The sequence below is a fragment of the Allotamlana fucoidanivorans genome, assembly GCF_006265225.1.
GTDB classification, from domain to species: domain Bacteria; phylum Bacteroidota; class Bacteroidia; order Flavobacteriales; family Flavobacteriaceae; genus Allotamlana; species Allotamlana fucoidanivorans.
In genome coordinates, this window is sequence record NZ_VDCS01000002.1 from 57672 (window position 1) to 173014 (window position 115343).

Annotated in this window: 106 protein-coding genes and 1 pseudogene (2 of these 107 cut by a window edge); 49 read left to right on the plus strand and 58 right to left on the minus strand. The window is 32.7% G+C overall.

The features are described from left to right. Window positions 1–958 carry the 3' end of a glycoside hydrolase family 3 C-terminal domain-containing protein gene (locus FGF67_RS01875; protein WP_139694767.1) on the plus strand. The gene continues 1613 nt to the left of window position 1, outside the view, so 958 of the gene's 2571 nt are visible here — the last part of the coding sequence; its start codon lies beyond the left edge, outside the window; its stop codon occupies window positions 956–958. A 22-nt stretch (window positions 959–980) separates the two neighbouring features. Beyond that, window positions 981–2405 (plus strand): hypothetical protein, encoded by a 1425-nt coding sequence (locus FGF67_RS01880; protein ID WP_139694768.1) that lies wholly within the window; start codon window positions 981–983, stop codon window positions 2403–2405. A gap of 62 nt (window positions 2406–2467) precedes the next feature. Here FGF67_RS01880 and mnmE read toward each other — a convergent pair whose 3' ends face one another. Continuing rightward, window positions 2468–3868, minus strand: a complete 1401-nt coding sequence (mnmE, locus tag FGF67_RS01885; protein WP_139694769.1) for a tRNA uridine-5-carboxymethylaminomethyl(34) synthesis GTPase MnmE — start codon at window positions 3866–3868, stop codon at window positions 2468–2470. A gap of 212 nt (window positions 3869–4080) precedes the next feature. On the opposite strand from mnmE, the gene FGF67_RS01890 reads away from it, so the two are divergent. Further along, a complete protein-coding gene (locus tag FGF67_RS01890; RefSeq protein WP_139694770.1) occupies window positions 4081–5280 on the plus strand; it encodes an HYR domain-containing protein in 1200 nt (399 codons plus the stop codon). A 124-nt stretch (window positions 5281–5404) separates the two neighbouring features. Here the strand turns inward: FGF67_RS01890 and FGF67_RS01895 are convergent, their stop codons facing one another. The 5 genes from FGF67_RS01895 to FGF67_RS01915 form a co-directional block, all read right to left on the minus strand. Then, entirely contained in the window at window positions 5405–6235 is an 831-nt protein-coding gene (locus tag FGF67_RS01895) for a CvfB family protein (protein WP_139694771.1), read from the minus strand. Window positions 6236–6329: 94 nt separating this feature from the next. Further along, window positions 6330–6668 (minus strand): DUF2853 family protein, encoded by a 339-nt coding sequence (locus tag FGF67_RS01900; protein WP_139694772.1) that lies wholly within the window; start codon window positions 6666–6668, stop codon window positions 6330–6332. A 94-nt stretch (window positions 6669–6762) separates the two neighbouring features. After that, window positions 6763–8523: a 2-succinyl-5-enolpyruvyl-6-hydroxy-3-cyclohexene-1-carboxylate synthase gene (menD, locus tag FGF67_RS01905; RefSeq protein ID WP_139694773.1), complete on the minus strand. Its 1761-nt coding sequence runs from the start codon at window positions 8521–8523 to the stop codon at window positions 6763–6765. Between the two features lie 40 nt (window positions 8524–8563). Next, window positions 8564–9679, minus strand: a complete 1116-nt coding sequence (locus tag FGF67_RS01910) for a chorismate-binding protein (RefSeq protein WP_139694774.1) — start codon at window positions 9677–9679, stop codon at window positions 8564–8566. A 2-nt stretch (window positions 9680–9681) separates the two neighbouring features. Beyond that, window positions 9682–10104 (minus strand): PaaI family thioesterase, encoded by a 423-nt coding sequence (locus tag FGF67_RS01915; RefSeq protein ID WP_139694775.1) that lies wholly within the window; start codon window positions 10102–10104, stop codon window positions 9682–9684. A 118-nt stretch (window positions 10105–10222) separates the two neighbouring features. Between FGF67_RS01915 and FGF67_RS01920 the strand changes: the two genes are divergently transcribed. Next, window positions 10223–10798, plus strand: coding sequence for a GNAT family N-acetyltransferase (locus FGF67_RS01920; protein ID WP_139694776.1), 576 nt, complete (start codon window positions 10223–10225; stop codon window positions 10796–10798). 73 nt (window positions 10799–10871) lie between these two features. Here FGF67_RS01920 and FGF67_RS01925 read toward each other — a convergent pair whose 3' ends face one another. The 3 genes from FGF67_RS01925 to FGF67_RS01935 form a co-directional block, all read right to left on the minus strand. After that, entirely contained in the window at window positions 10872–11558 is a 687-nt protein-coding gene (locus FGF67_RS01925) for a hypothetical protein (RefSeq protein ID WP_139694777.1), read from the minus strand. A gap of 442 nt (window positions 11559–12000) precedes the next feature. Further along, window positions 12001–13401 (minus strand): fasciclin domain-containing protein, encoded by a 1401-nt coding sequence (locus FGF67_RS01930; protein ID WP_158293159.1) that lies wholly within the window; start codon window positions 13399–13401, stop codon window positions 12001–12003. A gap of 140 nt (window positions 13402–13541) precedes the next feature. Next, window positions 13542–14489, minus strand: coding sequence for an NAD(P)H-dependent flavin oxidoreductase (locus FGF67_RS01935; protein WP_139694779.1), 948 nt, complete (start codon window positions 14487–14489; stop codon window positions 13542–13544). A 148-nt stretch (window positions 14490–14637) separates the two neighbouring features. Here FGF67_RS01935 and FGF67_RS01940 point away from each other — a divergent pair, with 148 nt between their 5' ends. Beyond that, complete coding sequence (locus FGF67_RS01940) at window positions 14638–15141, plus strand: nicotinate-nucleotide adenylyltransferase (RefSeq protein WP_139694780.1); 504 nt, start codon at window positions 14638–14640, stop codon at window positions 15139–15141. On the opposite strand, the gene FGF67_RS01945 is transcribed toward FGF67_RS01940, so the two are convergent. After that, window positions 15138–16367 carry a class I SAM-dependent rRNA methyltransferase gene (locus tag FGF67_RS01945; protein ID WP_139694781.1) on the minus strand — a complete coding sequence of 410 codons (1230 nt, stop codon included), beginning with the start codon at window positions 16365–16367 and terminating at the stop codon, window positions 15138–15140. The genes FGF67_RS01940 and FGF67_RS01945 overlap by 4 nt on opposite strands. Before the next feature lie 75 nt (window positions 16368–16442). After that, window positions 16443–16958 (minus strand): lipocalin family protein, encoded by a 516-nt coding sequence (locus tag FGF67_RS01950; RefSeq protein WP_139694782.1) that lies wholly within the window; start codon window positions 16956–16958, stop codon window positions 16443–16445. Between the two features lie 48 nt (window positions 16959–17006). Between FGF67_RS01950 and FGF67_RS01955 the strand changes: the two are divergent. The 3 genes and pseudogenes from FGF67_RS01955 to FGF67_RS01970 all read left to right on the plus strand — a co-directional run bounded on the left by FGF67_RS01955 (window position 17007) and on the right by FGF67_RS01970 (window position 18910). Then, window positions 17007–17345: pseudogene (locus FGF67_RS01955) on the plus strand (DUF4377 domain-containing protein). A 208-nt stretch (window positions 17346–17553) separates the two neighbouring features. Next, window positions 17554–18228 carry a Crp/Fnr family transcriptional regulator gene (locus FGF67_RS01965; RefSeq protein WP_139694784.1) on the plus strand — a complete coding sequence of 225 codons (675 nt, stop codon included), beginning with the start codon at window positions 17554–17556 and terminating at the stop codon, window positions 18226–18228. Between the two features lie 133 nt (window positions 18229–18361). Continuing rightward, window positions 18362–18910 (plus strand): hypothetical protein, encoded by a 549-nt coding sequence (locus FGF67_RS01970; protein WP_139694785.1) that lies wholly within the window; start codon window positions 18362–18364, stop codon window positions 18908–18910. Between the two features lie 77 nt (window positions 18911–18987). Here the strand turns inward: FGF67_RS01970 and dnaK are convergent, their stop codons facing one another. Continuing rightward, window positions 18988–20904 (minus strand): molecular chaperone DnaK, encoded by a 1917-nt coding sequence (dnaK, locus tag FGF67_RS01975; RefSeq protein ID WP_139694786.1) that lies wholly within the window; start codon window positions 20902–20904, stop codon window positions 18988–18990. 205 nt (window positions 20905–21109) lie between these two features. Between dnaK and FGF67_RS01980 the strand changes: the two genes are divergently transcribed. Next, window positions 21110–22189: a BamA/TamA family outer membrane protein gene (locus FGF67_RS01980; protein WP_139694787.1), complete on the plus strand. Its 1080-nt coding sequence runs from the start codon at window positions 21110–21112 to the stop codon at window positions 22187–22189. A 126-nt stretch (window positions 22190–22315) separates the two neighbouring features. Further along, window positions 22316–23737: an L-serine ammonia-lyase gene (locus tag FGF67_RS01985; RefSeq protein ID WP_139694788.1), complete on the plus strand. Its 1422-nt coding sequence runs from the start codon at window positions 22316–22318 to the stop codon at window positions 23735–23737. Window positions 23738–23745: 8 nt separating this feature from the next. Here FGF67_RS01985 and FGF67_RS01990 read toward each other — a convergent pair whose 3' ends face one another. The 26 genes from FGF67_RS01990 to FGF67_RS02110 form a co-directional block, all read right to left on the minus strand. Next, window positions 23746–24429, minus strand: coding sequence for a DUF2461 domain-containing protein (locus FGF67_RS01990; RefSeq protein ID WP_139694789.1), 684 nt, complete (start codon window positions 24427–24429; stop codon window positions 23746–23748). An 86-nt stretch (window positions 24430–24515) separates the two neighbouring features. Continuing rightward, complete coding sequence (locus tag FGF67_RS01995; RefSeq protein WP_139694790.1) at window positions 24516–25076, minus strand: hypothetical protein; 561 nt, start codon at window positions 25074–25076, stop codon at window positions 24516–24518. A 49-nt stretch (window positions 25077–25125) separates the two neighbouring features. After that, entirely contained in the window at window positions 25126–25359 is a 234-nt protein-coding gene (locus FGF67_RS02000) for a hypothetical protein (protein WP_139694791.1), read from the minus strand. A gap of 52 nt (window positions 25360–25411) precedes the next feature. Further along, window positions 25412–25573 carry a hypothetical protein gene (locus FGF67_RS17425; RefSeq protein ID WP_199240638.1) on the minus strand — a complete coding sequence of 54 codons (162 nt, stop codon included), beginning with the start codon at window positions 25571–25573 and terminating at the stop codon, window positions 25412–25414. A gap of 46 nt (window positions 25574–25619) precedes the next feature. Beyond that, entirely contained in the window at window positions 25620–25781 is a 162-nt protein-coding gene (locus FGF67_RS02005) for a DUF1328 domain-containing protein (protein WP_139694792.1), read from the minus strand. A gap of 56 nt (window positions 25782–25837) precedes the next feature. Beyond that, the gene (locus FGF67_RS02010; RefSeq protein ID WP_139694793.1) at window positions 25838–26740 is read right to left on the minus strand and encodes a mechanosensitive ion channel family protein; all 903 of its coding nucleotides are present in this window, start codon (window positions 26738–26740) and stop codon (window positions 25838–25840) included. A 49-nt stretch (window positions 26741–26789) separates the two neighbouring features. Then, window positions 26790–27296, minus strand: a complete 507-nt coding sequence (locus tag FGF67_RS02015) for a Dps family protein (RefSeq protein ID WP_139694794.1) — start codon at window positions 27294–27296, stop codon at window positions 26790–26792. 165 nt (window positions 27297–27461) lie between these two features. Next, window positions 27462–28241 carry a tRNA pseudouridine synthase A gene (locus FGF67_RS02020; protein ID WP_139694795.1) on the minus strand — a complete coding sequence of 260 codons (780 nt, stop codon included), beginning with the start codon at window positions 28239–28241 and terminating at the stop codon, window positions 27462–27464. Window positions 28242–28348: 107 nt separating this feature from the next. Next, on the minus strand, window positions 28349–28942 hold the full coding sequence (gene hisIE, locus FGF67_RS02025; RefSeq protein WP_139694796.1) for a bifunctional phosphoribosyl-AMP cyclohydrolase/phosphoribosyl-ATP diphosphatase HisIE: 594 nt from the start codon (window positions 28940–28942) through the stop codon (window positions 28349–28351). Window positions 28943–28984: 42 nt separating this feature from the next. After that, window positions 28985–29740, minus strand: coding sequence for an imidazole glycerol phosphate synthase subunit HisF (hisF, locus tag FGF67_RS02030; RefSeq protein WP_139694797.1), 756 nt, complete (start codon window positions 29738–29740; stop codon window positions 28985–28987). 54 nt (window positions 29741–29794) lie between these two features. Then, window positions 29795–30520, minus strand: a complete 726-nt coding sequence (gene hisA, locus FGF67_RS02035) for a 1-(5-phosphoribosyl)-5-[(5-phosphoribosylamino)methylideneamino]imidazole-4-carboxamide isomerase (protein WP_139694798.1) — start codon at window positions 30518–30520, stop codon at window positions 29795–29797. Window positions 30521–30522: 2 nt separating this feature from the next. Further along, window positions 30523–31104 (minus strand): imidazole glycerol phosphate synthase subunit HisH, encoded by a 582-nt coding sequence (gene hisH, locus FGF67_RS02040; RefSeq protein WP_139694799.1) that lies wholly within the window; start codon window positions 31102–31104, stop codon window positions 30523–30525. A gap of 77 nt (window positions 31105–31181) precedes the next feature. Next, window positions 31182–32321: a bifunctional histidinol-phosphatase/imidazoleglycerol-phosphate dehydratase HisB gene (gene hisB, locus FGF67_RS02045; RefSeq protein ID WP_139694800.1), complete on the minus strand. Its 1140-nt coding sequence runs from the start codon at window positions 32319–32321 to the stop codon at window positions 31182–31184. After that, window positions 32322–33356, minus strand: a complete 1035-nt coding sequence (gene hisC / locus FGF67_RS02050; protein WP_139694801.1) for a histidinol-phosphate transaminase — start codon at window positions 33354–33356, stop codon at window positions 32322–32324. Then, on the minus strand, window positions 33356–34639 hold the full coding sequence (hisD, locus tag FGF67_RS02055) for a histidinol dehydrogenase (protein WP_139694802.1): 1284 nt from the start codon (window positions 34637–34639) through the stop codon (window positions 33356–33358). Before hisD ends, hisC begins: the two co-directional genes overlap by 1 nt. Before the next feature lie 16 nt (window positions 34640–34655). Further along, window positions 34656–35513 (minus strand): ATP phosphoribosyltransferase, encoded by an 858-nt coding sequence (gene hisG / locus FGF67_RS02060; RefSeq protein ID WP_139694803.1) that lies wholly within the window; start codon window positions 35511–35513, stop codon window positions 34656–34658. A 316-nt stretch (window positions 35514–35829) separates the two neighbouring features. Further along, window positions 35830–36645, minus strand: coding sequence for a prohibitin family protein (locus FGF67_RS02065; RefSeq protein WP_139694804.1), 816 nt, complete (start codon window positions 36643–36645; stop codon window positions 35830–35832). A gap of 11 nt (window positions 36646–36656) precedes the next feature. After that, on the minus strand, window positions 36657–38690 hold the full coding sequence (locus FGF67_RS02070) for a VWA domain-containing protein (protein WP_139694805.1): 2034 nt from the start codon (window positions 38688–38690) through the stop codon (window positions 36657–36659). Window positions 38691–38751: 61 nt separating this feature from the next. Continuing rightward, window positions 38752–39498, minus strand: coding sequence for a 3-oxoacyl-[acyl-carrier-protein] reductase (gene fabG, locus FGF67_RS02075; protein WP_139694806.1), 747 nt, complete (start codon window positions 39496–39498; stop codon window positions 38752–38754). Between the two features lie 121 nt (window positions 39499–39619). Continuing rightward, entirely contained in the window at window positions 39620–40492 is an 873-nt protein-coding gene (gene sucD, locus FGF67_RS02080) for a succinate--CoA ligase subunit alpha (protein ID WP_139694807.1), read from the minus strand. A gap of 71 nt (window positions 40493–40563) precedes the next feature. After that, window positions 40564–41505 (minus strand): UDP-3-O-(3-hydroxymyristoyl)glucosamine N-acyltransferase, encoded by a 942-nt coding sequence (locus FGF67_RS02085; protein ID WP_139694808.1) that lies wholly within the window; start codon window positions 41503–41505, stop codon window positions 40564–40566. A 4-nt stretch (window positions 41506–41509) separates the two neighbouring features. Continuing rightward, window positions 41510–42076: an elongation factor P gene (gene efp, locus FGF67_RS02090; RefSeq protein ID WP_139694809.1), complete on the minus strand. Its 567-nt coding sequence runs from the start codon at window positions 42074–42076 to the stop codon at window positions 41510–41512. A gap of 4 nt (window positions 42077–42080) precedes the next feature. Then, a complete protein-coding gene (lpxA, locus tag FGF67_RS02095) occupies window positions 42081–42866 on the minus strand; it encodes an acyl-ACP--UDP-N-acetylglucosamine O-acyltransferase (RefSeq protein ID WP_139694810.1) in 786 nt (261 codons plus the stop codon). Window positions 42867–42868: 2 nt separating this feature from the next. Next, window positions 42869–44275 carry a bifunctional UDP-3-O-[3-hydroxymyristoyl] N-acetylglucosamine deacetylase/3-hydroxyacyl-ACP dehydratase gene (locus FGF67_RS02100; RefSeq protein ID WP_139694811.1) on the minus strand — a complete coding sequence of 469 codons (1407 nt, stop codon included), beginning with the start codon at window positions 44273–44275 and terminating at the stop codon, window positions 42869–42871. After that, a complete protein-coding gene (gene lpxD / locus FGF67_RS02105) occupies window positions 44266–45288 on the minus strand; it encodes a UDP-3-O-(3-hydroxymyristoyl)glucosamine N-acyltransferase (protein WP_139694812.1) in 1023 nt (340 codons plus the stop codon). Before lpxD ends, FGF67_RS02100 begins: the two co-directional genes overlap by 10 nt. A 52-nt stretch (window positions 45289–45340) precedes the next feature. Further along, complete coding sequence (locus FGF67_RS02110; protein ID WP_139694813.1) at window positions 45341–46570, minus strand: HD domain-containing protein; 1230 nt, start codon at window positions 46568–46570, stop codon at window positions 45341–45343. Window positions 46571–46678: 108 nt separating this feature from the next. Between FGF67_RS02110 and porX the strand changes: the two genes are divergently transcribed. From porX to FGF67_RS02125, 3 genes are all read left to right on the plus strand, one after another. After that, window positions 46679–48232, plus strand: a complete 1554-nt coding sequence (gene porX / locus FGF67_RS02115; RefSeq protein ID WP_139694814.1) for a T9SS response regulator signal transducer PorX — start codon at window positions 46679–46681, stop codon at window positions 48230–48232. A 93-nt stretch (window positions 48233–48325) separates the two neighbouring features. Further along, window positions 48326–48739, plus strand: a complete 414-nt coding sequence (tsaE, locus tag FGF67_RS02120) for a tRNA (adenosine(37)-N6)-threonylcarbamoyltransferase complex ATPase subunit type 1 TsaE (protein WP_139694815.1) — start codon at window positions 48326–48328, stop codon at window positions 48737–48739. Window positions 48740–48979: 240 nt separating this feature from the next. Next, complete coding sequence (locus tag FGF67_RS02125; RefSeq protein WP_233243984.1) at window positions 48980–49519, plus strand: hypothetical protein; 540 nt, start codon at window positions 48980–48982, stop codon at window positions 49517–49519. Here the strand turns inward: FGF67_RS02125 and FGF67_RS02130 are convergent. After that, window positions 49516–51936: an outer membrane beta-barrel protein gene (locus FGF67_RS02130; protein ID WP_158293160.1), complete on the minus strand. Its 2421-nt coding sequence runs from the start codon at window positions 51934–51936 to the stop codon at window positions 49516–49518. The two genes, FGF67_RS02125 and FGF67_RS02130, sit on opposite strands and share 4 nt — an antisense overlap. Window positions 51937–52130: 194 nt before the next feature. Between FGF67_RS02130 and FGF67_RS02135 the strand changes: the two genes are divergently transcribed. The 4 genes from FGF67_RS02135 (at window position 52131) to FGF67_RS02150 (ending at window position 55487) form a co-directional block, all read left to right on the plus strand. Continuing rightward, the gene (locus FGF67_RS02135; RefSeq protein WP_139694817.1) at window positions 52131–53330 is read left to right on the plus strand and encodes an alanine dehydrogenase; all 1200 of its coding nucleotides are present in this window, start codon (window positions 52131–52133) and stop codon (window positions 53328–53330) included. Between the two features lie 36 nt (window positions 53331–53366). Next, window positions 53367–53744: a hypothetical protein gene (locus FGF67_RS02140; RefSeq protein ID WP_139694818.1), complete on the plus strand. Its 378-nt coding sequence runs from the start codon at window positions 53367–53369 to the stop codon at window positions 53742–53744. Between the two features lies 1 nt (window position 53745). Beyond that, on the plus strand, window positions 53746–54339 hold the full coding sequence (locus tag FGF67_RS02145) for a sugar transferase (RefSeq protein WP_139694819.1): 594 nt from the start codon (window positions 53746–53748) through the stop codon (window positions 54337–54339). Window positions 54340–54416: 77 nt separating this feature from the next. Further along, on the plus strand, window positions 54417–55487 hold the full coding sequence (locus tag FGF67_RS02150; RefSeq protein ID WP_139694820.1) for a polysaccharide biosynthesis protein: 1071 nt from the start codon (window positions 54417–54419) through the stop codon (window positions 55485–55487). Here FGF67_RS02150 and FGF67_RS02155 read toward each other — a convergent pair. After that, window positions 55484–56659: a proline dehydrogenase family protein gene (locus FGF67_RS02155; protein ID WP_139694821.1), complete on the minus strand. Its 1176-nt coding sequence runs from the start codon at window positions 56657–56659 to the stop codon at window positions 55484–55486. The two genes, FGF67_RS02150 and FGF67_RS02155, sit on opposite strands and share 4 nt — an antisense overlap. Before the next feature lie 92 nt (window positions 56660–56751). On the opposite strand from FGF67_RS02155, the gene aroB reads away from it, so the two are divergent. Together aroB and FGF67_RS02165 are read left to right on the plus strand one after the other, a co-directional pair. Beyond that, window positions 56752–57819: a 3-dehydroquinate synthase gene (gene aroB, locus FGF67_RS02160; protein ID WP_139694822.1), complete on the plus strand. Its 1068-nt coding sequence runs from the start codon at window positions 56752–56754 to the stop codon at window positions 57817–57819. 28 nt (window positions 57820–57847) lie between these two features. Next, entirely contained in the window at window positions 57848–58597 is a 750-nt protein-coding gene (locus FGF67_RS02165; RefSeq protein WP_139694823.1) for a tyrosine-protein phosphatase, read from the plus strand. On the opposite strand, the gene FGF67_RS02170 is transcribed toward FGF67_RS02165, so the two are convergent. Genes FGF67_RS02170 through FGF67_RS02185 form a run of 4 tightly spaced genes read right to left on the minus strand, consistent with a single transcriptional unit; the run spans window position 58590 to window position 64876 of the window. After that, window positions 58590–60962, minus strand: a complete 2373-nt coding sequence (locus FGF67_RS02170; protein WP_158293161.1) for a GumC family protein — start codon at window positions 60960–60962, stop codon at window positions 58590–58592. The genes FGF67_RS02165 and FGF67_RS02170 overlap by 8 nt on opposite strands. 10 nt (window positions 60963–60972) lie before the next feature. Beyond that, window positions 60973–61743: a polysaccharide biosynthesis/export family protein gene (locus FGF67_RS02175; RefSeq protein WP_139694825.1), complete on the minus strand. Its 771-nt coding sequence runs from the start codon at window positions 61741–61743 to the stop codon at window positions 60973–60975. Between the two features lie 44 nt (window positions 61744–61787). Continuing rightward, window positions 61788–63749: a polysaccharide biosynthesis protein gene (locus FGF67_RS02180; RefSeq protein ID WP_139694826.1), complete on the minus strand. Its 1962-nt coding sequence runs from the start codon at window positions 63747–63749 to the stop codon at window positions 61788–61790. Beyond that, window positions 63746–64876 carry a DegT/DnrJ/EryC1/StrS family aminotransferase gene (locus FGF67_RS02185; RefSeq protein ID WP_139694827.1) on the minus strand — a complete coding sequence of 377 codons (1131 nt, stop codon included), beginning with the start codon at window positions 64874–64876 and terminating at the stop codon, window positions 63746–63748. The genes FGF67_RS02180 and FGF67_RS02185 overlap by 4 nt, the downstream gene beginning before the upstream one ends. Window positions 64877–65443: 567 nt before the next feature. Between FGF67_RS02185 and FGF67_RS02190 the strand changes: the two genes are divergently transcribed. The 12 genes from FGF67_RS02190 (at window position 65444) to asnB (ending at window position 80029) form a co-directional block, all read left to right on the plus strand. Beyond that, on the plus strand, window positions 65444–66442 hold the full coding sequence (locus FGF67_RS02190) for an SDR family oxidoreductase (protein ID WP_139694828.1): 999 nt from the start codon (window positions 65444–65446) through the stop codon (window positions 66440–66442). A 71-nt stretch (window positions 66443–66513) separates the two neighbouring features. Next, window positions 66514–67794, plus strand: coding sequence for a nucleotide sugar dehydrogenase (locus FGF67_RS02195; protein WP_139694829.1), 1281 nt, complete (start codon window positions 66514–66516; stop codon window positions 67792–67794). A 17-nt stretch (window positions 67795–67811) separates the two neighbouring features. After that, window positions 67812–69338: a lipopolysaccharide biosynthesis protein gene (locus FGF67_RS02200; protein ID WP_139694830.1), complete on the plus strand. Its 1527-nt coding sequence runs from the start codon at window positions 67812–67814 to the stop codon at window positions 69336–69338. After that, window positions 69338–70612, plus strand: coding sequence for a hypothetical protein (locus tag FGF67_RS02205; protein WP_139694831.1), 1275 nt, complete (start codon window positions 69338–69340; stop codon window positions 70610–70612). The genes FGF67_RS02200 and FGF67_RS02205 overlap by 1 nt, the downstream gene beginning before the upstream one ends. Continuing rightward, complete coding sequence (locus FGF67_RS02210; protein ID WP_139694832.1) at window positions 70609–71577, plus strand: polysaccharide pyruvyl transferase family protein; 969 nt, start codon at window positions 70609–70611, stop codon at window positions 71575–71577. The genes FGF67_RS02205 and FGF67_RS02210 overlap by 4 nt, the downstream gene beginning before the upstream one ends. A gap of 10 nt (window positions 71578–71587) precedes the next feature. After that, the gene (locus FGF67_RS02215) at window positions 71588–72358 is read left to right on the plus strand and encodes a glycosyltransferase family 32 protein (RefSeq protein ID WP_139694833.1); all 771 of its coding nucleotides are present in this window, start codon (window positions 71588–71590) and stop codon (window positions 72356–72358) included. Between the two features lie 28 nt (window positions 72359–72386). Continuing rightward, window positions 72387–73511, plus strand: coding sequence for a glycosyltransferase (locus tag FGF67_RS02220; protein WP_139694834.1), 1125 nt, complete (start codon window positions 72387–72389; stop codon window positions 73509–73511). Continuing rightward, the gene (locus FGF67_RS02225; protein WP_139694835.1) at window positions 73512–74978 is read left to right on the plus strand and encodes a glucosamine inositolphosphorylceramide transferase family protein; all 1467 of its coding nucleotides are present in this window, start codon (window positions 73512–73514) and stop codon (window positions 74976–74978) included. It abuts the gene before it with no gap. Further along, entirely contained in the window at window positions 74978–76075 is a 1098-nt protein-coding gene (locus FGF67_RS02230) for an EpsG family protein (protein ID WP_139694836.1), read from the plus strand. The genes FGF67_RS02225 and FGF67_RS02230 overlap by 1 nt, the downstream gene beginning before the upstream one ends. A 15-nt stretch (window positions 76076–76090) precedes the next feature. Continuing rightward, window positions 76091–76975: a glycosyltransferase family 2 protein gene (locus FGF67_RS02235; protein WP_139694837.1), complete on the plus strand. Its 885-nt coding sequence runs from the start codon at window positions 76091–76093 to the stop codon at window positions 76973–76975. A gap of 5 nt (window positions 76976–76980) precedes the next feature. After that, window positions 76981–78126, plus strand: coding sequence for a glycosyltransferase family 1 protein (locus FGF67_RS02240; protein WP_139694838.1), 1146 nt, complete (start codon window positions 76981–76983; stop codon window positions 78124–78126). 4 nt (window positions 78127–78130) lie between these two features. Beyond that, window positions 78131–80029, plus strand: coding sequence for an asparagine synthase (glutamine-hydrolyzing) (gene asnB / locus FGF67_RS02245; protein ID WP_139694839.1), 1899 nt, complete (start codon window positions 78131–78133; stop codon window positions 80027–80029). Between the two features lie 46 nt (window positions 80030–80075). Here asnB and FGF67_RS02250 read toward each other — a convergent pair whose 3' ends face one another. After that, window positions 80076–82031: a right-handed parallel beta-helix repeat-containing protein gene (locus FGF67_RS02250; RefSeq protein ID WP_158293162.1), complete on the minus strand. Its 1956-nt coding sequence runs from the start codon at window positions 82029–82031 to the stop codon at window positions 80076–80078. Window positions 82032–82799: 768 nt separating this feature from the next. On the opposite strand from FGF67_RS02250, the gene FGF67_RS02255 reads away from it, so the two are divergent. From FGF67_RS02255 to FGF67_RS02305, 11 genes are all read left to right on the plus strand, one after another. Then, complete coding sequence (locus FGF67_RS02255; protein ID WP_139694841.1) at window positions 82800–83183, plus strand: HU family DNA-binding protein; 384 nt, start codon at window positions 82800–82802, stop codon at window positions 83181–83183. 472 nt (window positions 83184–83655) lie between these two features. Continuing rightward, window positions 83656–84822, plus strand: a complete 1167-nt coding sequence (locus FGF67_RS02260) for a glycosyltransferase family 4 protein (RefSeq protein ID WP_139694842.1) — start codon at window positions 83656–83658, stop codon at window positions 84820–84822. A 199-nt stretch (window positions 84823–85021) separates the two neighbouring features. Next, window positions 85022–85642, plus strand: coding sequence for a sugar transferase (locus tag FGF67_RS02265; RefSeq protein ID WP_139694843.1), 621 nt, complete (start codon window positions 85022–85024; stop codon window positions 85640–85642). A gap of 21 nt (window positions 85643–85663) precedes the next feature. Further along, entirely contained in the window at window positions 85664–86320 is a 657-nt protein-coding gene (locus tag FGF67_RS02270) for an acetyltransferase (RefSeq protein WP_233243985.1), read from the plus strand. Next, a complete protein-coding gene (locus tag FGF67_RS02275; protein WP_139694844.1) occupies window positions 86307–88967 on the plus strand; it encodes a GNAT family N-acetyltransferase in 2661 nt (886 codons plus the stop codon). The genes FGF67_RS02270 and FGF67_RS02275 overlap by 14 nt, the downstream gene beginning before the upstream one ends. Next, complete coding sequence (locus FGF67_RS02280; protein WP_158293163.1) at window positions 88964–89968, plus strand: GNAT family N-acetyltransferase; 1005 nt, start codon at window positions 88964–88966, stop codon at window positions 89966–89968. Before FGF67_RS02275 ends, FGF67_RS02280 begins: the two co-directional genes overlap by 4 nt. A 284-nt stretch (window positions 89969–90252) precedes the next feature. Beyond that, on the plus strand, window positions 90253–91398 hold the full coding sequence (locus tag FGF67_RS02285) for a GNAT family N-acetyltransferase (protein WP_139694846.1): 1146 nt from the start codon (window positions 90253–90255) through the stop codon (window positions 91396–91398). Window positions 91399–91424: 26 nt separating this feature from the next. Continuing rightward, window positions 91425–92588, plus strand: coding sequence for a GNAT family N-acetyltransferase (locus FGF67_RS02290; protein WP_139694847.1), 1164 nt, complete (start codon window positions 91425–91427; stop codon window positions 92586–92588). 4 nt (window positions 92589–92592) lie between these two features. Next, window positions 92593–93759: a GNAT family N-acetyltransferase gene (locus FGF67_RS02295; RefSeq protein WP_139694848.1), complete on the plus strand. Its 1167-nt coding sequence runs from the start codon at window positions 92593–92595 to the stop codon at window positions 93757–93759. Between the two features lie 101 nt (window positions 93760–93860). Further along, window positions 93861–94808, plus strand: coding sequence for a hypothetical protein (locus tag FGF67_RS02300; protein WP_139694849.1), 948 nt, complete (start codon window positions 93861–93863; stop codon window positions 94806–94808). After that, window positions 94805–95626: a cupin-like domain-containing protein gene (locus tag FGF67_RS02305; RefSeq protein WP_139694850.1), complete on the plus strand. Its 822-nt coding sequence runs from the start codon at window positions 94805–94807 to the stop codon at window positions 95624–95626. The genes FGF67_RS02300 and FGF67_RS02305 overlap by 4 nt, the downstream gene beginning before the upstream one ends. A gap of 87 nt (window positions 95627–95713) precedes the next feature. Here FGF67_RS02305 and FGF67_RS02310 read toward each other — a convergent pair whose 3' ends face one another. The 4 genes from FGF67_RS02310 to FGF67_RS02325 all read right to left on the minus strand — a co-directional run bounded on the left by FGF67_RS02310 (window position 95714) and on the right by FGF67_RS02325 (window position 99969). After that, window positions 95714–96661, minus strand: a complete 948-nt coding sequence (locus FGF67_RS02310; RefSeq protein WP_139694851.1) for a hypothetical protein — start codon at window positions 96659–96661, stop codon at window positions 95714–95716. 12 nt (window positions 96662–96673) lie between these two features. After that, window positions 96674–98125 carry an MBOAT family O-acyltransferase gene (locus FGF67_RS02315; protein ID WP_139694852.1) on the minus strand — a complete coding sequence of 484 codons (1452 nt, stop codon included), beginning with the start codon at window positions 98123–98125 and terminating at the stop codon, window positions 96674–96676. A gap of 148 nt (window positions 98126–98273) precedes the next feature. Next, a complete protein-coding gene (locus FGF67_RS02320) occupies window positions 98274–98753 on the minus strand; it encodes an Lrp/AsnC family transcriptional regulator (protein WP_139694853.1) in 480 nt (159 codons plus the stop codon). Window positions 98754–98823: 70 nt separating this feature from the next. Then, window positions 98824–99969 (minus strand): M14 family zinc carboxypeptidase, encoded by a 1146-nt coding sequence (locus FGF67_RS02325; protein WP_139694854.1) that lies wholly within the window; start codon window positions 99967–99969, stop codon window positions 98824–98826. A 291-nt stretch (window positions 99970–100260) separates the two neighbouring features. On the opposite strand from FGF67_RS02325, the gene FGF67_RS02330 reads away from it, so the two are divergent. Both FGF67_RS02330 and FGF67_RS02335 read left to right on the plus strand, forming a co-directional pair. Continuing rightward, window positions 100261–100650: a helix-turn-helix domain-containing protein gene (locus FGF67_RS02330; RefSeq protein ID WP_139694855.1), complete on the plus strand. Its 390-nt coding sequence runs from the start codon at window positions 100261–100263 to the stop codon at window positions 100648–100650. 38 nt (window positions 100651–100688) lie between these two features. Further along, window positions 100689–101060, plus strand: coding sequence for a DNA topoisomerase IV (locus FGF67_RS02335; RefSeq protein ID WP_139694856.1), 372 nt, complete (start codon window positions 100689–100691; stop codon window positions 101058–101060). 1 nt (window position 101061) lies between these two features. Here the strand turns inward: FGF67_RS02335 and FGF67_RS02340 are convergent, their stop codons facing one another. Together FGF67_RS02340 and FGF67_RS02345 are read right to left on the minus strand one after the other, a co-directional pair. After that, on the minus strand, window positions 101062–101562 hold the full coding sequence (locus FGF67_RS02340) for a hydrolase (protein ID WP_139694857.1): 501 nt from the start codon (window positions 101560–101562) through the stop codon (window positions 101062–101064). Between the two features lie 10 nt (window positions 101563–101572). Then, the gene (locus tag FGF67_RS02345; protein WP_139694858.1) at window positions 101573–102334 is read right to left on the minus strand and encodes an MBL fold metallo-hydrolase; all 762 of its coding nucleotides are present in this window, start codon (window positions 102332–102334) and stop codon (window positions 101573–101575) included. 91 nt (window positions 102335–102425) lie between these two features. Between FGF67_RS02345 and FGF67_RS02350 the strand changes: the two genes are divergently transcribed. Beyond that, window positions 102426–103889, plus strand: a complete 1464-nt coding sequence (locus FGF67_RS02350; protein ID WP_139694859.1) for a TonB-dependent receptor — start codon at window positions 102426–102428, stop codon at window positions 103887–103889. A gap of 56 nt (window positions 103890–103945) precedes the next feature. On the opposite strand, the gene bcp is transcribed toward FGF67_RS02350, so the two are convergent. After that, window positions 103946–104398, minus strand: a complete 453-nt coding sequence (gene bcp, locus FGF67_RS02355; protein WP_139694860.1) for a thioredoxin-dependent thiol peroxidase — start codon at window positions 104396–104398, stop codon at window positions 103946–103948. A gap of 34 nt (window positions 104399–104432) precedes the next feature. On the opposite strand from bcp, the gene FGF67_RS02360 reads away from it, so the two are divergent. Then, a complete protein-coding gene (locus FGF67_RS02360; protein WP_139694861.1) occupies window positions 104433–105092 on the plus strand; it encodes an endonuclease III domain-containing protein in 660 nt (219 codons plus the stop codon). Window positions 105093–105121: 29 nt separating this feature from the next. Here the strand turns inward: FGF67_RS02360 and FGF67_RS17430 are convergent, their stop codons facing one another. Then, the gene (locus FGF67_RS17430) at window positions 105122–105268 is read right to left on the minus strand and encodes a hypothetical protein (RefSeq protein WP_199240639.1); all 147 of its coding nucleotides are present in this window, start codon (window positions 105266–105268) and stop codon (window positions 105122–105124) included. Between the two features lie 56 nt (window positions 105269–105324). Then, the gene (locus FGF67_RS02365; RefSeq protein WP_139694862.1) at window positions 105325–105909 is read right to left on the minus strand and encodes an RNA polymerase sigma factor; all 585 of its coding nucleotides are present in this window, start codon (window positions 105907–105909) and stop codon (window positions 105325–105327) included. 240 nt (window positions 105910–106149) lie between these two features. On the opposite strand from FGF67_RS02365, the gene uvrA reads away from it, so the two are divergent. Next, window positions 106150–108933: an excinuclease ABC subunit UvrA gene (uvrA, locus tag FGF67_RS02370; RefSeq protein WP_139694863.1), complete on the plus strand. Its 2784-nt coding sequence runs from the start codon at window positions 106150–106152 to the stop codon at window positions 108931–108933. A 33-nt stretch (window positions 108934–108966) separates the two neighbouring features. On the opposite strand, the gene FGF67_RS02375 is transcribed toward uvrA, so the two are convergent. Further along, complete coding sequence (locus FGF67_RS02375; RefSeq protein ID WP_139694864.1) at window positions 108967–109920, minus strand: DUF3667 domain-containing protein; 954 nt, start codon at window positions 109918–109920, stop codon at window positions 108967–108969. Between the two features lie 214 nt (window positions 109921–110134). Here FGF67_RS02375 and FGF67_RS02380 point away from each other — a divergent pair, with 214 nt between their 5' ends. Then, on the plus strand, window positions 110135–110824 hold the full coding sequence (locus FGF67_RS02380; protein ID WP_139694865.1) for a hypothetical protein: 690 nt from the start codon (window positions 110135–110137) through the stop codon (window positions 110822–110824). A 47-nt stretch (window positions 110825–110871) separates the two neighbouring features. On the opposite strand, the gene FGF67_RS02385 is transcribed toward FGF67_RS02380, so the two are convergent. After that, window positions 110872–111501, minus strand: a complete 630-nt coding sequence (locus tag FGF67_RS02385; protein WP_139694866.1) for a T9SS type A sorting domain-containing protein — start codon at window positions 111499–111501, stop codon at window positions 110872–110874. 221 nt (window positions 111502–111722) lie between these two features. Here FGF67_RS02385 and FGF67_RS02390 point away from each other — a divergent pair, with 221 nt between their 5' ends. Next, window positions 111723–112964: a hypothetical protein gene (locus tag FGF67_RS02390; RefSeq protein WP_139694867.1), complete on the plus strand. Its 1242-nt coding sequence runs from the start codon at window positions 111723–111725 to the stop codon at window positions 112962–112964. An 82-nt stretch (window positions 112965–113046) separates the two neighbouring features. On the opposite strand, the gene FGF67_RS02395 is transcribed toward FGF67_RS02390, so the two are convergent. Beyond that, complete coding sequence (locus FGF67_RS02395) at window positions 113047–114504, minus strand: lipopolysaccharide biosynthesis protein (RefSeq protein WP_139694868.1); 1458 nt, start codon at window positions 114502–114504, stop codon at window positions 113047–113049. Further along, window positions 114505–115343, minus strand: partial view of a glycosyltransferase family 4 protein gene (locus FGF67_RS02400; RefSeq protein ID WP_139694869.1) — the 3' portion only. 442 nt of this gene lie beyond the right edge of the window; 839 of the gene's 1281 nt are visible here — the last part of the coding sequence; its start codon lies off the right edge, out of view; its stop codon occupies window positions 114505–114507.

Consider the following 115343-nt stretch of genomic DNA (forward strand, 5'->3'; position numbering starts at 1 on the left):
TAGTGGAAAGCTAACCTCAACATGGTATAAATATGATGAAGATTTACCCGATTTTTACGACTATAATATTCAAACAGGTCGAACCTATATGTACTATAAAGGGGAAGCACTTTACCCTTTTGGATACGGATTAAATTATTCTACATTTAAAATAAACGAGATTTCTACTAGTAACTCCTATTTAAAAAGAGGTGATTCACTTATGGTTTCGGTCAGTATATCTAATATTGGAAAAATGGATGGCGAAGAAATAATACAGGTTTACATAAAGGATGTACAGTCAACACAGATAACCCCAATGAAAGCACTTAAAGGTTTTAAACGTGTGCATGTTGCCGCGGGACAAACAAAAAATGTTGAAATACCAATTCCATATGAAGCCTTTTCTCATTTTGATGTTTCAAAAAATAACTTTGTTGTTGAAGCTGGTGTATTTAAAATTATGGTAGGAAATTCAAGTGTGAATACCAGTTTTATCAAAGAGCTAAATGTTGAAGGCGGGGAAATCCCAAAAATTAAAGTTGGTCAAAAAAGTGGTTATTTTAATACTAACAACCCTAATAGACAAGGAAAATGGGACGATATTTATGAAGATAAATCCTTTTTAACAGCAAATGAAGACTTGAACCAAGATGAATCTGGAATTCTCTTTAATACAACCTTTAATGATCCTGGGTTTTATGTTAACACTTGGGATGCCGAAATTATTTATGAATTAAACAGTCCTAAATCAGAATTTACTTTGATGATGCTATCCAATGAAATTGAGACCTATAATGTAAATGAAAATAACTCCAAGTCTGGAAAGCTTTCTATAAAAATTCCAATTCCACCAGAATACGGAAAAGAGGTTACCCTAAAAGCAATTATAACACAAGGCCATTTAAGCCTCAAGTCAATTAAAATAATACCTCCTAACGATATTAAACCCTACTATATTTACCCACAGAAACAATAACTAATTATACCTATACTAAACTATGAAAATCCCAATATATGCAAGTGTAATAATATTAATGTTTCTTTTACCCAAAAGCCTAATTGCTCAAGCTTTGGGGTATAATAATAATCGAATTGCAATAAGTGCTGATGGTAATAATCAAGCAGATTTTCATCCTGAGGCTCGTTGGCCAAGAGCTGACCCTGATGATTGGGGAGGAACACCAGTGGCTTTATCTTTAATAGCCAAGTTGTCAAAACAAGACAAACTTGTTCATTTTTCTTACAATAACTTTATTGCTGCTCCAAAACACACATCTGAAACTAATTACATGGCAGATGGTGTTAACGGAGCTATTACACGCTGGAACTATGATGCTTCGCGATTTTTTGATGTACCAGAAAACCCTGAAACCGCTATTAAACATTTAGCCTCTGAAATTTCCAAATCTACTGCCCAAGATCCATTATACTTCATTCATATGGGACCCTCAGAATTTTTCTATTTAAGCATAAAGCATGTAATTGAAAATGGAAATATAGAGGCATTGAACCATGTATATGTTATTTCGCATAGCGGCTATAATGATAACCATTTAAGACGTAAATCACATCATACCATGAATCAAGCAATTATCCTTAGTGAAAATCGTATAAAGTATAAAAAAATAAAAGATCAAAACGCTTGTAACATACCAGACAAACTTTGGTGTTCAGGAACTAACTTTACTCCTTTTCATTGGATGAGAGATCATAACGATGAAGGTATTCAATGGTTGTATAGTCGATTACATTTTCATCCAGATAAAAGAGGAGCAGATGTTTCTGATGCGGGTATGGTATATTATCTTTTATTAGGTGATGAGGATGGTAATTTGACCAAGTTAAAATCCTTGTTTAATAATGGTATTCTTGAAAAAAAGAAGGTTGAAGAAAAAAATGGATTATTGGTTTTTGAAGCTGAACGATTTAATATTAAGGGTAAATGGAAATTAGGGTTCCATTCAAGTGCTTCTAGCGGCAAATTTATTTATTATGATGGGGCCAACGCCTATGAAAAACCAGATGTTAAAAATAAAATTTCATATACCTTCAAAATAAACACTCCGGGCAATTATACCGTTAAATGGGTGATGCGACAACCTAAGGATGAGCGAGGAACGGATAAGGGTAATGATGCTTATGTTTATCTATCTGATGATATAGGATTTGCTGGATCACATAACCTAACCCAGTATGAAAAATTTTATGGTAGAAGTCAAAATGACTTTGTTTTAAATGGTGTTGCTGAAGTAAAAACAGACCATAAGTGGTTAACAGCAAAATTCAAAAAGCCTGGAGAATATACCATTAATTTGATTGGTAGATCTCATGGGCTTCAAATTGATAGAATTGTAATGTTTAAGGATTTAACTTTAGAACAAGTAGAAAGTCAAATTAAAGAAATAACTGAGACATCAAAGTAGATTTGGACGAGGGTAAAATGCTATATGAACTTTTTTTAACAGGATTAACTACAGCATATTAGTTACTTTCCGATACAGAAATTAGCAAATATATTGCCTAGTAAATCATCGTTTGTAATTTCACCTGTAATTTCTCCAAAATAATATAATGCCTGACGGATATCTATGGCTAACAAATCACCTGACAATCCAGATTCTAAACCATGTTTTACTTTTTTTATCTCATCTAAAGCTTTAAGTAATGAGTCATAATGTCTTGTATTTGTAATAATTGTGTCGTTATTTCTTAAAGCGCCGGTATTTACAAAGCTTAGCAATTTTTCTTTCAAGGACTCTACACCTAATCCTGTCTTTGCAGACAGTAGTTCTACTTCTTTTATTTGAGATTTCAAATTATGGGTTTCAACTTCATTAAGTTTATCGACCTTGTTGGCAATTATTATGAGTGGTTTTTGAGGATATTTATTTTTTATTTTTTCTATTTCTACAATCAAATTTTTAAGCATTTCTTCTGAAGTACTACTTTCTAAGGCATCAAACAGATAAACGACAACTTGAGCTTGATCAATTTTTTCAAAAGTTTTTTTGATTCCAATACTTTCTACTACATCTTGTGTTTCTCTAATTCCAGCCGTATCTATAAATCTAAACCCAATACCTCCAATAGAAATCTCATCTTCAATGGTGTCTCTTGTGGTTCCAGCAATATCAGAAACAATAGCACGTTCTTCATTTAGTAATACATTTAAAAGGGTAGATTTACCCACGTTAGGTTCTCCAACTATGGCTACAGGAATCCCGTTTTTAATTACATTTCCAACAGCAAATGAATCAATTAAACGCTTTAACACAAAACTAATACGTTCTGTTAATTCTTTAAACTGTGTCCTATCCGCGAATTCTACATCTTCTTCTGCAAAATCAAGTTCCAGTTCTATTAAAGAAGCAAAATTTAAAAGTTCTTCACGCAGTTTGGCAATTTCAGATGAAAAGCCACCACGCATTTGTTGCATCGCTACTTGGTGCGATGCTTCATTATCTGAAGCAATTAAATCAGCAACAGCTTCTGCCTGGCTCAAATCTAACTTTCCATTTAAAAATGCACGTAATGTAAATTCTCCTGCAGATGCCATTCTACATCCTTTTCTTAAGAAGAGTTGAATAATTTCTTGTTGAATATAGTTTGATCCATGACAAGACACTTCAACCACATCTTCACCTGTATACGAATTAGGGTTTTTAAATACCGACACCAAAACTTCATCTATTGTTTTCAATCCATCAACAATATGACCTAAATGAATGGTATGGGTGTGTTGATTGCTAAGATGCTTATTACTTTTTACTGACTTAAAACATGTGTCAGCAATAGCGATGGCTTTCTTGCCGGACAGGCGAATTATAGCTATAGCTCCTGCACCTGCAGGTGTTGCCAATGCAACTATGGTATCTTGATTTATCATGCAACAAAAATACTAAAAATGCCTGCTGAAATTATTAATACTTGTACTGAAATCTAATGCTTATTAAGCCAAATCCATATAAAAGACAATAACTTATAACTTGACAAACCCTAGACAAAAATCATTTGTTATAGTATAATCAAGATTTATGCTCCTCTACAAAAGTGCATACTACTATTTTTACATAAAATTTTAATTCTTATTTAAATAGCATGTTGAAAAATCATTTTTTATTTATAACAATATTAAGCCTTTTTATATTCTCATATTCTTGCAGTAAGAGCGATGACAATAACCAAGAGCCTGAAAAAGAAATAGACGAAACACCTCCTACCATTACTTGTATGGACAACATTCATGTGACCATTGCTGTTCACAGCGATGGCACCGAAGTGAATTATGATACTCCAGTAGGAACAGACAACTATTCGGGAGCAAAAACAAAACAGACATCTGGTTTAGCCTCTGGTTCAAAATTTCTTTTAGGAACAACAACCAATACCTTTGTAGTTACAGACGCTGCTGGGAACGAATCCTCATGCAGTTTTGATGTAATTGTGTCATATCCTGAAGAAAACATGCCATATTCAGTTGATGGGCTATCTGCTGCCCCTGTGGGAAAAAAATGGATTAAGGTAGAAGAATTATCGGATGAATTTAATGGAGCTGAATTTGATGACACAAAATGGCACAGAGATCCTGCATCAGACCCCTTTGGTTGGTACGGACGACCTCCTGCTCTATTTGAATCTGACAATGTAAGTGTTAACAATGGATATCTAAATATTACAGTTGAAAAGTTCGATTCTCCAAAAACTGTGAACAATAAATCATGGACTTATGGGGGTGCTATTTTACGTTCAAAAAGCAAAGCGAAATATGGACAGTATTATGAGTGTAGAATGCAGGCTAATAAAACAGTCATGTCTTCAACATTTTGGATAGCATACCCTCAAAATTGTACTACTGGGCCTATAAGAAAGCTTGAATTGGATATTCAAGAATGTGTAGGGCGTATTCATGAAGGTACACATAGTTGGGCTTCCAATTTTGCAAATATTTATGCATCAAATACTTGGAGACATGATAGAGCATGTGACACTGAAGTTGATGGTGCAAAGCAATCCCCTGCTAAAACAATACTAAACGAGAAAAACAATTCCAGATTTTTTGTCTATGGATGTTGGTGGAAATCTCCAAATGAAATGATATTCTATCTTGATGGAAAACAAACACATACCATAACAAACCCTCCTGCAGATTTTGATATTGAAGGATATATTACCATGGCTATTGAAACCTATGATTGGAACCCTATAGATAGTAATAATGATATTATTGCAACAGGTTCTATCGATGATAGAACGACCAAATATGATTGGGTAAGAACATGGAAATTGGAAGACCAATAGAACATGACCACAAACTTTTAACAAAAAAGGCTTAACTATAGCAGTTAAGCCTTTTTTATTTATTAAATAATTACCTGAAATTATGCTCTATAATGCTTTGAAAACAAACATAATGCGCTAAACGCTACAGAAGATAAACACCATCTGATTTTATATCTATCTTTTTTTGTTTATACAGATTTCCAATCGCTTTTTTAAAATTCTTTTTGCTCATTTGCAAAACCTCTTTAATGGCTTCTGGGTTCGATTTATCATTAAGAGCCATAAAACCGCTATTATCTTGAAGTTCTTGAAGTATACGCGCAGCATTGGGTTCAATATTTCTATACCCTACTTGCCCTAAAACAATATCTAATTTATTTCCAGGACGAATTTTTTTTACAATCCCTTTTAGTTTATCACCTACACTTAAATCCTGAAAAATATTGTCTTTATAAATTAAACCCGCATGTTTTTTATTCACTATGACGTTCATGCCAATATCAGAAGGATGCGACACAATTAAGTCTACCTCATCAAATTGATTTACAGTTAGGTTTTTATTATTTAAAAATCTATTGGTTTTACTTGAGGCGACCAAACGGTCTGTTCTCTCATCTAAATAGCAATAAACAAGGTACCACCCACCTGGTTTCATTTTAAAAGCCTGCTCTTTAAAAGGGCAAAACAGTTCTTTTACTAATCCCCAGTCAAGAAATGCACCAAATTCAGTCACCTGATTACATCGCAACAAACCAAAGTCTCCACATTCTATAAAAGGCATGTCTGTTGTAGCCACTGGTCTTTCTTCATTATCTAAATACACAAAGACCTTTATCTTATCCCAAATTTTAAATTGCTCTGGAACATATCTGTTAGGCAGAAGAACCTCGTTGTTGTCTTCATCAACTAAATATATGCCGTGATCTGTTTCACGGAAAATTTCCAATGTATTTATTTCTCCTAATTTTATCATGCGGCAAAGGTAATGATATTCAAGAAAGTTACATTTTATTTAAAACTAAAAAAGCGACACGTAAATGTGTCGCCTTTTATAGTCTCAGTGTATACTAATAAGCTGATTCTTTACCAAAATGCTTGGTTAGTAAATAATATACCACAGCTCTGTATTTATTTCTATTTGATTTTCCATATTGTTCCATGACAGCTGCAATACCCTCATCTAAATTATCTCCTTCACTTAAACCTAGCTTTTTAATAAGGAAATTATTTTTTACCGTTTCAAGTTCTGATTCATCTGATCCTGATACGGTAGAAGCATCTGCATTATATATTGATGGTCCGCAACCCACAGTCACTTTGGTTAATAAATCCATATCGGCATCAATACCACATTTGTCTTTTAAATCTGCCGCGTATTTAACAATAAGTTCGTCTCTTTTACTCATAATACATTTTTGTTTTAAAATTAGTGAATGATTAATAACTGTTTTAAAGATACTAATTTTAAGAAACAGCTAGGACCAAAAAGTCACAATTTTATTACCTAATAAATTCAAAATACTCTAAAAGAATTTTATCATTTAACGTTCTAGGTGTGAATACTTCTAATACTTTAGGCGAATTACTTGATGTATAAAATAAGTTGAGGGCCTTAGCGAGGTCAGTTTCATTTGACACACTTTCATAGTTTAACCCATACATGTTACAAATATGTTCGGCTGTTAAAGAATGACTCGTTTCAAAATATGTGTCGAAATTTTCAGTGTTTTTTTGCCCTGGTAAGATTCTAAAAATACCGCCCCCTTGATTATTCACTACAATAACGCGGAAATGTGATGGAATATAATTATTCCAAAAGGCATTGCTGTCATAAAAAAAGCTTAAATCACCAGTAATAAACAAAACAGGTTTTTCACTAGCCACGGCGCACCCAATAGCCGTTGATGTACTCCCATCGATGCCACTAGTACCTCTATTACAATACACTTCAATGTCCTTTTTCACCTTAAATAATTGCATATAACGGATAGCCGAACTATTACCTGACTGCAAAATATAATGTTCTGGAACCGATTTTAAAATCTCACTAAACACTTTAAAATCTGAAAAAGGAATATTGTTAACATAAGCTTTGTGCCGTTTCAATCGGTACTGCTTTAGTGCCAGCCAGGTTTCTTTGTACCTGCTTTTTACATAGTGAGTTATTCTTGGTAAAAACGTTTCAAAGAATATATTTGGAGCTATCTCAAAATGATTATTTAAACAAAAGAAGGTATCATTTGCTGCTTTCTCATCAATATGCCAATGATGTTTGGGTTTATGTTTTCGTAGTAATTGCTTTATTTTTTTTGATACTATTAATCCACCAAACGTAACCAAAATATCTGGAGACAGCGCTTTTTGTTCTTCGTCTGTTAATGGTGCTATAAGCTGGTCTATACTCGGAAAAAAGTTTGAATGATGTAAATTTGATGTGGTTTCAGTTAACACAATCACACTATCATCTTCGGCAAGTTCATCTAACCATTTTTTTTCAAATTCAGAAGGCCCAAGAACACCAACCAATATCATTTTCTTTGATGCCGAATTCCAATCTTCTAAAGCAGATTGCAAAACATAATCTTCTATTTTTGATGGTTTAACCGTTGAATCAATATTTCTAGGCGATACGCTAATTTTATCAACAAGTTCATACAGCGGTTCATCAAAAGGAATATTAATATGCACAGGGCCCTTCTTAGAAATTGCGGTATTTATGGCTGTATTAATACCTTCCTCATTATAGGTTTGAATATCTTTCTGTAAACCCAAAAATCGTTCAAATTTATCTTCTAAATTCTTGAAAATTGGTAGCTCTTCATGACCCGGAATATTCATTTCATCTTTTAAATCGAGCTTTAAATTAGCAGAGAATAAAATATGATTTTCAAAAACATAGCGCTGATTAATGGTTTGACCATCGCCAATACCTATTAAATGTTTAGGTCTGTCTGCCGATAGAACAATTAATGGTATATCACTGTAAAAAGCCTCCGCTACGGCTGGATAATAATTCAACAAAGCACTACCAGATGTACAAACCACAGCCACAGGTTTTTTTAATTTCTGAGCAATTCCTAAGGCAAAAAACGCCGCACAGCGCTCATCTACAATGCTATAGCAATTAAAATATGCATCATTTGAAAAGCCTATGGTTAACGGTGCATTTCTACTGCCTGGAGAAATAACAATGTGTTTTAATTCTTTGGTTTTACAAAGCTGAATAACGGTTTGAGCGAGTGGAATTTTTGGGTATTTCATGAAACTATAATCAATTCCCCAAAAGTAATAAATAGGCTAATTATAGCGCCTTTTTTATAACTAAAGATTTAGCTACCGTTTCCTGCCATTCTTTTTCAGCATTCGAGTTTTCAGTAATTCCTCCACCTACATAAATAGTTGCTTGATTTTCTTGGATTTGCATACAACGTAAATTTACATAAAGCTGGGTGCTTTTTTTAGTCATGGCATAAGCTCTATTTTCTATATTTCGAACCCTACCTTTAGGCGCCAAAATAATATGTGCATTAAGCTCTCCTAAAAAGCCAGTATAAAACTCACGTTTATAATGTTCATTCTGCAAAATAAATGTCTTAGCAACTTCCTTAGGAACGCCACAAACAGCTGGTGTAGGATGAATAGTATTAATAATAGATTGTAAGGGGATATTATCTTTTAACCTTGCAGACACCATAGTTTTTAAATGTACCAAATGACCTGCTTTAACCGTTTCAACATCAGATAACTTGATACTGTCCGTGACCGATTTTAAATTATCAACAATATAATCAGTGACGTATTGTTGTTCCTTTTTTTCTTTGTTCTGCCATTCTACCTCTAATGTCCCCTGATATTCTTGCGTGCCAGCCAACGCCATCATAGAAAAGTTTTTACCTTCAATCTTAAGTAAAGTTTCTGGCGTGGCACCAAGCCATAGGCCAACTTTAGGGTGAAACCAACAATACACAAAAGCAGCGTTATAAGTCTTCAAAAGTTTTTTAAAGGTGGTTATAAGATTGAATTCATCCAGATGTTTTGTTTCTTTTCTTGAAAGCACAACCTTTTTTAAACTGGTTGATTTAATGGCTTTTATACCTTGATTAACCAAGTGTATGTGTTGTTTTCTTTCAAATTGATTTTCATACATATGATGTTCATCAAAGGCAATATGCTCATTAAACTCTAAGTCTACTTCTTCAAAATCAGAACAACTTGAGGGTATTAAAACGGTTTGTTCCTGAGCATTAAAAGGGGAAAAAACAAAACCAGATTCAGAAAAATCACTTGTGCAATGTAAGTCTGACGTATTTTGAAACCTACCAAAAACTTTAGTTTGTTTTGGCTTTCTATACATTACAAATGGTAATTGATTGCCGAAATGATTTTCAACCTTTTGAAAAAACTTTCCTAAATTCATTATTACTTTTTAGGTAAAGAGATTGTAGTGAGTTTACACAAAGAAATTAAATTATCATCATCATCTGTAACTCTTATATTCAAAAGCTGGGTGGTTCTGCCTTTGTGTAAAAAATTCGCTTTTGCAAAAACATAACCGTCCTTTACACTTTTTAAATGATTTCCAGACATTTCAATACCACGAACAAAAAACTTTTCGACATCTATAAAAATATGTGAAGCAAAACTACCTACACTTTCAGCTAGGGCAAAAGTAGCTCCTCCATGTAACACACCATCTACTTGATGATTTTTGGAGCTAACAGGCATTCTGGCTACTAAAAAATCATCACCAAAATCAATTATTTCAATTTCAAGCGTTTCCATTAATGTATTCTTACAAAGCGTATTGCATTGTTCTAAAACATCTTTTTTAGATAATTTCATATAGAATTCGTCTTTTAATTGAGCTGCTAAAGTACAAAAAGCATAAATAATTATTTTAAGTTTCGCTTTCAATTAAGGATTTTTATATTGCCGCACTTTAATGCAATAATTTGTGGAGATGACCTATTTAGAAAATCAACGCGTAAAATTAATAACACTTAATTTATCAAATTACCTACAGGTTTCTAAGATTGCTATGCAAAAGGATTTGGTTCAATTTTCTCCAAGTAAAATAGATAGTCCTGAAGATTTCAAGAGCTATGTTGAACAAGCAATAGCTGATGGTTCAAATAACACTGCTATTCCTTTTTTGATTTATGACAAACAAGCTAATGCCTATGCGGGAAGTACGCGCTTTGGAAATATGCATTGGAAAAATAAAGTTTTACATATTGGGTGGACATGGATAGGCAAACAGTTTCAAGGCACAGGATTAAATATTCATGTGAAGTTTTTGATGCTTGAGCATGCATTTGAAACACTAAATTTTGATAAGGTAGAATTTAGAGTGGATGAACGTAATAGTCGATCAAGAAAAGCGGTAGAAAAACTAGGAGCTACTTTAGAAGGCATTTTAAGAAAAGACACTCTGATGCCTGACAGTTTTAGAAGAAATACCTGTTGCTATGGTATATTAAAGGAAGAATGGCTCGTGGCTAAAACACATATTTTAAAACATCTTCACTCTAAATAAGACTACCACAATTCAAAACCATACGTGGCTTGAATTGTGGTAGTTTTAAATTATAGAAAACAAAGATTTGAGGTTATTTTTTATCGCCATCTTTTTTAAACTGTCCTAAAACTTTTTTTGCATAAGGCCCAGCAACTTGTGAAGCAGAATCTGGGTCTGTAATACTTGACGCCACAACTGCTACTAACTGACGATTATCTGTTCTATCTAAATCATAAATCACCGTTTCTAATTTATAAATATCAGACTCATACGTTCGTTGCGAACTAGGAATATAACTACCACCAAAACCATAAGGCGAATAGAATGCCCCATAATAGCGACCAAAACCGCCATAATAACCATAATACATAGGATAATAGCCCCCAGTTACGTAACCTCCTGACTCTTGAGTAACCATTTCTGTTTTTACATCTTTCACCACAGTTAAAACAATGGTTTCAAAACCATCCTTTTTAAACCTACTTACCTGACCATCAATCTGCTCGTCAGTTAGTTTTTCATTAAGTTTAATATCAGGATATTGGTTATAACTAGCTACGGCATTGATCCCCTCAGTCTTTAACTTACTTACTATTTCTTGCTCAAATAATTGTCTAGATGCTAAATCATCCATTCTTGCCATCACCAGCATTTTATCCCCTTTGATATCTCTCACGTCCGGTGCACTCCAACTATCTGTAACACTAATTGATGGTCCACAATTATGAAGAGCTAACGTTAGAATAAATAATGTAAAAATTTGCAACTTTCTTTTCATGATAATGTAATTTTAAATTTTTCTGTTAATAATATATTTATAAGATTAATATTTCACCAAATTATTGATTTCTCAATGTGGTTCACTAATAATAGGGCAAACCTTTTACTAAACCCCTAATTTAAATTAAAAATATTAAAGACCTATCGTTTTTATTTCAAATGATGAATGTTTCACTATTAGAATTACATATATTTTGTATGCTATGGTAGAGTTATGAAATAATGTAGACATTAACTGTACTTTGTATTCTAAGAAGTTTATAATATCAGCTGTAAATATGTTAGAAGCGAACGCTTAATGAAACAAAAAAAGAACCAACTCAATTAGAGTTTCAACGCAGGACGACCATCACACTAACCACCTAAAATAAAAAAGGCATTGCATTATTATGCAATACCTTTTAAAACTAACTAAACCAAACTAATACTAGTATTAAAATTTACGGCATTAAAACAGCATCAACTACATGAATAACCCCATTTGTTGCTTGAACGTTTAATAATTCTGGAATTAGCATAGCATTACCATCAATCGTTAAACTACTTAAGTCAAGATCAAAATTGCCATTTAAAGTGGTTACAGATCCACTTGATAAATCACTAGAGTACACACGACCTTCAACCACGTGATAAAGTAGTATGTTTGTTAAAACTGTTGTATCAAGACCTTGAATGACTCCTTTAGCTTCTTCTAAATCTGATAAATTCAAGAAGTTGAGAAATGCCTGATTTGTTGGAGCAAATACGGTAAAAGGCCCTCCATTTGATAAGGTATCTCCTAAACCTGCAGCATTTGCCGCAGTAAGCAATAATGAAAATTCAGGATCAAAACTTGCAGCAGTTTCAACCAAATTCATTGTAGGCGGCATTAAAACCTTATCAATAGCATGGATAACACCATTAGTAGCTTGAACATTAGATATTTTTACTTTTGAATCATTAATATAAACCATGGGAGCCATATCTAAATTCACATATACTGCAGCTCCGTTTAACGTAGGAACAAAACCGTTCATTAACTGATTACTAAACACATACCCATCAACCACATGATACAGAAGAATTTGAGTTAATACATCCATTGGAATATCGTCTAGACTATTATAAGGTGTTGCCTCCAATAAATCCATAAATGCCTTGTTTGTAGGAGCAAAAACAGTAAAGGGGCCACCGTCTGTTAATATACCTCCAAGATTTGCTTTAACAACAGCATCAAATAAAATAGAAAAATCATCACTAGACCCCGCAATACCTGCTATGGTTAAATTTGGTGGAAACAAAACACTATCTATAACATGAACTACACCATTTCTCGCTTTTATGTCTGCCATAGTTACCTTTGCATTGTTTATAAGTACACCATTATCAATATTTACAATGACATTAGCTCCATTTACGGTTGTAACGGGTCCATTTTCTAATTGATTACTGTAAACTGTCATACCAACGGCATGGTAAAGCAATATATCTGCCAAATTTTCTACTTCCGTTACATTTTCGGTTGTTATGCCTAAGGCTGCAAAAGCCATATCTGTTGGAGCAAAAACTGTTAGTCTATTTCTAGAAACGGTACTTGCCAACTTCGTTCTAGCAAGGGCTTTGCTAAGAACGTCAAAAGTGGGGGTATAATCGCCTTCCTTATTGTTTAACATTTTAGCCGTGCTTGATTGCCCTTTATTAAAACTTTCAAGTACTTCCACTATACTTGGTAAATCAGAATTGAGATCAGCAGTTTCAGCCTCTTGGTCACTACATGAAAAACCAAGAAAACTAATTAACAAAGCAGAGAGAAAATACAAATAGATTTTAGGGAGTCGATTTACTGTTAATGCTGTTTTCATAATTTTGTTTAATATTTTATCATTTTTATCAAACATAATAATTTTGTTTAATTTATTTTTAAAAATAATAAACATTTTAGATAAAGTGACAAAAAAAGACGCTTAAATACGTCTTCTATCTACCCCCATAAGCTTTAATATTAATTTGTGAATCTTTTAACAATATCTCTTGTTGGAAGAATTTTAGTAGTATGTTCAATACTTGGCCCAGCCACCCAAACGGTTTTATAAGTTGCTTTGGTTGCCGCATGCTTTGTAGCATTCATACCGATAGTAAATCGTATCATTTTAACCCACTTTTTAAGCCTTTTATTTTTATTTAATAGATTTTCTAGCCAAGTTGCTTTTGTTCCTATTTTTTGAACATAAGGGGTATTAATTACAGTACATGGTGTACCTGAAATACGTTCTGTCATAACAATATCATCGGCTCCATAATCTACACAAGCTTGTTTGTATTCGTCGGTTACTGCAGCCTCTATAGAAGCTATAAACGGACTTCCTACTGACACACCTTGAGCACCGTAGCTCAACATTTTATCAATATCTTGTTTACATCCCACCCCACCTGCTGATATAATTGGAATTTTACAGTGTGTACTTAACTCCTTAATCAATTCCTCAGGTGACTTATCACCACGATGTCCTCCTGCTTGATTATTGACTGCTATAATAGCGTCTGCTCCCAAGGCTTCAACCTTTTTCGCAAACTTTAAATCAACCACATCACAGAACACTTTTATATTAGCTTTGTGTGCTTGAATTATGGTTTCTTCTGGGCTACCCAAGGAGGTTATAATAAAATCACAACCTTCTTCACAAATGACTTCTAATTGACCTTTATACTTAATATTAGATTTATTGACAATTAAATTGAAGCCAAATGAACCACCTTCAACTTTGGCCTCCTTTAAAGCTCGTGCTGCTAATCGTAATTCATCAAGCGTTCTATAGTTAAGGGCAGGAATACATCCTGCAATACCACTATTCATGGCTTCTTTTACCATAGATACATTGGAAACCAAGAACATAGGAGCCTGAATTATGGGATATTTAATGTGTAGTAGTTCGGTAAGTTTAGTTGACATGTGTACTTTTTTCAAATATAAAAATATTATGCATGCATAACAACTATGTTTGCATAATAAAATCAGTTTAAAAGTTGACATTATGATTTTTATCATTTTTTTATTATGCATGCATAGTTAATTTTATGAGTAAATAATTCTAAACAATATGAAAACCATTGTAAATATTTTTATCGGACTCGTAATAAGCAGTAGCTTAAGCGCTCAAACGGTTAATCTTCCCGAAACTTTAATTGACATAAACTATAAATACATAGCATCGCAAAACACGAATAATGCACAAAATCACGTGAAACTTCTGGAAGATGAAGTTTTAAATTTTAATCATAAAGAGGAATTGTTTGATCAATATGATGATGCCCATGACGTTTATACCGTATCATTTAATATTCCGAAAGGAAAAATCATTGCGGCTTACAACAAAAATGGAAAGATTATAAGAACTATTGAAAAATATAGCGACGTACGATTGCCTTTAGAGGTTATGCAAGCTATATCAAAACGTTTTCCTAATTGGGGCATTATTGAGGACGCCTACCTTATTAAGTATCATTGTGAGGCCGATTCATTAAACCAAGAATACAAAATTAAGATTAAAAATCAGGATCAAATTCTTATTGTAAAAACAGATGAAAAAGGATTATTCATTTAATCTATAAATCGATAATAACCACATTTTAAATAAGCCCCTTCTGCAAACCCAACGGGATGATCAAGATCATGGCCTGTTTTAAGTATCGTTTTAAAGGCTCTCTTACTTGAAGCCAAGGCATGTGTGTTAATCTCAAAAAAGTCTTGCGTTAAAACTCTTGATGAGCAAGACGCCATAACCAAAAGACCTTTTGAAGCAGTTAACCTTTCCCCGAGTTGTGCCAGTTGTTTATATTTTTTCTTGGCCAAATCTACTTCAGATGCCTGTTTCGCAAAACTTGGCGGGTCAATAACTACAACGTCAAAAGTGATACGTTTTTTTATCAGCTTTTCTAGTGCTTCAAAAGCATCTCCAGCTATCGTTCTATGAATACCATTGTACGTGTTTAGTTTCCCATTGGCTATGGCAATATCAAGCGCTTGTTTACTAATATCTAAACTGGTAACCTCTTTAGCATTATTGGCTAAAGCGTGTACCGAAAAGCCGCCAGCATAAGAAAACACATCTAAAACCGTTTTACCGCTACTCCACTCACCTACTTGTTTTCGGTTCGCTCTATGGTCTAAAAAATATCCTGTTTTATGTCCCTTAATGACGTTGGCCGAAAAATGAACACCATGTTCTACAAATTGAACAACCTCATTATTTAAGATACCATATATAACTTCGCCATTTTTTAATTGATGATGTTTTGATTGTTCCAAACTTCGGCTTAATCTTAAAACAATGGTTTTGGCTTTTGAAGTTGCTTGTAACTTCGGAATAATGACCTCTAAATACGGTAACCAAATTTCTGAATATAATTTAACCACTAAAACTTGCGCATAAACATCCGCTATTAATCCAGGAAAACCATCATTTTCTCCAAATAATAATCGGTAACTATTGGTATCTGTTTGAAGTAGTTTTTCTCGTTTTGCGAAAGCTTCATCTATCTTTTTTTGAAAAAACACGTTATTTATATCCACTCTTCTGGTACCAGAATGCAGCATTTTAATTCGAATGGGCGATTCTGCATCAAATAACCCCAAACCAATTACTTTATTTTTATTTTTTCCGAAAATTACGGCTAAATCCCCAGATTGAGCATCCTCATTAATTTTTATAATACTATTTGAAAACACCCAAGGATGCCCTTGCAACACAAACTTTTCGCCTTTTGCATTTAGTTTAACCGCTAGGCGTTTTGGTCTGTAATTAGCTTTAATTTTTAAGGAGTATGACATGTAATTTAATTGGAAATGCCAAAAGTATAGTTTTTCTAAACATTAGTCTTAATTAGTTGATATAACAACTACATTTTATCGTTTAAAAACGAAAGTGCCTTTAAAATTGGTAGTAGCTATCACCCCTTCTTCTTCTATGACCTCTGTTTCTGAAAAACTAATAATCAATTTATGATTACTCAATTCTAGTATTTTCATAATTGTGGTTTCACCATTATTAGTTACAAAAAGCTGATCTCCTTCAAGACTCCATGTGCCATCTTCTATAAAATTGGTTTCATTGATTTCTTCAGTTGTAGTAAAGCCATTAATAGTGTAGGTAAGTTTTAATCCATAACTTCCCTTTGAAACTAAGGTGTTAGGATTCTCATTAAAAGTTAATGTGTTATTCATATTAAACCCCTCTCCTGTGAAATCTGCCTTTATGGTTTGTCCAGATTCAGAGGATTCAACTGTTCCATCATAAGTCATGCCCGTTCCTTGCCAAACCCCAATAATACTAGCTGAAATTTTTGAATTCTCACTTTCTGAATCTTTTGAACAAGAAAATGTAACAAAAAGAATAAGACTTAATATGATTAATTTTTTCATAATTTTGATTTTCTTACAATTTACAAGAAATATAAAAACGAACAAATAATGAATTATAATTTGCGCATAATCACACTTATTATCATTACAATAGTCTACTCCTGTGATGGTAATTCTGAATTCATTGAAAATTTGTGGGTAAATTCAAAACGGGTAGATTGTGTTGGTGTTGTACTTCAAAAATGTTATCAGATTCAAGCGAATGAGAAGATTAATGATGAAGATTGGCGTTTCTTTTATGGAGAAATTGAAGGCTTTGACGATTTATAGGAGGAAGGTTATATTTACAATATTTCGGTTAGTATAAAAACTATAGCCAACCCACCCGCAGACGGAAGTTCCATAAGATATAAACTTTCTAAAGTGAACAGCAAAACTTCTAAATAGCAAAGAAGAATTGACGCTTTAAACGTTAATATAGTAGATTGTATTTTTGGTTAAATGACTCAAATGCTGTTTTTTAGCTAGGTTTATAAAAAGATAAACAGTATTTTTGTAAATACACTAATTACCAGCAAAGTAATTGCGTTTAAACTTTTTTCGTTTTCCCTAGAGCTAGTTATAGTTTTTAACCAACTATAAACACTAGAAAATAATGGTCTTTTCTAAGGAAAACAGCTTGTTTTTATTACAAAAAAATGCTCTCTTTAGAGAAGCTTCTGGTGATCAGATAACCCTGTTATTAAGAGATTCTGAATTTAAAATATTTAAAAAGCGTACATGCTTTGTAAACTCTAAACTCATAACAAATTTCTTTTATGTCATTTTTGATGGTCGTATAAAAGTGTATTTCTATGATGAATCTAAAGACCGTAAAATCACCCTTTTTATATTAACCAGACACGACGTATTTAACGTTTACAGACTTTTGGATTATAAATCTTTTAACATTTTTTACGAGACCCTTGATGATTTAAGTGTTATGCAAACACCTATTTCTGTTTTTAAAACATGGGTATCAAAAAACCCTAAATTTAATGCCGCTATCCTTCACTATCTAATATTGAAAATGAGCACCTTAGAAAAATATGTTACAGCCTCATGTTTAGATAGTACGACTACAAAGCTTGCCAGAGTTCTATTAAATAATGCTTCTTCAAACAAAAGCTTAATTGACGGTTTACCGCATAAAGAAATAGCGCAATATATAGGTACAACAAGAGCTGTTTTAAACAGACATCTTCAAAAATTTAAGGATGACGGTATCATTGAAATTCAAAATAAGACAATAACAATTAGAAATTTAGAGTTGCTAAAGAAACATCTATAATATCTGAGCAAAGTGCTACTCAAGTAGCATTTATTTAGCTTTTATATAGGTATATTTATGCATCATAAATTCTTGCTCTCTCAATTATCTTTGATTAATAGCTTATTATTTGTTTAATTTAATTCCTATTATCATGAAAAAGCTTTTAATCATTCTATTCCTTTTTGGGTTTACAGGTTTTGTATACTCACAAATCGCATTTAATCACAAACCCACAAAATTAGATACACGGGAAACATTTAGAACCAAACCTATGGCCAAGTCTAATGTTGTGAATACTAATTATCACAATGCCATTATTCTAACAACGCAATCAGACCGCGTAAAATCACTTGAGCAAAGAGTAGCCAACTACAATATTACCAAGCAGGACATATTTAAAGAAAAACGAAATACCTACGCTATTAATTTTAAAGACCCTAACTATAATGGAAGAATTAATGCTTACTTTAATAAAGAAGGGCAACTTATAAAATCTTATGAATTATTTAAAAATGTAAAACTTCCGCATGCTATATGGAACAAAATTTATAATGAATATCCAGAGTCAGTTATTCAAAAAACAGTTTATCGAGTACACTATTCTATAGTAAATGGAACTAGTAAACAGTATAAAGTTACTATCATTCAAAACAATGAAAAAAAGCAAGTGAAATTAGATGGTAATGGTAATTTTATATAAATAAGTATGTGGTATTTAAAATAAAAACGCAACCTATTTGGTTGCGTTTTTACTTATTATGCTATGTTTTAACAGACTTATTTTACTTCTTCAAAGTCTACATCCTCAACATCACTGCCTTCAGATGCGCCTTGATCTCCCGCTGCTCCTGCATCAGGACCTGGCTGAGCTCCACCTGCTTGCTGTGCTTCGGCTTGTGCTTTGTACATTTCTTCTGAAGCTACCTTCCATGCTTCATTAATCTTATCTAAAGCTGGAGTAATTAAAGCTAAGTCTTTAGATTCGTATGCTTTTTTCAACTCCTCTAAAGCTTCCTCAATAGGCTTCTTTTTATCATCTGATAATTTATCACCAAACTCTTCTAATTGTTTTTCCGTTTGGAAAATCATAGAATCAGCTTCATTTAATTTTTGAGCCTGTTCTGCAGCAGCTTTATCTGCTTCAGCATTAGCCTCGGCGTCTGCTTTCATTTTTTGAATTTCTTCTTCAGTTAAACCAGAAGACGCTTCAATTCTAATGTCTTGTTTCTTACCAGTTGCTTTATCTTCGGCAGATACTTTTATGATACCGTTGGCATCAATATCAAATGTCACTTCAATTTGCGGTGTACCACGACGTGCTGGTGGAATACCATCTAAGTGGAAACGTCCAATCGTTTTATTATCTGCTGCCATAGCGCGTTCACCCTGTAATACGTGAATTTCTACTGATGGCTGATTATCAGCGGCTGTTGAGAATACCTGAGATTTCTTTGTTGGAATAGTGGTGTTTGCTTCAATTAGCTTAGTAAACACATTACCCATAGTTTCTATACCAAGAGATAATGGTGTTACGTCTAATAACAGTACATCTTTTACATCTCCAGTTAATACACCTCCTTGAATTCCAGCTCCTAATGATACTACTTCATCCGGGTTAACTCCTTTACTTGGTGCTTTTCCAAAGAATTTCTCTACAGCTGTTTGTACTGCAGGTATACGTGTAGAACCACCAACTAAGATCACCTCATCGATATCACTTTTACTTAATCCAGCAGCTTTAAGTGCAGATTCACATGGTGCAATTGTACGTTTTACTAAATCATCAATTAATTGCTCAAATTTTGAACGCGTTAAGGTACGTACCAAGTGTTTTGGTCCACTTGCAGTCGCTGTGATATAAGGTAAGTTGATTTCTGTTTGAGACGATGATGACAGCTCAATTTTAGCTTTTTCAGCAGCTTCTTTTAAACGTTGAAGTGACATTGGATCTTGTCTTAAATCCATTCCCTCTTCAGCTTTAAACTCATCAGCTAACCAGTTGATGATTTTTTCGTCAACATCATCACCTCCTAAGTGGGTGTCACCATCGGTTGATAATACTTCAAACACACCATCTCCTAATTCTAAAATAGATACGTCATGTGTACCACCACCAAAATCGAATACCACAATTTTTTGATCTGTTCCTTTTTTATCCAAACCATATGCTAAAGCTGCTGCAGTAGGCTCATTAATAATACGCTCTACTTTTAAACCAGCTATTTCACCAGCCTCTTTTGTAGCTTGACGTTGACTATCGTTAAAGTATGCAGGCACTGTGATTACCGCTCTAGACACATCTTGCCCTAAATAGTCTTCAGCTGTTTTCTTCATTTTTTGAAGAATCATGGCTGATAATTCTTGTGGTGTATATAATCTTCCGTCGATATCAACTCTAGGGGTATCGTTATCGCCTTTTACAACTTTATAAGGTACACGTTCTGCTTCTTTTTGAGATTCAGAATATTTATTACCCATAAAACGTTTAATAGAATAAACTGTTTTAGTAGGATTTGTTACTGCTTGTCTTTTTGCAGGATCTCCAACTTTAATTTCTCCTCCTTCTACAAAAGCAATTACAGATGGTGTAGTGCGTTTACCTTCTGCATTTGGGATTACAACAGGATCGTTACCCTCCATCACAGAAACGCAAGAGTTGGTTGTTCCTAAATCAATTCCTATAATTTTACTCATAATTCTTTATTTATATTTTTGAATGTTCATTTTTAATTTCGGAAACAATAAGTCAATCATTATGCCATTTAAAAATTACTGACATGCTGTCATGAAATAAATATCCCCATTAATTATATTAAATATTTTCAGTAGATTACTTTATTATTTAAATACTTCATTAGTACATTTAATTAGAGTAATTTGCATACTCAATTTTTTTAGCATGAAAAAAGTAACAACTCTCATTTTTGTATTAATTATCAGTACTTTATCATTGACTGGCCAACAGATAACACATGATAGCATACAGAGCAACAAATCTACTAAAGATAAAAAGGCAGACTTTACAGTTATGCCTTATTTAAGTTATAACAGAAATTTAAAGTTCATGTTTGGTGCTATTCCGATGGTGATGTATAAGTTGGATAAAAATGACAGTATTTCTGCCAAATCTATTTCTGGTTTGTCTGTGGTTTATACCACTAATAAATCTCATATCATTGCTTTTTTTAATAAATGGTATTTTAAAGAAGATAATTGGAGAGGTACTTTCTTTGCGGTTACAGGTAGCTTTAATTCACAATTCTTTGTTAATGGTTTTCAAATAAGTGACTTTTATGACTTTGCTACAGATGCCACCATTGTTAGCGCTGGTATTCAACGAAAAATAATAAAAAAGTTGTATGGTGGATTAACCTATACGTACGCCAATTATAAAACCAATTTTGAAGATAATATTCAACCATCAACAAATACTATAACCAATGGTATTGAATTGAATTTATTATTAGATACAAGAAACGCCGTTTATTATCCTACGTCAGGAGCTTATACCCAACTTAAGTTTATTTCATATCCCGAATGGTTTGGCAATGATGTAAAAGCTAATAAGATTTCAGCGGAATATAACACTTATTTCTCCTCAAGAAATAATACCGATGTTATAGCTGCTCGGTTTTCTAGTAAAATTGGTTTAGGAAACATTGCTTTTGAACAACAAGAAGTCATTGGCGGAAAAGATATAAGAGGGTATTCTGAAGGCAAATTTAGAGGTGATGGTATTATAGCCCTACAGGGAGAATACCGTTATAATTTTGATAATAAAATGGGGCTTGTTGCCTTTGCTGGTTTAGCAACCATTTATGGTGCTGATAATGCCGATTTTGATTGGAAAGCGTATCCTGGAGGTGGTGTTGGCTACCGCTATGCTGCCTTTAAAAAAGTAAAATTTAATATTGGGTTAGATGCCGCTTTAGGAAAAGAAGACTGGGGCATCTATTTTAGAATTGGTGAAGCATTTTAACGCATCTATCTTGATTACAGTATGTTAAAAAAAGCACTTAACATGCCTCTTTGTTATTTTAAAAACAGGTAGATATTCCGTAAAAAGTTCTTGTATATTTGCTCAACTATAACGTTTGCGTAAATTATGGAATGTATCTCTATTTTTGACATGCTAAAAATTGGCGTTGGGCCCTCTAGCTCTCATACCTTGGGCCCTTGGCGTGCCGCAGAACGCTGGATTAATGAATTAAAAGAAGCTAAATCGTTTGATCACGTATCACATATTTCAATAGACCTTTATGGATCTTTATCTCTAACAGGTAAAGGTCATGCTACAGATTTGGCTATCATGCTAGGTTTAAGTGGGGCAAACCCAGAAACTATTCCTACAGATACAATTAATACCATTATCACCTCTATAAAAGAGAAAAAAGCACTCCGTTTTAATAACGAGAAGCATCTGAAATTCAATCCAGAAACCGATATTGTTTTTAATAAAAATTTTTTACCCTTTCATGCCAACGGTCTTAAATTTACAGCGCTAATAAAAGGTAAAGCATACACATCTACATTTTACTCTATTGGTGGTGGGTTTGTTGTAAAAAAAGAACGTAAAAGCAGCAAAAAGAATTTTGAAATAAAATGTGGATTCCCCTATCCTATTGAAAAAGGTACTGATTTACTGCAGTATTGTAAAACATTACAAAGTCCTGTGTCTAAAATAGTGTTGGAGAATGAAAAATCTATTAGATCTGAAGAAAATATTAACGCGGAAATTCAACGTATTTGGGATGCCATGTTAGAATGTATGTATCTGGGATGCCATACCGAGGGTATTTTACCAGGGGGCTTAAATGTAAAACGCAGAGCTTTTGATATTCATAAAAATCTTATCGGTAAAAAATTATATAATACACCTGTAGAATGGATTTATAGCATAAGAGATACTGAGGTTAAATTCAGGCAAATTTTAAAATGGGTAAGTTGTTTTGCGCTTGCCGTAAATGAGGTAAATGCTTCATTAGGTCGTGTTGTTACTGCGCCAACTAACGGAAGTGCTGGTGTTATTCCTGCAGTACTCATGTATTATTTGGTTATTGAAAATCATGATGGAAATTTTGAAGATATTAAACGGTTTTTGCTTGTAGCGGGTGAAATTGGCAGTATTTTTAAAAAAGGAGCCACTATAAGCGCTGCCATGGGAGGCTGCCAAGCAGAAATTGGCGTATCATCTGCCATGGCTGCAGGTGGTTTATGTGAATTACTTGGTGGAACACCAGAACAGGTACTCATGGCATCTGAAATTGCTATGGAACATCATTTAGGATTAACTTGTGACCCCATTGGAGGACTCGTACAAATACCTTGTATAGAACGCAATGCCATGGGTGCCATAAAAGCTATTAATGCTGCTGAATTGGCATTAGATAGTGCACCTGAAAATGCCAAAGTTCCTTTAGATAAAGTCGTTGCAACCATGTGGGAAACAGCAAAAGACATGCATACTAAATATAAAGAAACAAGTGAAGGCGGATTAGCAATTAGCGTCAACTTGACTGATTGCTAAGAATCTTGCTAATCTATAAGCGAAACACCATTTAAATCGGTAGTAAGAACATCACTCATATAATCAAAAAACGGCCGAACCGCTTGAAATGCTACATCAACTTCGCTTAGAAAATTGGTATTTAATACGTCATTGTCTGAGAATTTTTTTATAAAAATGTACTGTTTCTTTTTTATTAAGTCAATGGCCTGATGCTCTTTACTAAATCCTTTAGGTGCCGTTTTAACTTCATCACCAACAAAAGCATTTCCCCAAACCGAATTAAATGTCTTATTTGCTAAAATGGTTCTTATTTCTGAATCATCCATTTCAAATTCTTTTCTAATGCGGTATAAATCTTCTTTAACAGGTTCCCAAAACCCTGTTGCTATAAAACTTTCATTATTGGGTTGAATATGCAAGTAATACCCACCTCTTAATTTGGGTTTGGTTCTGTGAAAAGAACCGCCAAAATGCGTTTTATAAGGTAGTTTGTTTTTTGAAAAACGTACATCTCTATAAATTCTAAATAGCTTTAGTTTGTCAATATCATCATGTTTATTCAAATTTTCAAACACCTGATTGTAAACTAATTTTATTTCCTTTTCAATGGTTTTAAATTCTGATTTATTATCATTAAACCAATCCCTATTATTGTTCTTTTCCAATCGTTTTAAAAAGGAAAACACCAATTTTGGTACTTGCATATCCATAATGTTTTATGTTATTTTGATGTTCTAAAATACGAAAAGTCCCGAATGAATCGGGACTTTTATTATTATCTTAACACGACTAATAATTATAGATCTGGATTTCTTTTTTTATACACCTTAGTTTTTATGCTTTGCGATTTTTCATCATAATATTCAATAACAAAGTTTCCAGCAGTGTCAAAATAGCCAATTCCATTGTGCATTTTTCCTCGTACAATATAGTTTCCTTTAGCTTGAGAACTCCAGGCTTTACCAACTTTTACAAACCGGTTATTGTCATTATCAAAAGCAATGTCAAAGCCATTATTATTTGGTATAAACTTATAGTTATCATCACCTTTTACAAAATAGGTTGTCTTGGTTAGTACATCAAAAGCTTCATCAGAATCATCATCAATCATAATCACTTTTTCTACTTTTTTTGTAGCATCTATACGTTTCTGATTAACTTTGTGTGCATCGCGTTTATCTAATTCAACATTTGCTGTTTCACGGGTAACCACTTTTAATTTCTTTTCCTTAGTTTCTTTCCCATCTTTATATTTAATGGTTTTTACCTTAGATTCTTCTTTTATTTCTGTAGGTTCTTCTTGTGCCATTACAGTACCACTAATAAGTATGGCTAGCACGAATACAATCTTTTTCATTCTACTAATTTTAATGGTTTATAATTTATATTTATGTAAATAGTTATAACTATTTATCTTGTTTGCTTTCTTCTTTGACTTCGTTGATTTCATCTTGAACATCTTCAAGTGCATCTTCTACATCATCAGAAAGTTCTTCTGAATTTTCTTTAATATCGGCCTTCGCTTCGTTTATAGCGTTTTCAATTTTCTCATCAGCCGATTTCTCTTTTTTATCACCACAACTTGTAAATGCAAGTGTAATGGTAAACAGTATCAGTACTATGGCTATGATTTTTTTCATAACGTTTCGTTTTAGGTTATTATTAAATTTTACAGGTTGCTAGGTTGCTTTCCTATATTTCGTCTTCAATTTCATCGGCAGCATCTTCAACGGCATCACCTACTTCTTCTGCGGCTTCCTCAATATGATCTTCTGCTTTTTTTTCTTCTCTACAACCAGTAAATATGGTTGATAATGAGAATAACAATATAATGGCTAATACTAATTTTTTCATGATTATAGTTTTTTTGGTTAATATTTATTTATAATTATAACTTAATTTATTTGCTTATTGCGCTTTTAATTAAGGATAGTACAAAGAGTACAAGAAAAATAAAGAAGCATATTTTAGCAATACCTGCAGATGCTCCTGCTATTCCACCAAACCCTAATACTCCAGCGATTAAGGCAATTATTACAAATGTGATTGTCCAACGTAACATAATTTTAAATTTTAAACATTGACTAAATAATAATTTACATGAGTTGTAAATCTACTCTAGTTATTAGAGAATTGCTTTTTTAAAGCGGTGTCATCAAATGATAGTTTATTATCAAATTGAAGTGTTCTGATAGGAAATGGGATACTAATTCCTTTTTCGTTGTAAGCTTTTTTAATTTCAATTATAGCTTTAGTTTTTGCTTTAAGCTTTTCTAACATGCTTTCGGCGTCAATCCAAAATCTGCATAGGTAATTAATTGAGCTATCTCCAAATTCGGTATAATAGAATTCTACAGCTTCAGGTCCATTCACCTGTTCAAAGGTATTAGCTATAGTTGCCTTTGTTAATTTTTCAACCTCCTCTAAATCGGATTCATAAGCCACTCCACATTCTAAAGCCACACGCATTTTTGTGGTTAAAGAATAATTTTTTAAAGGGTTTTCAAGAATCAATTTATTGGGTAAAACAACAATATTATTATCGGCTTCTTTAATAACAAATTCTTTTAGGTTTATATCAATAACTTCACCAGCATAACCATTGGTCTCCACCCAATTACCTATTTGAATCTTTTTTCTAAAAGATAAGGCGATACCTGCCACCGTATTACTAAGTGTGTTTTGTAAAGCCAAACCTATAGCTAAACCTGCTACACCTGCAGTAGCTAATAGTGAGGTTAAGGTTTTACTCAAATTTAAAATACCTAAAGCAATGTATAAACCAATAAGTACCAAAACAATGGCCGATATTTTTGAAATCATTTGAGAAACCGATTCCTGTTGAACCTGCCTAGAAACCAATTTATAGGTTAGCGTGTTAACATACTTGGCTATAAAATAAGCCATAAACAATACCAAGAATGCTAAGGCAAAGTTTGGTAAATATTCAATAAAAGTGTTTAACCACGATTCTAGTTTTGAAATTATTGTGTTGATTATTTCTGAAATAGATAGTTCCATTTTGTTAAAGTTTTAAGATTAATAATTCATTTTGAAAAATGATTATTAACTAGCCAGCTTCAACAACACGTTTTTTAAAGGAACCTGAAGATGTTTTACTCCATGCATGAAGCATCCAACTCGATTTTTCTAGTTGCCTGATGTAGGCTCCAATTAAATCCATGGTACCTTCATCTGATACTTTTTCAGCCTTTTCAATGACGTTTGACATTTGAGATAACAGTATTTTATGGTCGTTTAAAGTATCTTCAACCATATCTTGATCTGTCTTAATAGGCTTGTTTTCATTAATATGAGCCGTTTTTAAATAATCTTCAAGTTTACTCATTGGGTGGTAGCGTAAGGTTAAAATGCGTTCTGCTATTTCATCAATTTTTATCTTAGCATCATTATATAATGCTTCAAATTTTTCGTGTAAATCGAAGAAATTTTCACCAATAATATTCCAATGATTACTTCTCAACTTTTGGTAGTACACGTGGTAATCTGCTAGAAGCGTATTCAATTCCATGACCACGGGTAGCAATTCCTCTTCATTCATTTTTAAATAACTCATAGTTGTTCTGGTTTTTTTTGATTACTCCATTCAAACTAGGGCATAAACACAAAATGTCAAGGTCTTTAACAGGGTTTAACGTTAAGCTAATAGCATTAACATAATTTTATGTTAATAAAAAGGTGGTTTGTTAAATATATTATGAAACTTTTTAGGTGTATTTACTTATAAAATAAAGTCTATTTTGTTTAAAATCAACCCCGAAGCTGGTGCAATATAATTCATTTTTATATTGCTATTAGGTAATAAACTGGCTTTGATATCTTCTAACGTTAGGTTGCCTTTGCCTAAATCTATTAGGGTTCCCATCATGAGTCTGATTTGATTTCGCATAAACCCTTTACCTCTTACCCTTAGGATGTAAGACTTTTTTGGAAAATAATTGGCGGTATATATGGTGTTTTCAATCAGTTGGCAAGTAAGAATATTACGGGTATAATTACCATTTCCAGTAGGCTTGTAGCAATATGATTTTATAAAATGTTCACCTTCAAACAACTTGGCACCTTCTTTCATGAGATCAATATCTAAATCATCTAAAATAGTAGTCATAATAGGTGCGCAAAACGGATGGCATTTCTCACCATAAGTAAATAGGTAGAGGTATTCTTTTATTTTTGAATTGTTAATGATGTTAAATTTAGCATCCACTTCTTTGATGCTTTTGGCTCTAATATCTTGGGGCAAATTGTAATTGAATAGTTGTAAAAAAGCATCCAAATCATCAATAGGCTCTTGAAGAAACAATTCAAAAGCGGCATCTTCAGCTGACACCATGGCATCGGTTCTTCCAGAGCTTAAACTTTTAAAAGGTCTTCCTTCTAAAATAAAGTTTAGTGTTCTGTCAACCATAAGATGCAAGGTTTTCACATCGGGCTGTTTTTGCCAACCATGAAACCGATAGCCCAAATACTGAATATGTATAACGTAGAAGAATTTTTTCATTACCCAATGACTAGCTGAAGTGGCCAACAATAACTTGTAAAAATTTATGTATCACGTGTTACAACACACCTGATAGCATTTAAATATATATTTTGTCTTGATATATTTTATTTATGCCTTCCTTTTAGTTCTGCTTCAATATCTTTTAAGGTAAAACCTTTGGCTTGTAATAGCATGAGGTAATGGAATAATAAATCGGCAGATTCATATAAGAATAATTCATCGTTACTATCCATGGCTTCTATTACCGTTTCAACAGCCTCCTCTCCTACTTTTTGCGCTACTTTATTGATGCCTTTTGAAAACAAACTAGCTACATACGATTTAGCTGTATCTTTATTAGCTACTCGTTCTGAAATCACATGTTCAAGAGTTGAAAAGAATCCGTAATTCGATTCATTTTTTTCCTTCCAGCAGGTATCTGTTCCCGTATGACAGGTTGGCCCTGTAGGATTTACTTGAATTAAAAGAGAGTCATTATCGCAGTCGTTTTTTATATCAACCAAATTTAAAAAATTACCACTTTCTTCTCCTTTGGTCCATAAACGCTGTTTGCTTCTGCTAAAAAAAGTGACTTTTTTTGTTTCTAAAGTTTTTTGATAGGCGGCTTCATTCATGTAACCTAACATCAATACATTTTTTGTTACCGCATCTTGAATAATAGCGGGTACTAATCCGTTTTGATCGTATTTTATTGTCATTACTTTATGTTTTTAAGTCTGAATCATATTCTTGTTTACTAACTAAAATCGTACTTCTATATGATTCGCCTTTAGTTCTTTTTTTAAATATGGAATAGGGATTTCACCAAAATGAAATACACTTGCTGCTAACGCAGCATCCGATTTTCCTTCTTTAAATGTATCGATAAAATGCTGCACATTTCCTGCTCCCCCAGACGCGATAATTGGAATATTTAATTCCTCAGATAATTTTGCAAGGGCTACATTGGCAAACCCATTTTTAGTCCCATCATGATCCATTGAGGTGAATAAAATTTCGCCAGCACCACGTTGTTCTACTTCTTTGGCCCATTCAAATAAATCGATATCTGTCGGGATACTTCCGCCTGCCAAATGCACTTTCCATTGTCCGTTAATTTGCTTGGCATCAATAGCTACAACCACACACTGACTCCCAAATTTATTAGCCAGTTCGTTAACCAATTCTGGTCTTTTAACTGCTGAAGAATTAATCGATACCTTATCAGCGCCACATTGTAGTAAAGCATCAACGTGCTCTACAGATGAAATTCCGCCACCAACAGTAAACGGTATATTTACCTGCTCTGCCACATGCATTACCATTTCTAAAGTAGTTGCACGTCCCTCTAAAGTGGCCGATATGTCTAAAAAAACCAGTTCGTCTGCACCATAATTAGCATATTGTTTAGCCAGTTCAACAGGATCTCCCGCATCACGTAGATCGACGAAATTTACACCTTTTACAGTGCGACCATCTTTAATATCTAAACAGGGTATAATTCGTTTTGTTAACATTTTTCTGGTTATTGGTTGGTAGTTATTGGTTATTAGGTTTATTTTATTAAATCACTAATAATTAACTATATAATTTTCTAATTGTTTTAAACTGATTTTATTTTCGTATATCGCTTTACCAATAATAGTGCCTTCACACCCCAGATCTGCTAATTTAGGCAATTCGTCAAACTCTGAAATACCCCCACTGGCAATTAGTTTAATGTTTGGCAACGCTGCTAACATTTTTTTGTACAAATCGAATGAAGGGCCTTCTAACATCCCATCTTTAGCAATATCGGTGCAAATAACGTACGACACGCCTTCCTTCATATAATTATCTACAAATGGAATAAGTTCTTCATCTGATTCTTCTAACCAACCACTAATAGCTATTTTTTCATTATTAGCATCGGCACCCAAAATAATTTTATCTGCACCAAATTTCGATAACCAATTTTTAAAAACTTCACGGTTCTTAACAGCTATACTGCCTCCGGTAATTTGTTTCGCACCAGACTCAAAAGCAATTTTTAAATCCTCATCGGTTTTTAAGCCGCCACCAAAATCTATCTTCAAGTTTGTTTTGGTAGCAATTTGTTCCAAAACTTTATGATTTACAATATGACTGGCCTTTGCACCATCTAAGTCTACCAAATGCAGATACTCAATACCATGATCTTCATATTGTTTTGCGATTTCTAACGGATTTTCATTATAAACTTTTTTGGTGTTGTAATCACCTTTAGAAAGGCGTACACATTTTCCGTCTATGATGTCTATGGCTGGTATAATTCTCATTCTTATAAATCTAAAAAGTTTTGTAATATCTGTGCGCCTGCGGTACTACTTTTTTCTGGGTGAAATTGTACCCCATAAAAGTTTTTGTGTTGCAATGCCGATGCATAATTTAAACCATAATCGGTTGTAGCAATGGTTTCAGGACAATGCTCTGCATAGTAGCTATGTACCAAATACATATACTCTTTTTCCTTGACATCCCTGAATAATTTTGATTTTAAATTCTTAATCACGTTCCATCCCATTTGAGGCACTTTAACCGAATTATCAAAGCGTTTCACAACCGTTTTGAATACGCCTAGCCCCTTGGTATTGCCCTCTTCGGTAAACTCACAGAGTAATTGCATACCGAGGCATATGCCTAAAACAGGTTGCTTCAACTTTGGAATGAGTATATCTAACCCACTCTCTTTAAGCATGGTCATGGCGCTACTGGCTTCACCTACACCAGGAAAAATGACTTTATCGGCAGACTTTATTTCTTCGGGATTGTTTGATAATACAGCATCGTATCCTAAACGCTTAAAAGCAAATTGAATACTTTTAATATTACCAGCTCCATAATTTATAATAACTAACTTCATTTTTTAGTTGTTGATTGTTGGTTGATTGTTACTCTTTTAAAAAACTATAATTAGTAACAAAAAGCTAACCACTAATTTTATAACATTCCTTTGGTTGAAGGTAAAAACATTTTATTAGCATCACGTTTTACCGCCATTTTCATCGCTTTAGCAAAGGCTTTAAAAATACCTTCAATTTTATGGTGTTCGTTAGTGCCTTCAGCTTTAATATTTAAGTTGCATTTAGCACCATCGGTAAACGATTTAAATAGGTGAAAAAACATTTCTGTTGGCATATCCCCTATTTTTTCACGCTTAAATTCTGCATCCCATTCTAACCAATTTCTACCTCCAAAATCAACCGCAACCTGAGCTAAACAATCGTCCATTGGCAAGCAAAAACCATAACGCTCTATACCTAATTTGTTTCCTAAGGCTTTGTTGAATAATTCACCAAGAGCAATCATAGTGTCTTCAATGGTATGATGTTCGTCTACTTCTAAATCGCCAGAAACTTTTATGGTTAAATCCATAGCACCATGACGCCCAATTTGATCAAGCATGTGGTCAAAAAATGACAATCCCGTATCGATATCATTTTTACCCGAACCATCTAAATTCAATTTAATATAAATTTGAGTTTCGTTAGTGTTGCGTGTAATTTCAGACACTCGATCTTTAAGTTTTAAAAACTCGTAGATATCTTTCCAATCGGTGCTCGTTAATGCAATGGCATCCATAATTTCTTGTTTAGAAGCTTCTGTTTCATTTGCTCCCAATTCTGGATTTTCAGACAGAAAAATACCTTTAGCCCCTAAATTTTTAGCCAATTCCATATCGGTAATACGATCACCCAATACAAATGAATTTTCTAAATCATAATCTTCAGAAAAATATTTGGTTAATAACCCTGTTCGAGGTTTGCGCGTTGGGGCATTTTCATGTGGAAAAGTTTTATCAATATGAATATCGGCAAACGTAACACCTTCCTTTTTAAAAGCATCAACAATTTTATTTTGAGCTGGCCAAAACGTATCTTCTGGAAAACTATCGGTGCCTAAACCGTCTTGGTTGGTTACCATAACGAGCTCATAATCTAATTCTGAAGCTATTTTAGCCATGTATTGAAACACCTTAGGATAGAACTCTAATTTTTCTAAACTATCTAATTGATAATCTACAGGTGGTTCTAAAACTAGGGTTCCATCACGGTCTATAAAAAGGACTTTCTTTTTCATTTATATGGCTTTTAAATTTTGAATTAACACCTTATTTTCTTCTTGTGTTCCAATGGTAAGTCTTAAACAATTTTCACATCCTGGTTGTGTGGTTCTGTTTCTAACCACAATACCTTTTTCAATCAATTGGTTATAACGTTTGGTTGCATCATCTACTTTTACCAACACAAAATTAGCATCTGTTGGATAAATTTTTAAAACGTAACTAACGCCTTCTAAAGCATTAATAAGCGCTGCTCTTTCTTCTAAAATTGTAGCAACTTGTTCTTCTACTTTACTATAATTATTAAGCTGATTTAGCGCCCTTTGTTGTGTTAATTCGTTAACATTATACGGTGGTTTTATACGATTTAAAACCGAAATAATATCTTGGGAAGCATAACAAATACCCAAACGGATACCTGCCATACCGTAAGCTTTAGAAAGTGTTTGTGTAATGATTAAGTTTGGAAATTCGTTTAATCTACTAATCCAGCTTTCTTCATTTGAAAAATCGATATACGCTTCATCAATAACAACAATCCCATTAAAACCTTTAACTAATTTTTCAATGCTTTTAGCTTCAAAACTATTACCCGAAGGATTGTTTGGTGAGCATAAAAATAATAGTTTAGATTTTGCGTCTTGTGCTTCTAAAATAGCTTCAACTTTAGGTTGAAAATTAGGATCTAATTGTATTTCTCTTATGGCAATGGCGTTAATATTTGCCAGTACGGTGTACATACCATAAGTGGGTGGTAATGTGATGATGTTATCCTGATTAGGCTCACAAAAAGTTCTGAAAATTAAATCTAAAACTTCATCGCTACCATTACCTAAAAGTATATTTTGAGGCGCAACATGTTTTCTAACCGCAAGTAAGGTTTTAACACGACGTTGCAACGGATCTGGATAACGGTTCACGCCATTTTCATAGGGATTCTCGTTAGCGTCAAGAAACACCATATCATCGCTATTTCCTTGAAATTCGTCTCTAGCTGAAGAATACGGTTTCAGGTTTCTAATCGCTGGCCTAATTAAATCTTGAATGTTCATTATTTTAAATCCTTTAATCGTATGGTAACTGCATTTTTGTGCGCTTGTAAACCTTCGGCTTCAGCCATAAGCTCTATGCTTTCTCCTATATTTAACAGCCCTGCTTTAGATATTTTTTGAAAGGTCATACTCTTTGTAAAACTATCTAAATTAACACCGGAATATGCTTTAGAAAATCCATTAGTTGGTAAGGTATGATTTGTTCCAGAGGCATAATCACCTGCACTTTCTGGCGTGTAGTCTCCTATAAAAATAGAACCCGCATTGCTAATACCATTAACGTATAAATCTTCATTTTTAGAACAGATGATAAAGTGTTCTGGACCGTATTCATCAATAAGTTCTAAAGCTAAATCATCGTTATCAACATAAATTAACTTAGAATTGGCTATGGCTTTTTCGGCAATATCACGTCTAGGTAAAACACTTAATTGTTTTTCAACTTCATCTGAAACTTTTTCAATAATATCTTGAGAAGTAGAGACTAAAATCACCTGACTATCTGCACCGTGTTCGGCTTGACTTAATAAATCTGAAGCGATATAAGACGGATTAGCACTTTCGTCTGCCACAACTAAAAGTTCACTAGGCCCAGCAGGCATATCAATAGCCACACCAAATTTAGTAGCCAATTGTTTTGCAACGGTTACAAATTGGTTTCCTGGTCCGAAAATTTTATAAACTTTAGGAATGGTTTCAGTACCAAAAGTTAAGCCAGCAATGGCTTGTATACCACCAACTTTTATAATTTTGGTTACACCACATAAATTTGCAGCATAAAGAATTTCAGGTGCCAGCTTACCTTCTTTATTAGGAGGTGAACACAATACAATTTCTTTACATCCTGCAATTTGAGCTGGAACGGCCAACATTAAAACCGTTGAAAATAAAGGCGCTGTACCTCCTGGAATATATAACCCAACTTTTTGAATCGGTCTTTTTTCCTGCCAACACGATACGCCCTCTGTAGTTTCTAGTTCTACTTTGGTTGTTTTTTGCGCCGTATGAAAGGCTTCAATATTTTGTTTAGCTAATAGAATAGCTTTTTTTAAAGGTTCTGAAACTTGAGCTATAGCCTCGTTAATTTCGTCTACACTAACTACATTAGTATCTAACGAAACACCATCAAAACGGTGGGTAAACGCATTTACTGCAATATCTCCTTTTTCTGAAACTTCTTTGAATATCTGATTTACAGTCCCTTCAATATCAACTACAGTTTGCGTTGGACGCTGTAAGATGGTTGTCCAATCCTCACGTTTAGGGTTATTTATAATTTGCATTGTTTTCTGCTTTAGCTTATAATACCATTTTCTCTATCGGACAAACTAAAATACCTTGAGCTCCTTTAGCTTTTAGATCGTCGATAACATCCCAAAATTCATTTTTGCTAATTACAGAATGTACAGAACTCCATCCTTCTTGTGCCAAGGGTAGAACGGTTGGACTTTTCATCCCTGGTAACACGTCAATAATATCCTGAAGCTTATCGTTAGGCGCATTTAACAATACATACTTTGAATCTCTACCTTTTAAAACCGATTTAATTCTAAACTGAATGGTTTCTAAAATGGCTTGACGCTCGGCATCTAATTTAGGCGATACAGCAAGCACAGCTTCAGATTTTAATATGGTTTCAACCTCTTTTAAGTTGTTTTTAAATAAGGTGCTTCCACTTGAAACGATATCGCAAATAGCATCGGCTAAACCAATATTTGGCGCAATTTCAACCGAACCATTAATAATGTGAAGGTTTGCATTTACACCATTTTCATCTAAATACATTTGAACTGTATTGGGATAAGAGGTCGCAATACGCTTTCCTTCAAGATCTTTTATGTTCTTAAATTTTGCAGCTTTAGGCACAGCAATACAAACACGACACGATGAAAAACCTAATTTTTCAACAACATTAATGCCGGCTCCTTTTTCAATTAAAACATTTTCACCTATAATAGCTGCATCAACCACACCATCTTTTAAATACTGAGGAATATCGCCATTTCTGAGATAAAAAACTTCCACTGGAAAATTTCTTGCCGAAGCTTTTAATTGGTCCTTCCCATTATCAATGGAAATACCAATATCTTTTAAAATTTTCATCGAGTCTTCGTTTAAACGCCCCGATTTTTGTACTGCAATTCTTAATTTACTCATTTTATTGTTTTTATGAGTTTGAACAATTCAAGTGATTTTTAAAAATAAAAACCCGCTTGATTGTCTCAAACGGGTTTAAAATATATGTTGAATTTATTCAATACATTTTCACTTCGCTTGAGAGCAAATTTGGAAATGATGATGTAAATGAATAAAAGTCATGTCTTATTTTTCTATTGCAAATATCAGTAATTAATCTTTATAAATCCAAATTCTAAATACAATTCTTAAAACATTTAGAAATTATTAATTTTTGTATGAAAAAAAATGACAAATCATTAAAAGATAAACTGATATGCTGAATTATTTTTTGAACTTATTGATTTCCTAAAATAATAGGCATACCACTATCTCCAGAACCAATCACAATAACTTTACTATTTGGTGATTCAGACAATTTAATAGTAGCCTCAATACCCTTATCTTGTAATATTTTATCAGTTAATGACGCACTTAAAATCTTGTTTGCATCCGCTTTACCTTGAGCTTCAATACGTTGTTTTTCTGCTTCCTTTTGCGCTGTAATAAGCCTAAATTCATACTCTAATGATTGTTGTTCTTGCCCTAGCTTGCGTTCAATAGCATCTTTTATAGCGGTTGGAAGTGTTACATCTCTTACCAAAACTTCAACCAAATCAATATATTGATCATCCACTATTTTTTTAGTTTCATCATATATTTCTTGTTGAATGGCATCCCGCTTAGATGAATAAATTTGCTCTGGTGTATAGCGTCCCACCACACTTCTTGTTGCCGATCTGATAGCTGGTTTTAAAACACGTTCTAAATAATTAGAACCTTTTTCCTGATGCAACTTCCCTAAGTTTTCCAATTCAGGTTTATACCATGCTGTAGCTTCTAACTGAATATCTAATCCATTTGACGACAACACCTTCATACGTTCTGTTAATTCTTGCTGACGTGCTTCATAAATAAAAACTTTATTCCATGGTGCTACAATATGAAACCCTTCACCTAGTGGTGCCTTATCGGTTACAACACCGCCACCAAATGTTTTATACAAAACACCTGCTTCACCGGAACCTATGGTAACGGCCGATTTTGTTATTACAACAATTAATATGATTATTGCAATGATTACGGGAAATGCAATTTTTGGTAATTTTTCCATGTTTTATCTATTTAAATTAATCCGTTATATTTTCTTAAAAACCATTCTGCAGATAAACTAAGCACAATAATAGCTAAAAGATACTTCCAATCTATCAAGGGCATCGTTTCTTTTTTACTTTTTTGAATGGGGGTAAATCTATTATCATTCAACAAATCTGAAATTAAAGTCGATGTATCATCTACAAAATAGCTTTTTCCTGTAGTATTTGTCGCTACTTGATTTAGTCGTGTTACATCAGCATTTAAAAATTGTTGCTCAACATTATAGGCCAATATTTCAAAACGTCCTGATTTAGCAATGTTTTCACCAGTTGTTTTTATAGTGAAATTGTAGGACGAAGGCTTTAAACTACTCAAATCAACTTCATAGTGATTCCCTTTTAACAGTAGCGGGAATGTTTTTTTTGTTTGAGTTGATCTGTTAGTTACTGTAATTTGTAACGCACCACTATCATCAAAAACATAATTCTTATCAAAATATTCCGCTTTGATTATTACACTATTACTTCCTTCGTAAAACGATTCATAATCTACAGTTAACCGGCTGCGTTTTTTATTTGAAGCCAAATACTGAATAAGCTTACCTATAAAATCATCAAAAGCATTAAAATTATTCGTATTTAAAAAACTCTGGGCGCGCCATTGCCATATATTTTCACCAAACAAAACAGCTTCCTTATGATCTAGGTCTTCAAATGTAGCCAATAAAGGTTGTGAAAGCGAAATACCATTTATGGTTTTATTTAAAATTGTTTGAAATGGTACTTGAAATTGAGTCTTTCCATAATGAGAATACAAGGGTGGATATGATTCAAAATCAATATCATTAACTTGAAAAGGCGAATTGATTTCGTTCAATTCAGCTTGGTAGTTTTCAAACTGATTTGTAATTTCAATTTGATAATTAGAGGTGTTTTTATTGATAAACCCTAAGTCCGTTTTTGCTCCAATAATAATAAAAACATTACGCTTTGTTGCTTTTAATTTCTGATAAATTTTATTAAACTTAAAGTTTGGTTGATATATTATAATAAGCTGAAAATCATCATAATTAAACGTTGTTTCATTAGGATGTAGTATAGAAACAGAACGCAATTCGTTACGTTCAATACTTTTTTTAAACGCTCCTATATCTGGATGTAGAATATCACTAACAAGAGCAATTTTTGATTTTTGATCGATAACCTCAATAGCAAAATTTTTAAGGTTATTAGTCTTATTTTTTTCGTTTTCAAGTGGAATAATTTCTGCTTTTAAATTTGTAACACCAACGTTTGTTGTTGGGAGGGTGAAATTTAAAACATGAGAATTTTTTAATTTCGTAAAATGTAATACTTCCGAATAAATTACTTGATTTTTTTGAATTATTTGAAATTTTGATGATACTGATGCATGCCCCTCATATACCAAAATGGCTTCAACAGGAAACTTATTTTTTAAATACGCATATTTGTTAACGTTTAACTGCTGTATCTTTAAATCGGTATAACTTATAGTGTCTCCCAAAATAATGGGGTAAACAGGTTGGTTATATTGAATGGGTTTTGAGGCGTAATCTATACCATACGTGGCATTACCATCTGTAATCAATATGGTAGGTGAAACACTATGCTTATAAATCTGATTAAGGTTTTTAAAAGCATTGGTTATATGGGTTTGTGTGCCTTTAAAATTAATTGAATCACTTGACTTTAAATCATTGTCAAATGTGTAAACTGCCAAGTTAAATTTTTCCTGAAGTTTTTTGTTTGTTTTAAGGTGAGTTACTAATTCTAACGCTTTTTGATCCTGTTTTAAGTGCTTTACAGAACTTGTATTGTCTACGGCAATAACAAGATTAGGTTTTTCTGTAAAAACATACTGCGATTTGAACTTTGGATTGATAATGAGAAGCAGCGTGCCAAAATAACTAACAAAACGTAAAAAAGAGAAAAGTATCTGTTTTTTTGATAGACTCTTCTCTTTTTTTAAATACTGAAACAGCGCCAAGAGTAACGCTATAATTCCAGAAAGTATAATATATAAAACGGTTTCGGTTTGCATGTATGATTGACGATTTTTACGTCACGATAAAATTTCAAGAACGTAATTCGTACATCATAGTTTAGGTCAACATACCACCATCTACGTTCAATGTCTGCCCTGTTACGTAAGCACTCATATCACTCGCTAAAAACACACAAACGTTGGCAACATCTTCGGGAGTTCCACCTCGTTTTAATGGAATACCTGCACGCCACCCTTTAACAACGTCTTCATCAAGTTTAGCCGTCATTTCTGTTTCAATAAAACCAGGAGCAACAACGTTACTTCTAATGTTTCTTGAACCTAATTCTAAGGCAACTGATTTTGAAAAACCAATAATACCAGCCTTAGATGCAGCATAGTTAGTTTGACCAGCATTACCTTTTACCCCCACTACTGAACTCATATTGATAATAGAGCCTTTTCTTTGTTTTAACATGGTTCTTTGTACGGCTTTAGTCATGTTAAAAACAGATTTCAAGTTTACTTCAATTACGGTATCAAAATCCTCTTCAGAAATACGCATCAATAAATTATCTTTTGTAATACCGGCATTGTTCACTAAAATATCGATACTTCCAAATTCTTTAGCCACTTCATCTGCTAACTTTTGCGCTTCTTCAAAACTAGCCGCATTACTTTGATAGCCCTTTGCTTTTACACCAAGATCGGTCAATTCTTTTTCTAGTGCATTGGCAGCATCAACAGAGGAGCTATATGTGAATGCTACATTTGCACCCTGCTGTGCAAATACCTGTGCAATGCCTTTACCTATACCACGGCTTGCTCCCGTAACAATAGCCGTTTTTCCTTCTAATAATTTCATTTATATTCTAGTCTATTATGTTTTTAAAACTTCATTACAATCAAAGATAGCAATTAGAAATTTGTTGATATGAAAAAACCTTACAAGATTTGCAAGGTTTTTTTATATGCGTGTTTGTTTTTTAGCCTAATACTTCTGCTACTTTTTTACCAATTTCAGCAGGAGAATCTACTACATGAATACCACAAGCGGTCATAATCTTCTTTTTAGCTTGAGCTGTATCATCACTTCCTCCAACAATGGCACCAGCATGCCCCATAGTTCTACCAGCAGGCGCAGTTTCACCAGCTATGAACCCAACAATTGGTTTTTTACTTCCACTTTCTTTATACCAGTTTGCAGCATCAGCTTCTAATTGACCTCCAATCTCTCCTATCATAACCACAGCCTCAGTATCTGGATCGTTAATCAATAATTCAACCGCTTCTTTAGTGGTTGTTCCAATAATAGGATCACCTCCAATTCCTATCGCTGTAGTAATTCCCAAACCTTGTTTTACAACTTGATCTGCTGCTTCGTAAGTTAATGTTCCAGATTTAGATACAATACCAACCTTTCCTTGTTTAAACACAAAACCTGGCATGATACCAACTTTTGCCTCTCCTGGCGTAATAACCCCAGGGCAGTTAGGACCTATTAGTCTACAATCTTTATTTTTAATATAGTTTGAAGCCGTAATCATATCGGCAACAGGAATACCTTCAGTAATAGTGATAATCACTTTTATGCCTGCATCAGCGGCTTCCATAATAGCATCAGCGGCAAATGCTGGTGGAACAAAAATAATGGTGGTGTTTGCTCCTACTTGTTCTACGGCTTCTAGAACAGTATTAAAAACAGGTTTATCTAGGTGGGTTTGTCCACCTTTTCCGGGTGTTACACCTCCAACTACGTTAGTACCATATTCAATCATTTGACTTGCGTGAAACGTACCTTCGCTACCTGTAAATCCTTGAACTATTATTTTTGAATCTTTATTTACTAAAACACTCATAAGTGATTATTTATCGTTAATTAATTATTGAAAACAAATGTAAATTTTTGATTTTACTTTTTGTATAGAATTTATTCTTTTTTTGATTTTAGAAGTTCTAAAACTTTTGGAATTTGCCTAATACTGGCTAACTCCTTTAGTTTTACTCTAACTTCTTCGGCAGGGCAACCAAAATATGTTTTCCCTCCTTCTAAAGATTTGCTAATACCAGATTGTGCTTGAACCACCGCTTTCTTTCCAATGGTAACACCACTTGTACAACCTACCTGCCCCCAAATGATTACTTCATCCTCAATGACAACACAACCAGCAATACCAACTTGCGAAGCAATTAAGCATTTTTTTCCAACAACGGTATCATGACCTATTTGGATTTGATTGTCTAATTTTGATCCTTTTCCAATGGTTGTATCACCAGTTACACCTCTATCAATAGTACAAGCCGCACCAATATCAACATGATCTTCAATAACAACGCGCCCACCAGATTTAAGTTGATCAAATCCTTCTGGTCTGTTTTTGTAATAAAAAGCACTTCCACCTAATACAGTACCTGCATGAATCGTGACGTGGTCACCTATAACAGCATCATCATAAATACTAACATTAGAGTGAATAACACAATGATTCCCTATAACCACATTGTTTCCAATAAAGCAATTAGGTTGAATGACTGTATTCAATCCAATCTTTGCTGATGCTGATATAGCCCTTTCACTGGCTTGAAATGGTTTAAAATGACTTGTTAGTTTATTAAAATCTCTAAACGGATCATCACTAACTAAAAGAGCTTTTCCTTCTGGACAAGACACTTCTTTATTTATTAACACTATCGTTGCCGCAGATTCAAGTGCTTTATTATAATATTTGGGATGATCAACAAAAACAATATCACCTGGTTCTACCACATGAATTTCGTTCATGCCTAAAACAGGAAAATCTTCGGAACCCACAAATTGGCAACCAATAAGCTCGGCAATTTGCGCTAATGTATATGGTTTAGGGAACTTCAAAAAACTATTCTTTAATGCGCTCTTTATAAGTGCCTTTAGCAGTTTCTACCTTAATTTTATCACCTTCGTTGATAAATAATGGTACGTTTACCTCTGCGCCTGTTTCAACCGTGGCAGGTTTCGTAGCATTAGTAGCAGTATTTCCTTTTACGCCAGGTTCTGTATGAGTCACTTCTAAAATAACACTAGCTGGTAAATCTACAGAAAGTGGCATATTATCTTCTGCGTTAATAAGCACAGTAACCACCTCGCCTTCTTTCATTAATCCTGGATTATCTAGTGCTGCTTCGGTTAATTGAATCTGTGTATAATCTTCAGTATTCATAAAATGATAGTACTCACCATCATTATATAAAAATTGAAATTTGTGTGTTTCAACACGTACGTCCTCTAATTTATGACCCGCAGAAAAGGTATTATCAATAACCTTCCCGTTTGTTACACTTTTTAATTTTGTTCTTACAAAAGCAGGACCTTTACCTGGTTTTACGTGTAAAAACTCTATAATTTTATAAATATCGTGATTATACCGAATACATAATCCGTTTCTAATATCTGATGTTGTTGCCATTTATCTAATTTGATTTAAAATATCCTTTCATAATACCACGATGTGAGTTTCTTATAAATTGAAGAATTTCATCGCGCTCTGGAGTAGCCTCCATTTCTGCTTCTATAATTTCAGCAGCTTGAGTATTGTTATAATTCTTTTGGTATAAAATTCTAAAAATATCTTGTATTTCTCTTATTTTTTCGGTGGTAAAACCGCGTCGTCTTAGGCCTACCGAATTAATTCCTACATAAGAAAGTGGTTCCCGTGCTGCTTTTACGTATGGCGGTACATCTTTTCTCACTAAAGATCCTCCAGTTACAAAAGCATGATTTCCTACCGAAACAAATTGATGTACCGCAGTCATACCCGCTAAAACCACATAATCACCAATGGTAATATGTCCTGCGAGTGTACTATTATTCGAGAAAATACAATTATTACCAACCACACAATCATGAGCAATATGACAATAGGCCATAATTAAGCAATTGTCTCCAACCACCGTTTTCATTCTGTCGGCCGTTCCTCTATTGATAGTAACACATTCTCGTATGGTAACATTATTACCTATTTCAACTGTAGTTTCCTCATCATTATATTTTAGATCTTGAGGCACGGCTGAAATCACGGAACCAGGAAAAATATTACAGTTTTTTCCTATTCTAGCCCCTTCCATAATAGTTACATTACTACCTATCCAACTTCCTTCTCCTATTTTTACATTATTGTGAATAGTAGCAAAGGGCTCTATCACCACATTTTTTGCAATTTTTGCACCAGGGTGCACATACGCTAAAGGTTGATTCATAATTATTTTACTTTAGATATTTGTGCCATTAATTCTGCTTCGGCACATAATTTTCCGTTAGCATAAGCGTAACCTTGCATATGACAAATTCCGCGTCTGATTGGAGTGATTAAAGAACATTTAAAAATTAGTGTATCCCCAGGAACTACTTTTTGCTTAAACTTAACATTATCCATTTTCATAAAAAAGGTTAAGTAATTTTCTGGATCAGGAACCGTATTTAAAACCAAAATACCTCCTGTTTGAGCCATAGCCTCACAGATTAAAACACCAGGCATTACTGGAGCTCCAGGGAAATGCCCTTTGAAAAATTCCTCATTCATGGTGACATTTTTCATTCCTACTACGTAGGTGTCAGTAAGTTCAAAAACTTTATCCAACAGTAAAAAAGGTTGTCTGTGCGGTAACATAGCCATGATTTGATTCACATCCATAAGTGGCGGTTGATTCAAATCTATGTTTGGAACATTATTTCTTCTTTCGTTTTTAATAATTTTTGAAAGCTTTTTTGCAAATTGTGTATTTACAAAATGTCCTGGTTTATTGGCAATTACTTTACCGCGTATTCTGGTTCCAATTAAAGCTAAATCGCCTAAAACATCTAATAACTTGTGTCTTGCTGCTTCATTAGGATAATGTAAAGTAAGGTTATCTAAAATACCATTAGGCTTTACGGCAATAGTATCTTTTTTAAAGGCTACTTTAAGCTTTTCTATGGTTTCGGGGGAAATGGCTTTATCAACATAAACAATAGCATTATTGAGATCACCTCCTTTGATTAACCCATGTTCTAAAAGCATTTCTAATTCATGTAAAAAACTAAATGTACGAGATGCCGAAATATCTGATTTGAAATCTGAAATTTGATTAAGGGTGGCATTCTGGGTTCCCAAAACTTTGGTGCCAAAATCTACCATCGTAGTAACCTGATATTCCTTTGCAGGCATCACTAAAATTTCACTTCCAGACTCTTCATCTACATATGAAATCACATCGGTCACTTCATACTCTTCTCTGCAAGCGTCTAACTCAACTACACCCGCTTTTTCAATAGCTTCAACAAAAAACTTTGAAGACCCATCCATAATTGGGGGTTCAGACGCATTAAGCTCTACAATCACATTGTCAACATCTAGTCCTACCAGCGCTGCTAATACATGCTCAGAAGTTTGAATGGCAACGCCGTTTTTTTCAAGGCAGGTACCACGTTGTGTATTGGTAACATAATTAGCATCTGCTTCAATTACAGGCATACCTTCTAAATCAACACGTTTAAAAGATAAACCTGAATTAGCCTCAGCAGGCTTAAACGTTAAGGTGACATCTTTTCCTGTGTGTAGCCCCACACCTTGTAAAGAAACTTCGTTCTTTATAGTCTTTTGTTTGATATTAGTATTTACTATTCCCATTTATTTTTTTCTAAATCATTTAAATTTTTAACAATGGAAGGCAAGTTTTTAAAATGAACGTATGCCTTATTATAATCATGTAGTTTTATAGCGGGAGATCCTTGAAGTATTTCATTATCTCTTACATTTCTCGCTATTCCTGACTGCGCTTGAATTTTTACATTATCACCTATTGTAATGTGGCCCGCAATACCAACTTGTCCCCCTATTTGGCAATGCTTACCTATTTTTGTAGAACCGGCAATACCCGTTTGTGCCGCAATCACTGTATTTTCACCTATTTCAACATTATGAGCTATTTGAATTTGATTATCAAGTTTAACTCCTTGCTTTATAACAGTTGATCCTAAAGTTGCTCTATCAATAGTAGTAGCTGCTCCTATATCAACAAAATCTTCAATAACTACATTTCCTGTTTGGGGTATTTTACTATACCCACCGTCATCATTGGGAGCAAAACCAAAGCCATCAGCTCCAATAATAGCTCCTGAATTAATAACACAGTTTTTACCTATTGAGGTTTCAGAGTAAACTTTTGCCCCAGAAAACACAATAGTATTATCTCCTATGGTAACATTATCACCAATGTATACATTAGGAAATATTTTCACATTTGAACCTATTACCACATGACTTGAAATATAACTGAAGGCACCTATATAAACATCATCTCCATATTGGGCCGAGTCACTTATAAATGAAGGCGCTTCAACCCCAACTTTGTTCAGTTTTACAGAATTATAATACTCAAGGATTTTAGAAAATGCTAAATAAGCATCATCTACTTTAATCAACGTTGTAGTAAGATTCACTTCAGGCTTAAAAGTTTTATTTACTATGGTAATAGATGCCTGAGTAGAATAAATATGTGGTGTATACTTAGGATTTGCTAAAAAAGTTAAAGAGCCTTCTTGTCCTTCTTCAATTTTAGAAAGCTTAGATACTTCAATATCAGGATTTCCAACAACATCACCATCTAATATTCCTGCTATTTGTTGTGCTGTAAATTTCACCGAAAATTTTAAATGTTTTTTGTTTGATTGAGGCAAAAATATGAAAAATGTACTAAAGTTTATCCTTGGGATAACATATATAATATTTAGTAACTGGTTTTGATAACGCTTTCAAATTTAATTGATCAGAAGCTTTTACAATATCTTGTATTTTTCCTGATTTATGTAAGATATTGATACGTTTATTACTCAATTGATAGGCCTGATTTTCAATACTACCTGAAAACACAAAATATTCGGCCTCATTTTCAGAGATATTATAAAGTGCAACCAGCTCTTTTCTAAACTTATCAATGCTCTTCGTTTTTATAGGTTTATTTTTTAGCTTTATACGAAGTAAGTTTCTGTTAATAATCATATCACTTAACTTACTTAATACAAAATCATCATGATTTTGCCACGCTTTCATAGCTGAAATAATATCGAAATCATCTAATTGAGAAAATACATGAAGTGTTTTGGTGTTAAAATTGTCTATGGATATTTTATTATTCAAGAAATACTCTAAGGCAGCACTTGCGGTAATTTTAGTCCCAGAATCATGTAGTTCTTTGGCACGTTTAAGCACTCTAATAAGAAGTTGTTCTGCAGCCAATCCTGTTTTATGCAAATAAACCTGCCAATACATGAGACGTCTAGCAATGATAAACTTTTCAACACTGTATATGCCTTTTTCTTCTACTACCAGATTATCATCAACTACATTAAGCATGGTAATTAAGCGCTCACTATTTATATTGCCTTCTGCAACGCCTGTATAAAAACTATCGCGCTTCAAATAATCGGCCCTATCCATATCTAATTGACCACTTATCAACTGACACATGAATTTTCTGGGGTACTGCCCCTTAAAAATGTCAATGGCAAGCGTTAAACTTCCGTTAAATTCTTCGTTTAAATGCTCCATAAAAAGTAACGAAATTTCTTCATGAGACACATTATTTACAATGCTATGCTCCATAGCATGCGAAAATGGCCCATGCCCAATATCGTGAAGTAAAATAGCTGCGTAAAGTCCAATCTCTTCTTCTTCTGAAATGCTAACACCTTTAAAACGAAGTACATTCACAGCTTGTTGCATTAAGTACACACAACCTATGGCATGATGAAATCTGGTATGGTGGGCACCAGGATACACCAAATAGGACATACCCATTTGCGTAATACGACGAAGTCTTTGAAAATATTTGTGCTGAATTAAATCAAAAATTAACGAATTTGGAATGGTAATAAATCCGTAAATTGGATCGTTTAATATTTTAAGTTTGTTCAAACTTTTAATGTTTTACAATAAATTTTTACAAATATAATGATATGTAGTTAGCGTTTTAAGAAAAGGCCTCATAAACAATACCTTTCTTAATGCTAAATACCTTTGAAGATAATTACAATGAATAAAATGAGAATACTTTGGGTTGATGATGAAATTGATTTATTAAAACCGCATATTTTATTTTTAGAGAAGAAAAATTATAGTGTAGCCACTTGCAAAAGTGGATCGGAAGCCATTGACCGTCTTGAAAATGAGAATTTCGACATTGTATTTTTAGACGAGAATATGCCTGGACTAGCGGGCTTAGAAACACTAAATGAGATTAAGGAAAAGCAAGATAATCTTCCTGTGGTTATGATTACCAAAAGCGAAGAGGAATATATTATGGAGGAGGCTATTGGCAATAAAATTGCCGATTATTTAATTAAGCCTGTAAATCCTAATCAAATTCTTTTAAGTTTAAAAAAGAATTTAGACCATTCAAGACTCATTTCAGAAAAGACTACCTCAAATTACCAGCAAGAATTTAGAAAAATAGCTATGGATTTGTCCATGGTTAACACCTATGAAGAATGGGTGAATTTGTATTTAAAATTAATTTATTGGGAAATTCAACTAGAAGATATTGAAGATGCTGGTATGTTTGAAATTTTAGAATCGCAAAAAAATGAAGCCAATATTCAGTTTGGAAAATTCATTGATAAAAATTATGCAGAATGGTTTAAACCGCATACAGAAGCTCCTGTTATGTCTCATACGCTTTTTAAAGAAAAAATAGTTCCTGAAATAAGCAAAGAACAACCTACATTACTCGTTGTAATTGACAATTTACGCTATGATCAATGGAAGGTTTTAGAGCCTGTTATAAATAATTACTACAAAAAAGACAAAGAAGATTCCTATTACAGCATTTTACCTAGTGCAACACAATATGCCAGAAATGCTATTTTTTCAGGGTTGATGCCAAGCGATATGGAGCATTTGTTTCCTGAATATTGGAAAAATGATACCGATGATGGTGGTAAAAACCTATTTGAAGCTGAATTTTTAGACACACAAATGAAGCGTTTAGGACTTACCAATTTTAAATTCGAGTATCATAAAATCACCAATTTCAAAACAGGTAGAAAATTAACAGATAATTTTAAGTCGTTAAAAAACAACGATCTAACTGTTGTTGTCTATAATTTTGTAGACATGTTGTCGCATTCTAAAACAGAGATGGAGGTGGTAAAAGAACTGGCATCAAATGATAAAGCGTACCGATCGTTAACATTAAGCTGGTTTAAGAACTCCCCGCTTTTAGAAATGATTCAACAAGCACAACAACTTGGCTTTAAGTTAATTTTAACCACAGATCACGGTACTATTAATGTAAAGAGCCCTTCAAAAGTAATTGGAGATAAAGATACCAGCTTAAACCTGAGGTATAAAACGGGGCGCAGCTTAACGTATGACTCAAAAGATGTTTTGGTGGCAAAGAACCCTAAAGACTTGCATTTGCCCTCTATTAATATGAGTAGTTCGTATATATTTGCAAAGAGTGATTTATTTTTTGCCTACCCCAATAACTACAATCATTATGTGAGTTATTACAGAAACACCTATCAACATGGGGGTGTTTCTTTAGAAGAAATGATTATTCCATTTGCAGTGCTTCAGCCTAAATAATTCTATAAAAAGCTATTTTTATCGATGAAATACATCTTTTGTTAGGAAATTAAAAATTAAATACTTAACATTGCATAATAAATAGGAGTAATATTGGAAATTCGTTATAATTTAAATGACATTCAGAATGTTGCGAATCAAATCATAAAAAATGCTAAACATAACGTGTTACTTTTTTATGGTGAGATGGGAGTTGGTAAAACAACGCTGATACGTGAGATTGTAAAAGCTTTAGGATCTAATGACGATGTGAGTAGTCCAACGTTTTCCATTGTTAATGAATATCAAATTGATGATGGTGTTTTATATCATTTTGATTTGTATCGTGTAAAAGATTTAGATGAGGCCTACAATTTTGGCATAGAAGATTATCTTAATTCTGATGCATGGATATTGATAGAATGGCCAGAGTTAATTGAACCTATTTTAGACAAAAATATAGAACATATTGAAATAAAATTATTAGATAACAAAACAAGAAAATTAGTAGTTAAACAAAGGGTTTAGATAAAATGATAGCCATTTTTACATTAGTTTACGGGAAACCCACACGGTGTAAAATTAAAAACATTTGATTTTAACATTTTTTTAACATTTAACAAAAAACAGCCACATACACTTTAGTTACATTTGGGTAATTAATTAATTAAATCCCTTAAAAAATGAAAACTAAAAAGTATGTAATTGCAATAGCAATTTTCGGAGGAATGTTGTTTACAGCTTACGCAGCTAACGCAATAAACCAAAATGGAGACCAAACAGCAAAAATCGAAAGAAAGCCTTTTAAAATCCCATCAGGGAATTAAAAAAGGATTAGTTAGTGGTACAATAATAGCTACAATTTTAGCTGTTACGCCATATTTGTTTACAATTTACGAAAGTGTTCCTGCCACTAAGGTATGGAACACTTTTTTGTTTACTTATGATAGTAAGAATTGGGAGGATGCAAATTTGGTTATGTGGATATTTTCAAGTAAAGCAATACCGCTTCTTCTTTTATTGATTTGGTTTTTCACTAATCGACACTGGTGGTTTCATGCTTTGTTAGTTCCTATAATAATGTATGTCTATCAAATTTTTAGGTTATTTAGTGATGATCAAAATTATGATGAATTCCAATTGATTTATATGCTACCTGTTATGGCAATCATTATTCCTTCAATCTATTTAATTAGGGCAAGAATGTTTAATCGGATTAATGAAGCCAACAAATCGTTAGAAGAGCTTGAAGAGGAGCTCAAACTATCCCCTAAAAATTTCTGGGGCAAATTAAAAGATTATTTTTAATCGCGGTGGCTTAATCGTTCCCTTTCTTGAGTATCTATTGATTTTTCGTTGGTTTTTAATCTAAAATTTCCAAACTTATAATTAAAGCCCACTGTAAACAACCTGTTTTCCATAGTGGACTTCGATGCAATATCCTGATCTAGATACCGGGTATCTGTGGTAAAGTTTTGCGTGTTAAATACATCCGAAACCCCTAAACTTAAGGATGCTCTGTTTTCCCAAAAACTCTTTCTTACACTAAAATCTAAACCCGCTCTTGCGCTAATTTCTCTAGGACCATCAATATAAGATGAAATATAAATAAATGACAAATCTGTAGTTAAACTTTTGTCTTTTAAAAAACTAAAATAATTAATAATCTGACCATAAAACGTCCATTTGTCATTCTGTAGTAATTCGTTCTCTTTTGTGAAATAATTATTTTCATTATAAAAATAGGATGACAAGATATACAGATTCCAATGCTTTGTAATAGTTTTATAAGTTGTAAAATCAAGTCCATAAGATACCCCATAATCAATGTTGGTATAATTTTGCCTTATTAACCTATTCTCATTGTCTTGATAAATAAACTCAATATTCACATTGTCCTCATACCTGTAATAAATCTCAAAAGTATAACTTTCATCAAAGGTATAACCTAATATAACCTGATCATCAATTTGCGGTAATAAATTAGGGTTGCCACTAGAAATAGTGTTATCATTAAGAAAAAACTCAAATGGGTTTAACTCATTGTATTTGGGTCTGTAAATACTTCGTTTATAATTAACATATAACTGATTTATGTCGTTTAACTTGTGTAGTATATATAATGAAGGGAATAACTTAAAATACGCCTGTTCATTAATTAATCCTGTAGACAAGGAGTTTCCTTTTAAATTGGTATACTCTCCTCGAATACCAAGTTTTAAACTCCAGTTTTCCCAATCTTCTGAAACACTAACATAACCAGCATAATTATCTTCTGAATAATTAAAGGTATCATAATTATCCAATGCTACTAATGGTTGGGTTTCGTTTACTAAATGTTGTTTCAGTCTACTTTGAGAATCTATGCGTGCATATTTCAATCCCGCCTCAAATTGATCACCAAATTTATTAGGTAATTCATAATCTATTTGTCCGGTATATAATTTTATACGTTGTCTTGAAAAGGTTTGAAAATGATTGTTTCTTATTAATGACCCATCAGGGAAATTATAGTTGGTATTTACATCTTGAAATATTGAAAAATCATAATTTGTATGATGCACATTGCTTGAAATTCGCTCACCTTTGTCCCCTATTTTATACGCATAATCTAAAGTAAAAGCCAAATTATAAATTTCATCTACAGATTTATTTATGGTATTAAATGTGGAATCTAACGTTTTATTAGCATCATATATAGCTGTAAGAGAATTGACATCTGTTCGTACACCATTACGGGGCGCTAACAACATACTGGTAGAAAACCCTATTTCACTTTTATTACTTAACGCATAGTCTATATGGGCATTTATATTCTGATTAGCACTTTCTCGGGTTCTATTATAATCGGTATTCCAAATAGAGACAATCTTATCGTTTTCTATAAAATTAACGTCATCCCTTAAGTTTCTATAATCTTTTCTTGGGCTAATACTATAATTAATATAGGTGTTCAGCTTTTTTGTCTTAAAAAAGTGGCTTGTACCTGCCGAAAACTTAGGGTATTCAAAACCTTGTTTATAATCTCCAAAAACACTACCACGGTATCCTGAAATGACATTTTTAGTTGTTACAATGTTAATCACAGCACCGCCTTCTGCATCGTATTTTGCAGGAGGATTGGTTATTACTTCAATGGATTTCACATCATTGGCCGAAGTAGCTTCCAATAACTGTAGCACTTCGCTTTGAGATAAATAAACTCTTTTATCATTGATATATATAATAGGTGTGGCTTGTTTTATAGAAATAGCCCCGTCATGGACTAAAACCCCTGGCGTGTGTTTTAAAACACCTAAAAGATTATCATTAGACAGGGTAGAATTTTCTACATTAAATATGAGTCTATCTACCTGTCTTTTTACTGTTGGGCGTTTTGCTACAACCGTAACATCATCAAGAATTTCACTACTTGTCTCTAAAATGATAGTGCCTAAGTCTGTATTATTTTTTATTAAAAGATCTTCAGTAAAGGATTTATATCCTAAAAACGAAATTTTGATTTGATAAGATCCTGTTTTTATGTTATCAATAACAAATACCCCGTTTTCATCTGTTGTTGATCCCTGCAGAGGTTTATCAGATTGTTTTTCAACTAAAACGACATTAGCAAAGGCAATTGGAACGTTATTTTCATCGTTTAAAACACCAGTAATTTCATAGCCTTGTGAAAAAGACAAGCTCGTAATAAATAAAATAAAACAAGTAGAAAATTTTATAAACATGTGTCTAGTTGTTATGCAAACATAGTACATTTAATTCATTTTAAACGGAGGGTTTCCCTTAAAACCCTATGTTTTTTTTCCTACATATTGTATTTTTCGATGAAACGCACATATCGTCCAAAATATTTATTTAAAAGATACCTACATCAATAGAAAATTTATTTGTAATTTCATTTTTCACTAATGCTAAAGACATGTCAAAACAAATATCTCCCTTTACTAAACAGCAATTATTACCTCAGGAAGAGACCCTTGAAATTTACAAAAAAAAAGGAGAGTTATTTATAGGTTTACCCAAAGAAACGGCCTTTCAGGAAAAGCGAATTTGCTTAACGCCAGATGCTGTTTATGCCTTGGTAAGCAACGGACATCGGGTTCTCATTGAATCTGGTGCTGGGAAGGGGGCTAATTTTAGTGATAGAGATTATAGTGAAGCTGGGGCTGAAGTCACTAAAGATACTGCCAAAGTGTTTTCTTGTCCTATGATTTTAAAAGTAGAACCTCCTACCTTAGACCAAATTAAATTAATTAACCCTCAAACCATACTCATATCTGCGCTTCAAATAAAAACACAATCAAAAGCTTATTTTGAAGCTCTAGCCGCTAAAAGAATTACCGCCTTAGCATTTGAATTTATTAGAGATAGTGATGGAGGCTATCCTGCCGTGAAGTCTTTAAGTGAAATTGCAGGAACAGCATCGGTTTTAATAGCTTCTGAGCTACTATCAGACACAAAAGATGGTAACGGTTTAATGTTTGGTAATATAAGTGGTGTGCCTCCTATTGAGGTGGTTATTTTGGGAGCAGGTACTGTGGGAGAATATGCCGCAAAATGTGCTATTGGTCTTGGTGCCGGTGTGAAGGTTTTTGACAACTCAATTACAAAACTTAGGCAAATTCAAACCAATTTAGGACGTTCTTTATTCACGTCAACTATTCAACCCAAAAACTTGCTAAAAGCCTTAAAAAGGTGCGATGTTGTTATTGGTGCTGTACGAGGACTAAACAGATCTCCTATTGTAGTCTCTGAAGCCATGGTACAAAACATGAAAAAAGGAGCAATAATAATAGATGTTAGTATTGATATGGGAGGCTGTTTTGATACCAGTGAGGTAACCACACACAAAGCTCCTACTTTTGTAAAGCATGATGTAGTACACTATTGTGTGCCTAATATTCCTGCGCGCTATCCCAAAACAGCTACGGTTTCAATAAGTAACATCTTTACACCTTATTTGCTAAAAATAGCCGAAGATGGTGGTATTGAAAATTCTTTAAGATTTGATAGAGGTTTAAAAAATGGATTGTACTTTTACCACGGAATTTTAACTAGTAAATCTGTTGGTGAATGGTTTGATTTAAAATATAATGATGTTAACTTACTCATCTTTTAATTCAAGTCTTATTACGATTTCTACAAACTATTTTTAATGAAACTTATTCAACGTATTGGCTACTATTTAGGCGGTTTTTCCATGGGATTAATAATTCTAGCCTTTTTTTTAAATGGAAAAAAAACCTCCTGTAGTTACGGACCAGAATCAAGAGTTTTAAAAAACATAAATTCAAAGCACATGGTATTTAGTAAGAAGGCTGAAGACGATATCTTGCAATTAAATACAGACTCTGTAACGGTGCATACCATTTTAAAAAAAGGAAGTATTGATTTTTTAAATAGTGCCCCAAGAAAGAAACCCTGCGGGGAATATATTATATTTGACAAAACGGAAAATAAAAAAGAAATAGCCATTACTGTAAAAAATTGTGACAGTATAGCAACAATCATAGCCGTTAAAGCCATAGATTAATATGCTAAAGCGTTCTTTTGATATATTACTGTCCTTACTCCTTTCCATTTTACTCCTCCCCTTTTTACTGCTCATTTCTATTTTAATTAAGATAGATTCTAAGGGGCCTATTCTATTCATTCAAGGTAGAGTTGGTAGAAATAACCACGATTTTTCTATTATGAAGTTTAGAACCATGCGCGTACAATCTGAACAAAAAGGGCTGCTTACTCTTGGTAATCATGATTCTAGAATTACCAAAATGGGGTATTTTTTAAGACGTTATAAGATTGATGAATTCCCTCAGTTATTTAATATTCTGAAAGGCGATATGAGCTTTGTAGGACCACGACCAGAACTCAGGCATTATGTTAATTACTATCATCAAGATGATATGGTAATTTTTAAATTAAGACCTGGGTTAACAGGCTTAGCGTCCATTAAATACCGTAATGAGGTAGAACTATTAAAAAAAGCTGATGACCCAGAAAACTACTTTATCAATGTTATCATTCCTGATAAACTGAGGTATAATAAAATGTATTTAAATAATAGAAATTTCCTTTTAGACTTAAAAATTATAGCCCTAACCATAATTAAAGTCATTTCAAAATAAGCTGTAACGTGATATATAAGTTGTTACATGGTAAAAAATAATTATTTTGTTGAGGAAAAGAATGACCATACGCCCTAATGAAAGACTCACTAAACAAACGCATTGATACCTTAATAGCCAGCACAAAACTATTCCCGTGGCTAAGAGAAACAAAAGAACAAATAGAGCCTTTCGATTTTTCAAACGAAATCATTTTAATCACTGGAGCTGCAGGGTCTTTAGGTAGTGAACTCACTAAGCAATTAACATTATGCAAGTTTCATAAATTGATTCTAGTCGATTTTTCAGAGACCGCATCTTATATACTTCTGCAAGATTTAAAGTTAGAAAGCAACGAAACTATTTTTTTTGAATTACTTGATATCTCCAAGCGTCATGCTGTAAAAGCTGTGTTTAAAAAACACAAACCAACTATGGTTATCCATGCCGCTGCATATAAGCATGTCCCCCTATTAGAAACTAACCCCTATGCTGCCATTCAAAATAATATTTTTGGCACAGAAATCCTTGCTGAATTGGCTTTAGAATTCAGCGTTAAAACATTTATTTTCATTTCAACTGACAAGGCAGTAAAACCCAAAAATATTATGGGAATGACAAAATCAGTGTGTGAAAAGCGTTTGGAGCATTATAACTGTCTTAATAAAACGTTATTCATAAGTGCTCGATTTGGAAATATTATTGGGTCAAATGGCTCTGTGCTGCCTTTATTCAAAAGGCAAATGGAACAACATAACAGTATTACAATTACCAATGCAAAAGCGTCTCGCTATTTCATGACTAAAACAAAGGCGTGTCAGCTTATATTGCATTTAGCAAGTTTCAAAAGAAAAGCATCTAATATTTATACATTTCAGATGGGAGACGCCATTAGAATATTAGATGTAGCAAACCGTTTAATAGACATTAGTTCTAATACATTTCCAAATATCAGTCTCGAAATTAAAACGCTACGCCCTGGCGAAAAAACAGAAGAATCGATTATTAGTGACAATGAAATTCTTCAGAATACGCATCATCCAGATATTTTTCAAATACTACCTAAAGAAGAAAAATCTAATCGAAAAACAGCTTGGCCAGAAGTATTAGAAATAAATTTAGAAACGTCAACAACCAAAATTAAAAGTATCTTAAAGCGATTCACCTAAACTACTTTTCTTCGTTTTTTTTCTCTGCCAAGTAATGCTAATTCTCGTCCCGTTTGCCCGGCAACTGAAGTATTTTCTTCTGCGCGTCTTATAAGATAAGGCATCACATCTTTAACGGGGCCAAACGGAATATATTTAGCCACATTATACCCTCTTGCTGACAGGTTAAAACTTATATGGTCACTCATGCCATACAACTGCCCAAACCATATTCTTGGATCATTGTTTAATATATGATTATCTTTCATCAACCGCATCAGCAGGTATGAACTATCTTCATTATGTGTTCCAGCAAAAATAGACATGGCAGATAGGTGTTTTATCATATAGCGTAGGGCATCATTAAAATTTTCGTCGGTAGCCGCTTTACTCACACAAATGGGTGATTGGTAGCCTTTATCTTTTGCCCGTTCATTTTCTTTTTCCATGTAAGCACCACGCACCAATTTATATCCTAAAAAATACTTACCTGTTATTGCTTTTTTATGTTCGCTTTTTAAAAAATCAAGCCGGTCGTGTCTATACATTTGCAAGGTGTTAAATACAATAGGCTTTTCTGTATTATATTTTTGCATCATTTGTGTAACTAGGGCATCAGCGGCATCCTGCATCCAACTCTCTTCAGCATCAATCAAAACCACAATATCTTTTTGTTTAGCTTTAGCACAAACCCGATCATATCTGCTAACCACACGACCCCATTCAATTTGCTCCTTTTCGTTTAAATCTTCCCCTTTACCTAGCTTTTCATAAAGCCCCAATCTACCAAATCCTGTTGGTTTAAACACCGCTATAGGCATAGCAGCCTTGTCTTTACTAAAGTCTATTATTTGTAAAACTTTTTCACAGGCGGTATCAAATTCTTTTTCATCTTCCTTACCTTCTACAGAATAATCTAAAACTGAACTCACACCTTTGTCATACATCTTATCAATAACGGTTAAGCAGTCTTCTTCATTCACTCCACCACAAAAGTGGTCAAACACCGTTGACCGAATTAAACCCTCAATGGGTAGATGCGCTTTTATAGCAAAATTAGTGGCGGCTGTACCTATTCTTACAAGTGGTTCAATGGATATCATTTTAAACAGAAAATAAGCGCGTTCAAGTTCTGAATCTGACTTTAAGGCGAAGGCCACTTCGGTATTATCAAAGATTAAATCGGTATTCATTTTGAAAAATTTTGGCAAAGATAATTATAGCTAAACTATCATATTATATAAAATCTCCTTAATTTCACGGCTTTAAAAAATAATTAACATTTATGGATTCTATTTCTGCCAATAACAGTTTAATTCATTTTAACGCTATCTGTTATAAGGCTCTAAATGAGCATCTTGAAAAGCATAATTTCTCTAAGATTTTTATCCTTGTAGATGAAAATACACACCAACATTGTCTGCCTGTTTTTTTAGAAAAATTAAAAACGGACCTGGCTTTTGAAATCATTGAAATAGAATCTGGTGAAATAAATAAAACCATAGAAACCTGTGTTGGTGTATGGAATGCCCTTTCTGATTTAGATGCCGACAGAAAAAGCTTAATGATTAATATTGGCGGTGGTGTTATAACCGATTTAGGTGGGTTTGTAGCCTGCACTTTTAAACGCGGTATCGCCTACGTGAATGTACCTACTACCCTACTTTCTATGGTTGATGCCTCGGTTGGTGGTAAAACCGGGGTTGATTTAGGGGCTTTAAAAAATCAAATTGGTGTTATAAGTGATCCTGATTTAGTACTTATTGATACCCAGTTTTTAGATTCCTTGCCTCAAAACCAAATGCGTTCTGGTTTAGCTGAAATGCTCAAACACGGATTAATCACAGGCACAGATTATTGGAATAAGTTTTTAGATCTTTCTAAATTATCTATGGAAGATTTAGATACATTGATTTATGAGTCTGTACTTATAAAGCGAAATGTAGTACAAGAAGACCCCTATGAAAATGGTTTAAGAAAAACCTTGAATTTTGGGCATACTCTTGGGCACGCCATTGAATCGTATTTTCTAAGTAACCCCAAAAAAGAAACGCTACTTCATGGGGAAGCTATTGTGGTTGGTATGATTTTAGCTTGTTATATTTCTTCAAGATTAACAGGATTCTCAAAGGAGGACACCAATTACATTAAACAGTTGTTTATAAACTACTACGGTAAAGTAAGCATTGATAAAACGGAATATGCCCCTATCATGGATTTGCTAAAATATGACAAGAAAAATAATCATGGTAATATCAATTTTGTGTTGTTAGAAGCTATTGGAAAAACTAAGATAGATTGCCAGGTAGATGATGCTATCATTGAAGAGGCGTTTGATTATTACATGTTATAAAATCTAAAAAAATAATAAGTCAACATAGATGTTTTCTATATTCAGCAGAAAAAGGTTTTTAAGAGACTTATTAGTAGATTTTGTTGATATCCACAATCATATTTTACCAGGTATAGATGACGGAGCAAAAACCATTGAGGAAGCGCTTCTGCTCATTGATAATATGAAACAACTAGGGATAAAAGAATTTATTCCTACCCCGCATGTCATGCAGGACTTTTATCCCAATACTGACGAAACGATAGGAGAAGCCTACCAAAATGTGCTATCGGCCATACATACTTATAAGGACTATACTGGTATTTCGGTTAATCCAGCCGCAGAATATATGTTGGATGTTCATTTTGAAACCTTTTTAGAAACCCATAACCTGTTTACCTTAAAATCAAATTATGTTTTGGTTGAACTCTCTTATTATCAGCCGCCCCTTAATTTAGAAGCTATTATATTTAAAATTAAAACCAAGGGGTATATTCCAGTGTTGGCACATCCTGAGCGCTATATTTATTTTCACCAAAACTTTGATTATTACAAAAAACTAAAACAGATGGGCTGTATGCTTCAGCTTAATTTTTTATCGTTAAGTACTTATTATGGTACATCGGTCAATAAAGCAGCATTTAAATTAATTAAAAACAAGTGGATTGATTTTGTGGGTACCGATATTCATAATACCAGACAGGTATCAAAATTAGAATCCATAACACTAAATAAATCCGTTCAGGATAGTCTTACCCCCATCATTAAAGCCACAAATCATACGTTTTCTGTTAGGTAGTTCCTTTTAATCTACTAAACAGACCTTTATTTTCATCGGAGGCATAATACCCATACTTAGCGCCATAACCAAAATTAGATTGCTTCACATCATTAACAATAAGCATCATTCTTTGTAATTTATTCTGCTCATAAATCTCTTTGGTAAAATTAAGTACCGCCTTATCGGTGTAGCCAGCTCTTACTAAGTACATGGTATACCCCGCATATTCACTAATAATTAAAGTATCTGTAACCAACATAGAAGGCGCTGTATCAACTATAACGTAATCATATTGCTCTGAAACCGTATCAAATAATGTTTTTACGCGATCACTCATAAGTAACTCAGCCGGGTTTGGAGGTATTCTACCAGATAATAAAACATCTAGTTTAATCCCATTGATGTTATAAGAATTAATAGTCTCTCCAAGTAGAACCGATGAATCTGCTAAATACTCAGACAACCCAATAGTTTTTGCATCCACTTTTTTATCCACTGATTTCTTAATCTGCTGAGCCAATTGCGGATTTCTTAAATCGGCACCAATAACTAAAACCCTATGACCCGAATGACTTAAGGTTAGCGCAGCATTTAAACTAACAAAAGATTTGCCCTCTCCTTTAATGGTAGAAGTAACAAAAACAACATTGCCATAGCGTTCAAGGGTTTTGCTTTTCTTTATAAAATCAAAATTAGTGCGTATAATCCTGAAAGACTCCGATAATAAAGAACGGTCATTTTGCTTTATTAAAACTTGATTTTCTTTGATATTAGGTATTTCACCGAGTACGGGTATATTCTTAATTACGTCTTGTAAATCTTCTTTATTATGAATTTTGGTATCTAATAAATCAACCACATAGATAATTAAAAAAGGAATGAGCAAGCCAATAAAAAGAGCACCTGCATAAATAACCATTGGCCTTTTTTGAACAGTTCCCAAGCCATATGCTGGTTCTACAATTTTTGCGCTAGGCATGGTTGTTGTTTGTGAAATTTCCGCTTCCTCTCTTTTTTCAAGTAAATACAAATACAGAGACTCTTTAATACTTTGTTTTCTACTAATAGAAATTAATTTGCTTTCTTGAACAGGAACTGAAGAAATCTTTGAATTAATAGTACTAAGTTGATTTTGTAATCCTCTCAGTTGAATGTTTAACGTGTTTATATTGTTATCAATACTTACACTCAAATTACTTTTTATAGCCTTTAGTGTTTGTTCAAGTTGGATGACCACCGAATTATTTTCCCCAGCACTTTTTAAAACCAAACGACGTTGTTCAATCAATTCATTATAACGCGACGCCAGACTTACTAATGCGGGGTCACTTCCTCCAAGGTTAGCAGGTAAATTATCAAAAGCTCCTGTCTCAAGCGTTTTCTTCATATAATTCAACATATTTAGCTGAATTCTAATATCTTGAAGTTGCTGTTCACTATTAAGGCTAGAACTTGATAGCATTCCACTTTTTGAAGAAATATCAGTAATTTTATTAGCCGATTTATAACGTACTATACTGTCCTCTACATCTAATAAATCTGATGCTATGGCTTCTACTCTATCATTGATAAAATTAGCCGTAGCTTTAGCCCTCAATTTGTTTTTTTCAACCGTAACCAGATTATACTCATTAACCAAGGTATTTATAATATCTATAGATTTATTTTCAACTTCGCTCTCTAAAAACAAATCAATTACTTTTGAGCCTTTCGCAGCAGGAAAAATGCTTAACTTTTCCTTGAGTAATTTGGCTACCGTTTTAACTGGTGTTACTTTAATCTTAAATGCTCTACCTTGATAGGTATTAACCTCATGGTCACCCTTTTTAGAAATAACAACACCGCCCATAGCAGTTGATATAGTCTCATCAAAAGTATAGGTTTTAGGATCTTCATCCACATGAGATTTATACTCAAAATGTGATTCTGAAATAGGTTTTATATAGAACATGGTACTTGTTCTAGCAAGTACTGAGTCTGACACTAAAAACTGAACATCAAATGGTCTCCCTGAATACATTTCATACTCATTTACTTTTCCTAAGGAAAAAAACTGAATATTCAGATTTAACTTTTCAACCACATTTTTTATCAAATTTCTTGATTTTATCACTTGAATTTCATCCTCAACTTTATTGTCCTCTTGACCTGTGACAAATGATAAATCTTTTAAAACAGCATTCCCCGGATTACTATTATTATCCAACAACATAATTTTAGCCGTTGCAGAATATACTGGAACGGTATATCGATTCTTAAGAAATGCCAACAGAGCACATACCAAAACACTTAATGCAAACCATTTCCAGCGTTTTACATATGCCATGACGGCCTTCTTTAGGTTAAATTTTCCTGTGTTTGTTGGGATATTATTATTTTCCATGTACATAATTCTAGCGCGTAAATAAAATACCAATAGTTATAGCAAGCCCTAATAAAGATGCAAAAACACCAATTCTGGCATCCCCAGAGGCTCTACTCACACCAAAGCTATTGGGTTCTACATAAACCACATCATTTTGTGTTAAGTAGTACACCGGTGAATTAAAAACTTCTTTACTTGTTAAATCAATACGGGTATAGGTTTTTGCTCCATTAAAATCACGAATTACTAAAACATTATCTCTTTTACCTGTTATCGCTAAATCGCCTGCAGCCGATAAAGCCTCTAAGATAGAAATGCGTTCTCCAGTTACTGGGTAAACACCAGGGTTATTTACTTGGCCAAAAACCGACACTCTATAATTATTAATTCGCATAATAACCACCGGATCTTTGAGCAGTTTTCCGTCCTCAAACTTCTTTTTAAATAATTGCTTTGCTTCCTCAATGGTTAAACCTTCTAATTTTACTTTTCCTAAAACAGGGTAATCCACATTGCCTTCTGAGTCTATCAAGTATTGAACCAAGGTGCCTTGACCATTACCACCAGTTGATTCAATTAAATTGTACGGCTGCGTAACTGTTAAATCTGGAGTGGAAATATAAATACTTAATAAATCACCTGTTTTTAATGTTGCATTAAATGTATTGGTATCTACAATCGTTTCAGCATTTTTTGCATTCTGAAAATACACAATATCCTTCTTTGTGGAGCAAGAACTCACCAAAGCAAGCACATATAAAACGATAATTAACTTAAATGTTGAAGTCAATCGGCTCATGTAGTTTTAAGATTTGGAGGGAAAGTTAAAGAATTTTAATTGATTTATAATAGATTACTATAATTTCTAGAGCTTGTTTCATTTAAAGCAGACATACTCTTTGCTTTTTTATATATCTGAACCCGTTTATCAAATTTCTCGTAATCAGAATTATTAGATTGATATTCAGGAATGAGTTGCTTCATTTTCAAAACAATATTATTGTTTTGAAAACGGTTAGTCATACATAGTTCTTCAATCTCTGATTTTATCTTGCTATATTCTAGTGCTCTCGTTTTACTTATCATAATCTTCTTGTGATAGGTTGATAAGGTGTTTTCCCCATTAGCCAGCAACTCTTCATACAATTTTTCTCCAGGTCTTAAGCCGGTTATCCTAATATCAATATCTTCTGGATATCGCAAACCTGAAAGTTTAATCATATTTTTAGCTAAATCAAATATTTTAACCGATTCGCCCATATCGAAAATAAATATTTCACCACCTTTACCCATCGTGCCAGCTTCCAATACCAAACGAGACGCCTCAGGTATGGTCATAAAATAACGGGTGATATCTTTATGCGTTAAGGTTAAAGGCCCTCCATTTTCTATTTGTTTTTTAAACAAGGGAATCACGGAACCATTGGATCCTAAAACATTACCGAAGCGCGTTGTAATAAATTTTGTTTTGCTTTCCTTTTGTAAGCAACTAATATACATTTCAGCAAGGCGCTTCGTGGCTCCCATTACGCTAGTAGGGTTAACTGCTTTGTCAGTAGAGACAAAAACAAATTTTTTCACATTATACCTGGATGCGGTATCGGCAAGAAGCTTAGTACCATTTACATTTATTTTTATAGCTTCATAAGGGGTTTGTTCCATCAATGGAACATGCTTGTATGCCGCAGCATGAAACACCAAAGTCGGTTTGTATTGTTGAAATATGGTATCAATTCTTAAACCATCTCTAATATCTGCCACTATAGCAGTTTGATTATGAAAACCACTACGTATTAAATCTTGTTGCACATCATAAAGCGCTGATTCTGCTTGGTCTACCAATATAAGTTCCTTAACACTAAAATGAGCCAGTTGTTTTACCAATTCACTTCCAATAGACCCGGCAGCTCCAGAAATAAGCACGGTTTCACCCCTAAACTCGCTTAACAAATTAGGATTGTCTATTTCAATAGGTGGACGACCCAACAAATCTTCTATTTGCACTTGTTTGATTTGTTTTGTACTTAATTCACCATTAATCCATTGCTCGATAGGTGGTACTTTATTAATTTTAACATCAGAATCTACTAAACTATCAACTAACCTTCTTAAGCGTTCTAATTTTAACGTTTGAGAGGCTACAATAATTTCATCAATACGATTACTATGAATATAGTCCGCTGATACTTGTTGATGATTTATGATAGAAATCCCATTAATCTTTTTTCCTATTTTCTTCACATCATCATCAATGAACGCTACAACTTGGTAGGAGGAATTGTTATTACTCACTAAAGCATTGTAGGTAACAATACCAGAATCAGCCGCACCATAAATTAAAACACGCTTTGATACTCTGAACTTACATTTTAGGTACTTAAACAACATTTTAAATGCTAATCTGCTTGCGGCAAGTAGTACAAAACTCAATAAGGCATGTATAACAATAATAGATAAAGGAATGGTAAAATTAGGGGCTAATCCTGTTGTTCTATTTATAAACACAACACCAATACACAATGCTGATATTAGTGCTATAGATTTAAAAACAGTAACAATGTCTGAAAATCCGGTATGGCGGATCAAACTTTTATAGGAGCCTATAATTAAAAAACTAACCGAAGCCACAATAACCAAAAAAGGCAATTGAATAGCAAACTGTTTTAAATCGAACTGTAAAGTAAAATTAAAACGGATGAGATAAGCCATACAAAATGTTACTAGTATTGAGAGCAAATCAATACCAAAAACCAGCCATTTTGAAGCATGTTTATGAGTGAGGGAAGCTAAGTAATTTTTTATCATGAATTGAGGGATTTCTTTATAATAGCAATAATTCTGTTTAAGTCATCAGTGTCTAAATTAGAGCCACTAGGCAAACACAAGCCCCTATTGAAAAGGTCTTCTGATACGCCATTGGTATAGCTCAAACAATGCATAAACACAGGTTGTAAATGCATTGGTTTCCATAAGGGTCTGGATTCAATATCGTCCTGTAACAACGCTTTTCTTATACGCTCTCTGGTCTCAAATGCGTCTGTTGAAATACAGGTTATCCATCGGTTTGAAAAACAACCTGTTGGTTCTTCTAAAAAAGTAATGGAATTACATTCTGATAAATGTCTTTTATAATACTCGTAATTTCTTCGTCTAGCTTCAACTCTTAAGTCAAGTACTTCCATTTGTCCTCTACCTATACCCGCTAAAACATTACTCATTCTATAATTAAAACCAATGGAAGAATGTTCATAATGCGCCGCATCATCACGAGCCTGTGTGGCCAAGAAAACAGCCCGTTTTTTTAGGGATGGATCTTTACAAATCAAGGCACCGCCACCCGAGGTTGTTATAATTTTATTACCATTGAATGATAAAATTCCAAAATCCGCTAAGGTGCCACAAGGTTTACCATAATAGGTACTTCCAAAAGCTTCAGCACTATCCTCTATCACTGGAATACCATACTTTTTTGCAATAGTTTGTATAGCATGCGCTTTATAGGGTACCCCATATAAATGCACCGCTATAATGGCTTTAGGTGTTTTGTTTTTATGTATTCTGTCAATTATCGCCTTCTCGAGCAGATACGGATCCATATTCCAGGTCTCTAATTCGCTATCCACAAAAATAGGCGTAGCACCTTCATAGAGAATCGGGTTGGCTGAGGCCGCAAAGGTAAAACTTTGACATATTACCTCGTCACCCACTCCTATACCTAATAAGCGTAAGGCTATATGTATGGCTGCAGTACCTGAACTTAACGCAGCTACATCACAATCATTGCCCAAGTAATGTTTAATAGCATCTTCAAAACCATCAACATTGGGCCCTAATGGAGCAATCCAATTAGAATCAAAGGCCTGGGCAACATATTTTTGCTCTGCACCTCCCATATGGGGAGAGGATAAATATATTTTCGTTTTAGTTAGCATGGTTTGTTATCATATTGTTTAATGGCATAAGGCGAGCCTCCATAGTAATCAACTATGTTGCTTTTCGTTTTAAAAATATATGGAATTTCCCTTGAGACATTAATACAAATTCGTTTTAATTAATATTTTTAACATGTGTTTTATAATGTTATAACAACCTATTTTCTAGATATAGCATATAAACACAAATTAAATTTTTAAGCTATTAATCAATTCAATTTTTGTATTCAACGGTGTAAATTTAGTAATTGTTTTAATTCATTGGAGGCACTTAGAATATATTTCGCTAAAAGCCTATTTATTTCGGTTTATCAGCAACCAAAATTCAGGATATAGCAAAAGTTTGCAACTCATCGAACGCCTCGTATTTAAACGATGTTAATGTACCGCTTACTTGCTCTATACAACCCATATGACCTTTCTGTTTTTTAACATGAGGCGCATACATCGGAAAAATTAACACCAGCATGAATTTCATCGGAAAAAATGAAACCTTAATACAGGAATCATCTTTCCTTTCATAAATTTTTATAATATTTGCTTCAGCTATTAAACACCCAAACAAAAATGACTTACCCACAACTGGATGAATTAAAAGGAAAACGTGTTTTAGTAACAGGAGGTGCTGGCTTTATAGGGTCAAACCTGATTGAAGTATTACTAGCACATGGTATAGCTGTTGTTTGCTTAGATAATTTTTCAACAGGAAAGCGAGAGAATATCACACCCTTTTTATCAGATTCAAATTTCACTTTAATTGAAGGCGATATTAGGCATCTTGAGGATTGTAACCAAGCATGCAAGAACGTAAACTACGTGTTGCATCAAGCGGCTCTAGGATCTGTACCAAGATCTATTAAAGATCCCATCACAACGAATGATGTTAATATTTCAGGATTTTTAAATATGCTGGTAGCAGCAAGAGATGCTAAGGTAACCCGCTTTGTATATGCGGCAAGTTCATCAACCTATGGTGATCATGAAGCTTTACCAAAAGTTGAGGACGTTATTGGCAAGCCTCTTTCGCCCTACGCCATTACCAAATATGTGAATGAATTATATGCTGATATCTTTCAAAAAACCTATGGCCTAGATACAATAGGCTTAAGGTATTTTAATGTGTTTGGAAAGCGCCAAGATCCTGATGGAGCCTATGCTGCGGTGATTCCCCTGTTTGTAAAACAACTTATAAAACATGAGTCGCCTGTAATTAATGGAGACGGCAGTTACTCGCGTGACTTTACCTATATAGACAATGTGGTTCAAATGAATATATTGGCTCTAACCACTACAAACAAAGCGGCTTTAAATACGGTGTATAATGTGGCTTATGGTGAACGCACTACGCTTTTAGAACTAGCAAGTTTATTGAAGAATCACTTAGCTCAGTTTGATAGGGACATTCTTAATGTTGCGATTAAACATAGAGATAACCGGGTTGGTGATATTCCGCATTCTTTAGCCTCTATAGACAAAGCAAAACAACGCCTCCAGTACAAGCCAAAGTACAATATCGATAAAGGTATTGAGGCTGCAGTAACATGGTATTGGAACCATTTAAAATAATTACAAATGTCAGTCTGAGCGCAGTCGAAGACTCATAAACAAATCAACTAATCAAAGAATAAACACCTAAAATGAACAATATAAAAATAGCAGTAATTGGTTTAGGCTATGTAGGTTTACCATTGGCTAGGTTATTTGCTACAAAATATCCTGTGATTGGCTTTGATATCAATGAAAAGCGCATTGATGAGCTAAGGCAAGGCAAGGACACCACACTAGAGGTGGCCTCAGATGTTTTAACAGCAGTGTTAAAAAACACCAACAATAATACCATAGGGCTTTTTTGTGCGTCTCATCTTCAGGCTATAAAAGACTGCAACTATTATATAGTAACGGTACCCACACCTATTGATAAAAATAATAGGCCCGATTTAACACCGCTTTACAAATCGAGTGAAACCGTGGGCAAAGTGCTTAAAAAAGGAGATATTGTTATTTATGAATCTACGGTGTATCCTGGAGTGACTGAAGAAGAATGTATCCCTGTACTGGAACGTGTAAGCGGACTTACCTTTAACCAAGATTTTTATGCTGGCTATTCTCCAGAGCGGATCAATCCGGGCGATAAATTACATACCGTAGATAAGATATTAAAAGTAACGGCAGGCTCTACCCCAGAAATCGGTAAAAAAGTAGATGCCCTTTATGCGAGTGTGATTACCGCAGGTACGCACCTAGCGCCTACTATCAAAGTAGCAGAGGCGGCTAAGGTGATTGAAAACTCGCAACGCGATATTAATATTGCCTTTGTTAATGAGCTGGCTAAAATTTTCAATCTATTAGATATTGATACCCATGCGGTATTAGAAGCTGCAGGCACCAAATGGAATTTTTTACCCTTTAAACCCGGCTTGGTAGGCGGGCATTGTATAGGGGTTGACCCTTACTATTTAGCCCAAAAAGCCCAAGAGGTGGGCTATCATCCTGAAATTATTTTAGCAGGCCGCAGGGTCAATGATAGTATGGGACACTATGTAGCGGCTCAAGTGATAAAGTTGATGCTGCAAAAAGACATTCGTATTAATGAGGCTAATATTTTGGTTTTGGGTATTACATTTAAAGAAAATTGTCCTGATGTACGGAACACCAAAGTGGTTGATGTAGTACATGAGCTTAAAAGCTATAATACCAACATTACTATTTATGATCCTTGGGCCAACCCAGAAGAAGTGAAACATGAATATGGCTTATCAACTACCCAAAACCTCCCTTCTGAACAATTTGACGCCGTAGTTTTAACCGTGGCTCATAAAGAATTTTTAGATGAAAATTTAGACGCTTTATTGAAAGATAATGGTGTTTTATATGATGTAAAAGGCGTTTTAAAATTATCTGTAAGTGGAAGGTTGTAAACGAAAATTAAACTAAAGTGAGTCAATTAAAAAAAGGAGCTGCATTGAATTACATGACTATATTTTTAACAAATGTGGTTGGGCTCTTTATAACTCCTTTTATACTAAACCATTTGGGGAAAGCCGAATACGGTGTGTATACCGCTATAGGTGCTTTGGTAGGAACTATATCTGTATTAGATTTAGGACTTAACAACACCATTGTGCGCTTTGTAGCTAAATACAGAGCTGAAAATGACCGAAAAAGTGAAGAAAATTTTTTGGCAACAACCATGCTGATTTATGCTGTGATTTCAGTAGTTATAGTCATTATAGGAATTTCCTTTTACGGCTATATTGATACATATTTCACTAAGATGAATACCGAAGAAATACGTATAGCTAAAACCATTTTCATATTACTTATTTTTAACTTAGCTATTGGGTTACCAGGAGGTAGTTTTACCGGTATATGTTATGGTTATGAGATGTTCGTTTTCCCAAAAACCGTCAATATTATACGTTATATTTTAAGAACCATTGTAGTTATAGGAGTTTTATTGTGGGGCGGAAAGGCTATTGCCTTAGTTATTATTGACACTGTTTTTAATATTATTTTTTTAAGCGTTGAATTTTATTATGTTTTTTACAAGTTAAAAGTTAAGTTCAAATTGCATGAATTAAAATTGAAATACATTAAAGAAATTTTTGGGTATTCGCTTTGGATTTTTGTTTTTGCCTTGGTTAGTATACTGCAATGGAAGGCTGGCCATTGGATACTTGGCAGAATTGCTACGCCAGAAGTTTTAACCATTTATGGAATTGGTATTGTACTGGGTACTTATTACGGGGCTTTTTCAACAGCAATTTCGAGCGTATTTTTACCTCGAGCAACAAAAATGACCGTAGATAATGCTTCTGGTGAAGAGTTAACCAGTATGATGATAAAAATTGGCCGAATTTCCTTTATTATTCTTATGTACATTTTTGGGGCTTTTCTATTATTTGGTTATCAATTTGTGTATTTATGGGTTGGAAAAGAACTTGGAAGCGATGGCTCCTTTGAAGTTTGGTTAATAGCATTATTGATTATGATGGCTTATACCCTTCCTTTGATTCAAGGGTTTGGAAATTCTATTTTAGAAGCAAAAAACAAGTTATCGTTCAAAGCCGTTTTGTATCTAACCTTCTTGATTACTGGAGCTGGATTTGGAGCTTTTTTGGCTAAAACTTATGGTGCTTTAGGTATGATATGTGGTACGGTAACAGGTTGGTTTATTGTGCAAAATGTTATGAACTTCTATTATCACAAAGTGATTGGTTTAAATATCTTTAGATTTTTTAGAGAACTATCCTATAAATCTCTTTTAACTGTTTTTGCAATTATTGTTATCAGCTATTTTATAAATTATATACCGGGTAATGGCTGGCTAAATTTTATTTTTAAAGCAAGCTGCTATTCCATATTTTACATACTGGGTATGTATCATTTGGGCCTTATCGAATTTGAAAAAAAATTATTTAAAGATTCTCTATCACCAGTTTTTAAAAAAATCAATGAATAATGTTAAAGTTAAAAAGCATAAGTTTTACAGATGGAGGAAGAAAGGTTAATTATGACTATTCAGTTACAGATACTATTAAAAAATACTTTAACGCTGAGCATAAGTTCTATATTAAGTATGGTGAAGATGTAAGGAACGTACCAACTAGTATTTTGGTGATACCCTTTCTTTCAAACTTTTTACCCATCTCTTGGTTTGCCAATTTTGATATAGAAGTTGAAGAAATTGATGAAGGTTTTAATTTTGCGATTAAGAAAGTTAAGGATGAATTTCAAAAACAATTTCACGATTATAGCATTCTGGGAGATTTAAATTATAGAAAACTTATATCAAATAAAATAGAAGGAAAGAAGACGGCCATGCTGTTTAGTGGTGGTGTTGATGCTTACGCCACTTATATAAGAACTTATGACCAGATTCCCGATTTAGTAACTATTCTTGGAGCCGATATTGATATTGATGATAAAAAGCAATGGGGAGAATTTACAAATTTCATTGAAAGCGAAGAGTTATTAAAAAACAACAAAAAAGTTTATATTGAGACCAATGTGCGTAATTTTTATACTTACCAAGTTGAACTATTGTTAAAAGACATTGGTTGGTGGGGCAAGGTTCAGCATGGTCTGTCTCTAATTGGTTCTTTAGCACCAATTTCATATTTAAGATCTTATAGTAAGATTTATATAGCCTCTTCATATACCAAAGCTATAGACATTGCTTGGGGGTCTACACCACAAATAGATGAAAATATTACGTGGTCTGGTATTAAGGTTTTTCATGATGGTTATGAACTTCAAAGGCAAGATAAAGTTGATTTAATTACTAAGTTTTCTAACGAAACCAATAACAAATTTAAACTTCGTGTATGTTATTCCGAGCTTAGAACTGAATTTAACTGCAGTTGTTGTGAAAAATGCTATCGAACCATTCTTGGTATCATTTTAAATGGGAAAAATCCAAATGAATATGGATTTAATGTTGATAAGGGTGTTTATAATGAAATTTTTAAGGTATTAAAGCAATATGGTTCAAACATAGGAATGAACTACTTTTGGTGGGAACTCATGGAGAAATCTAAGGTATCACAAAACATGTTTGTTTTTGAAAATATAGAAATAGAAAATAAACAATTAGAGAGAATAAGAGATGGAGAATTACAAAGTATGTTAGAAGCCAAAATAAAAAAAACTAAAAATTCAAAAGAAAAGCTAAAATTTATTTTAAGGAATAAGTATCCTTGGTTAATCAAATTAATAAAAAAAATCAAAGTATGAAATACGGTTTACTTACTTATATAGAAAATCAAAAATATTTTAATATCGGAGATAATATACAGAGCTTGGCTGCTAAGCAATTTCTACCTAAAGTTGATAAGTATATAGATAGAGAGTCAATGGCTTTTTACAGCGACGAAGAAGTTAAACTGATTATGAATGGTTGGTTTATTCACAACACTGAAAATTGGATTCCTTCCGATAAAATCAATCCTTTATTCGTTTCTTTCCATATGAACAATACGGCCGCTCCTTACATGTTAAGTGATAGAGGTATTGCTTATTTAAAAAAACATGAACCTATTGGTTGTCGCGATCAATTTACAGCAGACACTTTAAACGCTAAAGGCATTGAAGCTTACTTTACTGGTTGTTTAACATTAACATTAGATTCGTATAAGGTGGATGATTCAGAAAGGGGTGATGACGTTTATATAGTTGATCCGTTATATAGCTACCCAAGTCCTCAAAAAAATTTTTACAACTCAAGAGCAACTATAAAAAATATTCTGAATGGTAAAGCTTTACAGTTAAGGAAAAAAAGTAAACATGTAAAAAACTTCATTAGTCAAGAATTACTTAATGAGGCCCATTATGTCAATCAAGAACCTTTGAATAACATTTCTGATGAGGAAAAATTTGATATTGCTGAAGAACTTCTTAAAAAGTATGCAAGGGCTAAATTAGTTATTACTTCTAGAATACATTGTGCATTACCTTGTTTAGCAATGGAAACACCAGTTATATTTATAAATGGCTTTGATAGTTTTGTGGATTCTTGCCGATTTGATGGTATTTTAGAATTATTTAATCGCATTGATATTAACACAAAAACAGGAGAATTCACCTCAAACTTTCCATTACAAGGAAAAATACACAAAGACACAAAGGTAAAAAATCTTGGTTTGCATCATAAGTTAGCTGAACCTCTAAAGAAAAAGTGCAGAACATTTGTATCAAAGTAAATCTATTGTAATGATTCCAAAAATAATACATTATTGTTGGCTTAGTGATGACGAGTTTCCCAATTTAATAAGATTTTGTATTGAATCTTGGAAAGAGAAGTTACCTGAGTATGAATTTATGCTTTGGGACACCAATAGGTTTCCCGTTGAGGACAATATTTGGGTAAAGCAAGCATTTCAAGCTAAAAAATATGCTTTTGCATCGGATTATATCCGGTTATATGCTGTTCTTAAATATGGAGGTATATATTTAGATACTGATGTTGAAGTAGTAAAAAGCTTTAATTCGTTATTACACCTTCCCTATTTTTTCGGTTCCGAAGGAGATGGAATAATTGAAGCAGGTGTATTTGGTGCGAAGAAAGATTCAAATTGGGTTTCTAAATGTTTATCCTATTATGAAAACAAATCCTTTATCAGGGAAGATGGCAGCTATGATACGCTAACACTACCGAGAATAATGATGAAAAAAATGCAAGAAAATTATAGAATAAAAGAACTAGGATACTCTGAAGCACAAAATCCAAATTTTTCATATTTAGCAAATGAATTGTTTATGTTTCCAAAAGATTTCTTTTGTGCTAAAAACCATGGAACTGGAATTATTGAAAAAACAAAGAACACCTTTTGTATCCATCATTTTGCAATGTCATGGGTGCCAAAACGAATTGCTTTTCTACCTAACATTAAAAGAAAACTGATGAAACTTTTTGGAGTAAATACAATTAATAAAATAATTGTATTTCTTAGATTAAGGAAAATATTAAGAGGAGGTAAATAAAGTTGCGTGTTTTATATTTAAATAAATAATGAAAATAGCTTACATAACAGATCAATTATACTTACATGGTGGTGCGGAGAGGGTTTTAACCAATAAGGTCAACTATCTAGCCAACTTAGAAGATATGACCATTTTTATTATAACTAATGAACAAAAAAAAAATAAATTTTGTTATGATATTGATTCAAAAGTTAAACATTTAGATATAAATTTGATTTATAAAAGAGACAGAAGCTATTTTTCCATATTAAACATAGTTAAAGCTCCTATTCATTTTTATAAATTAAAATCTTTATTGAATAAAATTAAACCAGATGTAATAATAACTTTAAGTTCTCAATATGATTATTATTTTTTACCATTTATAGTAAATAAAACTCTCATAATAAAAGAATTTCATTCTTCAAGGCATTACTATCAACAAGATAGGGCCAATTGCAGTAAACTAAAAGGGTTTGTTTACAAATTAAATGATTTTGTTGAGAGAAAATACACTTATAATGTATTACTTACTGATGATGAAAAGAAATATTTTAAATCAAACAATACTATTGTAATACCCAATTTCCTTATAGATATTCCTAAATCATTTTCATCATTAACAAATAAGAAAGCAATAAGCGCAGGGAGAATAGCACCAGTAAAGGGGTTTGAGAACTTAATAATAGCGTGGAAAATTGTATTTGAAAAAAACAAAGAATGGATCATAGAAGTCTATGGTAATGGAGAAAAGAAATATGTTGAAAAACTAAATAATCTTATTATTTCTTTAGGCTTAGATAATAACTTTTTTATAAAAGAAGCTACACATCAGATAGAACAGAAAATGCAAGAGGCGTCATTTTATGTTATGAGTTCTTTAACCGAATGTTTTCCAATGGTTTTATTAGAATCAATGTCTAATGGATTACCAATTATATCTTTTAATTGTCCTAACGGTCCCAAAAATATTGTCTCACATAATAATGATGGATTGTTGATAGAGGATGGTAATGTTGAGAAGCTTGCGCTTGCTATATTAAATATGATTGAAAACGAAGAAATGCGAAAAAACTTTAGTAAAAATGGGACTTTGAATGTCAAAAGGTATAACAAGCAAACAATAATGAAGAAGTGGCTACACTTATTTGGTTATAAAAATTTGATATTATAAATGAGAAAGTTACTATTCGTTATAAACTCTCATAATATAAATTCATACTTATTCAAATGTATTGAAAGGGTTAGTAATGAAATTTCCGATATTTATATAGAGATATTTATTGATAAAGATATCGCAAACATAGAATTTTCATTTCCACCTATTACGAAATTCATAGATGAAAAATTCAATAATTTGTCAAGTAATCCTTTGGATTTTACAAACATAAGTCTTTTAACAATTAAACCCAATATAAAAGTTATAGGTGATTTTTCAAGTTTAAGCTTTTGTGATTACATTATTTTTGAGTCAGAACCTATACTTGATAGTAAATATAAAAAACTATCAAAAAAAGGATTTTTGACTTTTGACTCAAACTATAATTTTATTTTAAGTTCAATTTTATATGACAAAAAAATACCTCTTAGAATATTGTTTAATGATTTAAAGTCTACACAATGGAAAATTATTTTTGGAGTTGAATTAAAAAAAGAAAAAGGAGTAATAAACAATATTCACAAGATTCTTTTTAATTTCTCTATTTTTTTGATAAAATTTTTAAAAAGCGATAATGAATATTTATATGCAGGTGCTTTTCAAAAAAGGGAAAATAAAAGGTCAAAATTGAAGACTCATTTTAAATTTGTTATTTATTATATTGTACTGACGTTTAAAATATTCTCAAGAAAGTTTTCATATAATAAACTAAATTGGAAAATTGCTATTAAAGAAAATGATCGCTATATTTTTTTAAAACAACCAAAGAATTCATTTTGGGCTGATCCATTTATCATAAAAAATAAAACAGGAAGCGTTGTGTTTTTTGAAGAGTTAAAAGAGAATAATATAGGTCGAATATCATGTTTAAGGCTTAATGAGTTTCATGAAGTTATTGAATACAAATCTGTTTTGGATAAGGATTACCATTTGTCTTTTCCAAATGTATTTTTTAGGGATAATACTTTTTACATGATACCAGAAACCAGTCAAAAAAATAATTTACAACTATATAAATGTGAGGTATTCCCTTTTAAGTGGAATTTTGAAAAGAATTTGATGGAAGGCATTAAACTTGTTGATGCTATATGGTTGTATTATGATGAGTTGTATTGGATTTTTGCTAACAAAATTGAGGATTTTGAACATGATAACAATGAAAGGTTATATCTTTATTATTCTGATGACCTATTCAGTAATAAATGGCAATCTCACATAAGAAATCCAATTATTGCTGACTCTTCTAAATCTAGAAATGCTGGCAATTTTATTTTTGAAAATAACAAAATTTACCGGGTGTCTCAAAAATGTGTGTCGAGTTATGGAGAAAACTTAGTGATAAATGAAATCCTTGAACTTTCAAAATTTGATTATAAAGAAAATACGGTTGAAGAAATATTTCCCCATGATAATTATGTTGGTTTACATACAATGAATAGCAGTAAGGATTTGAAAGTATTTGATTTTTTAATAAAAGAATAATGTTTGATTTTATCCCATTGGAATACTATTTTAGGGTGTATATCCATATAGCCTTTTTTGTTGTAGTATTTACTTTATTGCATACCTATGCATTATCCATCAATGACCGTAAAAATATAAACTATATTAATATTATAGGGTATTTGTTTTTGTTTTATGCCATATTGTATATTGGTTTTAGACCCGTAAGCGGACGTTTTTTTGGGGATATGTCCACTTACAACGTTAAATATTTAAGATATGTTAATGGGGAGCCGTTAAACACCAAACAAGATGTTTTTTTTGAAATATATATGAAGATTTGTTCTCAGTTTTTAACGGTAAAGTATTTTTTTTTACTCTGTGCCATTGCTTATATTCTTCCTTTCTATAAAGTTTCTATTTTCTTTTTTGGAAAATATTGGCTATATGCATTTTTGATGTTCGCTGTTTCTTTCTCGTTTTGGACATATGGCACTAATGGTATCAGAAACGGCATGGCTACATCTTTTTTTTTGTGGGGCGTGTCACTTTATAACAAAAAGTTTTGGATGATAGTTGTGTTTATTATTTCTACACAAATACATAACTCATTAATGCTTCCTATAATGGCATTTTTAATATCACATACATATAGTAATTCTAAATCATATTTTATATTTTGGCTTTTTTCAATTCCACTTTCCCTAGCTTTTGGTGGCATATGGGAAAACCTTTTTGCAAGTTTAGGTTTTGGAAACGATAGGCTTTCTGGTTACATTTCAGGAACTCAGTTAGATGATGCCGGAATCGTTACCAGCGGTTTTAGGTATGACTTTTTGTTTTATAGTGCCGTAGCTGTTTTTGTTGGATGGTATTTTATTTTTAAAAAAGATTTTTATGATAAAGTATATTTTCATTTGTACAATACATATCTTATATGTAATGGGTTTTGGATATTGGTAATTAGAGCAAATTTTTCAAATAGATTTGCATACTTATCATGGTTTTTGATGGGATTAATAATTATTTATCCTTTCTTGAAAGGATCTTTTTTTAACAATCAACATATTGTCATTGGCAAAGTACTTACTGCCTATTTTTCTTTTACATATTTTATGTATTATGTTTATTATTAATAACCTCAAAGAATAATGAAAACTTTAACCGTTTTTACACCTACCTTTAACCGTGCCTATTGTTTAGATCAATGTTATGATAGTCTAATTAAACAAACCAACCAAGATTTTATTTGGTTAATTATAGATGATGGTTCGTCAGACAATACTAAAGAATTGGTTAATAGTTGGATTAAAGAGCATAAAATTGAAATACAGTACCACTATCAAGACAATCAAGGGATGCACGGGGCACATAATACAGCATATAGCCTCATTAAAACAGACCTCAATGTGTGCATCGATTCTGATGATTTTATGCCAAATAACGCCGTTGAAAAAATTCTTTGTTGTTGGCATGATAATAAAAATGATCATATAGCAGGGATCATTGGCTTAGACGCAGATAAGCAAGGACGAATTATTGGTTCAAAATTACCTGAAAATTTATATATATCAACCGTAATTGATTTGTACCAGAAGCACCATGTTGTTGGAGATAAAAAATTAGTTTATCGAACTAAAATTATAAAACAATACCCACCCTACCCAATCTTTGATGGAGAAAAGTTTGTCCCTTTAGGCTGTTTATATCAATTAATTGATCAAGATTATAAAGTATTGACATTAAATGAAGTGCTATGCATTGTTGAATACATGCCTGATGGTTCGAGCTTAAATATGCTAAAACAATATAGGAGAAATCCAAAGGGGTTTGCCTATTCTCGTTTGATTGAAATGAAATATGCCATATCATTTAAAGAAAGAATGAAAAAAGCCATTCATTACGTATCTTCAAGTTTATTGGCAAAAAATTGGAGTTTCATTTCTGAATCAACAAGAAAAATGCACACAATATTAGCCATCCCTTTTGGGTTCATGCTATATCTATATATCATTACTAATACTTCCAAAAATTAAAAAAAATGAACCCATTGAGAGTATTACACGTACTAACTATAATGAATCGAGGTGGTGCTGAAACTATGGTAATGAACTACTACAGGAATATAGATAGAACTAAGATTCAATTCGATTTCCTTTTGCATCGTGAATCTGAGGGTGCATTTGACGATGAAATTTTATTATTAGGTGGTAGAATATATAGATTACAAAATATAAATTTTAAGAATTTGCGTCAATATAAAAAAAGCTTAGATACTTTTTTTAAGACACACCCGGAATATAAAATAATTCATAGTCACCTTAACGGTTTAAGTACATTTGTGCTAAAAGCTGCTAAAAAAAATAATGTTCCTGTAAGGATTGCTCATAGCCATACTAGTTTATATAAGGTCAATATGAATCCTTTTTCAAGAAACAGACACAGTCTTAATTTTATATTTAAGTTCTTTGTTCAAAATTATTTCAAATTAAAGGTTCCTAAATACGCCAATCATTACTATTCTTGTGGCAAAAAAGCTGGTTTATGGCTATTTGGAAAGCGTAATATCAATGCGGTTAATATGATTAACAATGCCATTGATTCCGACAACTTTGTTTATCAAGAAAAAAAGGCGAGAACCATAAAAGAACAACTTAATTTAAACAATAAATTTGTTGTTGGTCATGTAGGTAATTTTGTTGTTGAGAAAAACCATTCTTTTTTAATAAGGGTTTTTGGCGAGTTGCTCAAGTTAAACAAAGATTGTGTTTTATTGCTTGTTGGTGGTGGTGACAATAAAATGTATAAGGAATTGGTGTCTGAAATGGACATTGTTAATCAAGTGAAATTTCTTGGTGTTAGAAATGATGTAAATAATATTTTACAGGCCATGGACGTGTTTGTGTTTCCCTCAACAAATGAAGGCTTACCGGTAACTCTCATAGAGGCGCAAAGTTCTGGGTTAAAAATTCTAGCATCGGATGAAATATCCAATGAATTAAACATTACAGATTTGGTGAAATTTATGTCTCTAGACCAACCTCCAAAATATTGGGCAGAATTCATTATAAAACATTCAAACTATAATAGAGAAAATACTAAAGATAAAATTGTAAAAGGAAATTATGATATAATTAATAATGCCAAAATGTTACATGATTTGTATCAAAATGCTTTAAAAAAATAGTCAAATGTGTGGAATTAACGGATTTATTTCAACTAATCAAAATACAAGTAAAAAGATATTTCTTGATAATATCAATGCAATGAACAACCTGATCTTTCATCGGGGGCCAGATGATGATGGAGTCTATACTGACATTAACAATGATACAAGAATAGCTATGGGCATGAGAAGACTTTCAATTATTGATCTTAGCTCAGGAAAACAACCCATTTTTTCCGATAACAAACAAATTGTTATTGTTTTTAATGGTGAAATTTATAATTATCTAGTGCTTAAAAAAGAATTAGAAGAAAAAAATGTAACCTTTAAAACAAAGAGCGATACTGAAGTTATATTGAGAATGTATGAAATGTATGGCATAGAATCATTTAAAAAATTAGATGGCATGTTTGCTTTTAGTATTCATGATAAAATAAAAAATAAAGTTTTTATTGCTAGAGATTTTTTTGGTGAAAAACCTTTGTATTATACTAAAAACGACAATGGATTTTATTGGGCATCAGAATTAAAATCTATCGTTAATCAGTTGCCCTTATTACCACGTATAGATAATCTTGGACTCAATCTGTACTTTAAACTCACCTACATTCCTGCTCCTTATACAATTTACGAAGGTATAAAAAAGCTTGAATCAAATAATTATATTGAGTACGATTTAAAATCCAATAACTTCTCTTCAATAATTATTGAAAATGAGCATCCAAAAAACATAAAAAAACCAACATTTAGTGAGGCCAAAGCAAAAGTGAAAGACTTGGTCCAGCAAAGTGTAGAAAGTCGTTCTGTCGCCGATGTGCCTTTGGGAACGTTCCTATCCGGTGGTGTGGATTCTTCGATAGTTTCGCTTTGCTTATCTAGAATAAATAATTCAAAAATTAACACTTTTTCAATTGGTTTTGAAAAAAAATCATTTGACGAATCGGATAAAGCACGCACAGTAGCAAAACTTATCAATAGTAACCACCATGAATTTATTATTAATGAAAAAGATTTAGAAAACCATGTGCATGATATTCTAGATAATTTTGATGAGCCCTTTGCGGACTCGTCTTGCCTGCCAACATATTTAGTAGCTAATAAAACAAGTCAACATGTAAAAGTAGCCCTAACAGGTGATGGTGGCGATGAAGTGTTTGGAGGCTATAATAAATACTATATGGGAAATATTAATCAAAAGTACACAAGAATAGTTCCAAATACAATTCATAAGGCCATATCCAAACCAGCTGAGCATTTATTTAAAACTAAGGATGATAATAGAGGTGTGAGATTTTTGATAAGACGTTTATTAAACTCCATTAATTATTCTGGAGATCATTATTGGGACATTATATCTTTGGGTTTTCCATCAAACAGTTTATCGTCCTTTTTATTACCTGAATTTTTCCAAACGGAACCATTTGAATATTATAAAGAGTCAACTAACATCAAATCACCCAAAAACCTAACTGAGTACCGATTAATAGATAAGGTTATGAGTTTAGAAGGCGATATGTTAGTTAAGGTTGACAGAACCAGCATGTTGAGTTCCCTAGAATGTAGAGCCCCTTTTTTAAACAAAAAACTATGGGAATATACAAAGTCACTACCACATGCGTATTTGATGAAGGGGTGGGATAAAAAATTTATATTAAAAGAGGCTTTTAAAGGAGATTTCCCGAAAAACTTTTTAATCAAATCGAAATCTGGTTTTGGAGTTCCCGTAGGAGACTGGTTAAGGTCCTCTCTTAAAAAGGATTTGGAATATTTTGTTAATGATGCATTTTTAGATTCACAAAATATTTTTAAAAAAGAAGCTATTAAACAACTAGTTTTTGAACACCTAAACGGGAAAGACCATACCTTTAAAGTTTGGACATTTTACTGTTTTCAAAAGTGGTATTGTAAAGAATATAAAAGTTAAACACTATTTTTTTAAATTATTTATAATGTATTAATGTACTTTTAAATTAATTACAAGTATTATTTAGCATAACAACTTCATTAGAATTTGTTGTGCTTGGAATTTTTATGCAACTAAAATTAAGTGGTTTATTTATAGTGTTTGAAGAAATTAAAATATTATGGTTTACTCCTCTCAAAATAATACCCTCACTATTATCACTATTAACTATATTAGATATGATTTCAATATTAGAAGCGTTTTCTATTTGTGCCCTACCTCCAGAAACATTATTTTTAAATATTACACCACTTGCACTTGCAAAATCACTAAAGGAAGTTGAAGATTTGAAAGAATTATTTTCAACATTTACTTTGTAATTTCCATCACCAACACCTTGATTAAGACCTACAAAATTCAAATGAATGGTTTTGACATCAATTTCATTATTAGTAATATTAAGTTTATCTGCTTTTGTAAGTTGTATTGTTATACCAGCGCTGTTATTTTTCTGCGAGGTAATTCGATTATTACTTATCTCCATATTAGTAATAGACTGTAAAAAAAGACCTTTAGCACAATCATTGATAATATTATCATATACTTTAACCTTACCAGTATATATTGTTATACCACTATCATATCCAGTAATTGTGTTTCCATATATTTCATTATTAAAAACGGTTTCTCCTTCTCCAGTTGCTAAAATAGCAGCACTATTAGACCCTGCCATAGCTTTAAATGTGTTATTACGAATTTTTGAGTTGGAAGCATAACTCCATCCAACTAAGCTTTCTAAATCATTATTTTCAATGATAATGTTATCACCAACATAAATGGTGAAGGCACCATTTCGGCTTCCTCGTTCTATATTTCCCCTTATGGTTACATCAAAAACTCTTTGATAATAAATCAATTCTCCAGTATTAGGATCTCTTTCTCTTACTGGTTCTATGTCCATAGCATAGCCTACAACCCCTCCATCAGAATTTTGTGAGGGTTGTGCATTGTCTATAAAAGTGTTATTCTCAACAAGTATATTATGCCCATCAGTAAGTGCAAAAGCTATCATTCTGTTTTTTTCGAAATGACAATTCTTTATTATGATTGAATTTGAAGGATTGTAGTCTGGGTTAAAAGAAAAACCTATTGACTCAATAAATAACCCACCAACTGACCCCATGGTCATTTTAACACCATCGATTACCACATTATTACTTGCATGAATAGTTAGTAAATGAGATCCTTCTTCAGCATTAAGTTTTGAATACTTGCGTAAATCTCTATCTCCATATAAAACTCCTCCGGTAACGTTAACATTTGTTTCTTCCCTTATTGCAAGTAAAGCAGCGGCTTGACTTGAATCATTCGTCGATGGAAATACCCTAAGTATGGTATTGTCTGTCATTATTAGATTAAAATCAGAAGGTATATTGATTGCCTCAATAGACCTATAAAAGTTTTGATTGGATGTTGTACTAGTAACCTTACTTACCTCAAAATAAGCATCCATTTTATCAATCTTAAAAGTAGTTACCCCTAATTCTTTAACTTGAAACATCATAGATTCTAAAATATCTCGATTTTTCAATGCAATATCTGAAGTCGTTTCTCCTTCTACGATCCCCCAGCGTTTAGGATCAAAATGAAACACCGGGTCTTTCATGGCTGGTGCAGACCCTCCTAGTGTTAAACTGGCATCTAATAACTCACCAGAAACAGTAGAATTATCAGAAAAATTAAGGGTACCATTAATAATATCACCACCTTCGTAAAGCAACGTCACATTGGTGGGCAAGTTAACCGTTTGTCCTTTTAAGTCTAACACACAGTCTATAATAACCGTGCTATTCGGTTCTAAATTTTCTAAAGTAAAACTACAAGGGGTAGTACTTCGTTCTTCATCACTGCCATCTTCTTCTTCAATATCTTCAGGTTTTTCAATCTCAGTATTATCGTCCTGTTTTGGTTCAATAAATAAGTCCTCATTGTTACACGACCATAGCGTTGTTAACAATACCATCAATAAAAGCATAGGTTTAAACATCATTTTCATAAGTCCTAAAAATTTGGGGTGCTACTAATTATTCTAATCACAATATTAAATATTTCAAAAAAAACATCGATAAGATGTTCTGTTTTTTCGATTAAAAACATTATCATCTTGAGTTTTAATCGTTTAAATGTAGTTTTGTATCGATAAAATGTAATTTAGTTGCTCATTTAAAACCTATGTACGTCCATTCTATGCAAATGGATCATATTTTTTTTTGGAATCGCAAAAATAATTATTCTTTTTAAACCGCTAACTACTTGTTAATAAGTCGTTATAACTTTTTTAACTGCTTTTAACAGGCCTAAAAAAAAATGGCATGATACCTATTTAGATAACCCAGCTTACGCTAATGTTTAATACATGCCCATCATTTGTATGAGAAATGAGCTGAGTATAACCCCTAATAGGTTTAAAGGGCGCTGCCCCAAGGTTTTGAAAGTACCATTTATCAACATTTACTCCTTTAAAAGCATCAGGTTAGTTTAGCTTACAGTCTTAATCACAAGCCTTAATACAATACTATAGTAAACTTATGTATTTAACAATCAATAAGTTATGCTTTATTTTAGATCATTAAAGAATGATAAAACATTTTAAACAATTAGGACGCCTCTTTGTTTAAAACTATGTTTTCAAGAGTTGGATTTTTTTACAAACTTTGTAAGGTCAGTTAGACATTTCAAGGAAGTGTACTAAGACTATAATTTTTTTACTCATGTTTAAATTTTTATGCTTATGGCTATTAAATTTAAGGCGCAAGCCAGAAAAAACCCTCAGGATTTAAATTTACCTGAGAAGTACTATGCTGCTGCAATAGCAGATGGTAGTGTAGATATGGATTCGCTCGCGGAGCAAATTTCCTATCAATGTACCGTAACAGAATCCGACTGTTATGCGGTATTGCTCTCTTTAGAGCGCAACATTATTGACGCACTAAAGCAGGGGCGTATTGTTAAACTAGGACGCTTGGGTAATTTTCAAGTGGGTATAAGCTCAGAAGGCCGTGATTCTGAATTAGAATTGGATGCCAGTGCGATTACAAAATCCCGAATTTTATTCAGACCTGGTAAACGCTTACGCCGTTTATTAAATGACTTATCATTTAGAAAAGCGAGCTAGAACCCCGTAAGCCAAGTGTAATAAGGTCTTGAGTGCTTCTCACCACTCAGGGCCTTTTTTTATGCCTATACCTTCACTAAACCATGCGGATGCCAAGGTTACAGCATCAGGATGAGTGCCAAGAACGCTCAGAACGTTTTAGTTCTTTGATCTTAAAGTCATTTTAAACCATAAAAAAAGCCCAAAAACACAGCTAGAACCCCGTTTTTTGAGCTAAGTTTAATAAGGTCTTGAGTATTCTCACCCACTCAATACGTATTTAAGGGTACTAAATTACTCAAATAAACCCTAACAAAACAGATTTTTGTTTTTTTTAATGTCTTTTTTATTGAAAAAAACAGGAGCATTCTTAGCTTTTTGAAACATGGCGCCACCGTTGTTGGTCGAATTTTACATGAGATGAACCATTAATCCTGTCATCTTTCTGTATAACTTTATATATTTGCTTGACGTCTTAAAAAAGACTTGCTACATGAAAAAAAAAATAATACGAGTGACCACCGTACCTGTTTCTCTGGGCACCTTATTAAAAGGACAACTTAAATTTATTTCAGCCTATTTTGATGTGATAGGGGTTTCTTCGTCAGAGGATGGGATCCTGGAAAGTATTGGTGAAACAGAAGGTATAAAAACAATACCCTCTGTTGAAATGACCAGAAAAATAACCCCTTTTAAAGACTTAATAGCGCTTTGGAAACTCTATGTTATTTTTAAAAAAGAACAGCCTTTTATGGTACATTCACATACCCCAAAAGCAGGCACCTTGTCTATGATAGCGGCAAAATTTGCTGGAGTACCACACAGATTACATACCATTGCAGGCCTTCCTTTAGTGGAAGCTCGGGGGCTTAAACGTTCCCTTTTAAACACGGTAGAAAAAGTGACCTATGCCTGTGCAACTAAAATTTATCCTAATTCATATGGCCTAGTTGATATCATTTTAGATCACAAGTTTACAACTCCAAAGAAACTAAAGGTGATCGCTAATGGAAGTTCAAATGGTATAGATACCTCTCACTTTAATCCTGCCCACTATTCTAGGGATTTTAAACAAAACCTAAAGGCACAACTTCAACTGTCTGAAAATGATTTTATATTTGTTTATGTAGGGCGTCTTGTTAAAGACAAAGGCACAAATGAATTAATTGAAGCCTTTGTAAAACTAGCTGATAATACCCCTAACATAAAATTGGTATTGGTTGGTGGCTATGAAAATGACCTCGATCCGCTCAAACCAAATACCCTAGATGCCATAAAGCATCATACTAGTATTGTCTTTGTGCCTTGGGTAAAGGATGTTAGGCCCTATTTTGCTATTTCAAATGGCTTAGTATTTCCAAGTTATAGAGAAGGCTTCCCTAATGTGGTTTTACAAGCTGGCGCCATGGGAATTCCTAGTATTGTAACCAATATTAATGGGTGCAATGAAATTATTATAGAAGGACAAAATGGCCTTATAATACCAACAAAAGATGTTGAAGCTTTGTACAATAAAATGCGTGAATTTTATATGGAGGGTAATAAATTTAATGCAGATACCTGCAGAGACCTTATTGTTACCAGATATGAACAGCACCTTGTTTGGAAAGCTATTTTAAAAGAATATCAAGGACTTTATATACCTATAAACCCAGAATAGCAGCCCTGCGTTTAAGTCTACAAAAATAATCTTTGACCTATATCAGGATAGTCTGTTACCGATAAAATTATAACCATCAACGGAAATTATACAGGATAGCTGCTTCGTATAAAAGATAGTTTTATATTTGATAGATAATTATGGTTTGATATTATAGCACTCTCCCTTTTAAAATATTAAAACAGCTGTAACCTACAATATGTATTACAAAACCTTTATTAAACCCGTATTAGACTTTTTAGTGTCTTTCATTGCCATACTGTTGTTGTCTCCAATTATCATAATAGCAACCATAGGTTTAACCTTGGCAAATCATGGTAAACCCTTTTTTATACAAAATAGGCCCGGTAAAAATGAACGTATTTTTAAGATTATCAAGTTTAAAACCATGACCGACACAACCGATGCAAACGGTAACTTATTACCTGATGCAGACCGATTGACTGCTATTGGCAAAATAGTGAGAAAAACATCTATTGATGAAATTCCACAGTTGTTCAATGTTCTAAAAGGCGACATGTCTATTATAGGCCCTAGACCATTATTACCGCAGTACCTACCTTATTATACAGAAGAAGAACGTAAAAGACATTGGGTAAAACCAGGTATAACAGGGTTAGCGCAGGTAAATGGAAGAAATTTTTTAGATTGGGAACCCCGATTGAAGCTTGATGTAGAATATGTCAAAACAGTGTCGTTTAAAGTTGATTTAAGTATTTTTTTAAAAACGATATATAAGGTATTAGCTTCTAAAGATATTGCGGTTGATGCAACCAAATCGCAGCCTTATTTAGATGAATTAAGAAAAAATGGAATGTAAACCAAATCTATTATTGATAGTATGATGACAAAACATGAAAAACGTGTAAGGATTTATGGCGCTGGCGGTCATTCACATGTTATTAAAGACGTTTTAAGGCAAAATGGCTATGTTATTACTGATACGTTTGATGATAAGCCTGAAGGTGTACATCATGCCTCAAAACATGTGAATATGGGTGCCAGAGCACATCTGAACGATTTTCCGCATCAAGGTGATCCGGTTATTATTGCAGTAGGTATAAATTCAGATAGAGCCGAAATAGCGCGTATTTTAAAGTGTAGTTATGAAACTGCAATTCACCAGTCGGCCATCATTTCAGAAAGCTCCAGTATTGGGGAGGGTACCGTAGTTTTTGCTGGTGCCATTGTTCAACCCAATACTGTTGTAGGGAAACATGTTATTGTAAATACGGGCGCCAGCATTGATCATGATAATGTGATAGGCGATTATGCCCATATTTCGCCTAAAGCGGCACTATGTGGTCATGTTGAAGTTGGAGAAGGCTCACATATTGGTGTTGGTGCCGTTGTGATTCCTTTGGTTAAGATTGGTAAGTGGTGTACTATAGGGGCTGGTACTATTGTTTTAAACGATGTGCCAAATTATGCCACTGTTGTAGGAAACCCAGGTAAAATTATAAAAATATTAAATCCTAAAAAACGTGAAAAACTATAAAAAAACTGACATTACATTTGTTGGTTCAGGTATATCTGCGTCATTTACACTAATAAATTTTTTGAGTCTTTTAGATAAAACGCTCTTGTCTAAAAAATTATCAATAACCATTATAGATAGGTATGCTGAATTTAACACGGGAATCCCTTACGGGGAACGCTCTGGTTTTTCTACCCTTTTAATTACCTCATTGAAAAATTTCTTACCCGAACCAGAACGCACCCGGTTTATTGTTTGGCTCAATGAAAATAAAACTTGGCTTTTAGAGGCTTACAAGAATGAAGGAGGTGTGTTAACGGAGCAATGGTTACATAAACATGCTGAAGAAATACAAAATAATGATTGGATCGATTTGTTTTTACCACGTCGGTTTTTTGGTATTTATATTGATGAACGTGTCAAACAAAAAATCAAGCTCCTCGAAAATAAAAATAAAATAGAAGTTACTTTTATAAAAGAAGAGGTGGTTGATATTGCCGAAAATGATAATACCTATAATATGGTATTAAGCAACGATGCTAATTTATGCTCAAAAAAAGTGATTCTTTCTGTAGGTTCGTTACCTGTACAAAAACTCTGGAAAAATAAAGAGGTTATTGAAACAGAAAACTTACTGTTTGTTAATACACCATATGAACCTAATTTAATCAGTACCATTGACAAAATGGATCGCTTTTTGCGCCAAAGAAGTCAAGCTCATAAAAAAACTAATGTGTTAATTATTGGCGCCAATGCCAGTGCATTAGAAATTTTATATAAACTAAACGATCATTTAGGTTCAAACCAATATAACTTGAATGATTTTGTATTTTTATCTACACAAGGGCGTACACCAGATGCTGTTATTGACCAACAGCGTAAAGAAACCTTTGAGGCTGTTCATTTAAACAAATTACAAAGAAAAAACGCATTATCTGCTAAATCTATAGCAAAAGCAGCCTTTGAAGACATTAAGGAGTCTGATAAAATACAATTAGGGGCAGCTTCAACCGTAGACACCATTTCTGCTGCTTTTGGGGCCTTACTAACTAGATTAGAGTATAATGAGCTATCTAAATTTGCTTGTCACTATGGTAATGAAATTGGTAAAAAACAGCGCTGTGCCGGTGAACACTATACCAATACGATAGAAAATTTAAAAAAACAAGAACGTTTTGAGCATTTGGCTGGACGCTTTATTGATTTAGATTTAGACGAAACAAATAACGAGTATGTTTTAAAGTATTTAGATACTGAAACGGGTAGTGAAAAATGGCATGACAAAAAATTTCACCTGATTATCAATTGTGTTGGTAGCATGAATTTAACAGATAATCGTATTCCTAAATTGTTAACCCGTTTGATGCAAAAAGGCTATTGCAAAATGAACGAATCTAAGATTGGTTTTGCGGTAAACAATGCCTTAGAAACTAAAAAGAATTTACATATCATGGGGCCCCTACTAGCTGGTAACGTGATTAACAATAATGCGATATGGCATGTAGAACATTGTGGTAGAATTATTTGGTTGTCTGGTATACTTTCTAAAATCATGTATGACAGCTTTAACAAGGTATATGATATTAAAACAGAGAATGCTTTGAAAAGTGCAGAGACTATAGAAAGTAATTTTGAAGTTATCACTTTAAAGAGAGATTGGGATTTGTTTTTAAAAGATATAGGGCATTATGATTTCTATCACACCTATGATTATCATCATTTAGCATCTTCAAATGGTGAAAACCCAATCCTAATTAAATATATTGAAAATAATGTTATTATTGGGCTTCCTTTGTTAATTAGAGACATTTACAGCACAATATATAAGGATGCTACGTCGGTATATGGTTATGTTGGCCCCATTTCAAAAGGTGTAGATGATAATTTTAATAATAACAATTTTATAACGCATTTAATTAAATATTTTAATGCTAATAATATCATATCTGTTTTTTCAAGGCTAAACCCTTATCTCCCTAAGCAAAATAAAATTTTGTTTCAGGTTGGGGAATTAACACCTCAAGGAAAAGTTATTTGTATGGATTTAAAGCCTAGCCTTGAAAAACAACGTGGGGAATATCGAAATAGACTTAAAACATATATTAATAAAGCTAGGCGAGAATGCTCTGTTGTAGTTGCCAAAACAAACTCAGATTTAAATACCTTTATTGATTTATATTATGAAAACATGGATCGGGTAAACGCCAAAAAGTTTTATTATTTCAGCAAAGACTATTTTAGGCTGCTTTTAAAGAGTAACGATTTTAAAACAACCGTTTTACTTGCTGTTCACAATAAAACAAATGAAATCATTGGGGGGAGTATGTTTATTTCAACAAAAGCTATAATACAATATCATTTATCTGGAACGAAAGCGGGCTATTCTAAACTTAACCCTACCAAATTATTGATAGATGAAATGCGAATTATGGCTCATCAACAAGGCTTAAGTTTATTTAATTTAGGCGGCGGATTAGGTGGCAGTGATGATGACTCATTATTTCATTTTAAATCTTCGTTTTCAAAACAATCAAAACAATTTAATTTATGGAAATGGATTACCAATAAACAAGTATATAATGAATTGGTACTCGCTAAAACAGACAATACCAAAAAGAATTATTTTCCTTTGTATAGATCCATTGAAGATATAAATGTACAATTGTGATAGGCAATAATCCTTTTACCTCAAATACCTTTGTTAAAACTTGGACAAAACACTTTAAGGTTAGTGTAGCAAATGATGGTTTTGAGACGGTGCAAAACCTAAAATTTTACAAGCCTTATAAGTATCTTCCCATTTATATAAATATTGGTAAACATTTAACTAAAGGGGTTTCATATTTCATAAAACCATTTGCTAGAGCGGACTATAAAAAAAAACTAGTTTTAATTTATGATGTACCCCAATACTTTGATATTGCCACCAAGGACTTACCTGAAAAGCTTGGATTTATTAAAATAAAGCAGTATCCTGGCTATAGCACTCAATTAAATAATTACAAAAATTTTGAGGATTATATTGCGACAAACTTTAGCAAAAAAAGCAAATATAAGTTTAAAAGTTACACAAAGAAGTTAGAAGCATTATACGATATCAGCTATGTTAATTATGATTACACCACCTCTAAAACTACTTTTGATGCTATTTTTAACAGGTTTTACGACTTACTAAAAAAGCGTTTTGAAGACAAATCAGAATCTAATAACAATCTAAACCCCGAAGAATGGGCGTTTTATCAGGAACTGGTCTATTTGATGATGAAAAACAAGCAAGCTAGTTTATTCGCGGTTTTAGATAAAACCAAACCCATAGCCATATCTTTGAATTATTTTTCTGATCATATTTTATTTTTTGCTATGACAGGATTTGATATTCATTATAAAGCCCATAACTTAGGAACCGTGCATTTAATGGCTCTTTTTAAATGGTGTTTTGCGAACCACATTAAAATTTTCGATTTTTCAAAAGGTCATTATGATTATAAAGCACGCTGGGGGGATACCAAATATTATTTTGAACAACATATTTATTATGATTCAAGCAGCCCATGGGCTTCAGTGACCTCCAGACTTATGGGTGCCTACTTCAAAATAAAACAACGCCTACGTGATGCTCCCATCCGTGCATACTTAAATAAAATCAAATTTAAATTAAAGCGAAACTGATTTTCCAGTAATATGCTCGTAAAATAAGACCATGCAACCTGTGTTTTTATTACATTACGTTCAAAACTAATACTCTATTTGTCTCTTTTCAACTCATAAACATCTTAATTTGTAGTATATCTTTTTTAACTCATTTTAAATGCCGCTGTTTTTGTCAAATATAAAGGTCTTTTATCTAGAATTAATTTAGAGTACATTTTTAATATGTAATTTTACTTAACAGATTTAAATAAAGTAAATCAATTAAGTTTTATTAAAAAAAAGCCTAAAATCACACATACAACATGACTTTTGATTTTTTTAAAACTAAAGATTTTTATTCAGATTTATTCGAAAAGCATCAGCTCATAGATAGATATCATAGAATTTATTACAAAGACACCTTACTCACTAATTATAACACAGTCACTTCAATCCAAAAGCAGGATATAATAACATTATACCCCGATTATCTTACTTCTCAATTTTTAGAGGGATACTGTGCTAAAACAATATACCAAAAAGCGGGTTTTGCTATTGATTTACATGCTTTTAGTTCGTTTCAGGATTATTTAAAAACACTAAAATCAAGCTTTAGAAAGGTTATTGTTAGATCTGTAAATAGATTGGAAGCTTGTTTTAATATTTCGTATACCATGTATTATGGTCATATCAATAAAGGTGTATATACACAGTTAATGGGTGCCTTGTTTAATATGATTGAATGCCGATTTCAGGAACGAGATGGCAGAAATAAGGTGTTGAAACAATGGAATGCTTACCTTGAATTGGCATACCAAAATATTTTAGATAAAAAAGCGTCTCTTTTTGTTATTTATAGTGATGATGAGCCTATTGAGATTTCATTAAATTTTCATTGTGAAAACATCATATATAGCGCCATTTCATCATATAAGCTAGAATATAGTAAGTTTAGTTTGGGTAACATTGAAATTTATAAACAGCTAGAATGGTGCATGGCAAATGGGATAAAATTATTTGATATGGGATATGGTAGTTTCGATTATAAATTGAGGTGGAGTAATTATACCTATGCGTTTCACGCCCATATTATATCAAAATCAAATAGCCTTATATTAGAAGGTTTAGCTCAATATTTTAAATATAAATTTAAGCTCATAAATTATCTCATTAGTAACAATTTAAATAATAAGTTTTATAACATTTTAGATTATTTTAAAGACAAAAACAGTACAGCTTCCTCCATAGATTATGTGTTTGAGAACACACAAGATATAAATGTTGAGGTGCATAAATCTTTGAATTTAAATACGCCTAGTTTCAATTTCTTAAAAAGACCGCTTTTTGATTTTTTATATAAACATCAAGAGCACAAAGACCATGTTGCCGTTTACCCCAATCCAAATAAAGCAAACAGCTATGTTATTAAGGGAAAATCAAGTATAGTCTTCTTAAAAATGAATAGTTAATACAGATCAATAGATATTCTAATAGTTTGAGAAAAGATTTTTACAACACGTTTTATATCAAAGGACAAATTCCAGACGTCTATAATACTATTGGCTATACCTATAAAGCAGGTTTGTTTTACCAAAGGCCAATACAAAAGTCAGCTAAGACAGATGGCACCTATATTATTAATTTGTTTCCTAGCTACCTTGAGGAAAAAAACTTAAAAAAAATAAGCATTTCCCAAGCTAACCTAAACGGTTATGCCGTTGTATTGCCAAGCAGTAATTTAGAGGATTTTTTAAAACATCATTTCAAATCAAATGCTAGAACATCAATACTTAAGCGAAAAAAAAGATTAGAAATTTGTTTTCCTATTAAGTACAAAATGTATTTTGGTAGTATCTCTTATAAAACCTATGAAACTATTATGAGGAGTTTAAAGACAATGCTCCTTAAACGGTTTACACAAAAAAAAACTGCCAATGAATTTTTTGCGAAATGGAACCAGTACCTTAATAGAACATACGAACTTATTATAAACAAGGAAGCCTCGCTTTTTGTGATTTACAACAACGAATCTATGATAGGTATATCTCTTAACTATCATAGTAATGAGGTCTGTATAGGGCATCTTATAGCCTATGATATAGATTATGCTAAGTTCGGTATTGGAAACACTATTGTTCTCAAATTAGTAGAATGGTGTATAGAAAACAAGTATACCCTTTTAGATATGGGGAACGGCGATCTAGATTATAAATTTATGTGGTGTAACTACAAATATTATTACCAGTATCATCTTATATTAAGTAATGGAGCGCTTACAAATAAACTTTTAATAAGTTTTGAACTCTTAAAAATTAAATTTAAAAATACACTAAAGCACTTTAACATAGATGTTCTTTTAACCAATTGTAAAAACTTTATAGAAATAAGGAAACGAGTAAAACCTTTTAACAACCTGAATATCATTGTAGAACCTATGACAAAACCTATTAACTTAGAGGATGCACAACTCCTAAACTTCTATGAAATAAATACGCCTGAACTTAAAAAAGCCTGTATAGATTTCATGTATTTACAACAAAATCATATTTCAAACATTCAGATTTTTAAATTACATAGACACTTATTTTATATAAAAAGTGGTGAGCACATTCAAAAAATTAGACTAGAGGAGAACATAAAAAAAGCCATAAACCCATAATTAAATGCGCGCTAGTAAGTATAAGTTTTACGATACCTTAACACAAAATAACCGTGTTCTCCCCTTTTACGCCTATTTAGGTAGTGCACTTAATGAAACAATCTTTCATCAAACAACAGAGCCATATGAGAAGCTAGAAAAAGCAGCCTCTGTTTGGTTGTTTCCTTCTTTTTTTAATTTCAAACTACACCATGAAGATCAAATTCATATAAAACATGTGCCACAACACAAAATAACAGGATATGCCATAGTAACCAATAAGCATGATACGCTTGAAACTTGTATGAAAGCACATTACAAAAAGAATTTTAGAGCTAATATTAATAGACTCATAAAAAGACTGGAAACGTGCTTTGATGTCACCTATGAGATGTATTATGGCACCATTACTAAAACCAATTATCAGGTTATAATGATGGCATTGAAACAAATGCTTATCGCTCGATTTAATCAACGAGGTGACACAAACCAGGTGTTAACTCATTGGGAGAGTTATTACAGCAGTATTTATGATTTAATCTTGGAAAAAAAAGCCTCTATTTTTGTTATTTATGCAAATAATAAACTAATTCATGTTTGTGTAAATCACCATTTAAAGGATATTTTGTTTATTTCAATTCCATCCTATAACATTAACTATCACAAGTTTGCCTTAGGAAATATTTCAATATATAAATTATTGGAATGGGCTATAGCACACAATTATTTTATGCTAGATATGGCCTATGGCGATCTTGAATATAAAAGGCGTTGGGCTAATTATTTCTATACATTTGAGCATCATATTCTTTGGCAAAAAAATAATTTGAAACAAGCTTTAATAGCAAAGTTTGAAGCTCTTATTCTACAAACAAAAAACAAATTAAAGGCAATAGGCTTTGACGATATACTAAAAAAAATAAAACGGCTTAAAATAAAAAGAAGCAACTTAACAACTTTGCCTAATTATACCATAGAGAAGTCGTTTGATTTAAATATGAATTTATATGACAGCATAAACTTAAGTGATAACCCTGTATTAGAAGTTTTAGTATGCGATTTTTTATACCAAACCAAGGATCATATAAGCAGCATAAAGTTGTACAAACATAAAAGTGCCAATGCTGTAATAATCACCTCAAAGTCTTCAAACTGTAAGATTTGTTTTGAGGAATATTTAAACCTGAATTAATAACAATTTGTCGAATTTAATGTTTTTTATATTAAAATAAGTAGAAATTTAAAGAACCTAACTGTAGGTTACTGTGCGAAAAATATTTACATGATCGTGCTATGAAAAAACTAATTATAAAAATTGGAATTTACGCCATTTTAATGCTCATCTGTTTTGAGTTAGTAGTGCGCGTCTTTAACTTACAAGAAGAACATCCTGTTTTTATAATTAATGATTTAAATGTTAAAACATATGCGCCTAACCAAAAAGGGTATTATGTTACCGGGAATCGAAGAATGAATTTTGCTGAGTATAATATAAATAATCAAGGATTTAATTCTTATAAAGCTTTCCAACCAACTAAAAACAAATTCAATGTGGCTATAATTGGGGATTCTTTCATTGAGGGTTTACATCAAAACTACTATAATTCCATAGGAAAAAAAATAGAGAACTATTTTAAAGATCGTGTTGATGTTTTTCAATTAGGGCACTCTGGATATGATTTAGCAGATCAGTTTAACCTGATTGAGGCCTATAAAGATGATTTTGAAACCATTGACCTCATCGTAATTTATTTAAAATTTGAGAACGATATTCAAAGAGATCATTATACACCAGACTATTATTGGATTAATTCTCAATATTTTACCTTTTCTAAAATTAAAAAACAGATTAAGTTATTCGCTTATCTAGAATCTATTGGATGCTTAGATCATCTTAGAGATTTAAGAACAAGGTTTCAAGCACACACTCCTCAAAGCAAGAAAATGAAAGTGAGTGATACCATGAATAAAAACTATTTAACTAATTTTAAAATACTAACAAAAACATACAATTTTGATAAAAAGAAAACCGTATTTCTTTTAGACCAATCAAAAACATATTCTGGGTTTTTAAATTATTGCGATTCTCTTGATTATAAGTATATTGATTTTGGCAAAGCTATGAAAGCATCTAAACAACCAACCACCTTAATTTATGATATGCACTGGAATAATCATGGTAGAAAAATTATATCGGATGCAGTTATCAAATATATTCAATCTCAAAATCTATTACAATGAACATTAAAGAACAAATTCTATTGCATAGTACTCCGGTAAAAGAAGTTAAAGAATTAGACTCTAATACGTTTAAAAATAATTATTTTAACAAGCAAACTCTTTTAATAAAAGGAATGGCTAAGAATTGGGAAGCCACTCAAAACTGGACCTTAGATTTTCTTTTAAAACAAGACGGTGATAACACTATTGAATTACTTTCAGGTAATTTTATTCAAGGTGATAATAGTTATAGACGAGACTCATTTAAAGGCTTTTTACAAAAGCTATCGTATGCAGAAATAAACCAAGAACCCTTTGATGATTACCTAACTACATTGAACATTTTTAATTTTTATCCACATTTAAAAAAAGCTGTGGATTTTTCTTTGTTTGAAAATCACACAGACATTAACGATATTACAGCTTGGATTGGCCCTGCAGGTACTATATCTGGTTTTCATAGAGATACCGGAAAAAACATGTATGCCCAAATTAAAGGTAAAAAAATGTTCATTATCTGTTCTCCTAAATACGATAAGCACATATACCCTAGTAAAAAATATATTAATGGAGGCATGGCCAGTGAAGTAGATATTAATAATTTTAATAAGGAGAGACACCCATTATTTGAAAGTATTCATTTTGAAAGCGTTATATTAGAGCCTGGAGATGTACTTCATGTGCCTTCTAAATGGTGGCATTATGTAGAGTCATTAGACACCTCTATTAGCATAAGTAATTTTGGATATTCAAAAGCAGAAATGTTTGGAATTAAAGCGATTGACTACTTGCATAGAAGAGGCTTTTATAAAGCTAAAAACTGTTTTTGCTGTAATTAGAATGAGGTCTAATGGACATAAAAATCTTGAAATTAGTAAATTCAAATTTTACCCTGTCCTATTTTTAGGTAAGGCTACAATCATAGACTAGTCTTGATTTAATCGTGCTTTAAAATAATCAGCTATTACATCTGCTACAATGGTTCTCCCAAGATTATTCCAATGTTTGTCATAAATTAAAATAGGTGGTCGTTTAGCCTTTTCAAACGGCATTCCAAAATCCAAATACGTGTACCCCATTTCATCACAATAGTTTAAAAACAAGTTGCTTGTTCTCCTTTTGTCTAATAAAAAAACTATCTTGTCTTTATTAAACCCAAAGGTTTTAACTAAGGTTCTGAAATTTTCTAAATATGTTTTATTACGTGTATCTTCATTAATCTCCTTCCCTTTTCTAGACCATTTGTGAGTGCTTAATCGCGCTCTTATATCTCTAAAACCATCAAAAAGGCCAATAGAATTTGCATATTTAAGTAATTTAATATGGCGCTTTACTTTGAATTTTAATGTATGCTTTAGCGCAATATAATCGTATTCCGGTAGATATTCACTACGCTGTAAGTCGTTTTCAAATTTTATATAAATGACAACGTAGTCAATCAAATCAAAATCTTTTTTATAGGCTTGCATTAAATGGAGTTGATCAGCCATATCGTATCCTCCACGACCGTATTCATAAACTTCTACATCTTTTAACCGATCCTCAACCTTTTTCCCTGTAGAATTATAATAATGCTGATTAAAACCTTCTATAAATGAATCACCTATCAGAGCTATTTCAATTTTTTCTTTAGAAGGTTTAAATTCTCGGTAAGAGTTGTAACCAAATTTATTAATTCTGTACTCAGCAAAATTTTGACGACGATTTCCGGTAACCGCAAATCCTGTTTGCCCCGGAACCGTTTTTTGCACACCAAAATCATCTATATACAACAATGGCACATCATCATATAAATGCAGCACACGTACTAAAACTTCTAACGAAACAAGGATAAAAACAAAGTAAAGACAGCCTTTTAAAACAAGTTTTTTCATTTTTCATGGGTCTTAAAATTGAAAATAAATAAAAGAGCGATCTACACCATCATCATAGAATAGCATCATGAGTAAAATAACAACTGTATAGGCAACAAATCTAACCACTCCAGATTTAAACTTAAATGGTGCCCGTTCGTCCTTTCGTATTTTATATTCGTATAAAACAAACAGCGCCAAAAGAATATAATAATCTATCATGCGGTAACCCATAGGGTGATAATAGATTTCATAAGAAAAATTAGAAACTATTTGATTAATAAAGCCAAAAGCTGCTGTAATAGATTCTGATCTAAAAAATATCCGTGAAAAGGTTACTATGCCAAAAGTGAGTATTAATTGCCCGATTTCAACAAATGAAGGAAAGATGGAATTCTCACCAACAACACTATTTTTATAAATGGTATTTCTCCCCATTAAAAACACAGGAATAAAAGCTAATGCATGGAATGCGCCCCAAAAAATAAAGGTCCAATTCGCACCGTGCCAAAAACCACTAACTAAAAACACAATACAAATGTTTCTAATAGATTTTAATTTACTTACCCTTGAGCCACCCAAAGGAATATAAACGTAATGCCTAAACCAGGTAGACAAGGACACATGCCATCGTTGCCAATATTCTGCTACATTCCTAGAAAAATTAGGAAACTTAAAATTAGACATCAGCTCAACACCAAAAAGTTTTGCCGTACCAATAGCGATATCTGAATACCCAGAGAAATCCCCATAAACCTGAAAGCTAAATAAAGTAACACCTAAAATAAGTGTTGAAGCTGGATAGGTGGTATAATTGGCAAAAATATCATCAACAATAGGTGCTACAGCGTCTGCTATAGCCACTTTCTTAAACAAACCCCACAAAATTAACTTTAAACCAGACACTACTTGTGCATAATCAAAATTACGTTTATTGAGTATTTGCGACAATAAATTAGAAGCCCGCTCTATAGGGCCTGCAACTAATTGAGGGAAGAAACTAACAAAGGTGGCAAAAGATAAAAAATCTTTGGTAGGTTTTAAACGCTTGTAATAAATATCAAAAGAATATGACATGGTTTGAAACGTATAAAACGAAATCCCAACTGGTAATATTACTTTGAGTGTCCATGTGCTTTTTATGGTATAACCAAAAAATGAAGCAAAATCAATCCAAGAATCTACAAAAAAATTGAAATATTTAAAAAAGCCTAAGAGTCCTACATTAAACAATACACTAACCCAAAGCCAACCTTTTCTTTTACTCTTCTCTTGAGTTGAATGAATTTGAATACCAACAAAGTAGTCTACAAGCGTACTGAGCAATATAAGAGACAAAAATCGCCAATCCCATAAACCGTAGAAAATATAACTACAAATTAGAATAAATATGTTTTGAGCTTTCCAGTGTTTTTTTAAAATCACCCAATAAACAAAAAACACTGTTGGGAGAAATATGAAGTAGTCTAGGGAATTAAATACCATAAAACCTTATTATATTGCCTACCAAATATCACCTATTTAATTAAACAGCTCAAAACTTTTCTTTGAATTGTTTGAAATTAACTTTAAACAGAATGCATTATAAAAAAAAAGCCCTGAAAGGGGCTTTTTTACATATTGAGACATGATTTTACATATCATTAAAAATAGAATGCATCAAACGTTTTTTATCGTTGATACTTTCTTCTAATGAAATCATAGTTTCGGTTCTATAAACACCTTCAATATCATCTAGTAAAAAGATAACTTCCTTAGCATGCTCTGTACTTCTGGCTCTTATTTTACAAAAGATATTAAATTTTCCTGTAGTTATATGGGCCACGGTAACATAAGCAATTTCATTGATACGCTCTAGCACAAACTTGGTTTGAGACGTGTTATTTAAATACACACCTACATAAGCTATAAAAGAATACCCTAATTTCTTATAATCTAACATCAATGAAGATCCTTTAATAATCCCCGATTCTTCCATTTTTTTTACACGAACATGCACCGTACCTGCCGAGATTAATAATTTTTTTGCTATATCTGTAAAAGGAATTCTTGTGTTATCAATTAACATGTCAAGAATTTGATGATCAATTTCGTCTAATTTAATTTTTCCCATAATTAACTATTCTTAAATAAAAAGCGAATTTAATACATTTTCATTAAAATTTAGCTATTTATGATGTGCTTTATTTCGATTCTAACAAGATTTTTTCATGATTCAATATTACGAAAACGTTTTCGCTAGACACCGTTAATGGATAACCTTGTTCATTATAAACCTCAAATCCTTGAGCATCAATCTCTTTATGCCCATAAATCCCGTTTAAATCATCAATTTTTTCAATTACAGGAATAAATCTAATTTTGCCCTGTTCTATGGTTTCTTTATACTGAATCCCTATATCCTTTATCTCCTGCCCTACTTTCGCTCCTCGAATAACAATATCATAAAAACACTTTTCGTTTTCTGGAATATCAAAATAAGCTTGATAATTGGTGCCATACACCTCATTATGCGCTATATAATTCAAAGAGCTTATATACGCAATATAAATGAGTTCTCTGGTCTGTTCTCTGGCATAATCATTTGGATAATGCCCCGCCTCAAACAAGATGGTTGGTATATTTTCAGTTTGAAAGGTGTCGCCTACACAATTAATATTGAAAGCGTCATCATATACACCAACATGATTAGGAATGAGCTCTTGAAGGGTCTTATTCATTTCAGCTATAATTTCCATGGCTATTTGACGTGTTGGCGTGACGGTACAGTTTTCATCTTGAGCGGGTGATAAAAACGATACAATGGCTGATTTATTAGCTCTTCCTGCGCTAAAAATAGTGCGCTGCCCATGTAAATTATAGCAGTAATGAGGTTTAAATTGATTGAAAACCTGGCGCAAAACCTTACTTTCTGGCTGAGATAAATGTTGTGCATCCCTATTTAAATCTACCTGATTAGCATTGACACGCGTATATGCAGATGCCCCATCTGGATTAAGCATGGGAATAATAAACAAGGTGCAGTTCTTTAAAATAGAATCTAAGGCATTGGTTTCACTCAATAAAGTGTTTAATAGATCAAATAAGGCCTTGGTAGTAGTAGACTCGTTGCCGTGCATTTGAGACCACATTAATATTCTTTTAGGTCCGGTTCCAACCTCTAAACCATAAATAGCTTGGCCTAAAACGGAGGTACCAAGCGTGCTTATAGTCACTTTGTTTTTAAACGTGTGCAACAAGGGTTCAATGTGGGTAAGGGTTATATAACGGTGAGTTAATTGAGCGGCTTTGTATTCTTTATAAAGTGATTTAATAACAGCTGTTGTCATAGGGAATAAATTAGATTACAAATGTAAACAATTAGATATTTACAAATGTAAACTTATACATTCAGAATTTAATATAGTTTTGTAAACAATAGTAGGGCCTTTTGGTTGAGATTAATTCACATTAGTATATAAATTGTTTATACCAAACTCATAGTTTTGTTTATCAGTTATTTACATGTTATAAATTAAATGATAAAACTAAGCAATATTGCACTATAAAAGGCCGTTATTTGTGATGTGATTTAAATTGATTACATTTGTAAATCCTTAAACTGTGTAAATACGTTTACAATGATAAACAACGAAAAATTCGTAGAACGGCTTCAAAACATTATCCATTATTATGGAGAAACCGCTTCTTCTTTTGCTGAAAAAATTGGTGTACAACGTTCTAGTATTTCACATATCCTTTCTGAAAGAAACAAACCAAGTTTAGATTTTGTTTTAAAAGTACTTTCAGCATATCCGCAGGTAGATTTATATTGGTTGCTAAATGGAAAAGGAACATTTCCTTCTGAACCAAAAAAAGAGGCGCCTCAAAAAGCATTAGATTTTTATAAAAAGGAAAAAGACAATAGTCATGAAGACAAATTAAACTCACATGACACCCCCAACAACAAGGAGATTGAGCGTATTGTTATTTTTTATTCAGACGGAACCTTTAAAAACTTTAATAACTAAACTTAAACTTTAGTAATTTTGATGTTTAATATCATTTTATGAAATATCTATTAGTCTTAGTATTTGCATGCAGTTTATTTAGTTGTTATGAAACAACCAGAAATTGCAAGGATTATAAAGAAGGTGAATTCTATAGCGAAGTTATTATTGATGGAGCGGTTTATATCTCTACCTTCAATAGAAGCAAAACTTTACAGGTTGAAACTTATAATAATAAAGTGGATTCTGCACAGTTAAGATGGATTAATGATTGCGAAGTCATTTTTAAAACTATAAACCCTAAAAGCATGGCTGAGCAAAAAGATATTCATTTAAAAATTTTAACCACTACTGATTCTTCATACACCTACGAATACTCTTATGTTGGGGAAACAAAAAAACAGAAAGGTATAGCCTATAAAGTAAAATAGTTTAGTCAAACGGATAAAGAAAATATGCTACTAAATTAAACTTCAACTCACTTGCTTTTGTTATCTCATAGGTTAAAAAGACTTCTCCCCAGTATTCCCCATCCGAAAAATCGGCAATAATCCATTTGTGATTTAATAATTTTACTGTATTAATCATCATTTTTCTTCCTTCGCTTGACGCATATGGTACTAACGGGTGTTCTCCTTTTACTTCATTCAGTTTATATAATTCATCTTTAATGAAAGGAATGAGCTCATCTATGATATAACCTTCGTCTTCAAAATAACTCATAGCATCCTCATTACGCTCTAAATTAAAATGTGATGCTTCCATAAACTGATTTTGCAAGACACTTACAGAGTCTTTATACTTCTGCAACTGGGTTTTACAGCCTACAAGTTTACTATCCATATCTTCAAAAACACGCTTAGCATTAACATATTGGAACAATACAAGTAGGATTGAAAACACAAAAAGGTACATGAAAATTCTTTGCTTCATTTTATTTTCTTTAAATAGTTATTTCTAATTCATCATACGCCAAAAACACATGCTCTGGCAAGATTTTCTCCACCTCATTATGAAATCCTAATACATGGCTAATATGTGTTAAATAGGCTGTCTTGGGTTTTACAATGTCTATAAAACTTAGCGCCTCTTCTAAGGTGAAATGAGAATGATGCGCCTCTTTTCTCAAAGCATTCACTACAAGCACTTTAACTCCTTTTAATTTATCAATTTCTTCATCTGATACAGACTTCATATCGGTTAAATAAGCAAAGTCGTTAAATCGATAACCAAAAACCTGAAGATCACCATGAAGGCCTTCAATAGGCATCACATGTATAGTATGTAATTTAAAAGGCTTATTTTTTATTCTGTTTAAAATAACCGAAGGTGCTCCTGGGTATTTATGCTTTGTTTTGGTTATGTAATCAAACCTTTTTTTTAGTGATTTTAAAACCCTTTTGTGCGCATAAAGTGGTATATCTCCTTGCTTAAAATAAAAAGGTCTGATATCATCAAGCCCTAAAACATGATCGGAATGCTCATGCGTAAAAAGAATCACATCTACTCTTTTGCATTTTGCGCGCAACATTTGATATCGGAAATCTGGGCCGCAATCTATTACGCATGAAAAACCGTTCCATTCTATTAAAACAGATACACGCAAACGTTTGTCTCTCGGGTCTTTACTTAAGCAAACGGGGTGGTTGCTTCCTATTACAGGAATGCCTTGTGAGGTTCCGGTACCTAAAAACGTTACTTTCAAATGTCCTTGTTTTAGCACAAAAGTAGCTTTATTTTTTTGTTTACTATAGTTATTTGATACCTTTGTGACTACAAGACTTAACGTATTTTATATGGAAATAACCATCACTGGCGATAAAGAGTTTGACGACATCCCCTCGTTAAAATCTAAGGCACTTCGTATTAATTTAAACGAAAACATTTACGGCTCATTTGCAGAAATTGGTGCAGGTCAAGAAACGTGTAGACATTTTTTTAGGGCGGGTGGTGCCTCAGGAACTATCGCTAAAGCGATGTCGGCTTATGATAAAGATTTTAGTGATGCTATTTATGGTGCTGAAGATGATGGTCGATATGTAACCGAAGCGAGACTACGAAAAATGCTTGCCCACGAAATGAACCTGATGGAAAACAGGTTAACACGTGAAAAGAATCCAGATAAAATATTTTTCACTTACGCCAATACCGTGGCTACTATTGATTTTGCTAAGCAATTTAAAGGTCATGGCTGGGTTGGTATAAAATATCAGGTAGAAGCCAGAGGTGATTATAATGAAATTATTTTACATCTTCGTTTTAAAGAAACAGATGCCAGACTTCAGCAGGAAACTTTAGGTGTTTTAGGCACCAACTTGATTTACGGCGCCTTTTACAAATACAACGAACCTAAAAAGTTGTTGAGATATCTCTATGACCATTTAGATAAAGATCAAGTTGAAATTGATACCATTAATTTTTCAGGTCCTGTATTTAAGCATATAGACAATCGTTTAATGAGTTTACAACTTGTTAAAAATGGCATGACCGATGCCGTAATGTTTGGTCCAGATGGTACCAACGTGCTTCCTGCAAAAGTATTTTATAAGAAAAATATTTTAGCGTTACGCGGTAGTTTTAGACCAGTAACCCGAGTAAACATGGAAATGTATGAGAAATCATATAATATGTTTATTAAGGAAAATAAGGTGGATGAAAAAAAGACCGTAGTGGTTTTTGAAATTACCTTGTCAAATTTACGAGCTGAAGGCGAAATTGACGAGCAAGATTTTATTGATAGAGCTGATTTATTATGTTCTTTGGGGCAATCTGTGATGATTTCTAATTTTCAAGAATACTTTAAAGTCGTTGAATATTTTTCTAACTACACCAAAGCCAGAATGGGCTTAGCCATGGGGGTTAGTAACCTAGTAGATATTTTTGACGAAAAATATTACAGACATATAAGTGGTGGTATTCTTGAAGCCTTTGGAAAACTATTCTTTAAAGATTTAAAAGTATACCTATACCCTATGCTTGATCCAGACACAGGAGAGTTAATCACCAGTGAAAACTTAAAGGTTTATCCGCGTATGAAAGAGTTATACAAATTCTTTAAATACAACGGAAAAGTAGTTGATATAGATGATTATGATGAAAGTATTATGAATATTTTTTCAAGAGAAATTCTAAGAATGATTACAAGTGGTGAAACTGGTTGGGAAGATATGGTTCCTGAAGGTACCGCTGAGCTTATTAAAGATTACAGACTTTTTGGTTACACAAGAAAACCGCTTACTCTAAAACGAAAAAGAAGGTAATTTTTCAGAGAATAAAAATAAAAATGGGGTTGTTAATTAACAACCCCATTTTTATTTTACGCTAGTATTTGAGCAGCATGATCTTTTGTTTTTACTTTGTCAATAACACGCTCTACCACTCCATCTTCATCAATGATAAATGTCATTCTATGAATACCATCATATTCCTTACCCATAAATTTCTTAGGTCCCCAAACACCAAAAGTGTTAATTACCGTTTTGTCTTCATCTGCTAATAACGGAAACGGAAATTTATATTTATTTTTAAAATTCAACTGTTTCTTTTCAGAATCTGCGCTAACACCTAACAAACTAAACCCTTTGTCTTGAAGTTCTTTATAATGATCTCTTAAATCACAGGCTTCTGCTGTACAACCAGGTGTACTCGCTTTAGGATAGAAAAACACAACAAGTTTCTTTCCTTTGTAATCACTTAAAGTAACCGTATTTCCTTGTTCATCTTTTGATGAAAAATTAGGCACCACATCGCCTTGTTTTAAAGTATTCATAGTCTTATTTTTGATTTTTACAAAAATACAATTTATGACCAAAAAAGATAAGGTTCATTTTGTTATTAATACCTTAAACAAATTATATCCTGAAATACCCATTCCCCTAGACCATAAAGACCCATATACCTTATTAATTGCTGTTTTGTTATCAGCTCAAAGTACCGATGTAAGAGTAAACCAAATTACTCCCTTGCTTTTTGAACAGGCAGACAACCCATATGATATGGTTAAACTCACAGTTGAGGACATACGAGACATTATTAAACCTGTGGGTTTATCACCCATGAAGAGCAAGGGTATTCACGGTTTGTCAAAAATACTAATAGACAAACATAACGGAGAAGTTCCGGCTGATTTTGAAGCCCTGGAAGCTTTACCTGCTGTAGGACATAAAACGGCTAGTGTGGTGATGTCTCAAGCTTTTGGCGTACCTGCTTTTCCTGTAGACACCCATATTCATAGGTTAATGTTTCGCTGGAATTTAAGTTCTGGAAAAAATGTGGTTCAAACTGAAAAAGATGCCAAAAGACTCTTTCCAAAAGATTTATGGAATGACCTTCACTTGCAAATTATATGGTACGGACGAGAGTACTCACCGGCAAGAGGCTGGAATCTTGATAAAGACATCATTACCAAGAAAATAGGAAGACAATCTGTTATCAATGACTATTATAAAACAAAAAAGTCCTAATTAAATAAATCAATTAGGACTTTTTTAATCTAATTCAGAAGCGCTTCAAACTTCAATTTATTACAACTTATAACACTTAAAGCCTTAGAGTAATTAAGAAGAAAATTTACCGTTTCTTCATTCGGTTCAAATTTTTCTATTATTTCAATAGAATGTTCAGAGTAATGTTTTGCCATTGTATTGTTTTAAGGGTTACTAAAACAAATAACGAGGCAATAGTTGTTTTATTGTATTAGTTGGTTAAAACAATATTATGTTTATCAATAACCTTTCTTAAATTTATTAGAGCATAACGCATACGTCCTAACGCCGTATTAATACTTACACCAGTGCGTTCTGATATTTCTTTAAAACTCATATCGTTATAAATACGCATTAATAACACTTCTTTTTGGTCATCTGGTAGCTCTTCAACCAAGCGTCTTACATCACTTTCAACCTGTTCTTTAATAATATTTTTTTCGGCATTTAAACTCGTGTCACTCAATACAGAGAAGATGCTAAATTCGCCAGCATTATCAAACTTTGGCATTCTATTACTTTTTCTAAAAAAATCAATAATTAAATTATGAGCAATACGCATAACCCAAGGCAAGAACTTTCCTTCTTCATTATAAGAACCACGTTTCAAGGTTCGTATGACTTTTATAAACGTGTCTTGAAAAATATCTTCTGCAATGTCTTTATCAAAAACTTTTGAATAAATAAAGCTATAAACTTTTTGTTTGTGTCTGTGAATAAGGATTTCTAAAGCGCCTTCATCTCCTTTAATGTAACTACTTACAAGTGTGGCGTCTGTAACAACATTGTTTTTCATAATAATTACTTTTACGCGAAGAATTAGAGGGATTCTTTGCTTTTTTTTGGGGTTAAATATTTAAAAGTAATTTTATGCTATAAACGTAAGATTTTCAATGTTAGTTAATCCAAAGATAACAACAATCATTCCTAAAAAGAAAATTATTATTAATTTTTTTCTAAGATTGAAGTTAAACCTCTTCATTTTTTAAGCTCGGTTTGTTGTGCTATCTTTGCTCAATTATTCCTTAAAAAGCGTATGAATACTGTTCTTTCTGAAGTAAATCCTAAAGAAAATATCATTATAAAAGGAGCGAGACTCCATAATTTAAAAAATATTGATGTTGTCATCCCCAGAAATAAACTGGTGGTGATTACAGGGCTTTCGGGTTCTGGAAAATCAAGTTTAGCCTTTGACACACTGTATGCTGAGGGGCAACGGCGTTATGTAGAGAGCTTATCAAGTTATGCTCGACAATTTTTAGGAAGACTTAACAAACCTAAGGTAGATTATATAAAGGGTATAGCCCCAGCCATTGCCATAGAGCAAAAGGTAAATTCTACCAATCCCCGATCTACAGTAGGCACTACAACTGAAATTTATGATTATTTAAAGTTATTATACGCTCGCATAGGTAAAACCTACTCGCCCATTTCAGGACATGAAGTAAAAAAAGACACGGTTACCGATGTAGTTAATTACATAAAAGCATTCCCAGAACGCGAGAAACTACTCTTGCTCGCCCCTGTTATACTTGAGGAAGGCCGTTCTATGGCCGATAAGCTAAAAACACTCGCTCAGCAAGGATACGCTAGAATAAAAATAAACGACGAGGTTTTAAGAATTGATGAACTTGATGTTTTAGAAGACACTCATGATGTTTTTTTAGTGGTAGACCGGATTATCACCAAAAATGAAGAAGATTTTTATAATAGATTAGCAGATGCTATTCAAACAGCATTTTTTGAAGGCAGAGGAACCTGTATTATTGAATCTATAAAAGACACTAAACAGCGCCATTTTAGCAATACATTCGAAATTGATAACATGACTTTTTTAAAACCGAATGTACATTTATTTAGTTTTAACAATCCTTATGGCGCTTGTCCAACATGTGAAGGATACGGCGATATTATTGGTATTGATGAAGATTTAGTGATTCCCAACACAGGTCTTTCGGTTTATGAAGGCGCTATTTTTCCATGGCGTGGTGAAAGCATGAGTTGGTATAAAGATCAGCTAGTGAATAATTCGCATAAATTTGATTTCCCCATACACAAACCTTATTTTAAACTCACCGACGCTCAAAAACAGCTTATATGGTCTGGTAATTCTTATTTTGAAGGCTTGAATTCCTTTTTTTCCGAATTGGAATCAAAAGCCTACAAAATTCAAAATAGAGTGATGCTTTCGCGGTATCGTGGCAAAACAAAGTGCAAAACTTGCAAAGGCAAACGGCTTCGTGTTGAAGCAACCTATGTAAAAGTAGGAAACGCTACCATTACAGATTTGGTAGAACTGCCTCTAAAAAAATTAATTCCATTTTTTAAACAATTAGAACTAAATGATTACGACACCAAAATAGCCGAAAGACTATTAAAAGAAATAAATAGTAGACTGTCATTTTTGTCTAACGTGGGGCTAGATTACTTAACGCTTAACAGAAAATCAAACACACTTTCAGGAGGAGAAAGTCAACGTATTAATTTAGCTACCTCATTAGGAAGTAGTTTAGTAGGCTCTATGTATATCCTTGATGAGCCTAGTATTGGGTTGCACCCTAAAGACACGGAACAGCTCATTTCGGTATTAAAATCGTTACGTGATTTAGGCAACACGGTGATTGTTGTTGAACACGACGAAGATATTATGAAGGCGGCAGATACCATTATTGATATTGGCCCAGAAGCAGGAACATTTGGTGGACATGTAGTCGCTGAAGGCGATTTTTCTAAAATTATCACCTCTGATTCTCTCACGGCTCAATATTTAAATAACACATTGAATATTGAGGTTCCTAAAACCCGAAGAACCTCAAAATACCATGTTGATATTGTTGGAGCTCGAGAAAATAATTTAAAGAATATTGATGTTCGTTTTCCGTTAAACATGCTAACGGTAGTGACAGGGGTTTCAGGCAGTGGAAAAAGTACCTTAGTAAAAAAAATATTGTATCCTGCTTTGCAAAAAAAACTAACTGATTTTAGTGACAAAGCAGGTCAATTTACAGCTCTTGAAGGAAATTTTAGCAATGTACAGCAAATAGAATTTGTAGATCAAAACCCTATTGGAAGATCGTCTCGCTCTAATCCTGTAACCTACATCAAAGCATATGATGATATACGGCATTTGTTTTCAAAGCAAAAAATAAGCCAGATACGAAACTATCAATCTAAGCATTTTTCATTTAATGTAGATGGCGGGCGTTGTGAGACTTGCAAGGGCGAAGGTGAAGTAACCATTGAAATGCAATTTATGGCCGATGTGCACCTTGAATGTGATACCTGCAAAGGAAAACGTTTTAAAAAAGAAGTACTAGAAGTAACCTTTGCCGAAAAAAATATTGATGATATTTTAAATATGACCATCGACGAGGCTATTACTTTTTTTGAAAGCGAGGATCAAATTAAAATAAAGAACAAATTACAGCCTTTACAGGATGTTGGCTTGGGCTATGTCACCTTAGGTCAAAGCTCCTCAACACTTTCTGGAGGTGAAGCACAACGTATTAAGCTAGCTTCCTTTCTAGGAAAAGGTAGCAACAAAGAAAAAACACTTTTTATTTTTGATGAACCAACTACTGGTCTTCATTTTCACGACATCAAAAAATTACTAAAATCTTTTAATGCTTTAATAGAAAAAGGACATTCAATTATTGTCATAGAACACAATATTGACCTCATAAAATGTGCCGACTACATTATAGATTTAGGACCATTGGGTGGTGATGATGGCGGAATGCTTGTTGCCACAGGAACTCCTGAAGACATTATAAAGAACAAAAAATCTGAAATAGCAAAATACCTGAAAATCAAAATTTAATATCTTATTATATAAACTAATTATTCCAATAAGTTAATAGAACATAAATGCAAAAAGTATTAAGACAAAAGCTGTTATAGGTGCTACAACTAACAAAAAGAGCAATGAAGACACGCTTGCTTTTAAAACACTTTTAAACCAAGTTTGGTTATAGAATTTTTTTAAAGCAATAATGAGATACACAAAAACAGAAAGCATTATCATAGAATCAATCCAGTCTGGGATATTCCAAATAAAATTGACACCTAGTATAACACTAAACACAATAAAAATAAAGGAAAAATAATAAAAACTAAAAACCAAATGATGCGCATAAACCCCGTGCCGTAGGTATAGCGCTTTTAGAATTAAGGCAAAAATTGGTAGCAAAAAGAACATAGCTACAGGAATAGTATCATAAAATGTTTGTAGTACGCTACCTCCTTTTTTCGTTTTATGAAATTTTAAATATTGTAAAAACAACCTGCGCTCAAAAAAACCAGCATCCTGGCTCATGCCTAGATATTCACAAAGCGTTGCATCTGATGCACCGCTTATTATTAAAGAATCTAAAGCCATACTTCTATCATCAAGATTCAATACTTGTTTATTTTCTTTTACATTAGAACTCCTTAGTAGAGTATCTAAATTTTTACTATTGAATGTTTTTTCTAACTGAGAATCAAGACTTCTAACCTGTTCACGCTGAATAAAAGAAAACAAAAAGAAAAAAATTACAGCAACAAACAAATACATTTGTGCAGGATGCAAGTACAACAGACGTTTGCCTTCAACAAACTTTCTGGCAATAAAACCTGGTTTAAATACTAAAGGTCCAAAACTTTTAAAAAAACGGGCATCAAAAGAAAAATAATTACTTATGGTGTTATAAAACAACACGCCAACAGTGAGTTCATCTTTGGCTTGTTGCCCGCAATACGGACAAAACTTATAACTTCTACTAAATCTTTCACTGCAATTTTTACAAGTTTCGTTATTTGAATTCATTGTGTTGGCTCTAATTCAGTTTTAAAATTATAAAAAATCAACCAAAACTGAATTCATATAAACGATTGAAATTCAAATTTTTAAAAACAAACAAATTGTTAATATTACGTTAACCTCTAAGTATTACTCCGTAAATGGCATGCAAATTGAAAATCTCAAGACAAAGCGGAAGCCGAAAAGCTAAAAGAGTAGGCTCAAAATAAATTTATGTACTATGAAAAAAACATTACTATTATTTACAGGTTTGTTAATGGGCTTAACAACTGTGTCAGCCACAACCTCAAATTATGATGTTGGACAAAAGAAAATTCTTAAACACAAGAACAGATTTGCTCAACCAATTATGTTCATTGAACGTGGTGTTGAATTTTTAATCTTCCCAGATGGAAGCTTTGATTTCAATACAAATTATTATGACCCGTATTATAATGATAATACGTATTATAAATCAAGTTCAAGACGAAGTAGTTTAAATGTCAATTACCGTGGACCCAATGTAAACATTGGATATTCTAACGGCCAAAATGGTGTTTATATTTCTAGAGACCGTTTTGGACAAGTAAGACGCGTTGGTAATGTATTTATCAATTATAATAGAAGAGGCCAAGTATCTAGAGTAGGATCAGTTTACATTGATTATGGACGCGGAAGACATGCAACTTTAAGACAAGTTGGTGGCTTAAGGGTTCATTATAATGATTGGGGTGAAATTACCAATGTCCGAGGGCAAGTTAATAGATTTAACGATACGTATTGTAATGTTAACGGTTGGCCATCTACCAATACTAGAAACGATATAGAAATTTGCCACAATGATTGGTATGAAGGCGACGATTATGACGATAATTATTACTACTACAAGAGCAATGGAAAAGTAAAGAAACAAAAGAAAAGAAAACATTAACAGAAAAGGCGCCGATTGGCGCCTTTTTGATTCAAATATTTCGCGGTTTATTTCGCAAATTTTAAAGTCCCATATTCTGTTACTAAAAAATATAATCCTGTATTTAATGTGGAAACACTAATTTCATTTGAAATTTCCCCCTCTAAAACTTTTTGCCCCGTAAGGTTATAAATTGAAAAACCACCATCAAATTTATCTTTCATTACGATGGCATCTCTAACTGAACTATAAAAAGAATTTAGTTTGGCTTTGTTATAACCTTCAGTTGATAATGTCTCTTCAATAGTTATTACAGTGTTGTCATTAGTATAATTAGGTCCGCCATTATCATATTCGGCAAAAATCATTAATATATAAAAATTACCACTAGGCAACTCGCTTGTTAATGGAATTCCTGAGTCAACAGTATAATTATATATAACATTGTTTTGAGCATTTGGCTCAGTACCTGCTACAGCTGTATTAAAAGTATACTGATTTACTACTTGCCATGAAGAATTTAATTCACGTAATTGAACACCTAAGTAATTCAAATCTCCAGGAGTTACATCATAGCTTATATCCATCGAAATTGTCTCTCCCGGCGAAAGGTTTAAGTCTTCATTATTCCATGTCACGGTTTGCGAAAAACTTAAAAAAGAAGTTAGTACCAAAAATAAAAAGTAATGTTTTTTCATAATATTTAAATATTTAGTTAATAGTTAAAAACAAACTTAAACATTGCTTCAATTCATTAGTAAAAATTCAACTTGACATAAACTTAACAGCAAATAAAATTCAAAGCATTCACTGATTATAGCATTGTTTATTTGCGGGCTATAAAACCGATACATTTAAGCAATACCTTTTTTGGCACGCTGTTTGTAGTTATTTCAACAGAACCATAAAATCTATCATTATGAATACTCTCAACATTTACCATGAACATTTTTTTAATGTATTAGAAACACGAAAAAAACTATTAGTGTCATTATTATTTGTAGCGTTTTTCGTATTTATATCTCAAAACGTATGGGCCAATAATAATGCGAGCTCAAACGAGCAGTCGCTTAACTATAATTACAACTATGGAAACTCTTTCATTTTTGTTGAAAATGGTGTAGAGTTTTCTGTTTTCCCAGATGGTCAGTTTGATTTCAATATCATAAGAAATAATTCAAGATTTAATATTTCATACAATTCACCACAAGTTAGCGTGAGTTTTAATTCAGGACACAACTATGATGCCTATGTACAATATGATGAATTTGGTGCCGTAATTCAGGTTGAAAACATTCCGATTTTTTATGATGGTTATGGTAGAATTGCTCAAGCTGGTAATGTGAATATATATTATAATAATTTTGGATATGTATCACGAGTTGGAGGTTTATACGTACACTATAATGGAGCAAACAGATTTTCTCATTGTACCGGATACATCAATATATACAACAGAAGATATGTTTATAGACCCTGGCATAATGCTTATAGAATTCCATATTACAAGCACTGTGTAGTTTACAACAGACCGTACCGCGTAAACTATTACCCTGTAAGATATACATATCGCCGTCCTTTTTATAACAATTACAGGCCCGTAACTTCTGTTGGACGACGTAGCAACGTGATACAAAGAAACAGAAGTTATGCCACTGCAAATAGAAGCAGAAAGAATATCACTCAAGTTAACAGAGTATCTAGTTCAAGACCTGTTACATATAAAAATAACGGACGACGTGATCAATATCATAAACCAAGTAAAAATCATAGAAATGAATACGCTAGTTTAAACAACAGAAAGTCACCACATACTAGCCCTAACAGACAATCTAGCGCTAAAAAACATTATGACACCCCTAGCAGAAAACCTAGCATGAGTTCTCATAAAAACACCACAACGCGTTTAGGGACACCTAGTAGACAAGGTGTAAACACTAAAAGCAGAACCTATTCACCAAAGCAAAACGGAAACCAAAGAAGTTATCAAAAACCAAATCCAAAAAATACGCGTATATATAGTAATTCAACAACTAGAACATCTAGTTCAAATAGAAAAACAATTAAACCTAGAACTACAACAAGCAGACAACCAAGCAAAAATGTTGCGAGCAGAAGTTCTAGTAATCATACAAAGTCGTCAACAAGAAGACGCTCTTAAAATTTTGGTTGGTTAGTTAGGAAAGCCCTGCAAACTGTTTGCCTCAAAGCAACGTTGCGGGGTTTTTCGTCTTTAATCATTACTAACTTCTTCTTAAATAGTGGTTTGCAATACTCGTTAAATCTTCTGAAAAATCAAATTTATAAATCAGAAAGACATACAGTACAACCACTAAAACAGATTTTAAAACAATATTAATGATTGGAGAAAAATTAAAATCCCAAAAATAAAATCCTAAAACAAATAAAATTAGAAACCCACCAATTTTTAAGGTTTTTAAAGAAAAAGGAAATAGTTTAAATTTTGAATACACAAAAACGAGTTTAATACTGTTATAAATTATTACAGCCAAAAAAGTAGCCACCCCTGCCCCATTAATACCCAACCATGGGATAAAGAACATATTTAAAACAACCATGAGCACCACTAAAACAACTCCTAGTACTAAAACCATTCTATAATAATCACTATTAAATAAAATAGAATTATTACTACCTAAAGCATTATCAAACAATTTTACAAAGCTAATCATGAATACCACCCATAGCCCTACACTAAATTCAGAAGGAATTATTTTATACAGTTCGTTTATATTCAAAACAATTAGCAAAAATATCAAACCACCAACTATGGTTAAATTTATAGAACTACGTTTGTACAAATCTCCCAATGCCTCAAAATCTTTATCGTTTAAATATTTCGCAGAAAGCGGCATTAAAATTTGATGCATAGAACGTTGTGGAACAGCTATTACAGTTGCAATAAAAATAGCTACATTATAATAGGCTATTTGCTCAATTTCAATATAATAACCCAACATTACCTTGTCAACATCCAATAAAATGGTTGCAATTGATCCTGCTACAATAATAAGTAATGAATATTTTAAAATTCGATTAAATTGAGGCGGAAGTTTCCATGTAAGTATAGGTGGCTTTAAGTTAAATGCATAAATTTTCATGATAAGAGTTCGCACAACATAAACACAAACAAGCCCTATCATAAATTGCTGTACATTTAAAACCTCAAAGAAAAGCATAAAAAGCAAGAGCATGGTACCAACTCTATGAAAAACCTCCTTCATAAAGTTACCAAAAACTGTTTGCATTTGCACTTTTGCCCAAGCGAAAAAAATTTCAAAATATGCCAATGCTATTGCTATGAATATGGTATGCCACAAATAATCTTTTATAATTCCATTTTTATGTGCTAAAAATCCTCCAATAGTATCATAGCCTAGTAAAAGAAAAAAACTTAATGGCACAATTAAAAACAAAGGCATTATTAACACCAGCGTTAAAAAACCATTAATAGAGGTTCTTGTTTTGAAAGAGGAGTAAAATTTCACCAGTGTATTATGCATACCAAAAGACATTAGGGGCATAATAACATATGCTAAAGAAAGCATAAACCCAACCAAGCCATAATAACTATCACTCAAAAACTTAGTATACAGAAACAAAGTATTGATGGCTCCTATTCCAAACCCTATATAGGTTGAAATTATATTTTTAAACGATTGTGTGGCAACTAAACCCATTTAAAGTAATTTATACAATGTTCCTGCAAGTGACTTTCTGTGGTATTTTTGCAAACCTATAGGATGACTAATCAATGCATTGTTTTTGTATAAGTCATAACCCTTCAAAATATAGCGTTTTATGGCTTCATAATCTTCATAATTAAAGTAAACACCTGTATTAGTTTCTTTAATTATTTTCTCAACATCTGAACCCTTAGGGCCAACCGCTATAATTGGTCTATTTGAAACCATATATTCAAAAAGTTTACCAGGGATAATACACTTCGTTTCTTCAGAATTGATTTCAATCAAAAGAAGTAATTGTGATTTTTTCTGAAACACAATAGACTCTTCATGAGATACATAGCCTACATTATTTACATAATTACTCAATCCTATTAATTCAAGAGATTTAAATACTTCTTCACTTACAGTCCCCACGAGATTAAGTTGAAAATCTTTTGCAAAACCAGTATGCTCTCTTAATAGATCTGCTAATACTTGCCATAAAACTTCAGGATTGCGTTTTGATAAAAGCGAACCAATATGTGCTAGTGTAAATTTTGAATCCATTTCAAAATCAACCCTTTTCTCATTATCATACCCATTAGTAATTACAGTAACAGGTTTATTTGTAATATTGAGAAATTCATTTTTGGTAACAAAACTAGTTACAATAATGTCATCAGCTGTATTTAAGACTCGGTTTTCTAGTTGTTTGTGTTTCTTCTGAGCATAGCCAGTAAGTTTCAACTGTTTATGGTAACCAATAGTTGTCCACGGATCTCTAAAATCTGCAATCCACTTTATTTTTAATTCTTTTTTTAAGCCTAACCCTATGAGGTGCAGACTATGTG

Bases quoted from the DNA above. Each gene is read 5' to 3' on its own strand.
- FGF67_RS02265 (WP_139694843.1), top strand. From the start codon at position 85,022: ATGTATTACAAAACCTTTATTAAACCCGTATTAGACTTTTTAGTGTCT.
- hisF (WP_139694797.1), bottom strand. From the start codon at position 29,740: ATGTTAACAAAACGAATTATACCCTGTTTAGATATTAAAGATGGTCGC.
- FGF67_RS01900 (WP_139694772.1), bottom strand. From the start codon at position 6,668: ATGAGTAAAAGAGACGAACTTATTGTTAAATACGCGGCAGATTTAAAA.
- FGF67_RS02235 (WP_139694837.1), top strand. From the start codon at position 76,091: ATGAAAACTTTAACCGTTTTTACACCTACCTTTAACCGTGCCTATTGT.
- FGF67_RS01970 (WP_139694785.1), top strand. From the start codon at position 18,362: ATGAAAAAGCTTTTAATCATTCTATTCCTTTTTGGGTTTACAGGTTTT.
- FGF67_RS02250 (WP_158293162.1), bottom strand. From the start codon at position 82,031: ATGGTATTGTTAACAACGCTATGGTCGTGTAACAATGAGGACTTATTT.
- FGF67_RS01935 (WP_139694779.1), bottom strand. From the start codon at position 14,489: ATGTCAACTAAACTTACCGAACTACTACACATTAAATATCCCATAATT.
- FGF67_RS02010 (WP_139694793.1), bottom strand. From the start codon at position 26,740: ATGGAACTATCTATTTCAGAAATAATCAACACAATAATTTCAAAACTA.
- hisIE (WP_139694796.1), bottom strand. From the start codon at position 28,942: ATGACAATAAAATACGATCAAAACGGATTAGTACCCGCTATTATTCAA.
- FGF67_RS02175 (WP_139694825.1), bottom strand. From the start codon at position 61,743: ATGAGCCGATTGACTTCAACATTTAAGTTAATTATCGTTTTATATGTG.
- FGF67_RS01985 (WP_139694788.1), top strand. From the start codon at position 22,316: ATGGAATGTATCTCTATTTTTGACATGCTAAAAATTGGCGTTGGGCCC.
- FGF67_RS17425 (WP_199240638.1), bottom strand. From the start codon at position 25,573: ATGAAAAAATTAGTATTAGCCATTATATTGTTATTCTCATTATCAACC.
- FGF67_RS02320 (WP_139694853.1), bottom strand. From the start codon at position 98,753: ATGGGAAAAATTAAATTAGACGAAATTGATCATCAAATTCTTGACATG.
- FGF67_RS01990 (WP_139694789.1), bottom strand. From the start codon at position 24,429: ATGGATATGCAAGTACCAAAATTGGTGTTTTCCTTTTTAAAACGATTG.
- FGF67_RS02190 (WP_139694828.1), top strand. From the start codon at position 65,444: ATGACTTACCCACAACTGGATGAATTAAAAGGAAAACGTGTTTTAGTA.
- efp (WP_139694809.1), bottom strand. From the start codon at position 42,076: ATGGCAACAACATCAGATATTAGAAACGGATTATGTATTCGGTATAAT.
- FGF67_RS02230 (WP_139694836.1), top strand. From the start codon at position 74,978: ATGTTTGATTTTATCCCATTGGAATACTATTTTAGGGTGTATATCCAT.
- fabG (WP_139694806.1), bottom strand. From the start codon at position 39,498: ATGAAATTATTAGAAGGAAAAACGGCTATTGTTACGGGAGCAAGCCGT.
- FGF67_RS02335 (WP_139694856.1), top strand. From the start codon at position 100,689: ATGAAATATCTATTAGTCTTAGTATTTGCATGCAGTTTATTTAGTTGT.
- mnmE (WP_139694769.1), bottom strand. From the start codon at position 3,868: ATGATAAATCAAGATACCATAGTTGCATTGGCAACACCTGCAGGTGCA.
- FGF67_RS02360 (WP_139694861.1), top strand. From the start codon at position 104,433: ATGACCAAAAAAGATAAGGTTCATTTTGTTATTAATACCTTAAACAAA.
- FGF67_RS01910 (WP_139694774.1), bottom strand. From the start codon at position 9,679: ATGAATTTAGGAAAGTTTTTTCAAAAGGTTGAAAATCATTTCGGCAAT.
- FGF67_RS02150 (WP_139694820.1), top strand. From the start codon at position 54,417: ATGAAAGACTCACTAAACAAACGCATTGATACCTTAATAGCCAGCACA.
- FGF67_RS02125 (WP_233243984.1), top strand. From the start codon at position 48,980: ATGGAGACCAAACAGCAAAAATCGAAAGAAAGCCTTTTAAAATCCCAT.
- hisD (WP_139694802.1), bottom strand. From the start codon at position 34,639: ATGCAAATTATAAATAACCCTAAACGTGAGGATTGGACAACCATCTTA.
- FGF67_RS02185 (WP_139694827.1), bottom strand. From the start codon at position 64,876: ATGCTAACTAAAACGAAAATATATTTATCCTCTCCCCATATGGGAGGT.
- FGF67_RS01950 (WP_139694782.1), bottom strand. From the start codon at position 16,958: ATGAAAAAATTAATCATATTAAGTCTTATTCTTTTTGTTACATTTTCT.
- FGF67_RS02220 (WP_139694834.1), top strand. From the start codon at position 72,387: ATGAAAATAGCTTACATAACAGATCAATTATACTTACATGGTGGTGCG.
- hisG (WP_139694803.1), bottom strand. From the start codon at position 35,513: ATGAGTAAATTAAGAATTGCAGTACAAAAATCGGGGCGTTTAAACGAA.
- FGF67_RS02295 (WP_139694848.1), top strand. From the start codon at position 92,593: ATGCGCGCTAGTAAGTATAAGTTTTACGATACCTTAACACAAAATAAC.
- FGF67_RS01895 (WP_139694771.1), bottom strand. From the start codon at position 6,235: ATGATAAAATTAGGAGAAATAAATACATTGGAAATTTTCCGTGAAACA.
- FGF67_RS02225 (WP_139694835.1), top strand. From the start codon at position 73,512: ATGAGAAAGTTACTATTCGTTATAAACTCTCATAATATAAATTCATAC.
- FGF67_RS02210 (WP_139694832.1), top strand. From the start codon at position 70,609: ATGAAATACGGTTTACTTACTTATATAGAAAATCAAAAATATTTTAAT.
- hisH (WP_139694799.1), bottom strand. From the start codon at position 31,104: ATGAAGTTAGTTATTATAAATTATGGAGCTGGTAATATTAAAAGTATT.
- FGF67_RS02305 (WP_139694850.1), top strand. From the start codon at position 94,805: ATGAACATTAAAGAACAAATTCTATTGCATAGTACTCCGGTAAAAGAA.
- FGF67_RS02365 (WP_139694862.1), bottom strand. From the start codon at position 105,909: ATGAAAAACAATGTTGTTACAGACGCCACACTTGTAAGTAGTTACATT.
- porX (WP_139694814.1), top strand. From the start codon at position 46,679: ATGAATAAAATGAGAATACTTTGGGTTGATGATGAAATTGATTTATTA.
- FGF67_RS02070 (WP_139694805.1), bottom strand. From the start codon at position 38,690: ATGCAAACCGAAACCGTTTTATATATTATACTTTCTGGAATTATAGCG.
- sucD (WP_139694807.1), bottom strand. From the start codon at position 40,492: ATGAGTGTTTTAGTAAATAAAGATTCAAAAATAATAGTTCAAGGATTT.
- FGF67_RS02155 (WP_139694821.1), bottom strand. From the start codon at position 56,659: ATGAATACCGATTTAATCTTTGATAATACCGAAGTGGCCTTCGCCTTA.
- FGF67_RS02390 (WP_139694867.1), top strand. From the start codon at position 111,723: ATGAATACTCTCAACATTTACCATGAACATTTTTTTAATGTATTAGAA.
- FGF67_RS02020 (WP_139694795.1), bottom strand. From the start codon at position 28,241: ATGAAAAAATTCTTCTACGTTATACATATTCAGTATTTGGGCTATCGG.
- FGF67_RS02215 (WP_139694833.1), top strand. From the start codon at position 71,588: ATGATTCCAAAAATAATACATTATTGTTGGCTTAGTGATGACGAGTTT.
- hisB (WP_139694800.1), bottom strand. From the start codon at position 32,321: ATGAAAAAGAAAGTCCTTTTTATAGACCGTGATGGAACCCTAGTTTTA.
- FGF67_RS01920 (WP_139694776.1), top strand. From the start codon at position 10,223: ATGACCTATTTAGAAAATCAACGCGTAAAATTAATAACACTTAATTTA.
- FGF67_RS02300 (WP_139694849.1), top strand. From the start codon at position 93,861: ATGAAAAAACTAATTATAAAAATTGGAATTTACGCCATTTTAATGCTC.
- FGF67_RS01925 (WP_139694777.1), bottom strand. From the start codon at position 11,558: ATGAAAAGAAAGTTGCAAATTTTTACATTATTTATTCTAACGTTAGCT.
- FGF67_RS02140 (WP_139694818.1), top strand. From the start codon at position 53,367: ATGAAACTTATTCAACGTATTGGCTACTATTTAGGCGGTTTTTCCATG.
- FGF67_RS01980 (WP_139694787.1), top strand. From the start codon at position 21,110: ATGAAAAAAGTAACAACTCTCATTTTTGTATTAATTATCAGTACTTTA.
- FGF67_RS02270 (WP_233243985.1), top strand. From the start codon at position 85,664: ATGATGACAAAACATGAAAAACGTGTAAGGATTTATGGCGCTGGCGGT.
- FGF67_RS01965 (WP_139694784.1), top strand. From the start codon at position 17,554: ATGGTCTTTTCTAAGGAAAACAGCTTGTTTTTATTACAAAAAAATGCT.
- uvrA (WP_139694863.1), top strand. From the start codon at position 106,150: ATGAATACTGTTCTTTCTGAAGTAAATCCTAAAGAAAATATCATTATA.
- FGF67_RS02100 (WP_139694811.1), bottom strand. From the start codon at position 44,275: ATGGGAATAGTAAATACTAATATCAAACAAAAGACTATAAAGAACGAA.
- FGF67_RS02255 (WP_139694841.1), top strand. From the start codon at position 82,800: ATGGCTATTAAATTTAAGGCGCAAGCCAGAAAAAACCCTCAGGATTTA.
- FGF67_RS02350 (WP_139694859.1), top strand. From the start codon at position 102,426: ATGGAAATAACCATCACTGGCGATAAAGAGTTTGACGACATCCCCTCG.
- FGF67_RS02130 (WP_158293160.1), bottom strand. From the start codon at position 51,936: ATGTTTATAAAATTTTCTACTTGTTTTATTTTATTTATTACGAGCTTG.
- FGF67_RS02380 (WP_139694865.1), top strand. From the start codon at position 110,135: ATGAAAAAAACATTACTATTATTTACAGGTTTGTTAATGGGCTTAACA.
- FGF67_RS01930 (WP_158293159.1), bottom strand. From the start codon at position 13,401: ATGAAAACAGCATTAACAGTAAATCGACTCCCTAAAATCTATTTGTAT.
- FGF67_RS02015 (WP_139694794.1), bottom strand. From the start codon at position 27,296: ATGAGTTATTTAAAAATGAATGAAGAGGAATTGCTACCCGTGGTCATG.
- asnB (WP_139694839.1), top strand. From the start codon at position 78,131: ATGTGTGGAATTAACGGATTTATTTCAACTAATCAAAATACAAGTAAA.
- FGF67_RS02205 (WP_139694831.1), top strand. From the start codon at position 69,338: ATGTTAAAGTTAAAAAGCATAAGTTTTACAGATGGAGGAAGAAAGGTT.
- FGF67_RS02000 (WP_139694791.1), bottom strand. From the start codon at position 25,359: ATGAAAAAAATCATAGCCATAGTACTGATACTGTTTACCATTACACTT.
- FGF67_RS02325 (WP_139694854.1), bottom strand. From the start codon at position 99,969: ATGACAACAGCTGTTATTAAATCACTTTATAAAGAATACAAAGCCGCT.
- FGF67_RS02195 (WP_139694829.1), top strand. From the start codon at position 66,514: ATGAACAATATAAAAATAGCAGTAATTGGTTTAGGCTATGTAGGTTTA.
- FGF67_RS02285 (WP_139694846.1), top strand. From the start codon at position 90,253: ATGACTTTTGATTTTTTTAAAACTAAAGATTTTTATTCAGATTTATTC.
- FGF67_RS02065 (WP_139694804.1), bottom strand. From the start codon at position 36,645: ATGGAAAAATTACCAAAAATTGCATTTCCCGTAATCATTGCAATAATC.
- FGF67_RS17430 (WP_199240639.1), bottom strand. From the start codon at position 105,268: ATGGCAAAACATTACTCTGAACATTCTATTGAAATAATAGAAAAATTT.
- aroB (WP_139694822.1), top strand. From the start codon at position 56,752: ATGGATTCTATTTCTGCCAATAACAGTTTAATTCATTTTAACGCTATC.
- FGF67_RS02310 (WP_139694851.1), bottom strand. From the start codon at position 96,661: ATGAAAAAACTTGTTTTAAAAGGCTGTCTTTACTTTGTTTTTATCCTT.
- FGF67_RS02395 (WP_139694868.1), bottom strand. From the start codon at position 114,504: ATGGGTTTAGTTGCCACACAATCGTTTAAAAATATAATTTCAACCTAT.
- FGF67_RS02240 (WP_139694838.1), top strand. From the start codon at position 76,981: ATGAACCCATTGAGAGTATTACACGTACTAACTATAATGAATCGAGGT.
- FGF67_RS01940 (WP_139694780.1), top strand. From the start codon at position 14,638: ATGAAAACCATTGTAAATATTTTTATCGGACTCGTAATAAGCAGTAGC.
- FGF67_RS01890 (WP_139694770.1), top strand. From the start codon at position 4,081: ATGTTGAAAAATCATTTTTTATTTATAACAATATTAAGCCTTTTTATA.
- FGF67_RS02340 (WP_139694857.1), bottom strand. From the start codon at position 101,562: ATGAAGCAAAGAATTTTCATGTACCTTTTTGTGTTTTCAATCCTACTT.
- dnaK (WP_139694786.1), bottom strand. From the start codon at position 20,904: ATGAGTAAAATTATAGGAATTGATTTAGGAACAACCAACTCTTGCGTT.
- FGF67_RS01880 (WP_139694768.1), top strand. From the start codon at position 981: ATGAAAATCCCAATATATGCAAGTGTAATAATATTAATGTTTCTTTTA.
- FGF67_RS02260 (WP_139694842.1), top strand. From the start codon at position 83,656: ATGAAAAAAAAAATAATACGAGTGACCACCGTACCTGTTTCTCTGGGC.
- FGF67_RS02315 (WP_139694852.1), bottom strand. From the start codon at position 98,125: ATGGTATTTAATTCCCTAGACTACTTCATATTTCTCCCAACAGTGTTT.
- hisC (WP_139694801.1), bottom strand. From the start codon at position 33,356: ATGAACATTCAAGATTTAATTAGGCCAGCGATTAGAAACCTGAAACCG.
- FGF67_RS02170 (WP_158293161.1), bottom strand. From the start codon at position 60,962: ATGGAAAATAATAATATCCCAACAAACACAGGAAAATTTAACCTAAAG.
- FGF67_RS02005 (WP_139694792.1), bottom strand. From the start codon at position 25,781: ATGTTACGTTGGACAATCACATTTGTAATAATTGCCTTAATCGCTGGA.
- FGF67_RS02145 (WP_139694819.1), top strand. From the start codon at position 53,746: ATGCTAAAGCGTTCTTTTGATATATTACTGTCCTTACTCCTTTCCATT.
- hisA (WP_139694798.1), bottom strand. From the start codon at position 30,520: ATGAGAATTATACCAGCCATAGACATCATAGACGGAAAATGTGTACGC.
- FGF67_RS02135 (WP_139694817.1), top strand. From the start codon at position 52,131: ATGTCAAAACAAATATCTCCCTTTACTAAACAGCAATTATTACCTCAG.
- FGF67_RS02375 (WP_139694864.1), bottom strand. From the start codon at position 109,920: ATGAATTCAAATAACGAAACTTGTAAAAATTGCAGTGAAAGATTTAGT.
- menD (WP_139694773.1), bottom strand. From the start codon at position 8,523: ATGAAATACCCAAAAATTCCACTCGCTCAAACCGTTATTCAGCTTTGT.
- FGF67_RS02330 (WP_139694855.1), top strand. From the start codon at position 100,261: ATGATAAACAACGAAAAATTCGTAGAACGGCTTCAAAACATTATCCAT.
- FGF67_RS02180 (WP_139694826.1), bottom strand. From the start codon at position 63,749: ATGATAAAAAATTACTTAGCTTCCCTCACTCATAAACATGCTTCAAAA.
- FGF67_RS01945 (WP_139694781.1), bottom strand. From the start codon at position 16,367: ATGTCATACTCCTTAAAAATTAAAGCTAATTACAGACCAAAACGCCTA.
- FGF67_RS01915 (WP_139694775.1), bottom strand. From the start codon at position 10,104: ATGAAATTATCTAAAAAAGATGTTTTAGAACAATGCAATACGCTTTGT.
- FGF67_RS02165 (WP_139694823.1), top strand. From the start codon at position 57,848: ATGTTTTCTATATTCAGCAGAAAAAGGTTTTTAAGAGACTTATTAGTA.
- lpxA (WP_139694810.1), bottom strand. From the start codon at position 42,866: ATGAATCAACCTTTAGCGTATGTGCACCCTGGTGCAAAAATTGCAAAA.
- FGF67_RS02385 (WP_139694866.1), bottom strand. From the start codon at position 111,501: ATGAAAAAACATTACTTTTTATTTTTGGTACTAACTTCTTTTTTAAGT.
- FGF67_RS01995 (WP_139694790.1), bottom strand. From the start codon at position 25,076: ATGAAAAAGATTGTATTCGTGCTAGCCATACTTATTAGTGGTACTGTA.
- bcp (WP_139694860.1), bottom strand. From the start codon at position 104,398: ATGAATACTTTAAAACAAGGCGATGTGGTGCCTAATTTTTCATCAAAA.